Origin of the sequence: Streptomyces sp. NPDC018026, from assembly GCF_044327745.1 — a bacterium.
Classification (GTDB): Bacteria; Actinomycetota; Actinomycetes; order Streptomycetales; family Streptomycetaceae; genus Streptomyces; species Streptomyces rubrogriseus.
This window is the reverse complement of the sequence record NZ_JBIRFY010000010.1, coordinates 55,282-166,195: the sequence shown is the minus strand read 5'-3', so window position 1 is coordinate 166,195 and position 110,914 is coordinate 55,282. Positions and strand designations below refer to the sequence as shown.

The window sequence follows — 110,914 nt, the reverse complement described above, 5'->3', positions numbered from 1 at the left end:
TGGCGACCACGAGCCCCGACATGGCCAGCAGCGCCCCGGTGATGGCCCGGTCGTGCGCCAGGTCGTCGATCAGCTCCCGCGCCACCAGCGGCAGCAGCAGCCCGGTGGCGCCCGTGACCAGGGAGAGCAGCGCGCCCGCGAACAGGGCCGTGCGGTGCGGTCGTACGTAGGACAGGAGCAGCCGCCAGGCGGGCGTGCCGGTCTGAGGCTGTGCGGTGGTCACGTCGCTCCTTCGGCACACGGACGGGGCACTCAGGCTACGTCGGCGCCGAACGCCACCACGCGCCGGTCCGGGCCAGCCCACCCGTACTCCGCGAACCGCCCTGTCACCTGCCCCTTTCCGATCACTTGCGCGTAGGGTCTGGGGGAACGCTGAACGGCCGAGGAAGGGGTCAGGACCATGGCGCAGGAAGTACGCGGCGTGATCGCGCCGGGCAAGGACGAGCCGGTGCGGATCGAGACGATCGTCGTGCCGGACCCCGGCCCGGGCGAGGCCGTGGTCAAGATCCAGGCCTGCGGGGTGTGCCACACCGACCTGCACTACAAGCAGGGCGGCATCAACGACGAGTTCCCGTTCCTGCTCGGCCACGAGGCCGCGGGCGTGGTCGAGTCGGTCGGTGCCGGGGTCACCGACGTGGCCCCCGGCGACTTCGTGATCCTCAACTGGCGCGCCGTGTGCGGCAAGTGCCGGGCCTGTCGGCGCGGACGGCCCTGGTACTGCTTCGACACCCACAACGCCGAGCAGAAGATGACCCTGGCCGCGACCGGTCAGGAGCTGTCCCCGGCGCTCGGCATCGGCGCCTTCGCCGAGAAGACCCTGGTCGCCGCCGGACAGTGCACCAAGGTCGACCCGGCGGTCCCGGCCGAGGTGGCCGGGCTCCTCGGCTGCGGGGTGATGGCCGGCATCGGCGCCGCCATCAACACCGGCAACGTCGGCCGCGGTGACACCGTCGCCGTCATCGGCTGCGGCGGCGTCGGCGACGCGGCGATCGCCGGGTCGTACCTGGCGGGCGCGTCGAAGGTCATCGCCGTCGACATCGACGACCGCAAACTGGAGACCGCCCGTTCCATGGGCGCCACCCACACCGTCAACTCCCGCGGGACCGACCCCGTCGAGGCGATCCGCGAACTGACCGGCGGCTTCGGCGCCGACGTCGTCATCGAGGCCGTCGGCCGCCCGGAGACCTACCGGCAGGCCTTCTACGCCCGCGACCTGGCCGGCACCGTCGTCCTGGTCGGCGTGCCCACACCCGAGATGAAGCTGGAGCTGCCCCTGCTCGACGTGTTCGGCCGCGGCGGCTCGCTCAAGTCCTCCTGGTACGGCGACTGCCTGCCCTCCCGCGACTTCCCGATGCTCGTCGACCTCCACCTCCAGGGCCGCCTGGACCTCGGCAAGTTCGTCACCGAGACCATCCGCCTCGACGAGGTGGAGCAGGCCTTCGACCGGATGCACGCCGGTGACGTGCTGCGTTCGGTGGTGGTGCTCTGATGGCCCCCCGCATCGAACGCCTCGTCACCTCCGGGCAGTTCAGCCTCGACGGCGGCACCTGGGACGTCGACAACAACGTCTGGCTGGTCGGCGACGACCACGAGGTGGTGGTCGTCGACGCCGCCCACGACGCCGACGCGATCGCCGAGGCCGTAGGGGACCGGCGGCTCACCGCCATCGTGTGCACCCACGCCCACAACGACCACGTGGGCGCCGCGCCCGCGCTCGCCGAGCGCACCGGCGCCACCATCTGGCTGCATCGCGACGACCTCCCCCTGTGGCAGCAGACCCACCCCGACCGCGAGCCGGACGCGTGGCTGACCGACGGCCTCGTCATCGAGGCGGCCGGCGCCGACCTGACCGTCCTGCACACCCCGGGCCACGCACCCGGCGCGGTCTGCCTCTACGACCCCGGTCTCGGCACCGTGTTCACCGGCGACACCCTCTTCCAGGGCGGACCGGGCGCCACCGGCCGCTCCTACTCCCACTTCCCGACCATCATCGACTCGATCCGGGACAAGCTGCTGGTCCTCCCGCCCGAGACCGAGGTCCGCACCGGTCACGGCGACTCCACGACCATCGGCGCCGAGGCCCCGCACCTGGAGGAGTGGATCAGGCGCGGGCACTGACCTGGGCGGTCGGCGCCGGAACCGCCCCCGCACATGCCGGAACGCGTAAACGCGGGGACACGCGGTAAAGGTGACAGAAGATGTCCGGCTTCCCGGGCACTCTCGAACACGACATCGCCCGTACGGGACGTGAACCCGTACGGGACGTGAGGGAGAGGAACGGAAGCCGGACATGACAGGGTCATCGAAAGGTCCGCTGGCGGGCAGGGTCGCACTGGTCGCCGGAGCGACCCGCGGCGCCGGCCGGGGCATCGCCGTCGAACTGGGCGCGGCCGGCGCCACCGTCTACGTCACCGGCCGCAGCACCCGCGCCCGGCGCTCGGAGTACGACCGCCCCGAGACCATCGAGGACACCGCCGACCTGGTCACCGAGGCGGGCGGCCACGGCGTCGCCGTACCCGCCGACCACCTGGACCCGGCGCAGGTCGCCGCCGTCGTCGACCGGATCGCCAGCGAAGACGCCCGCCTCGACATCCTGGTCAACGACATCTGGGGCGGCGAGACCCTCTTCGAGTGGGACAGCCCTGTCTGGGCGCACGACCTCGACAACGGCCTCAGACTGCTGCGGCTCGCCGTCGAGACCCACGCCATCACCAGCCACCACGCGCTGCCGCTGCTGCTGCGCCGCCCCGGCGGACTGGTCGTCGAGGTCACCGACGGCACCGACGCCTACAACCGCGACCACTACCGCAACTCGTTCTTCTACGACCTCGCCAAGACGTCCGTCCTGCGGATGGCCTTCTCCCTCGGGCACGAGGTGGGACCGCGCGGCGCCACCGCCGTCGCGCTGACCCCCGGCTGGCTGCGTTCGGAGATCATGCTCGACCACTTCGGCGTGCGCGAGGAGAACTGGCGCGACGCCCTCGACCGCGTCCCGCACTTCGCCATCTCCGAGACGCCCCGCTACGTCGGCCGCGCCGTCACCGCCCTCGCCGCCGACCCCGGTGTGGCGCGCTTCAACGGGCGGTCCTTCTCCAGCGGCTCGCTCGCCCAGGAGTACGGCTTCACCGACCTCGACGGTAGCCGCCCGGACGCCTGGCGTTATCTCGTGGAGGTCCAGGACGCGGACAAGCCCGCCGACGTCACGGGGTATCGCTGACGGGCGGCAACGGCCACCGGGCGCCGTGCCCCGGCGGCAGCGCCAGGTCCTTCCGCACGGCGGCGTAATAGCCCTCGCGCGCGGTGCGCTGCCCCTCCAGCAGGGTGCGCCAGGCATCCGGGTCGCGGGTCTCCTCCCGCAGGAAGCGCTCCATCTCCATCACCGCCACCACCCAGACCCGCGCCTTCTCCACCACGTCCCTGCTGCCCAGCAGGAGCAGCGCCTCACCGGCCGGGTCGCGGGCGACGGCGGCCTCCGCCTGGGCCGGCGCGGCCTCCCGGGGAGTCAGCGGATGCGGGTGGGGGTCGTTGCCGAGGTGGGCGGCGACCCGGTACGTCAGCGTGACGGAGGTCTTCACGGTCCGCGCGTAGTCGGAGTACACCGCGAGCCTGCGCTCCTCCCAGCGGGCCTCGCTCTCCCGGCGCAACCGTGCCCGGTCGCTGCGGACCACGGCGAGATAGGAACCGAGCGCGCCGATGACGACGCCGATGAGCGCGGGGAGTTGCTGCAGGAACGCGGACATGGCCGCACGCTATCTGCCCCTGTGATCGCCGCGGTACTACCGTCTGGCCCATGACGGACACCAGGCGATTCACCGACCACGCGGCACTCGTGACGGGCGCGGCCCGGGGCATCGGCGCGGCCACCGCACGCCGGCTCGCCACGGAGGGAGCCCGGGTACTGCTGACCGACGTGGACCTCGCGGCGGCGCGGCGGACGGCGGCGGACCTGGCGGACGACGGGCTCGACGTGACCGCGTTCGGCTGCGACGTGAGCGACCGGGCGTCCGTCGAGACGGCCGTCGCCCACGCCGTGGAAACCTTCGGCGGCCTGGACGTGCTGGTCAACAACGCCTTCGCCTGTACGCCGGACGCCCCGCTCTTCGAGGACGAGCCGGACGACGTCTGGGCCCGCGACCTCGATGTCACCCTCACCGGCGCCCAGCGCTGCTGCCGGGCCGCGCTGCCCCACCTCGCGGCCTCCGGGCGCGGCGCGATCGTGAGCATCGGCTCCGTCAACAGGGTCCAGGACTTCGGCAACCACGCCTACAGCGCGGCCAAGGCGGGTCTCGCCTCGCTGACCCGCACCCTCGCCGGACACGCGGGCCCGCGCGGCGTCCGCGTCAACCTCGTCACGCCGGGCACGGTGCGCACCACGGCCTGGGAGGGCCGGGACGAGGAACTGGCGGCGGTGCGGGGGCTGTACCCGCTGGGGCGGGTCGGCGAGCCCGAGGACGTCGCGGCGGCCGTCGCCTTCCTCGCCTCCCGCGACGCCGCCTGGATCACCGGGACCACGCTGGCGGTGGACGGCGGTCTGACCGCGGTCAACACCGGCTTCCGGCGGGCGATCGCGCGGGCGGAGGGCTCGGACTGACGCACCTGCGCGGTCCGGTGCGGTCTGGTGCGGTCGGGTGTGGTCGGGTGCGGTCCGGAATGGTCCGGTGGTGTTTGTCACGGTTGCGTCGCGGCGGCAGGCGGCACGCAACCAAAGCCGCCGGACGGCGGTCTAGCATGCCGGGATCGCACGAGGGCGACCTTCCGCCCGGCGCACCGCCTCGACGCGAAAGGCATGACCGGCCATGGGGGACATACGCAGACGGGGAGCCGTCGCACTCGGGGTCACCGCACTGGTGGCACCGCTCACACTCGCGCTCACGGCGGCACCGGCCCAGGCCGCGAGCTGCGCCGCGAAGGCGGGGCCGTACCAGAAGAAGGTGGAGAAGTTCCTCGGCCGCAAGGCCGACGGCAAGCAGTCCACCGCCGACTGCAAGGCGATCCGCGACTTCCAGACCAAGCACGGCATCCGGCCCAACGCCGGCTACGCGGGCCCCGTCACCTGGGGAGTGATGGACCTGATGACGAAGCAGAAGGCCGTCGGAAAGAACCCGAACAAAGCCGGCAAATGCCCCACCAACAAGGGCCGCATCGCCTGCGTGAACCTCAGCCTCCAGCTGAGCTGGATCCAGGACGGCAAGAAGCTGGTGTACGGGCCGGTCCCGGTCCGTACCGGGCGCAACGGCTACGAGACCCGCACCGGTCTGAAGAAGGTCTACTGGCGCAACATCGACCATGTCTCGACCATCTACCACGTGCCGATGCCCTACAGCCAGTTCTTCGACGGCGGCCAGGCCTTCCACTCCGTCGGCGTCGGCATGTGGAACCCGCCGGGCTCGCACGGCTGCGTCAACATGCGGAAGGCCGACGCCAAGAAGTACTGGTCGCTGCTGAAGAAGGGCGACGACGTCTACGTGTACGGCCGCAAGCCGGGCACCTGACGCACACGGGCGGCAGCGTCCGCGAGTCGACCGCGGTTCGGTGACGCCGGGGGCCGGGAACGAACTCGCCGGTAGGTCTTGACAGATGAGAGCATGGACGTGATCAGTAACACGGTCCGATATGTCCGCTTGGCTCGTGATTACTCACATCGTCTTCACGCGGGGCACCGTATGCTTCACAGCATGTCCACCACTGTTGAACCCTCCTCCGAGCGATCGGCTGCCGAGGTCAACGAGGAGATCCGGGCCCTGTGGCTCCGGTCGGGCGGGACACTGAGCGTCGAGCAGCGCGCGGAGTACCAGCGGCTCGTCATGGAGTGGGCCAACGCGGCCCCGGAGTCCGTGAGGGCCGCCTGACCGGCGCCGCCCAGGACTCCTCGCCGTCCCGGCCCTCCGGCAGCCCCGAGGACCGGGCCTCGTACCGGCCCGGTCAGCCCCACGTCGCCGAGTACCGCCGCCGATAGGCCTTGCGGTCCTGCTCCTCGCGAATCCAGCGCGTGGCCACCAGCGCCACCAGGCTGCCCGCGACCACCAGCAGGCCCGGCCCGATGTTCCGCCGGTCGGTGAGCCGGGCGAGCAGGGTCGAGCCGTCGACGCCCGCCCCGGGGGCCGGCGCCCCCGCCCCGGAGGTGCCCGGTGCCCGGGTGCCCGGTTCCTGGCCGGCCGGTGCCGAGGTGCCCGCGGCGGCACCCTTTTGCCCCGGGACGATCAGCCGGACCCCGAGCGACGCCATGGCCTCCGGCAGCGGCTGGAAGAACGTGGTGCCGCCCTTGGCGCAGTCGCCACTGCCGCCCGACGTCACCCCGAGCGCGACGCCCTCGGAGAACATCGGCCCACCGCTGTCCCCGGGCTCGGCGCACACGTCCGTCTCGATCAGACCGGTGACCGTGCCCTCCGGGTAGTTGACCGTCGCGTCCAGCGCCGTCACCCGGCCGTCGCGCAGCCCGCTGGTGCTCCCGCTGCGGAACACCCGCTGCCCGACCGCCGGTTCGCCCGCCCCCGTGATCCGCACCCCCTTGCCGTCGCCGACCGCCACCACGTCGGCGCCGTCGCCCGCCTTGCCGTTCGCGTACTCCACCAGGGAGAAGTCGTCCCCGGGGAAGCTCCCGGCGACCGTCCTGCCGACCTGCCCGTCACCGGGGCGGTCGCCGAACCAGACGGAGCCCGTCGGGCCGCAGTGACCGGCGGTCAGGATGAAGTCGCTCGTGCCGTCGGTCACATTGAATCCCGCCGAGCAGCGGCCCGCCGTGGACAGGATCGGTTCCGCCCCGTTCAGACGGGTGGTGAACGCGCCCTCCGTACGCTCCATGCGGACGAATCCGCCGATGCCCTCCGCGACTCCCGTCAGCCGCGACCAGTCCGACCCGGAGACCGTGCGGTCGCCCCGGACCACCACCTCGTTCGAGCGGTAGTCCAGCGCCCACGCGGTACCGGTCACCCGGGGCGCCGAGCGCAGCGTCGAGGCCGCCGACCTCAGCTCGGACATGCTGTGCCGCACCCGCTTCGCCGTCGCACCCGCCCGCCGCACCGCCTCGGCCGCGCTCTCGTCCGTCACCGCCACGACCGGCCGCCCGTCGGAGTCGACCCAGTGACCGGCCGTACGATCGGTGCCGAGCCGGGACACGAGGTCGGCACCGGCGCCGGACGCGGTCCCCGCGAAGGTGCGCGGTGCGGGGGACGCGTCGGGCGGCTCACTCGCCACGGCCCGGGTGACCATCGTCCCCCCGAGCAGCAGTCCGCCGACGGCCGCCAGCCGTGCCACTCGCCGGACGATGCGTCGTCGTGCGTGCCTCATGCCTGCGCTCCCGAACCCGACCGCGCGGCGTCGCCGCCGCGGGGGCCTCCGGACGTCGAGCACCCTCCTCCCATACGGCGGCGGGAACCCCGGTGTTCACCGGGCCGGAGCCTTGTTCCCCGGCCCCGGCCCCGTCACCGCGTCCTATCTTGGCCCCATGACCAGCAACCCGTGGGACCAGGCCGGTGAACCGAACCCGCTGCGCGCACTCACGCCGGACCAACTGCGCCGGCGTACCAGCATGAAGTGGCGCACCCACCCGGCGGAGGTACTGCCGCTGTGGGTGGCCGAGATGGACGTGCCGCTCGCCGGACCCGTCGTGCGTGCCGTCACCGACGCCATGGAACTCGGCGACACCGGCTACCCCGTCGGCACCGCCTACGCCGAGGCCCTCGCCGCCTTCGCCGGCAAGCGGTGGGGCTGGGACGGCCCGGCCGTGGAACGCACGGCGATCGTGCCCGACGTGATGCTGGGCGTCGTCGAGATGCTCAAGCTGGTCACCGGGCCCGGCGACCCGGTGATCGTCAACCCGCCGGTGTACCCGCCGTTCTACCAGTTCGTCACCCACATGGACCGGCGCGTCGTCGAGGCGCCCCTCGGTCCGGACCTGCGGATCGACCTCGGCGTGCTGGAGGAGGCCTTCCGGCGGGCCGTCGCGGGCGGTGGCCGGGCGGCCCACCTGCTGTGCAGCCCGCACAACCCGACCGGCACCGTGCACACCGCCGAGGAACTGGCGGCCGTCGCCGCCCTGGCGGAGCGGTACGGCGTCCGGGTCGTCGCCGACGAGATCCACGCTCCGGTCGTCACCGCCCCCGAGGCGCGGTTCGTGCCCTACCTGAGCGTGCCCGGCGCCGAGCGAGGCCTCTCCCTGATGTCGGCGTCCAAGGGCTGGAACCTCGCCGGGCTCAAGGCGGCCCTGGCCGTCGCGGGCCCCGGGGCCGCCGCCGACCTGGCGCGGATGCCCGAGGAGGTCGGTCACGGGCCGAGTCACGTCGGCGTCCTCGCCCACACCGCCGCCCTGCGTGACGGAACCGCCTGGCTGGACGCCGTGCTCGCCGGGCTCGACGAGAACCGGCGGCTGCTCACCGGCCTGCTCGCCGAGCGGCTGCCCGGCGTCGTGCACCGCACCGGCGAGGCGACCTACCTCGCCTGGCTCGACTGCCGCGCCCTCGGCCTCGGTGACGACCCGGCCGACGTCTTCCTCGACCGGGGCCGGGTGGCCCTCAGCTCCGGCGTTCCCTTCGGCAGCGGAGGGGCGGGGCACGTGCGGCTCAACCTGGCGACCGCGCCGGAAGTGCTCAGGGAGGCGGTGCGCAGGATGGCGGCCGCCCTGGAGTGAGCCGGGAGCGACGCCGGGGAACCGGCTGGGCGGTCTTAGACTTCCGGACATGGACGACGACGCGTCACTGGCCCGGCTCGGCGCCGGCAAGTACCTGCTGGTCACCACGTACCGGAAGAACGGCACGCCGGTCGCCACCCCGGTGTGGGTCGTGCGGGACGGGGACGCGCTCGGCGTCTGGACCGTGGCCGACTCCTGGAAGGTCAAGCGCGTGCGCAACCGCACCGACGTCCTGGTCGGCCCCTGCGACGTGCGCGGCAGGCCGACCGGGGAGCAGGTCCCGGGGACGGCGGAGATCTGCGACGCGGCCACCACGGCCCGCTACCGGCGGCTGCTCGCCCGCAAGTACGGCGTCGTCGGCCGGCTCACCCTGCTCGGCAGCAGGCTGCGCCGCGGGCTCGACGGCACCCTGGGAATCCGCGTCACGCTCACGTCCGCACCGCCGGCCGGGAACTGACCCGCCCTCAGGTCCAGGCCCGGTACGGCTCGTCGACCAGCTGGAAGACCGGCTCGCCGCGCACCGGGTCCTTGGCCGTGGACAGCCGCACCCGGTCCCCGCTGTGGATGCCGATCAGCGGTCCCATGACCCGGCCGCGCAGCACGAACCCCTCGGCCATCTCGATGAGGGAGACATTGCGGGCGGCCGGGGTGTTGCGGTGCACCACCGTGGCGTGGCGCACCGTCCCCGTGCCCTCGCTCCGCTCCGTCCGCAGCTCGCTGCCGCGACAGACCGGACACAGCACCCGGTGGTACACGGCGGTGCCGCACCAGGTGCAGCGCTGGTAGAAGACGGCCTCGGTGTCCGGGCCCCGGTCCTCGGTCCTCGGGTCGAGCAGGCCCGTCGCGGGGCCGGCCGCCTGCCGAGTGACGTTTCCTGAGTGGTACACGCTGGTCAACTCCCTGCACTCGGGCCGGAATCCCGCGTGCGCGGTCACTGGGCACGCGGGTGCGCGGCTCACCGTGCCGCCGTGCACGCACCACAGCGTATGGCACTGAGTGTCACGCGTAAAGGCACTCGGTACCCTTGATTGCGGGTGAATGAACGCGCGAGGCCGTCGAGTCCGGGCCGTCAGCCGTGCGCGAACGCCGTCTCGATCTCCCGCAGCACCTGCCACAGCGGTGTCCCGCGACGCGCGGCCACCACCACCACGTCCTCGGGCGAGGTGCCGTGGGGCGGCACCGGAACGTCGCCGAACGCGGACTGCGCGAACGCCAGCGCGTGGCCCACCGCGGCACCTGCGTCGTCCCGCCCGTCCGAACGCAGCCAGGACCGCAGGGCGTTGTTGTGGGCCGCGACCACCGCGGCCGCGATCACGTCGGCGCGCAGGCTCCCGTCCGGACGTGCGCCCAGCCGCCCCCGCAGGTACTCGGCGAGGGCCCGCTCGTAGCGCCACACCACCGACAACTCGTAGGCGCGCAGGCCGGGGACCTTCTTGGTGAGGCGGTAGCGCTGTACGGAGAACGCCGGGTTCTCGGCGTACATGCCCAGGACGAGCCGGGCCGCGTCGCAGACCCGCCGCACCGGGTCGGCGTCCTCGGGCGAGCGGGCCAGGAACGCCTGCATGTCGGCCAGGCACCGTTCGTGGTCGGGGAAGACCACGTCCTCCTTGGACGGGAAGTACCGGAAGAAGGAGCGCCGTCCGACGCCGGCGAGGGCAACGATGTCGTCCACGGTGGTCTGTTCGTACCCCCGCTCCAGGAACAGCCGGAACGCCGCCGCGACCAGCGCCTCCCGCATCGGCGGCCGGACCTCGGCCGCGTCCGTCCCGTCCCCGCGGCGGGGCGCCGCACTGCTGGTGCTCATGAAGGGGAACGTAGCAGCCCGCCGAGCCGCATGGCACTCAGTGCAGCCAGCAGAGGGAACTGAGTGCACTTGTCGGCTCGCCGCCCCGGTCGCATACGATCACTTCCGGTCAGCCCCGGAGGAGTCCGCATGCCGTTCACCCGCTCCCGCATCCTGTACGTCACCGACCTGGCCTACGAGGCGCGCGGGCGGCGCTACTGCGACGAGGACATCTACCTGACCTCGCGGCTGCGCGAGGAGTTCGACCTGGCCCTGTGCCACCCCCGGGACGCCGCCGCACTGCTGGACGCCTTCGACGCCGTCGTCGTCCGCAACAGCGGTCCCGTGCAGGGGTACGAGGCCGCCCACGCGGCGTTCCGCGAGCGCGCCACCGAGCGCGGGACGCGCGTCTACAACCAGCTCACCGGCCGGGCGGACATGGTCGGCAAGCAGTACCTGCTGGACCTCACCGCCGCGGGGTACCCCGTCATCCCCACCGTGGACCGTGCCGAGGACCTGCACCGGCTGCCCGTCGCGGACGAGTACGTCGTCAAGCCGAGGCTCGGCGCGGACTCGGCGGGCCTCGGGATCGTCCCCGCGGGCCGGGTGGCCGAGGCACTGGACGGCGCCGGGGACCTCCTCGCCCAGCCGCGCGTCGACTTCGCCTACGAGGTCTCCTTCTACTTCGTCGACCACGACTACCAGTACGCCCTGTACGCGCCGCACCCCGACCGCCGCTGGCAGCTGGAGCCGTACGACGCCACCGTGGCCGACCTCGACTTCGCGCGGCGGTTCATCGAGTGGAACGGCGTCGACCACGGCATCCAGCGCGTCGACGCCTGCCGCGCACCCGGCGGGGAGCTGCTGCTGGTCGAGCTGGAGGACCTCAACCCCTACCTGTCCCTGGACGCCCTCGACGAACCGGCCCGCGACGCGTTCGTCACCGCCCTGCGCACGGCCCTCCGACGCCTGCTCGCCGGCTGAGCCGCCCCGCGGCCCGGGCCGGCGGCATCTAGCATGGCGGCCATGGACGTGTTCCTGGACCGGCTCGACCCGGACATGTGCGTCGTCACGGCCGCCGCGGACGGGGAACGGGCCGGCTGCCTGGTCGCCTTCTCCTCGCAGTGCTCGCTGAAGCCGGTGCGGTACGTCGTGTGGATCTCCGACGTCAACCGGACCTTCCGCGTCGCGCGGTCCGCCGACGTCCTGGCGGTCCATCTGCTGGCCCGCGACCAGCGTGCGACGGCCGAACTCTTCGGCGGGCTGACCGGCGACGACGTCGACAAGTTCGACCGGGTCCGCTGGCGGGAGGCGTACGCGGGGGCCGCCGTGCTGGAGGACGCCGAGGCATGGTTCGTCGGGCGGGTCCTGGAGCGGACGCCGGGGGGCGACCACGTCGGTTTCGTCCTCGAACCGGTCGAGTGGGGCGGGCGCGAGCCGGCCGCCGGGCCGCTGCTGCGGCTCGCCGACACGCGCACCGTCCGGCCGGGGCATCCGGTGGACTGACGCCCTCGCCGTCAGTACCGGTCGGTGCCCGGTCGGCGTCGGCTCAGCGTCCCGAGGCGCCCCGCTCGGCCAGCGCCTCGGTGACGGCCCGCACGCTGCGCGCGATGTGCTGCAACTGGAGGACCTCCGCCGCGTACAGCTTGATGGTGTGCTCGATGGCCGCCTCGTGCAGGCCGAGCCGGGGCAGGTCCGCCCGGGCGGTCTGCAGCGCGGTGCGGGCCACCCGGATCTCGTGCTGGACCTGGATCTGCGCGTGGCGGGCGAGCAGCACCGGGTGCCGGATCAGGGCCGGATAGCCGGCGTAGCGCGCCGGGACCAGCTCGCGCAGCCACCTGGTGGCCGAGCGTTCCCAGTCGTAACTGCCGGGGGTCTTGACCTGGCAGGGCCAGTCCGGGCTGATGCGCGTGGTCGTCAGGGGCATGATCATCGCTTCCGGGTGTGCGGCGTCGACGGGGTGGGCGACGGGTGGGGGCGGTCCCGGTCCAGGGGACGACCGGGACCGCCGCGGGCGCTCGCGCAGGCGATGCCCGACCGGAACACCCGGTGCGCCGGAGCGGGTAGGAGTCGGCGGCCCGAGGTGTTCGCGGCAGGTGCGGACGCGTTCCGGGGCGGCCGGGTCGCGATCCGTGAGCAGTATTTATATATGCCAACCGCTTTGCAAGACGTATGAAAACATTCATGTCTGCTTTGACGGGGATGGCCCCGTCTGCGCCGACCAATCGCCGGGCGGGACCGTCCCGGCTCAGTCCCGCAGGAAGAACTGGTGCTGGTCCGCGACCTGCTCGTACTCCTCCAGCCGCGCCTGCGTCCGCTCCGGATCGGCGTCGGTCATGGCCTGGAGCAGCGCCGCGCACATCACGCCCGGCGCGGCGTAGGAGTCGAAGACCAAGCGGGACCCCGTGCCGGTGGCGAAGGTGACGTCGGCCTCGTCCACGACGGGGCCGAGCGCCAGATCGGTGATCAGCGCCACCTTCAGCCCGGCACCGCGTGCCACGCGGACGGCGCCCAGGGTCTCGTGGGCGTGCCGGGGCATGGAGAATGCCAGCACCCAGGTGCCGCCCGCCTCCCGGGACTGGAGCAGGGCGTCGTAGGCGACGGTGCCGCCCCGGGTCACCAGGCGCACGTCGGGATGGACCCGGCGGGCCGCGTAGGCGAAGTACTCGGCGAGCGAGACGGAGATACGCAGCCCGAGGACGGTCAGCGGCGCCGACGCGGCCAGCTTGCGGCCGACGTCGATCACCCGGTCCGCGTCGGCGAAGTCCCGCCGCAGGTTCTCCAGGTTCTCGATCTCGGCGTCCACCGCCGCCTGCAGCTCGTTGCCCCGGTACTCCTCGGCCGCGGACCCGCCCCGGCCGCCCAGCGCGATCGCCTGGAGTTGCTCCCGCAACGCCGGGTAACCGCTGAAACCGACCGCCGAGGCGAACCGCGTCACGGACGGCTGGCTCACGCCCACCCGGTCGGCCAGGTCGGTGATCGAGAGGAACGCCGCCTCGGTGAGGTGCTCGATGAGGTACTGCGCGATGCGACGCTGTCCCGGGGAGAGGCGGGGCCGGTCGAAGAGTGTCCTGAGCCGGGAGGTGGGGGAGATCTCCGACTCGGGGGCCGCGCGTCCCGAGGTGATCGCCGACGCCTGCGCACGTGCCTGCTGCGGCGATGGCACGGGTGCGCCTCCTTCGTCTCCCATGTCTCCCACGAAGGTCAACATAGCCCACCCCCGCCGCCCGACGACCGGGCCGCCCGGCCCGCTGACGGGACCACCCCGTCGGGGATAGCACCGCCTCGCACGGGAACCCGCCGTCACGGAAGGACCCGCAGACACGGACGAGGAGCCGACGTCATGACCGTCCCGGAAGAGAACCGGCCGAAGACCGACACCACCGACGACGTTCTCGGCCGGCGCCGGCGCGAGCGCGAGGAGGACGGGCCCCGCCCGCCGGGCGGTACCGGCCGTACCCTGCGCGAGGCCCTGGAGGAGGCGCACGTCCGCCCCGACGACTTCGACGAGGAGTGAGTGACCGGGCTACGCAGGGGTTGAGGGTGCGGGCCCCCGTGCGTCCGGCGGCGGACCCGGGACCACGCCCTCCGGTACCACCAGGTCGGCCCGGTGGCGGGTGGCCGAGACCAGGTCGGCGTTGCGCTGATCGGGGCCGAGCGCCCACGCGGCCGCCTGAGCGGGGGACTTGCCGAAGCGCTCGTGGCGCGCCACGAGCCGCCTGACCCGCTCCGGTTCCGCCGGCCCGCAGAACCACACCTCGTCGAGCCGGGCCCGCACCCGTGCCCAGGCCCCGGTCTCCAGCAGCAGGTAGTTGCCCTCCGTCACGACCAGCCGGGCGGCGGGCGGCACCGGTGCGGCCCCGGCGATCGGCTGCTCCAGCACCCGCTCGAAGCCCGGCGCGTACACCGTCTCGCCGTCCGGGTCCGCGCGCAGCCGGTCCAGCAGCGCCGCGTACCCGGCCGCGTCGAAGGTGTCCGGCGCCCCCTTGCGGTCCCGGCGGCCCAGCCGGTCCAGTTCGGCGTCGGCGAGATGGAACCCGTCCATCGGCACGTGCGCCACCCACGGCTCGCCGGCGCCGTTCAGCTCCCGCACCAGATGCCCGGCGAGCGTCGACTTTCCGGCGCCGGGGCTGCCCGCGACACCCAGGATCGCGCGCCGCCCGTCCCGGGGCAGCCGGCGGGCACGGGCGAGCAGATCGTCGAAAGTCAGCGGCACACCGCACAGTGTGTCATCCGATCGGACCCGTCCCGGCGGGGAACTGTGGGGGTATGACGACGCAGCTCGGACTTCCCGACGACATCCAGGCCTGCCTCTTCGACCTCGACGGGGTCGTCACCCGGACGGCGGTGGTGCACGCCGCCGCCTGGAAGGCGACCTTCGACGCCTTCCTGCGCGAGCGGGACGGCGCGGACTTCCGGCCGTTCACCGACTCCGACTACGACCAGTACGTCGACGGCCGCCCCCGCGCCGACGGCGTCCGCTCCTTCCTCGCCTCCCGCGGCATCGAACTGCCCGAGGGCACCCCCGACGATCCCCCGGACGCACCGACCGTCAACGGCGTCGGCAACCGCAAGAACGAACTCCTCCTGGAGAAGATCCGCACCGACGGCGTGGAACCCTACGAGGGCACGCTGCGCTACATCGACGCCGTCCGCGCCGCGGGCCTCGCCACCGCGATCGTCTCCTCCAGCGCCAACACCCGGGACGTACTGCACTCCATCGACGCCGAGCGGCTGTTCGACGTACGGATCGACGGCGTGGTGGCCAGGGAACGGAAACTGCCCGGCAAACCACACCCCGACACCTTCCTCGCCGCCGCCCGCGACCTGGGCGTCGAGGCCTCCCGCGCCGCCGTCTTCGAGGACGCGCTGGCCGGCATGGACGCGGGCCGCTCCGGACACTTCGGCTACGTCGTCGGCGTCGACCGCGTCGGCCAGACCGACGCCCTCTACGCCCACGGCGCCGACCGCGTCGTCAAGGACCTCGCAGAGCTGGGAGACCACGCGTGATCACCAACCGGACGTACACCGTGGAACCCTGGCGGGTGCGCGAGACCGCCCTCAACCTCGACCTCCTCGCGCAGAGCGAGTCCGTCTTCGCGCTGTCCAACGGGCACGTCGGCTGGCGCGGCAACCTCGACGAGGGCGAACCGCACGGCCTGCCCGGCAGCTACCTCAACGGCGTCTACGAACTCCACCCGCTGCCCTACGCCGAAGCGGGCTACGGCTACCCCGAGTCGGGCCAGACCGTCATCAACGTCACCAACGGCAAGCTGCTGCGGCTGCTGGTCGACGACGAGCCCTTCGACCTGCGCTACGGACGGCTCGGCAAGCACGAACGCACCCTGGACCTCAGGAGCGGCGTGCTGGAGCGCAGCTGCGAGTGGACCTCCCCGGCCGGCACGACCGTCCGGGTGCGCTCCACCCGCCTGGTCTCGCTCACCCAGCGCGCCATCGCCGCGGTGGAGTACGAGGTCGAGCCCGTCGACACCCGCACCCGCATCGTCATCCAGTCCGAACTGGTCGCCAACGAGAGCCTGCCCTCCTCCGACGGCGACCCGAGGGCGGCCCAGGCGCTGCAGTCCCCGCTGGAACCGGAGGAGGACCTCGCCATCGGCTCCCGGCTGCGGCTGGTCCACCGCACCCGGCGCAGCGGCCTGAGGGTCGCCGTGGCCGCCGACCACGTCGTCGACGCGCCCGGGGAGATCACCACCAGCAGCGAGAGCAACACGGACGTGGCCCGCCTGACCATCACCTCCGTGCTGGACCCGGGACAGCGGCTGCGGGTGCAGAAGACCGTCGCCCACGGCTGGTCGGGCGCCCGCTCCCGGCCCGCGATGAGCGACCAGGTCGAGGCCGCGCTGGCCGCCGCCGCACACGGCGGCTGGGACGGCCTGGTGGCCGAACAGCGGGACTACCTCGACGACTTCTGGGCCCGCGCGGACGTCGAGGTGCACGGCGACGAGGAGATCCAGCAGGCCGTCCGGTTCGCCCTGTTCCACGTGCTGCAGGCCGGCGCCCGCGCCGAGCAGCGAGCGATTCCGGCCAAGGGACTGACCGGTTCCGGATACGACGGCCACGCCTTCTGGGACACCGAGATGTTCGTGCTGCCCCTCCTCACCTACACCGCGCCCAAAGCGGTCGCCGAGGCGCTGCGCTGGCGGCAGGCCACCCTCCCCGCCGCCCGCGACCGTGCCACCCAGCTCGGGCTGCGCGGCGCCGCCTTCCCGTGGCGGACCATCGACGGCTCGGAGGGCTCCGCGTACTGGCCGGCCGGCACGGCCGCCTTCCACGTGGCCGCCGACATCGCGCACGCCGCGGTGCGCTACACGGCGGCCACCGGCGACATCGACTTCGAACGCGAGACCGCCCTGGAACTCCTGGTGGAGACGGCCCGGCTGTGGCGCTCGCTGGGCCACCACGACCCGCACGGCGTCTTCCACATCGACGGCGTCACCGGCCCGGACGAGTACAGCGCCGTCGTCGACGACAACACGTACACCAACCTCATGGCCCGCTCCAACCTGCTCGCCGCGGCCGACGCGGCCGAACGCCACCCGGAGGAGGCGACCCGGCTCGGCGTCGACGAGGAGGAGAGCGCCGCCTGGCGGGACGCCGCCGAGGCCGTGCACATCCCGTACAACGACGAGGTCGGCGTGCACGAGCAGCACGCCGGCTTCACCCGCCACCAGCGCTGGGACTTCGCGAACACCGGCGCCGACCAGTACCCGCTGATGCTGCACTTCCCGTACTTCGACATCTACCGCAAACAGGTCGTCAAGCAGTCCGACCTGGTGCTGGCCATGTACACCTGCGGCAGCTGGTTCGACGCCCACTGCGACGAGGAGCAGATGGCCGCGAACTTCGCCTACTACGAACCGCTGACCGTGCGGGACTCCTCCCTGTCGGCCTGCTGCCAGGCGGTCGTCGCCGCACAGACCGGCCACCTGCGCCTCGCCTACGACTACGCCACCGAGGCCGCCCTGATGGACCTCGCGGACCTGGAGCACAACACCCGCGACGGACTGCACATCGCCTCGCTGGCCGGTACCTGGATGGCGCTGGTCGCCGGTTTCGGCGGCACCCGCCGGGACGGCGACAGCCTGCGCTTCACACCCCGGCTGCCCGAGAAGTTCAGCCGCCTCGCCTTCCGGCTCCAGTTCCGCGGCCGGTGCCTTCGGGTGGAGATCGGGCCCGACCGGGCGGCGTACTCGCTGCTGGCCGGACCGCCCCTGACGATCCATCACCACGGTGCCGAGGTCCGGGTGGACGGGGCCGAGCCCGTCACCCTCGGCATCTCCGCGCCGAAGTGGCGGCCCACGCCCGAACAGCCGCCGCACCGCCGCCCGGGCGTCACCGAGCGGCCGGTCCCGAGTGACGGATGAGCCCGCGCGACTGGCCGAGTTCCGCCCTGCGTATCGGTGGTCCGCGGGTTAGTTTGACCATGTTTTCCGGGCTTCCGCACTCCCGCGGGTTCCGGGCTCCAGCCCCTGACGGCAGGAGGTGAACGACGAGCGACCCCGCGACGAGCGGGGGTGAGGGGTGCACGATGGCCGACGGTGCGAACGCAACCCTCGCCGGCAGACGCGTACGCGGGGGCGAGGAGGCGGGGACCACCGGCGCCCCCCGACGGCTGCGCGCCGCCTCCCCGGTCGCGGCGGTGGCCGCCGTCTTCACCCTGGCCCAACTGGTTTTCGTGCACCCGACGATGGGCCTCGGCTGGGACGAGATCGTCTACATCAGCCAGGTCACCACCCACCACCCCGCGGCCTTCTTCAGCGCGCCCCGCTCCCGCGGCGTCTCCCTGCTGGCGGCACCCGTCGCCTCCTGGTCGGCGTCCACCGAACTCCTGCGCGTCTACCTCGCCCTCCTCTCGGGACTGGGCCTGTACCTCGCTCTGCGCGCCTGGAAGGGCCTCTTCCCGGCCAGGGTCCTCGCCACGGCCGGCGCGTTCTTCGCCACCCTGTGGGTGACCCTCTTCTACGGTCCGCAGGCCATGCCCAACTACTGGGTCGCGATCGGCGCCCTGATCACCGTGGGCTGCTCCCTGCGCGCCCTGCGAGCCGGGCGGGGGCGCTCCGGCCGGAGAGTGCTGTGGGGGGTGGCGGCCGGGGCGGTGCTGATGGCGCTGATGCGGCCCACCGACGCGGTCTGGGTGACCCTGCCCCTGCTCGTCCTCGTCCTCGTGCGCCGCCACTGGCCGCTGCTGCTCGCCCTGGCGGGCGGCCTGGCGGCCGGGGGACTGGAGTGGGTGATCGAGGCCTACGCCTGGTACGGCGGCCTCGGGGAGCGGCTGTCCCGGGCCTCCGAGATCCAGGGCGGCCTCGGCTGGAACATCGCCGTCGACGACCAGATGCGCAGCCTGGGCGGCCGGGGCCTGTGCCGGCCGTGCACCGGATCGATGCCGCACCCCGTCGTCACCCTGTGGTGGCTGCTGCTCCCGGCCGTGGCCGTCCTCGGCGTGGCCGTCGCGGTCCGGGCCCGCCGCGCCACCGCGACCCTGGTCCCCTTCGCCTGCGCCGTGACGGCCGCGGTGCCGTACCTGTTCCTGATCGGTTACGCGGCACCCCGCTTCCTGCAGCCCGCCTACGCGCTGCTCGCCGTACCGGTCGCCGACGCGCTGTGGCACCTGGTCAAGGCCGGGCGGGACCGGTGGCGGCCGGTGGCCGCGACGCTGGTCGCGCTGGTGGTCGCCGGTCACCTGACGGTCCAGTTCTCGGTGCTCGTGGGCACCGTGCACCGCAACGTCGAGAGCCGCGAGGACTGGGCCCGCGTCGCCGGCGAACTGCACCGGCTCGGGGTCCGGCCGCCCTGCCTGCTGACCGGGCACGAATCCATCCCGGTCGGCTACTACACGGGCTGCTCCTCCGGCTCCACCAGCGGCAACAACGAGAACACCACCGCCGCCGAGATCGTGGACACCGCCCGGCGGATCCCGGTCGCCGCGATCACCGGCCCCGGCGGCACCCCGCCCGGATACGCCCGCGACTGGACCCCGCACCGCATCACCGACCTGGAGATCCGCGTCGCGCCCACGGGTTAGGGATCGCGTATCGGGAAACGCGAACCGGACGGCGAGAGCACGAGCCGACGCGAGCGCGAGAGGAAGGCAGCGATGGGCACGGACCCCATGGCCGACGACGCCTACCAGCCCACCGGCGGCAACGAGGAGCAGCAGGACGCCGCGCCCCTCGACCTCCAGGACACCCTCGACGAGCGGACCTACGACGACACGCTCGACGAGGGCTACTCCCCGCCGGAGAAGCCCCTGGGCGTGACCAAGCACGGCACCACGGCCGCCGAGCAGCACGACGGCGAGACCCTCGACGAACGGCTGGCCGAAGAGGTGCCCGACGTGTCCGCGCCCGACGGCGACGGCCTGGGCGACGAGCCCGACGGGGAGGGCGAACCGGTCGATCCGGAGGCGGGCACCGACCGCTCGGGCCGGCTCGTCGCCCCCGACGAGGGCGTACGCACCGACACCACCAAGGAGACCGTCGCCGAGGACGTCGGCATCGACGGCGGAGCCGCGGGCGCCGAGGAGGCCGCCGTGCACTTGGTGGAGGACGAGACGGAACTGCCGGACTCCTAGGAGAAGGCGCGGTCACGGCAGCAGCTTGTCGAGGGCCGCGGGGCCCTCGTCGGCCAGCTTGCGCCTGGCCCACTCCAGGTTCTGCGGGGTGACGTCCCGGCCGGCCGCCAGGACGAGGTCCTCCGGGGACACGTCCGTGCCGGTGCGGGTGTGGAGCAGGTCGTCCGGAGTGGCGCGGTCGTCGCCCGCGCGGGCTTCGGAGGGCCGGGGGGCGTCGGGCTGTGACGTCGACATGATCAGTGCTCCTCGAGTCCGGATCGCTGCTTCGGTGCCGTGCTCTTGTCGGTCCCGAATATCCCTATAACACCATTCAATGCGGAATCGGCCCGCGCATCCGGAGCGCCGGAGGGCGAAGGAGTGAGCACCAGCATCGTCACGTCGTCCTGCACGTCCGGGCAGAACCGTGCGAGGTCCGCCCAGACCAGGTCCGGGAGGGCGGCGGAATCCTCCCCCGCGAGACCGCTCAGCCGCTGTGCCAGCGGGTAGAAGGCACCGCTGCCGTCCCGCGCCTCGACCACCCCGTCGGAGGCGAGGAAGAGCCGGTCGCCCGGGCGAAGCGACACCATGCACGCCTCGATCGCCCCGGCGTCCGCGAGCCCCAGCCCGAGCGGCGTCCACGGCGAGACCTCCAGCTCCGCGGCGTCCGCACCCCGCAGCAGCAAGGGCGGCGGGTTGCCGCACACCACGACCCGCACCTCCAGCGCGTCGGCGGAGAACTCCAGCAGCGCCGCCGTCGCGAACAGCTCGGCGTGCCGTGCGTCCGCCGAGTCCACCAGCAGCCTGCGGTCCAGCCGCCCGGCCACCGACGCCAGGTCCGCCTGGTCGAGCACCGCCTCCCGGAACGCCCCCAGCAGCGAGGCGACCGTCGACACCGCCGACAGGCCGTGCCCCTGCACGTCACCCATCACCGCCCGTACGCCGAAGGGGCCGTCCCGCACGTCGAAGAAGTCGCCCCCGACCAGCGTCCCGCGCTGTGCCGCCCGGTACAGCCCCGCGCAGCGCACCGCCCCCACCCGCTCGGGCAGCGGCGGCACGACGGCGTGCTGGGCGGCCTCGGCGACCGTGCGCTCCAGACCCAGCTGGGCGTCGCGGCGACTGCGCACGAAGGACACGAAGACGCTGAGCACGGCGACGAAGACGATGGTCAGCAGGTCGGCGTCGCCCGGCCGGTCGAGCTGGAGGGCCGGGATGTGCAGCAACGCGATCACCACACCGCCCAGTACGGCGGTCGCCAGCGGGCCGTAGGACAGTACGGCGAGCGGCGGGATGGCGCCCAGCAGGAACCCGATCTCCAGCGGCTCGTCGCTGAGCAGCGTCGCCGCGCAGATCGCCGCGACGAGGGCCGGCGGCAGCACCCGTACCCAGCGGGGCGGCGGCGCCCCGCTCAGCCAGCTCCGCCGGTCCTCGCCCCGGCGCGGCGGGGCGGACACCTTTCGCACACCCCCACGCTCCTACGCCGCCGCGCCGTCCGCACGCGGAGCGGCGGCGGACGGACGGTTCCCGGACGGGCCCCGGAGGGCCCTAGAAGGCGCCGAGCGTCAGGCGGAGGCCGGTGGGGGCCGTGTCCTGGATGTAGGAGGCGAAGTCGGCCACGTCGTCGAAGGCGAAGCCGTACGCCTTGCCGTCCTCGGTGGCCGCGTGCACCGCCTTCGCGTAGTGGTTGGTCAGCGCGGTCCCGTAGAACGTCGCGGGGTCGGTCGTGGGCTGGTCGGCCGAGGAGACCAGCGTGGAGCGGTTGAAACCGGCGCCGAGGGCCGCGGCGACGGGACCGGTCGTGCCGTCGTTGGGGGCGGCGAGGTTGCCGTCGCAGAAGAGCACGTCCCGGGTGGACGGCTTGGCGAAGGACACCTGGGCGGGCCCGTCGAAGGTCAGCCTGCCCCCGCGCACCCGGCCGGTGAAGGTCCCGGCGTTGGTGGTGATCCTGAGGTCCTTGCCGGTGTAGGTGCTCCACACCTCGTCGATGTACGGGGCGAGGTGGTCCTCGGGGAACAGACCGGCGTCCAGCCCGTGGCCGGGCGCGATCACCCGGGTGTCGTCCACGACCAGCGGCGCGAACTCCTCGACCTCGCGCACCGCGTCGAAGACGGCCGCCCGGCCGCCCGGCCGGATGGTGCCGGTGGTCTGGTCCCGGGCGCCGGTCAGCCGGATGGCGAGCGGCACGCTGAACATGTCGACCATGGTGGTGTTGCAGAACATCCCGGCGGAGTTGTACGTGAACTCCGCGCAGTCGTGCAGCACCGCGTAGTTGGGGTCGGACTCGACCCAGCCCGCCGGGTACTGCAGCGCGGCGTTCCCCGCGCCGTCCGCGACGACCTTGAACTTCAGCTTCTCGCCCAGGGACACGTAGATCCGGCCGGAGAGGTGGGGCAGGTCGAGCCTGGTCTCGCCGCTGCCCGCCAGGCCGATCGCGTAGTCGGTGTAGCCGTCGGCGCCGTTGTCGGACAGGGACACGGGGGCGACGGTGCCGTCGGGGGTGACCCGCACCTGGCGGCCGTCCACGTTGCCGACGATGTAGACGTGCACGTCGGCGTTGCCGAAGGAGCCGGTGTCGTTGACGATCGTCAGCGGCAGGGCGCCGGCGGCCCCGCCCTCGGGGGACGAGCCGTCCGAGCCGATGCCCGCGAGGGCGTGCGGGGCGACGGCGGCGGCGACCGGTGCGGCCACGACCGCCCCGCCGAGGGCGACGAGCAGCTTGCGACGGGCGAGCGGACGCTGGTGACGAGGAGTCATGTGGGGGGTCTCCAGTGATCGGGGCCTGACAGAGCCTGAGAGCGCTCTCACGCGGTGCGGCGATGGTACGCAGCACGACCGGCCCGGCCAACCGTCCGCATCCCGCTCCAAACCCGTTGTCCCAGCTGGGACTTGGGGTGTGTGACGCCGGGCGGGGAACGCTTAACCGGTGTTTAAGGCGCGCTTAATCGGCCGACCGGCGGCGCGCGGCGGTGGCGGCCGGTCACCGGCGCCGGATGACATGCTGGACCCCACGGCGACGGGCGACGTGGGTGCGGCGGAGGCGGCATGGGATTCGAGGGCGAGGTCTGGCACGTGCGCCGGGCGCCGGACGCGGGCCGGACGGCCGACGCGGAGTCCGGCGACATCGGCGACATCGGTGAGATCCGGATCGACGAGGCCGACTTCCCCTGGCTCTCCGGCCGGTTCCGCGCGGGTCCGGCCTACGGCGCCGTCCGCGAGCTGTTCGCCCGCGAACTCGCCCTCGCGGAAGCGGACGACGCCGGGCACTGGACGCGGTGGGAGGCGGTCTACGGCGAGATCGAACGGCGGGTGCGGCTGGTGTCGCCCGACGGCCCGGTCGCCGAGTTCCTGCTGCACATCAAGGGCGACCGGGCCTGGTTCCGGTGGAGCGACGAGCCCTCCGGGCCGGCGCGGACCGAGGGCTGACAGCGCTCATTCCCGGCCGGTCAGCAGGCCCTCGGCCTCGGCGAGGATCTCGGTGACCCGCAGCCCGAACGCGGCGTCGCACGGATGCGGGCGCCCGCCACCGGCGGCGGCGAGCAGCGCGTCCGCGGCCCGCCGCAGGGCCGGCACCGGACCCTCCGCGGTCTCCGGGAGCAGCGTCACCCCGGCCCGGCCGCGCAGCTCCACCGTGGCGCCCGCCGCGGCGGGCGGCGCCGTGAGGCTGAGCGTGAGCGTGCTGGACGCCCCGCCCGTGTGGTCGAGGACCAGATGGACGGTGTCGCCGGGACCCGGTGCGGCCGCCGCCACGCGCCGGGCGTCACCGAGCACCGGCAGCAGCACGGACAGGGCGTGCGGCCCCACGTCCCACAGAGCGCCCTTCTCCCGCCGCCACGGCGAGTCGGCGAACGGACTGTCCCCGTCGCCGAAGACGGCGCCCAGCCACTGCGCCTGTGCCGTGAACCAGCCGTCCCCGGCGGCCTGTTCGGTGATCCACGCCTCGGTCTCGGGCTGGAACCGGGTGGTGAAGAAGACCACCGAGGCGACGCCCGCCGTCCGCACCGCCTCCACCACCGCCCGGCCCTGCGCCACCGTCGCCGCGAGCGGCTTGTCCAGCAGCAGATGGCACCCGGCCCGCGCCGCCCGCTCCGCCAGGCCGGCCTGTACGGCCGGGGGCAGCGCGACGGCCACGGCCTCCACGTCGGCGAGCAGGGCGTCGACGTCGGCGTAGGCCCGTGTGCCGTGCCGCTCGGCCAGCTCCTCGGCGGCGTCCGGGCGGCGGCCCCACACCCCCGCGAATTCCAGGTCGTCGTGCCCGGCCAGGGCGGGGGCGTGTGCCATGTCCGCCCAGGGGCCGGTGCCGAGCAGTCCGATGCGCATCCCGTCGCCTCTCCACGGTGCCGACCCGACGACGGGCCGGCCGACGATCCTCCATGACGACCGGCGTGCGAAAGCCCGGCCGACGCCGAGCGTGTCACACCGACCGGGTGTGCGGACAGTGCGGAGGGCACCGCGGGGCCCGGCGGAGCCGTCGCGCCCCCGCGGCCCGGCGTCCGCCCCCCCTCGGGCGGTACCGCCGGCGTCGCAGGAGACCGGTGAAATTGCCGATCCCCCGGCCCGTTCCGCCCCTCGACAGTGGCAACGCCAACCCATCGGCGAGGCCCGCCCGGCGGACGGCCCGAACGCGACCCCACGCGTTCCGGGCCGTGTGCGTCGCCGGGCCGGGCCGGTCGCCACGACCGAGAGGACACCCCCTCGTGCAGCAGAACCCCCACACCCACGCCGCCCCCGGGGCCGCGCGTCCCGTCCTGCGGGGCGTCCGGCGGCGGCTGGCCGGCGTGACGGCCGCCGCGGCCGCGGTCCTCGTGCTCGGCACCCTCACCGGCCCGGCCGCCCAGGCCGCCGACAACCCGTACGAGCGCGGCCCGGCCCCCACCGAGTCCAGCATCGAGGCCCTGCGCGGTCCCTACTCGGTGGCCGACACCCGCGTCTCCTCGCTCGCGGTCACCGGATTCGGCGGCGGCACCATCTACTACCCGACCAGCACCGGCGACGGCACGTTCGGCGCCGTCGTCATCGCGCCCGGGTTCACCGCGTACCAGTCGTCCATCGCCTGGCTCGGCCCGCGGCTGGCCTCCCAGGGCTTCGTGGTCTTCACCATCGACACCAACACCACGCTGGACCAGCCCGACTCCCGCGGGCGGCAACTGCTGGCCGCCCTGGACTACCTGACCGGGCGCAGCTCCGTCCGCGGCCGGATCGACAGCGGCCGGCTCGGCGTCATGGGTCACTCCATGGGCGGCGGCGGCACCCTGGAGGCCGCCAAGTCCCGGCCGTCGCTCCGGGCGGCGATACCCCTCACCCCCTGGAACCTGGACAAGAGCTGGCCGGAGGTCAGCACGCCGACGCTGGTCGTCGGGGCCGACGGCGACACCATCGCCCCCGTGGCCTCGCACGCCGAACCGTTCTACTCCGGCCTGCCCTCGTCGACCGACCGGGCCTATCTGGAGCTGAACAACGCGACCCACTTCTCGCCCAACACGTCCAACACGACGATCGCGAAGTACAGCGTCTCCTGGCTCAAGCGCTTCATCGACAACGACACCCGCTACGAGCAGTTCCTGTGTCCGCTGCCGCGGCCGAGCCTGACGATCGAGGAGTACCGGGGCAACTGCCCGCACGGCTCCTGACACCCGCCGCTGTGCCGGCGCACGACCGGGCCCGGTGCCCGTTGGGCGCCGGCACAGTGCCCGTGCCGCCCGCCCGGGCACACAACCGCAGGTGACGGCGGCGATACCCGGACGGGCACGGGCGGATCGACGCCTTCCGCGCCGGGTTACGCGCGCGTAACCTCCCCGGAATGACCGGACAGACGACCGTACGTACGGCCGTGCGGGTCCACGGCCGGAGCGCGCAACGCAGGGCGCTGCGCGCGATGTTGGACGCGCTGCCCACCCACGGCGGCCGGCTCCTCCTGGCCGGCGAACCGGGACTCGGCCGGACCACTCTGCTCCAGTGGGCCGCCCGCTCCTTCCGGGCCGGTCCCGTACTCCACCTCGGTCCCGGCCCCGACGTGAACGCGCACCCCACCGCCGGGCAACTGCTCGACACGCTGCGGGCGGCGGCCGTCGCGGCGCCGGTACTCGTGTGTGTGGACGACGCCCACCGGTGGGACGCGCCGGCCCGCACCGAGCTCGCCCGTGCGGCGCGGCGCCTGTCCACCGCCGGCCGGGTCGGCCTGCTGCTCTCCGTCGCCTCGGACCGTGCCGTCGACCCGGAGTTCGCCCGGCTGCCCGTCGTGCACCTGGACCCGCTGGCACCGGCGAGGGCCGCCGCCCTGCTCGACGACGTGACCGACGGCGTCGCCGCACCGGCGGTCCGCGAGCGGCTCCTGGCCGAGGCGGAGGGGAACCCGGCCCTGCTCGTCGCCCTCGTCCGCCGCCTGTCACCCGCCGAGCTGCGCGGACACCGGCCGCTGCCCGGTCCGCTGGCCGACGCGGCGGCCCTCGCCGAAGCCGCGGGCGGTGTGCCGACCGGTTCGTCCGCCCATGCGCGGGACCTGCTGCTGACGGTGGCGGCGGCCGGAGAGGCCTCGGACGGGGCGGATACCGACATCGACGCCGGCCTGGTCCGCGACGCGCTGCGGCGCCTGCGGGCGGCACCGGGGCCCGGTCTCGCTCCGCGTCCCGGTCCCGGTCCCGGTCTCGCTCCCGGTCCCGCTCCCGGTCCCGGTCTCGATCCCGATCCGGGTGCGGAACCGCTGCCCGAGCAGCTCGTCCTGGCCGGTGACCGGCTGCGCTTCCGCAGTCCGCTGGTCCGCCGAACGGTGTACGCCACCGCCGCCGCGGACCGGCGCCGCGCCGTGCACCGTGCGCTGGCCGACGCGCTGGACGGCGGCGGCCACCGGCTCACGGCGCTGTTGCACCGCTCGTGGTCCCTGGGCGGTCCGGCACCCGCACCCGGGTCGGCCGACCGGCTGGCGGCGACGGCCGCCGACGGCGCGGTGTCCGCCTCGCACCGGCTGCGCGCGACCGCGTTCGCCCGTGCCGCCGAGCTGACGGCCGACGGGGCACGGCGGGCGGAGCGCTACACCGCCGCGGCCGAGCAGGCCCTGCTCGCCGGGCGACCCGAACGGGCGCGCCCCCTGCTCGCCGCGGCCCGTGACCGTGCCGCCCCCGCCGCCGTCCGGGGACGGGCCGAGCTGCTGCGCGGTGTGACGGAACTGCGGGACGGACCGGTCGGTGACGCCCACCAGTCCCTGCTGCTCGCCGCGTCCCTGCTCGCCGCGGACGATCCGGCCCAGGCCGCGACGGCCGTACTGGCCGCGGCCGACGCGGCCTGGGCGGCGGGCGACCTGCCGGCGTGCCTGGCCACGCTCGCCCGCCGGCCCTCGCCCCGCGCCGAGCACTCGTTCCATGGGTCCGACGGGCCCGCCGCCCGCACGGCCGCCGTCGTACGCGACCACCGCGTCGGGATGCGGGCGCTGCTCGAAGGACGGCTCGACCGGGCCGGGGCACCGCTCGGGCAGGTGGTCCGGTGGGGCAGGACCGAGGACCGGCCGGAGACGCTGCTGCGGTCGGCCGCGGCGGCGCTGCTGCTCGGGGACGTGGACGCCGCCCGCAGCGGCGGGGCCCGGGCGCTGGCCGCGGCCCGGCAGCTCGGGTCGGACGCGCTGGTCCCGCGGGCACTGGAGTACCTCGCGTACGCCGAACTGCGCGCCGGACGGCACCCGCAGGCCCGTACCCACGCGGAGGAGGGGCTGCGCACCGCGCTGCGGGCCGGGCAGCGCAACACGGCGGCCCACCACCGCGCGGTGCTGGCGCTCGCCGCGTCGATCGAGGAGGAGCCGGACGCCGTCGCCCGGCACGTCACGGCCGCGCTGGACACGGCCCGCCGGCACGGGCTCGCCCAGGCGGCCACCCTCGCCCAGTGGGCGGCGGCCCGCGCCGACCTCGGCCGGGGGCGCCCCTTCGACGCGGCCGACCGGCTCGGACTCCTGGTGCTGCCCGGACCGGGGCGGGGCCACTTCGCGGTCTGGCGGCTGGCCGTGCCCTGCTTCGTCGAGGCCGCCGTGCTCGCCGGACGCGACGAGGACGCCCGCGAGGTTCTCACGGACTTCGCCGACTGGGCGGCGTTCGGCGCCGACCCGCAGGCCGCCGCCCAACTCGCCCGCTGCCACGCCCTCCTGGCCCCGGCGGAACACGCCGACGCCCTCTACCGCCGTGCCCTCGACCGGCACGACGAGGCGGGCGGCGACTTCGAGCGGGCCCGCACCGCGCTGCTGTACGGCAAGTGGCTGCGCCGGCGCCGCAGACCCCGTGAGGCCCGCGGCCGGCTCGGCAGCGCGCTGGCCGGCTTCGAGCGCTGCGGCGCCGGCGTCTGGGCCGCGCAGGCACGCGACGAACTCCGCGCCCTCGGGGCGGCCCCGCGGGACCCCGGCACCGGAGCCGGAACACCGGCCCGCCTCGGCCGCCTGACCCCGCAGCAACTGCGCATCGCGCGGCAGGTCGCCGAGGGCGCCACCAATCGCGAGGTCGCGCTGACCCTCGGGGTGAGCACCCGCACCGTCGACTACCACCTCCGCAAGGTCTTCGCCGCCCTCGGCGTACGGTCCCGCCTGGAGCTGGCCCGCATGGTCGGGCAGGCCGAACGGGCCCAGGAGGCGCAGGCGGCCCAGGACGCGCGTCCAGCCGGACAGCAGGAAAAGACCGGTGCACAACCCTAGGGACCGACCGGACGGTATGCCATCCTTCGGGGCAGGACGAGTCAGGGGGCAGGCCCGGCGCGGCGGGACGGCCCGTCGCGGGAAGGCGCCTCCGCAAGCCCTGCCCCGGGGAGGACCGCGATGCAGCACGCCGTACGGTCACGAGCAGCGATCCGCACCGGGCTGACGCCCGTTCCGCGCCCGCGGACACCCGGAGTCACGTCGTTGATCGACGCCGACGCCCTGCGTGTCCTGCACCGGGCCGCCCGCGCCCTGCTCGACGACCTGCCCGACCTGACCGACCGGCTGATGGCGCTGCTGCGGGAACAGGAGCCCGCCTACCGGGCCGCCCTCACCCAGGACCCCACCGCCACCTGGCAGGAGGCCCACCGCTCCCTGCGGCACAGCGTGGCCTCGCTGCTCGACCCGCGCGGCGCCCGGGACGCGGCCCGCCGCTGCTCCTGGCGGATCGGCGCCGCCCGCGCGGAACAGGGACTCCCGCTGGACGCCCTGCTGCACGCCTTCCGCCTGGGCGGCTCGCTGGTGTGGCAGCGGCTGGTCGAGGAGACCTCCAGGGCCGCTCCGGAGGACGTGCGGCTCCTCGTGCACGTGGCCGCGGACGTGTGGAACTTCGTCGACGAGCACTGCACCCTCGTCGCGGACGCCTACCGGCAGACCGAGTGGCAGATCGGCCGGCGCCGCGAGAACCGGGTCCGGCAGCTGGCCGCCGGCCTGCTCGACGGCACCGGTCGCATCGCCGACCTGCCCGAGGCGGCCCGGGCCCTCGGCCTCCCGGAGCACGGCCGGTACCTCGTCGTCGCCGTCACCGGCGGGCCACCGGCCCGGCCCGACGCCGCCCGCGCCGCCGTACCGCCCGGGAGCCGGGTCCACTGGCACGCCGGGGCGGAGGCCGACTACGGCATCGTCTCGCTCGGCGACCACGACGGGCTCCCGGACCCGCACCGGCCGGAGGTCGCGCCGGGCGTTCCCGTCGTCCCGGGCCTCCGGGTCGGTGTCGGCAGCCCGGTCGACGGACTCGCCGCCGTCGGGGACGCCCGGCGGCTCGCGGACACGGCCCTGGCCATCTGCCCTCCGGCCGGGGGCACCGTGCGACTGGCCGACCAGCTCCCCGCCGCGCTGGCCGTCTCCAGCCCCGAGCTGGGCCGGGCCCTCGCCGAGAAGGTGCTCGGTCCCCTGCTCCGCCTGGAGTCCGCCGACCGCGAGGTGCTCCTCGACACCCTCACCACCTGGCTCGACTGCGACGGTTCCGCCCAGCGCGCCGGCGAACGCCTCTACTGCCACCGCAACACGGTCCTCAACCGCCTGCGCCGCTGCGAACAGCTCACCGGCCGCTCCCTCGCCCGCCCGGCCGACCTCGTCGAGTTCAGCCTGGCCCTGACGGCACGCCGCGTCCTGCCCGACTGAGGCACCCTGGCGACCGACGCCCGAACCGACCGCAGCCACCGCCCGACTCCGGTCCCGCGGCCCGGCGGCGTCGCCCCCGTCGTCCGGATCCGCCCTGCCCCTGTCCGGTACGCGGCGCTCGGCTGCCCCGCGCCGTTGCCGCGGCAGACGGTCTCCCGGCGTTCCCGCACCGCCCCCGGCTCCAGTGCCGCAGCCGGGCGGCGGTGTTCCCGGCCGTTCGGGGCCGCCCCGCGAGGCCTGCTTCTGGGCATCCGCACAGACTCGGCGCCCGGGGACTGGGACCCCGCAGCGACCCTGCCGGACCACCCTGTACGGCCCCCGGGGTCCGTGCTGTCGTGAGCTCCCCCCTTCACCGTCACCGTGCCGTTCCGGCCCGGTCCCAAGGAGCCGCGATGCCCGCAGCACCACCGGACGGCGCGCCCGCGCTGCACGTCGAAAGCCTCGACGTGACGTACGGGCGCGCACTGTCCGCCCTCCGCTCCGTGTCCCTGACCGTCCCGCACGGCGCCGTCGTCGCGCTGCTCGGAGCCAACGGCGCCGGCAAGACGACGCTGCTGCGGGCCGTCTCGGGCACCCTGCGCCTGCACCGCGGCGCGATCACGGCCGGACGGGTCCGCTACGGCGACACGGTCCTGGACGGCCGGGACCCGGTCGCCGCCGTACGCGCCGGAGTCGTCCAGGTGCCCGAGGGCAGGCGGGTCTTCGCCGGACTCACCGTCGACGAGAACCTGCGGGCCGGCGGGCTCGGCCTGAACCGTCGCGCCCCCGCCCAGGTCCGCGAGGCCAGGGAGCGCGTCTTCACGCTGTTTCCCAGGCTCGCCGAGCGCACCCGCCAGGCCGCGGGTCTGCTGTCCGGCGGGGAACAGCAGATGCTCGCCATCGGCCGGGCCCTGATGGCCGCACCCCGCCTGCTCCTGCTCGACGAGCCCTCGCTCGGACTCGCCCCGATGATGGTCGACCGCATCGCCGAGGTCGTCCGCGAGATCAACGCCCAGGGCACCGCCGTCCTCCTCGTCGAACAGAACGCCGGCATGGCCCTGTCGCTCGCCGAGCACGCCCACGTCCTTGAGGTCGGCGAGATCCGGCTGTCCGGCGCCGCCGCCGACCTCGCCCGGACGGACGCCGTACGCCGCCTCTACCTGGGCGAGAGCACCGGCGGCGCCGACGGGAAGGGGGCCGCGTGACCGCCCCCGCCGCACCGCCCGCGCTCGACGTGCGCGGCGTGACCGTGCGCTTCGCCGGTCTCCTCGCCCTCGACGACGTCTCCTTCACCGTCGCCCCCGGCACCGTGCACGCCGTCATCGGCCCCAACGGCGCCGGCAAGTCCACCTGCTTCAACGTCCTGTCGGGCCTGTACCGGCCCACCGCGGGCACCGTACGGCTCGGCGCCGCCGAACTGACCCGGCTCGCCCCGCACCGGATCGCCGCCCTGGGCGTCGCCCGCACCTTCCAGAACATCGTCACCACCCAGGGCACCGTCGCCGACAACCTGATGCTCGGTCGGCACGCACTGTCCCGCGCCGGTTTCACGGCCAGTGCCCTGCGCCTGCCGCGCGCCCGGCGCGAACAGCGCGCCCACCTCGCCAGGGCCCGCGAGATCGCCGAACTCACCGGTCTCGGCGCCCACTTCGACTCACCCGTCGCGCTGCTGTCGTACGGCGACCGCAAACGCGTAGAACTCGCCCGCGCCCTGTGTCTGGAGCCCCGTGTCCTGCTGCTCGACGAACCCGTGGCCGGCATGAACGCCGCCGAACGCACCCGCATGACCGAGGTCGTCCGGGAGATCCGCGCCGAACTCGGCCTGTCCGTCGTCCTGGTCGAGCACGACATGGGCCTGGTCATGCGGCTCGCCGACGAGGTCACCGTCCTCGACTTCGGCCGGGCCGTCGCCCACGGCACCCCCGACCAGGTCCGCCGCGACCCCGAGGTGCTCCGCGCCTACCTCGGCACCGCCACCACGGGGGAGGACGCGGCATGACCGGCTTCCTGGACAGTCTGCTGGGCGGCCTCGCCCTGGGCTCGGTGTACGCCCTGATCGCCCTCGGCTTCGTCACCATCTTCAAGGCCTCCGGCGTCCTGAGCTTCACCCACGGCTCACTGCTGCTGCTCGGCGGCTACCTCGTCGCCGTCCTCCACGACGACCTCGGCTTCGCCGGGGCACTGGCCGTCGCGGTGCTCGTGACGGCGGCCGCCGCCGGGGCGCTGGACCGGCTGGTGCTGCAACGCGTCGGCGGGAGCGACCCGCACGCCGCCCACGTCCAGACCATCGTCACCATCGGCGTCGACATCGTCCTGGTCACCGACCTCGCCCGGCGCATCGGCGGAGACCTGCTGCCGCTCGGCGACCCCTGGGGCTCGGCCGTGACCGACCTCGGCCCGGTGACCGTGGCCGACAGCCGCATCGCCGCGATCCTGGTGTCCGCCGTCGCCATCGGCGGCGCCTTCGCCCTCTTCCGGTACACCCCCTGGGGCCTGTCGCTGCGCGCGGCGGCCGAGGACCGGGAGGCCGCCGCCCTCATGGGCGTACGGCTCACCCGCGTACGCACCGCCGCCTGGTGCCTGGCCGGCGCCCTCGCCGCCCTCGCCGCCGTCTTCCTGGTCGCCTTCCCGGCGCCCGGCCTGGAGCGCACCACCGGCCAGATCGCGCTGAAGGCATTCCCCGCCGCGATCCTCGGCGGCATGACCTCCCCGGTCGGCGCCCTGGTCGGCAGCATGCTGATCGGCCTCACCGAGGCCTTCGTCGCCGGTTACCAGTCCGAACTGCACGTCCTCGGCGAGGGCTTCGGCGACGTCGCGCCGTACGCCGTGATGGTGCTGGTCCTGCTGGTGCGTCCCGCCGGACTCTTCGCGGCGAAGGGAGCGGCCCGTGTCTGACCCGCGCACCCTCCTCCTCGGGCGGGGCCCGCTCCTGCTGGTCGCCCTGCTCCTGTGCGCCCTGCCCTTCTACCTGGACGCCTTCTGGCTGCGCATCGGCCTGTTCTCCATGGCCGCGGCCATCGGCGCCGTCGGACTCGGCCTGCTCAGCGGCACCGCCGGGCAACTCTCCCTCGGACACGCCTTCTTCCTGGCCGTCGGCGCCTACGGCTACGTCTGGCTGGCGGGCGAGCCCGGGCCGGGGCTGCCGCCCGCCGTCGCCGCCGTCCTGGCCGTCCTGCTCGCCGGGGCGGCGGGCGGGCTGTTCAGCCCCGTCGCCGGACGCGTCAAGGGCATCTACCTCGGCGTCGCCACCCTCGCCCTGGTCTTCCTCGGCCACCACGTCCTGCTCACCGCGGACTCCGTCACCGGCGGCTTCAACGGCCGCTCCGTGCCGCCGCTGGAACTGGGCGGCTTCACCTTCGCCGAGTCGGACCCCGAACTCACCCTCCTGGGCGTGCCGTTCGGCGCCGAGGAACGGCTCTGGTACCTGGGCCTGGCCCTGTTCGCCGTCACCTGGTTCACCGCGCGCGGACTGCTGCGCGGACGGCCCGGACGCGCCCTGGCGGCGGTGCGCGACAGCGAGACCGCGGCAGCCGTGATGGGCGTGCACGTGGCCCGGTACCGCTCGGCCGCGTTCGTCGTCTCGTCCATGTACGCGGGCCTCGCCGGAGTCCTGCTCGCGCTCTCCTTCCGCCGCGTGGTGCCCGACTACTTCTCCCTCGCCCTCTCCGTCGACTACCTCGCCATGATCGTCATAGGCGGCCTCGGCTCGGTGGCCGGAGCCACCGCCGGAGCCGTCTTCGTCACCGCCCTGCCCCTGCTGATGACCCGCTACGCAGACCAGCTGCCCCTGGTCGCGGCACCCGGGTCCGGCGGCGGCTCGATCGGCCCGACCGAGGCGTCCCGCTACCTCTACGGCGCGGCCATCGTCGTGATCCTCCTCTACGCCCCAGACGGCCTGCACGGACTGGCCCGCCGCGGCCGCGCCCGCCTGCGCCGCCGCCCACCCGGCACCGGACCCTCGTCCGGACCCGCCCGGACCGGCCCGGACGCCCCTTCCGGCACCACCGGCACCACCGGCACCGACGACACCTCCGGCACCGACGACACCTCCGCACGAGCCAAGGAGCACACCCCGTGAACGTCAAGCACCCCAGGCCCCGCACCACCCGGACCGCCGCCCTGGCCGCGGCCCTGGCCGCCGTGCTGCTCGCGGGCACCGCCTGCAGCTCCAAGGCGGACGGCGGGAGCACCGACGACGCCGCCGACGGCGTCAAGTCCGGCCCCGGAGTCACCGACAAGACCGTCAGACTCGGCGCGCTGACCGACCTCACCGGCCCCTACGCCACCCTCGGCAAGAGCATCGTGCAGGCCCAGCAGATGTGGGCCGACGAGACCAACGCCGCGGGCGGCATCTGCGGACGCGAGGTCGAGATCGTCGTCAAGGATCACGGCTACGACGTGCAGAAGGCGGTCACCGCCTACGCCGACATCGCCCCCGACGTCGTCGCGCTGCCCCAGGTCATCGGCTCCCCGGTGGTGGCCGCGCTGCTCGACGACATCGAGCGGGACCACATGCTGACCTTCCCGCAGGCCTGGGCGGCCTCGCTGCTCGGCCGGGACTCCGTCCAGGTCCTCGGCACCACCTACGACCTCGACATGATCGCCGCCGTCGACTTCCTCACCCGCACCAAGAAGCTCGCCAAGGGCGACACGATCGGCCACGTCTACTTCGAGGGCGACTACGGCGCCAACGCGCTGGAGGGCTCCGAGTGGGCCGCCGAACAGGCGGGGATGAAGGTTGCCGGGCAGAAGATCAAAGCCACGGACACCGACCTGACCGCGCAGGTGTCCGCCCTGAGCAAGGCCGGGGTGAAGGCGATCCTGATCAGCGCGGGCCCCGCCCAGACCGCCTCCCTGGCCGGCGTGGCCGCCGCCCGAGGTCTGAAGGTGCCGATCGTCAGCAGCGCGCCCGGCTACGCGCCGCAGCTCCTGAAGACGCCCGCGGCGGCGGCGCTGGAAGCCATGGTGCACGTGGTGAGTGCCGCCCCGGCGGTCAGCTCCGACCTGCCGGGCGTCAAGAAGATGGTCGCCTCCTACCAGAAGGCCTACCCGGGCGAGCCCGTCGACTCCGGTGTGCTCTCCGGATACAACGCCGCCCGGCTGATGGGCACCGACCTGAAGAAGGCCTGCGAGGGCGGCAGCCTCACCCGGCAGGACGTGGTCAAGGCGCACCGCTCGCAGAAGAACGCCGACACCGGCCTCGGCACCCCGCAGAACTTCACCTACGTCACCGCGCCGGCCAGCCGGTCGACCTACGTGCTGAAGCCCGACGCCAAGGCGCTCGGCGGGCTGGTCGGCGTGGAGGAGGCCCACCAGGCGCCCGGAGTGGACGCGTACCTGGCCGGGCGCGGCTGACCCGATCGAGTGGCCGTCAACTGAACCTGATGACAACGGGTTTGACGGCCACTTGATCCTGCCTCTGGTTTGGCTGACCACTAGGTCTTTAGGATGTACTGTCTGTCATGCCAGTCCAGTTGGCGCCGGTACGGAGCTGGGGGAACGATGCAAGCCGACAAGCAGCTGTCCACGGAGATCGACGCCAACGTGCCGACAGCGGCACGGATGTACGACTTCTATCTGGGCGGCAAGGACAACTACGCGGCCGACCGGGCCGCCGTCGGCCAACTCGACAAGGTCGTCCCCAGTACGCGGCGACTGGCTCTGAACAACCGGCGCTTCCTCCAGCGGGTCGTCCGCGTCCTCGCCGAGGACTACGGGATACGCCAGTTCCTCGACCACGGCTCCGGCCTGCCCACGCAGGACAACGTGCACCAGGTCGCCCAGCGGGTCGCCCCCGACTCCCGCGTCGTCTACGTCGACAACGACCCGATGGTGCTGGTCCACGGCCGGGCGCTGCTCGACCAGAACGACCAGACCGCCGTCATCCACGCCGACATGCGGGCGACGGAGGAGATCTTCTCCCACCCGGACACCCAGCGCCTGATCGACTTGTCGAAGCCGGTCGCCGTGCTGTTCAACTCGGTGTTCCACTGCATCCCGGACAGCGACACGGACGGCCCCCTGGCGGTCGTCCGCCGGGTGACCGAGCGGCTCGCGCCCGGCAGCTTCGCGGTGATGTGCCAGCTGGTCAGCGAGGACGCCGAGGTGCGGAAGTTCGTCACGGACTTCATGGACCAGGCGACGCAGGGCCACTGGGGCCGGGTGCGTGAGCCCAAGGACGTCGAGGCACTCTTCGAGGGCATGGACATCCTGGAGCCGGGGCTCGTGGAGGTCTCCACCTGGCGCCCGGACACCGAGGTGGCGCCGCGTCAGCTCACCGACGAGTGGATCGAGTTCGGCGGCCTGGGACGTCTGCGCTGACGACGGCCGGCCAGGCCGCCCGCCGTCGTTCGTGGCGCTACTTGTCCGGGTAGCGCGTCGCCATCGTCTCGCGCAGCCGCTCCAGTGACTCCCGGGGAGTGAGCGCCTCGTCGGCCAGCCGGTCCAGCGCGACCCGGTACTCCTCGGTCTCGTCCTGGTCCTCCAGGAAGTTGGCGCTCCTGATGTGCTCCAGGTAGACCACGTCCGGCAGGCTGGTGCCACCGAAACGCAGATAGGTGACCGGGATCGCGGGCGCCGACGCGTTCGTCACGTCCAGCGGCACGATCTGCAGCGTCACCTGGGGCAGCCTCGCCATCGCGGCCAGGTGGGCGAGCTGCTCGCGCATGACCTCGCGGCTGCCCAGCACACGCAGCAGCACGGACTCGTCGATGATCGCCCACAGTTGCGGCGCGTCGGCACGCTTCAGCAACTCGGTCCGGCGCTTGCGCAGTTCGACCCGGCGCCCGACCTCGCTCGCGGGTGCGTTCGGCAGGCCGCGCCTGACCACGGCATCGGTGTACGCCTCGGTCTGCAGCAGACCGGGGACGTACTGGATCTCGAAGGTACGGATGGTCGCCGCGGCCTCCTGGAGACCGACCAGGCGGTCGAACCACTCGGGCATCAGGCGCTTGTCGTACCGCTGCCACCAGCCCGGTTCGCCCGCCCGTTGCAACAGCTTGAGCAGCACCGAGGCCTCGTACGGATCGGTGCCGTACTGCTCAAGCAGTGCCCGGACGTCGGTCTCCGTGGGAGGCCTGCGGCCCTTGCCCGACTCGATGCGCGAGAGCTTGGCCGCGCTGAAGCCGAGCGCGCGTGCGGCCTGGTCCTGGGAGAGGCCGGCGTCCTCGCGGAATCCCGTCAGCTGGACGCCGACGAGCATCTTCAGCAGGGTCGGAGCCGGCTCGGCCCGATCCAGATAGGGTTCGAGACGGGAGATGCGATGCGACGCGGCGGACATCCTGACTCCCAGCAGACCGGCAGACTTGAAGGAAAGACTATCTCATCCCATCGGTGCCCGGCGCATCCGCCCGTGGAAATCGGGTAGTTGGGCTCCGCTTCCGGGGCCGCCGCGTCGCCCCGCGCCCTACACCAGGTGGTCGAACTCGCCCTCCTTCGCGCCCGCCAGGAACGCCGCCACCTCGGCCGGTGTGTAGACGAGCGCCGGACCGTCGGGATCACGGGAGTTGCGCATCGCGATGCCTCCGTCCACGAGGGCGACCTCGACGCAGTTGCCCTCGGCGTTGCTGTGCCGACTCTTCTTCCAGCAGGCGTCCAACAAGCTGGCCTGCACTCCGTTGCGCACTGGTGGCACCGCGGTCTCCTTGCTGTTCGGGGGAGCGGACCGAGTCGTGCCGGTCCCCGAGCGCCCCCATCCGACTTTTTTCGCGCAATTTCTCGTGCAATTGCACGCGAGCGCTCTAAGCGTGGATAATAGCCGTGGCGTCAACCCCTTGGTCGACGCCCTGTTCTGACGTCGCATCAGGGAGATGCTGTGCCGTCACCTGCGCATCCAACGCTCCGGTCGCCCGGCGAACCCGTGTCGGAGGCAGGCGCGACGACCCGCTCCGGAGGGCTCCCGTACCCGGTGCGAGCCACCGTCGGCCGGGCCGACCCGGCGTCGTCCGCCCCGTACGCGGGTCGTCCCGCCCTCGGCAACCGCCCGGCCGCCGCCGTACTGCGCGTCGCGTGCAGCGGGGAGGGGTTCGCCCGGGCCCGGGTCTTCACGCGGGAGACCCTGCGCGGATGGTCGCTCGACCACCTCGGGGACGACGCGGTCCTCGTGATCACCGAACTCGTCTCCAACGCGCTGACGCACGCGGTGCCGCCGTCGGCGGCCGGCGCACCGGAGATCAGGCTCGGACTCGCCCTGGGCTCCGGCCGGCTGACGCTGACCGTCTCCGATCCCGGGGACGGCGCGCCCCGGTTCGACCCGTCCGACGGCTCCGCACTCCGGGAGCACGGACGGGGCCTGTGCATCGTCGACGCCCTCGCCGAGGAGTGGGGCTGGACCCCGCGCCCGCCGGCCGGCAAGACGGTCTGGGCCACGTTGCCGACCCGCCCCCTCACCTGACCCGACTGCCGCGGAAGGGCCCCACACCATGCGCAGCGCTCCGACACCCGAGCCGAGCATCCGGCGCACCGACCGTCAGACGCCGCCCGGCTCCCCCCGCACCACCACCCTGCTCGCGGGCCTGGACGGCGTGCCCTGGAGCGACATCCAGGACTCCACCGGCTCGGCGGCGGCCATTCCCCGGCTGCTGCGCAAGGTCGCCCGGGGCGACGCCGAAACCGCCCGCGCCGCCCTCGGCGACCTGCGCAGGCGCATCTGCCAGTACGGCTTCGTCGTCGAGCAGGCGACCGCCGCGACCGTGCCCTTCCTGTGGGAGCTGGCGCAGCGGCCCCAGGTGAGCTGCCGGGCGCAGATCATCCAGCTGCTCAAGAACATCGCCGACGCCCGACAGTGGGAGACCACCGCCACCGCCTACCCCAAGCTGCTCAACCACCGTGAGAACCCGGTGGCCTGGGAGCGCGCGGCGCGGCAGGCCGTCCGCGCCCGGCGGGACGGACTGGAGCGGCTGCTGGCGGAGGACGACACCGAGATCATGCGCGCCACCAGCGAACTCGCCCGCACCCTCGGGGACTGAGACCGGCACCCTTCCCGGACCGGGACCCGCGCCCTCCACGGGGGAGAAGGCGCGGGTCCCTCCCAAGGCGCGGAACGGTGTGGCGTGCTCCCGGCCGACAGGGTAGGAAAGCGCGGGAAGCAAGCGCTTGCCCCACTCGGTCACCAGGAGGACCACGCCGATGGCGTCGTCGATGGAAAAGCCGCTCGATCACACCTACCGGGGCGAACACCCGATACGCACGCTCGTCTACCTGTTCCGCGCCGACCGCCGCCGACTGGCCGGCGCGGTCGCCGTCTTCACCGTCAAGCACAGCCCGATCTGGCTGCTGCCCCTCGTCACCGCCGCCATCGTCGACACCGTGGTCCAGCACGGTCCGATCACCGACCTGTGGACCAGCACCGGGCTCATCATGTTCATCCTGGTGGTCAACTACCCGCTGCACCTGCTCTACGTCCGCCTGCTGTACGGCAGCGTGCGCCGCATGGGCACCGCCCTGCGCTCCGCGCTGTGCACGCGGATGCAGCAGCTCTCCATCGGCTACCACTCGCGGGTCAGCGCGGGCGTGCTGCAGGCCAAGGTGGTCCGGGACGTGGAGACGGTGGAGCAGATGGTGCAGCAGACCGCCGAGATCGGGCTCGGCGCGTTCACCGTCCTCACCGGCGGACTCGTCATCATCGCCGTGCGCACCCCGGAGTTCCTGCCCGTCTTCCTCGTCGTGGTCCCCGCGGCCTCCCTCCTCGTGGCCCGCCTCCGCGCCCGGCTGCGCACTCACAACGAACGCTTCCGCCACGAGGTGGAGACCCTGTCCTCCCGGGTCACGGAGATGACCCGGCTCATCCCGGTCACCCGGGCCCACGGCCTGGAGGGCAAGGCGCTGCGCCGCATGGACGGCACCCTGGACCGGCTGCTGACCTCCGGGATGCGCCTGGACCTGGTCAACGGACGCTTCGGTTCGCTCTCCTGGGTCGTGCTCAACGTGGTCGGCGTCCTGGTGCTGGCGGGAGCCGCGCTGATCTCGTACTACGACGTCTGGGGCGTCACCGCGGGGGACGTCGTCATGCTCAGCGCCTTCCTGACCACCCTCACCAACTCCACGACGACGCTGGCGGGCCTCGCCCCCGTCATCACCAAGGGCCTGGAGTCCGTCCGCTCGGTCGGCGAGGTGCTGCAGGCCCCCGAACTGGAGGACAACGAAGGCAAGAAGGAGGTGACCGCACTGCGCGGAGCCGTCGCCTTCGAGGGCGTCGGGCACCTCTACGACGGCGACGGACGGCCCGCCGTCAGCGACTTCACCCTTTCCGTCGAGCCCGGCGAGACCATCGCCCTGGTCGGCGCGTCCGGCGCCGGCAAGTCCACCGTCCTCAACCTGGTGATCGGCTTCCTGCGGCCGACCTCGGGTCGGCTGCTGCTCGACGGAACCGACATGAACACCCTCGACCTGCGCACGTACCGGCGCTTCGTCTCGGTGGTGCCCCAGGAGTCCATCCTGTTCGACGGCACCATCCGGGAGAACGTCGCCTACGGCATGGACGAGGCCGACGAGGAGACGGTGCGCGACGCCCTGCGCGACGCCAACGCCCTGGAGTTCGTCGACCGGTTGCCGCGGGGTCTGGACACCCTGGTCGGGGAACACGGGGCGCGGCTGTCCGGCGGGCAGCGTCAGCGGCTGGCCATCGCCCGCGCCCTGATCAGGGACCCCCGGGTGCTCATCCTCGACGAGGCCACCTCGGCGCTGGACACCCGCTCGGAGGCGCTCGTCCAGCAGGCGCTGGCCCGGCTGCTGCGCGGGCGCACCACCTTCGTCGTGGCGCACCGGCTGTCGACCGTGCGGGGCGCGGACCGGATCGTGGTGATGGGCGAGGGCCGCATCCAGGAGATCGGCACGCACGAGGAACTGCTGGCCGGGGGAGGGGCGTACAGCGCACTCCACAGCGGTCAGGTCGCCTGAGCGCGTCCGGGTCCCGTTCTCACGCCGGTGCGCAGGGGCCGCCGAGGACGCGGGCCGTGTAGTCGGCGAGCTGGGCGCGCATCCGCTCGCGGGACACGCCCCGCCGGCCGGCCAGGTGCTCGACGAGGTCGGCGCGGACGGCGGCGAGGAGCGCGTGGGCGGCGAACTCCCCGTCGTCGAGGCCGGGCACCTCCTCCAGCACCGCATGGAGCAGGCCGTGCCAGCGCTCGTAGTGTCCGGCGTCGTAGGGGCTGTCGCGCCCGGCGGCCTCCAGCGCCAGCGCCAGGCCCCGGTTGTCGAGCTTGAAGCACAGGACCGCGTCGAGCAGGGCGGCGACCCGCTCCCGCGGCGGGGTGCCGGGGCCCAGCGGCGGCGGACCCGTCTCGACGGCCTCCTCGACCGGTTCGAGCCGCGCCGCGTACAGCGCAGCGACCAGTCCGACCCGGTCGCCGAAGGCCCGGAAGAGGGTTCCCTTGCCGACCCCGGCCGCCGTCGCGACGTCCGCCATGGTGACGTCGTCCGGGCTCTCGCAGCGCACGAAGAGCGCGTCGGCGGCGGCGAGGACGGCGGCCCGGTTGCGGGCCGCGTCCTTGCGGGGCTTGCGCTCGGTCACGGGGTCTCCTCCGTCGAAGGGTGGGGGGCGTTGCAAAGCGGACCGGCGGTCCGTATTATTTGAAGCGGACCACCGGTCCGAATTCTATGCGACGGATGCGCCGGGAAGGCGCGATGCAGAGGAGCACACCCATGTCCATCCCCGTTCCCCACCCCTCCGGCGCGCCCGCCGCCGCGTCGGACCTGTTCCGGCACGGGCTGCGCCTGCTGCTGGACAAGGACATCGACGCCTGGGTCGGCCTGTGGGCCGACGACGGTGTGGCGGAGTTCCCCTTCGCCCCCGACGGCTGGCCGCGGCGGCTCGAAGGGCGGGAGGCGGTCGCCGCCTACATGCGGCACTACCCCGACCACATCGACCTGCACGACTTCCCCGAACTGCGGATCCACGAGACGACCGACGCACGCACCGTCGTGGTGGAGATGCGCGGTGTCGGCCGGCTGGTGCGGACGGACGCCCCCTTCGACATGACGTACATCGTCGTGGCGACCGTCGAGGACGGGCGGTTCACGTCCTGCCGTGACTACTGGAACCCACTGGCAGTACTGGAACCCGGCGCCGACTTCGCCGCCGGCACCCGATGACCGGCATCGGCACGACACTGGTCGTCGGCGCCACCGGCACGACCGGGAGCCGCACCACCGCGCGGCTGGTCGGCGCCGGTCACCGGGTGAAGGCCGCCGGACGGCGCGCGGCCCCGGTGCCGGGCGCCGAGCCGGTCCGCTTCGACTGGTACGACGCCACCACGCACGAAGCCGCCCTCGACGGCACGGACCGGGTCTACCTCGTCCCGCCGGTGGGCGACACGGATCCGGCCGCGGTCATGCTGCCCTTCCTGCGCCGCGCCCGCGCGGCCGGCGTGCGCCGCGCCGTGCTGCTCAGCTCCTCCGCCGTTCCCGAGGGCGGCCCCGCGGTCGGCGCGGTGCATCGCGAACTGCCCGGCCTGTTCGACCAGTGGGCCGTGCTCCGGCCCTCCTGGTTCATGCAGAACTTCACCGGCGACCACGCCCACGCGGACGGCATCCGCAGGCACGGCACCTTCTGGACCGCCGCCGGGAGCGGCCGGGTGGCCTTCGTCGACGCCGACGACATCGCCGCCGTCGCCGTGCACGCCCTCACCGACGACCGCGCCCCGAACACCGGTCTCGTCCTCACCGGCCCCGAGGCCCTCGACCACGACGAGATCGCCGCCGTCCTCACCAGGGCCGGCGGCAGGCCGGTCGTCCACCGCGGCCTGACCCCCGAGGAGTTGCGCGCCCGCCTCGCGAGCGTGGTGCCGCCGGACTTCGCCGCGCTCCTCGCCGACCTGGACCGGGCGATCGCCCAGGGGGCCGAGGACCGCACCACCGACATCGTCGAACGCGTCACCGGCCGCCCGCCGCGCGCCTTCCGGGAGGTGGTGCACAGGGAGTCGGCAGGGCGTTGAACGCCCGGATCCGGTCAATTGCGGGCGGCGGCGGGCACGGTGCGATTGTGACGGCGGGGGCCGGGCATACGCAGCGAAAGCCGAGAGAGGGGCGCTTCGTGCTCGAACCGGACCCGAAGGTCGTCAGGGAGTTGCTGACGCGGTACGCAACGCTGCGGATCGCCCAGGCCGAGCGGCCGCGGCCCGCGGTGACGCGGGAACTGGCGGACGTCAGTTACACACTGTGCGTGATGCTGGCGACGACCAGTGTCCACGACGCGGTGGCGAAGGCGGACGCGCTGCTGCTCGCCAAGGGGCGCGCGACACCGCAGGCGTGCCCGGCGGACGTCGACGGGGAGAGCGGCCTGTCACTGGCCGTGTGATGCCCCGGGAGCCCGGGTGTTGCCCGCCGGCCCCCGGTGGCGGCACTGGCGAGATCCCGTCGGAAGTCGTCGTTTCAGCCTCTGGGCGACCGGTCGCGGTCTTCCTACCGTGGATCTCGATCACCGCATCGCCCGATCCCCCGGAGCCCGCCCCATGACCAAGATCCTGCTGTCCCTCCACGTCCTGGCGGCCATCGTCGCCGTCGGACCCGTCACCGTCGCGGCCAGCATGTTCCCGGCCGCCGCCCGGCGGGTGCCGGTGGCCGCGACCGTCGGGGGAGCGGACGGGGCGGGAGCCGGGGACGCCGGGGGCGTCGGCACCGTCCGGCTGCTGCACCGCATCTGCCGGGTCTACGCCGCTCTGGGCATCGCGGTGCCGGTCCTGGGCTTCGCCACCGCCGCCGCGATGGGCGTGCTGTCGGACGCCTGGCTCGTCGCGTCCATCACCCTCACGGCCGTCGCCGCGGGGCTCCTGGCCGCCTTCGTGCTGCCGCGCCAGGAGGAACTGCTGGAGGAGTTGACCGACGGGCGGCCGGTCGAACGGGCCCGCACGGCCCGGCTCGCCATGTTCACCGGCGTGTTCAACCTGCTGTGGGCGACCGTGACCATCCTCATGATCGTGCGGCCCGGCTCCACGACCGGCGCCTGAGCGGCCGTTCACATCCTGGCGGAATGCGCACCACCACGTGAACGGGCGCCTAGACTGCTCAGTCGCGCCTCCGTGCGGGGGCGGACGACACGAAAGGCACGTTGACGGGTGTTCCAGGATTCCCCCATCTACGACCGACTCGTCGCCGAACGCGGTGACGTCCCCGAGCAGGTGCGGCGGGACGCCGAGCGTGTGAGCAGGGAACTGGAGGTGGTCATGCGTCCGCTGCGCGCCCCCGGACACCTGCCGGGCGCCGAGCGCCAGCCGTCCCCCGGCGCCGGCTGGCAGCGCACCGCCCTGCTGCCCGGACCGCGCCCGCACTGACGGCCGCGGCCCGCCTCACCCGACCGCCGCCGCGTCGGGGCCGCCCGGCTCCACCGCGTCCGCGGCGCCGGGCCGGGCCAGCCAGTCGGCGATGGTGCGGGCGATCGGCTGGCCGGTGTCCACCTCGACGAAGCCGAACTGCCCGGACTGGTTGCACTCGAGGAACCACCAGGTGCCGTCGCCGTCCTCGGCGAAGTCCAGGGCGCCGTAGGCCAGTCCGGCCGCCCGGAGGTAGGCGCGGACCCCCTCGGCGACCCGCCGGGGCACCTCGGCCGGCCGCCACGGCTCGCCCGATCCGGCGAAGCGGACGTCCACCTCGTCGGGGTCCAGGCTCGCGAGTGCCGTCTTGCGGGCGGCCAGCAGCTCCTCCCCGACGACGGTCAGCCGGATGTCGGCCCGCTTGGCGACCCGGCGTTGCAGCAGCGTCGGGCCGTGCGCGACGGCGGAGAAGTCGGCCTCGGGCGGCACCCGGCTGGTCGGCACCGCCAGCGGCGGATCCTGCGGGTGGGCGCCCGAGACGGGCTTGACCACCAGATCCGGGTAGCGCTCGGCGAACTCGCGCGCCGCCCGCGGAAACGTCGTGATCAGCGTCGCCGGCACGGGCAGCCCGCACCGCTGGGCGAGACGCAGCTGCCAGGGCTTGTACCTGGCCCGGTGCGCGGCGTCGGGCTGGTTCATCCAGCGCGCTCCCGAGCCCCGGAGCATGCCGTACAGCGCCTGACCGGCCTCCTCGGTCAGCCACGCGGACGGCTCGGCGGCCCGGGTCGCCGCGCCCCCCGGCCTGCGCACCCAGACGGACCGCAGCCCCCCGATGCTCACCAGGCGGCCCCCCGAGGACAGATGGCCCCGGAAGGAGCCGTGCACGAACTCGCCGGAGAGCGCGACGGAGTCGGTGAGGTCGGCGGGGTCCAGCCGGACCACCGGTACCCCTGACGCGTTCAGGTGCACCACCACCATGTCGGCGGTGACGTCCTCTTCACTGGTCAGGATCAACACGGTCATTCTCGACGACCCGTGTTCAGTCGTCGAAGTGAGTCTTCGACCCCGCGGTGGAGGTCGTGGTCCCCAGTTCTCTCAGCAGCGCGTGGTCGCAGGCGGCCACCCGCCCGTCGAGAAGCACGTTCAACTGCAGCCCGGAGTCGTAGACGTACGGAGTGGTGGCTTCCAACTCCACTGTCGGCCGTGCGTAGTTGAGCGCGAACGGTTGCATCGTCTCTCCCTAGTCGGTGCTGCGCCGATCAGATGACGGTCCCTTTGCGCCGTCATCTGGTCCGCCGACTTCCTTCGGCTTCCAGAGACTTATACGAATCGAACGGGTGATTGGTTTCCTTACGCTGCGTAATCACCGGGCGGGCCGGTGGTCCGCCGCCGTTCCGCGGGGCCCTGCCGGCCGCCGGTCGCGCCGCGCGTGGACCGCAGGGCGAGAAGCAGGACGCCGATGTCGTCCAGGTAGACCGGATCGGGCAACAGGTCGGCCGGGAGGACCAAGTAGAGGACCGCCCCCCAGAACACCCAGCGCGGGCCCGTCGGAAGCCCGGCCCGCCTGAGGTCCCGTCGGGTGCGGACCAGGCGCACCAGGACGGCGACCGCCGCCGCGAGGACGAGCGCCGCGAGCAGCACCGCCACGACGATCACTGTGGTCGTGTCCACGGGTCCCTCCTCCGGCGCGCGGTGCGCGCCTCCCTGACCGGATGCCCGCCGCCGGCGGCGGCAAGTCCGCGGGACGGGTTCTCTCATCCCGGTGGCCCACCCGGAGTGGCACGGTGCGGTGGACGTGCCTAGTAATGGCAGCACACAGCGCGAGTCGCATGTCGGGGACGCAGGGCGGCCGCACCCCCATCACACGGAGAGATCATGACGACCGGCTCTTCATCACCCCGCTCGCCCGAGTACGCCATATCCGCCCTGGACCTGCCCACCGGGGAGACGACCACGACCACCGGCACGGCGCGACCGCCGGGCGCGGAACCCGGGGCACGGACCTCTTCCGGCCGCACCGTGCCCGAGCAGGAGAGCGACGTCTGGGACGTCGACTTCGACGACGCCGACCTCCCCGAACTGGATCCCGACCCCGATCTCCCCGCTTCCGGCGGCCCCGGCCCCCGCGCACCCGGCGCCGACTCCGGCACGGGCGCCGACGCGGACGCCGACGTGGAGGCCGAAGCGGCCCACGGGTACGGCGATCCCGTCGGCGACCTCGTGCGCGCCGCCGTGGCCGACCGGCCGCTGGACGAGGTCGTCGACCTGATCACGACGCTGGAGCGGTCACCCCAGTACGCACAGGCCACGGGGGACGCGCTTCGCGCGGTCGGCGTGAACCGGTCCGTCGAGGACGTGACCCGGCTGGTCGGCCTGCTGACCCGGCCGCCGCGCCAGTGCGACAGCGCGGACGAGGCGATCCGGGCCGCGGCGGAGTGCCGGTCCGTGGAGGACGTGACCCGGCTGATGGCGCTGCTGCACCGCACGCCCCTGGAACCGCACTGCGGCCGGGCGGCCGTGCGCGCCGCCGCCACCGGCCGGCCCGTGGAGGAACTGGTCGAACTGATCGGCCGGCTCGCCGAGAGCGGCCACGTGCGCCCGGAGCGGCCCGATGCCCGGCGGCCGCGGGCGGACCGGGACGCGGCCGACGAGGACGACGGGGAGGAGCTCGCACCCCGGCCGGCGGGGCTCGGCGGCACCTCCGCCCGAGCGGACCGCCGCGGTCGTGAACTCCGCAGGCCGCTCCGCCCGTTCCGCCGGGGACGGGACCGCGACAGCGCCCGCGCCGCACCCGACCGCGACAGCGCCCGTGCCGCACCCGACCGCGACAGCGCCCGTGCCGCACGCGACCGCGACAGGGCCCGAGCGGTGCGCGACCGCGCAACGCGGCGGGCCGCCCGCGGTCCGGCCTGGCCGGCCCGGCTCACCGTCGCCGTCCTGGCCGGGTGCGGCGTCGCCTACTTCCCGCTGCACCGCGGTGACGCCTCGGCACCGGCCTACGGGGTGGCGCTCGGCCTGTCGGCGCTCTGCCTGGTGCTCGCCCTGCTGCTGACCGTGCGGCCGGCCGTGCCGATGCTCGCCGCCGCGGTGGTGGGACCGGCGGCGCTGGCCGCGGCCAGGCTCTACGGCAGCGCCACCCCCTCGGCGCGGGTGACCCCGGTCACGGACCTCACGCTGGCACCGCTCTGGGTCGCGGTCGGCGTGGCCGTGGCGGCCTCGCTCGTCGCGCTGACGGCGCTGTGCGTGCGGGTGGCCTCGCAGGACTCCGCCCGCCGCCGGCCGGCCCGCCCGGTGGCCGTGTCCGGCCGCACCGCCGCGGACTGACCGCCGCCCGATCCCCGCACCGTGTGCGTGGTCCGCGCCGGACGGTGAACCGGCGCGGACCACCACGGGTCCGCCGTCAGACGCCCAGCATGCCCGCGGGGTGCTCGTGTGCGAGCAGCGCGGTGAGCACCCGGTCCGGAGTGAGCGGCAGCTCCCGGAAGCGGATGCCGGTGGCGTGGTGGACGGCGTTGCCGACGGCCGCCGCCGAGCCCACGATCCCGATCTCGCCGATCCCCTTGCTGCCCATGGGGTTGAGGTGGTCGTCCTCCTCCTCGACCCAGTGCGCCTCGAGGTCGGTGACGTCGGCGTGCGCGGGCACGTGGTACGCCGCCAGGTCGCGCTGCACGAAGTCGCCGAACACCGGATCCATCGTGCTGTCCTCGGTCAGCGCCATACCGAGCCCCATCGTCATGCCCCCGATGAACTGGGAGTGGGCCGTGCGCGCGTTGAGGATGCGCCCCGCGGCGAAGACGCCCAGCAGCCGCCTCACCCTGACCTCGCCGGAGACGGTGTCCACGCCCACCTCGGCGAAATGGGCACCGAACGCGTGCCGGGCGAAGGGGCTTTCGGCGTCCGCCGTCCCGGAGGTGTCGGCCTCGGCCGTGATCCCCTCGTCCGGCAGCCGCCCCGAGTGCTCCGCCAGCCGGCCGTTCAGCCGCACGCACGCCTCGTGGACGGCCGACCCCCAGGACGCGGTGCCCGAGGAACCACCGGCCATCGGGGCGAACCCGATGCCGCTGTCGGCTACGTCGAGCCGCACCCGGTCCAGCGGGGTGCCGAGGGCGTCCGCCGCGATCTGCGCGAGCACCGTCCGGGCACCCGTGCCGATGTCGGTGGCGTTGACCCGCACCAGGAAACCGCCGTCGGGCAGGGCACGCGCCGCGGCGACGCACGGGGAGACCAGCACCGGATAGGTGGCCGAGGCCACCCCGCTGCCGATCAGCAGGGCCCCCGCCTCGCGGGACCGGGGCCGGTGATCGCGGCCCTCCCAGCCGAAGCGCCGGGCGCCCTCGCGCAGACACTCCACCAGATGCCTGCTGCTGAAGGGCTTTTCGCTGTCCGGCTCACTCTCCGGTTCGTTGCGGATCCTCAGCTCCACCGGGTCGACACCCAGTTCGGCGGCCAGCTCGTCCATGGCGGACTCGAGGGCGTACATGCCGGGGCACTCGCCCGGGGCGCGCATCCAGGACGGTGTGGGCACGTCCAGCGCCGCCACTCGGTGGGCCGTGCGCAGGGCGGGCGTGCCGTACATGACGCGGGCCGGGACCGCCGCCTGCTCCACGAACTCCTTCACCCGGGAGGTGTGCGTCGTCACCTCGTGCACCAGCGACGTCAGCCGGCCGCCGGCGTCCGCGCCCAGGCGCAGCCGGTGCAGGGTCGGCGCGCGGTGTCCGACGACGGAGGGCAGGTAGCGGCGCGGCAGCGCGACGGTGACCGGCCGCCCGGTCTCCCGCGCCGCCATCGCGGCCAGCACCACCTCGGGCCGCGGCGTGCCCTTGGAGCCGAAACCGCCGCCCACGTGCTCCGCGAGCACCGTGATCCGGTCCTCGGACAGGGCGAACAGGCGCGCCAGCTCCGCCCGCACCGCCGAGGTGCCCTGGCTGGAGGAGTGCACGGTCAGCCGCTCGCCGTCCCAGTGCGCCGTACTGGTGTGCGGCTCCATGGGGTGGTTGTGCAGCGGCGGCACCGTGTACGCGACGTCCACCCGGGTCGCCGAGGCGGCGAACGCGCCGTCCGGGTCACCGTGCCCGGTGACGGCCGGGAAGCCGCCGTTGGCGGAGTCCGGGACGTAGGCCCCGGAGTGCGCGGCGGTGAGTGTCACGTCGTGCGGCTCGGTCTCGTAGGTGATCCGCACGGCGGCGGCACCGGCCCGGGCCGCCTCCAGCGACTCGGCCACCACCAGGCCCACGAACCACCCCCGGTGCGGCACGTGCGGGCCCTGCAGCACGGCCAGCGTCGGGTCGTCGGGAGCGCCGAGCCGGGGCGCGTTCTCGTGCGTGAGCACGGCGAGTACGCCGGGCAGCGCGAGCGCGGCCGCGGTGTCGACGCCGGTCACCCGGCCCCGTACGACCGTCGCGGGTACCGGCCAGGCCTGGGCGCGGCCCGGCTCCGGGTACTCGGCGGCGTACCGGGCGGTGCCGGTGACCTTCTCCCGCCCCTCCCGGCGCTCGACGGGAGCGCCCAGGACGGCATCGGTGGCGGTCATGGAGTCCTCCTCGTGGACGCCTCGGTCGTCAGGTCGTGGCGGGCGGGGCGAGCCGGCCCAGTACGTCCAGGGCCAGCCGGCGGGCCAGCGGCACCTTGTAGGCGTTGTCCCGCAGCGGTTCCGCCGCGGCCAGCTCCAGGTCGAGCGCGTGCTCGAACGCCGCCGTCGTGGGGGCCGCGCCCAGCAGCGCGTCCTCGGCCCGCCGGGCCCGCCAGGGCCGGTGCGCCAGCGCCCCGAAGGCGATCCCGGCCCGCTCCACCACCCCGTCCGCGAGGTGCAGCACGACGGCGACGGAGGCCAGCGCGAAGGCGTACGACGCCCGGTCGCGTGCCTTGCGGTACGCCGAGGGCAGCCCGGCCGTGCCCGCGGGCAGGACCACGCCGGTGATCAGCTCGCCGGGGTGGATCTCGGTGTCCCGCTCCGGATGCAGCCCGGGGAGCCGGTGGAAGTCGGCGGCGGGCACGCTCCGGGTCCCCTCGGGGCCGTGCAGCTCGACGCGCGCGTCGAGGGCGGCCAGCGCCACCGCCATGTCCGAGGGGTGGGTGGCGATGCACTGGTCGGAGTGGCCGAGGACCGCGTGGTCCCGGTGCACGCCCTCCAGCGCGCCGCAGCCGGTGCCGGGCTCCCGCTTGTTGCAGGGCTTGGACACGTCCTGGAAGTAGGGGCAGCGGGTGCGCTGCAGCAGGTTGCCGCCGGTGGTGGCGGCGTTGCGCAACTGCCCCGAGGCGCCGGCCAGCAGCGCCTGGGACAGCGCGGGGTAGCGGTCGCGGACGGCGGGGTGGGCCGCGAGGTCGCTGTTGCGGACCGTCGCCCCCGCCCGCAGTCCGCCGTCGGGCAGCTCCTCCACGGTGTCCAGCGGCAGCCGGGTGACGTCGACGAGCGCGGCGGGGGTCTCCACCCCGAGCTTCATCAGGTCGACGAGGTTGGTACCGCCGCCGAGGTAGCGGGCGCCGGGGTGGGCCGCGAAGGCCTCGGTGGCCTCCTCGACGCTGCCCGCGCGGACGTAGCCGAAGGGCTTCACGGGATCACGTCCTCGACGGCGTCGGCGATGCGCGGATAGGCACCGCAGCGGCACAGGTTGCCGCTCAGCCGCTCCCGGATCTCCTCCCGGCCCAGCGCGACGGGTTCTCCGGAGGGTGCCGCCGGGTCGGTGACGTGCGAGGGGTGCCCGGCCGCGGCCTCGGCGAGCGCGCCGACCGCGGAGCAGATCTGGCCCGGGGTGCAGTAGCCGCACTGGAAGGCGTCGCGGTCCAGGAAGGCGCGCTGGAGCGGATGCAGCTCCTCGCCGTCCCCGGCGAGACCCTCGACGGTGGTGATCTCACAGCCGTCCAGGGCGACCGCGAACAGCAGGCAGCTGTTGACGCGCCGCCCGTCGACCAGGACGGTGCAGGCGCCGCACTGGCCGTGGTCGCAGCCCTTCTTGGCGCCCGCGAGTTCGAGGTCCTCCCGCAGGAGGTCCAGCAGGACGCGGCGGTGATCGACGGTGAGGGTGTGCGGTTTGCCGTTGACCCGGAGCGTGGTCTGGGAACGGGAGGACTCCGGTGGGCGGGAAGCGGGGGCGCTGTCGTGCTGGCTGTCCATGGCGTCGGTGACCTTCCGGGACGGGCCGGTGCTCCTGTGGCGTCCGCGTATCCACCTCCCGCCGGATGACACGTGAGGGTGCCCTCACCCCGGCGGCGGCCCGTCGTGCGCGCCCCGTCGTGCGCGCCCCCATAGTGCGCGCTCCCGTCGTGCAGGCCAGTCGTCAGTCGTCGGTCGCCGGGCTCCCGGGACGCTCCGCGGGGTCGCGGTCGGCGGCGTCCGGGCGGGGCGTGCGGGCGGAACCCCGGAACCGCTCCAGCGTCCGGGTCAGACCCCGCAGCGGAGACGCCGACGGAGTCTGGGACGGTGGTGGTCCGGCCGGTGCCGCCGCGGCGGACTCCCGGTACACGGCGAGGGCCTCGGCCGCGCGTTCCGCCGCCTCCCGGTACAGGTCACGGGACTGGGTCATGGCCTCCAGCGCCTCGGCGTACATCTTCACCAGCTTGCGCTCGCGCTCCAGCTCCTCCTCCAGCGTCAGCAGCCGCCAGTCCTCCCGCAGCGAGGCGAGGGCCGCCACCGCGTCGTCGGGCAGCGGCCTGGGCAGCGCGGCGAAGGACGTCACCGCAGCGATCAGCGCGGTGGGCTCGGAGCCGTCCAGGAACACGGTGCGCACGGAGAAGTCACCGGCGGCGTAGTCGGCCGGGGCCGGTGTGCCGGGCAGCACCACGGCGCCGCCGCGCGGCACCTGGACCCCGAAGTCCTCCAGGGCCCAGTTCACCACCCGCAACTGCTGCGGCGCGGCGCGGTGCTCGACCACCCGGTGCCGCAGACCGGGCGGCAGCCGCTGCGCCAGCGGCACCCGGCCGCGGTGGTCCGGGGTCATCGCCTCGTGCACCACCACGTGGATGTTCCACGGGCTGCGCCCCGCCTCCTTGAGCAGCCGGCGCACGGCCTTGTCGTCGTCGGGCAGGGTGTTGATGCCCCGCAGGCGCAGCCCCGTGGCGGCGTCCCGGTCCCAGGTGACGTCCGGGTCGTCCGGCCAGAACATCGTGGCGGGGGAGGGCCAGGCGAGGTCCCAGGCCTCCTCGGCCTCCGCGAGCAGCGTCCACTCCTGCCCGCCCGCCGACGCGGGCTCCAGGATCAGCCTGGCCCGCACGGTGACGGCCCCGGGGGCCTTCCAGCGCGCCTCGAGAATGCGGGGGCCGGGGGTCCCGGCGGCCGAGGGCTCGGCCGCCGGCTCGTCGGGCGGTTCCAGGAAGTCGTCGACGACGTGGTCGTCCTTGAGCCGCCGCAGCCGGTGCCGGACGGTGTCCTCGGCCGCGGAGCCGACATGGCGGCCGCGAGCGGCCCACAGCGTGGGCGGATACGTGGGGCGGGCGGTGGATGAGGTCGGCATGGGTCCATCGGGCAGCAGGGGCACGGACGTAGCAAGTATCGTCGCCGCAGGTCAACCGAGAGCACCGGGGGGTCCGCCGACCGGGCGGGCCGGGGCGGGCGCGCGGTGCGGCCGGCCGGGTCGCGGATGCGTCGTGAGTGAGGGTGGGCAGCAGCAACCCGACCGACCGTACGGCAGGAAAAGGAGCGACCTGATGAACCTCGACCTCGGCGGACGCACCGCACTGGTGACGGGCTCCTCGCAGGGCATCGGCGCGGCGATCGCCGCCGGACTGGCGCGGGCCGGTGCCACCGTGGGCGTCAACGGGCGCGACGCCAAACGCCTGGAGGAGAGCGTCGACAAGCTGCGGGCCGAGGTCCCGGACGGCACGTTCGTGCCGGTCGCGGCCGACCTCGGTACCGAGGAGGGCGCCGAGCGCGCCCTTAAGACGCTGCCCGACGTGGACATCCTCGTGAACAACCTCGGCGTCTTCGGCGCCGCACCCGCGCTGGAGATCAGCGACGCCGAGTGGCGCCGCTACTTCGAGATCAACGTCCTCGCGGGCGTCAGGCTGACGCGCGCCCATCTCCCCCGGATGAGGGACCGCGGCTGGGGCCGCGTGCTGTACATCGCGAGTGACTCGGCCGTCGTGATCCCGGCCGAGATGATCCACTACGGCGTCTCCAAGACCGCCCTGCTCGGCGTCGGCCGGGGCTTCGCCAAGGAGGCCGCGGGCAGCGGCGTCACGGTGAACTGCGTCATCGCGGGACCCACCCGCACCGAGGGCGTCGAGGACTTCGTGTACCAACTGGTCGACCGCGACCTGCCCTGGGACGAGGCCCAGCGCGTCTTCATGCGCGAGCACCGCCCGCAGTCCCTGCTCCAGCGGCTGATCGAGCCGGAGGAGATCGCCAACCTGGTGGTGTACCTCAGCTCCCCGCTCGCCTCCGCCACCACCGGCGCGGCCGTCCGGGTCGACGGCGGATACGTCGACTCGATCCTGCCGTAGCGTCCCTGGCGTCCCTGGGGTCCCCCGGAACGGGGCCGAACAGCGCAGTATGCCCGCCCGCGGGCACGTTCCTCTGGAAAATGCCAAAGCGCTCACCGGATGCGTGCACTTTCCGTAGTGTCGTCGTCACGTTCGCGGTACAGCCGTGCAGGGGAGGGGATCCGGCGTGCCCGGAATCGACGAGAGTCTGCTGGAAGCCATGCGACTGCCCGGCGCGCGCGGAGCGTCCCTGGTCGACTGGATCAGCGGGCTCGCTCTCGGCGCCGTCGGCGAGGCGCCGGGCGGCGACTGGGAGGCGACGGCCGCGGAGACGGCGGAGCTGGGCCGGCACGTCGCGGAGAGCGGCTCCCTGGCGGCGGGCGGTACGTCGGCCGGTACGGGGGGCGGCACCGTGGAGCCCGGCAAGGAACCCCCGGTGGAGGACCTGATCGCCACCACCGGCGACTCCTACCACCTGCTCAGGTTCGTCAGCACCCCGTTCGACAGCACCGTCTTCCTCCACCTGTGGCTGGACCGCAACGACGGGAACCTCGCCCTGGCCCGCATCCGGCTGGCCGAGATGGCGGACCGGCTGGTGCTCGGATGACCCGGGTGACGACCACCTGGGCCACGCACGAGACGACGTCGGAGGCGCTCGGGGCCCTCGCGGCCGAAGGAGCGACCGGGGCGCTGTCGGGCGAGCGGGGCATCGTCTACCTCTCGGCGGGCCGCGTCGTGCACGTGGAGTCCGCCTTCACCCCCGACCTCGGCGCGCTGCTCACCCGCAGTGGCGCGGTCCCGCCGGACGGCTGGTGGGACGCGGTCGACCGGGGCGGCGTCCAGCACCGGGTCGGTCACCGGCTGGTGGACAGCGGCCGGCTCACCGCGGGCGCGCTGGAGGTCTGCCACCTGGGCGCGCTGTTCGACGCAGCGTACTTCGTGCTGGCCCACGACACGCGCGCACAGCGTTTCCGGCCCGGCGCGGTGCACTGGCTCGGCGTGGTCCGCTCCGTCCCGGTGGACGTCGTCGTCCGCGAGTCCGGGCGCCGGCGCGCCCTGCTGGACCGGATCTGGCCCGACCCCGCCGTCGACACCCTCCCCCTGACCCGGGCGCCGGGCACGGACACCGCCGAGCTGCCCGTGCGGCGCGGCCGCACCCTGGCCCAGGTGGACGGCGTCCGCACCGCCGCTCAGATCGCGTCGGCGCTGGCCTGCCGCACGTACCACACCCTGGTCGAACTGCGCCGCCTCGCCGCCGACGGACTCGTCCGTGCCGCGCCGCCCGCCGCGCCGCCTCTCGTCCCCGGCCCGGAACCTCGGGCGTCCGGGTGGGACGACCCCGACACGGCCCTGCTGCGACGGCTTCGAGACGCCTTGGAGGCCCTGTGATCCGCGCGCGCCGCCGGCGCGACGAAAGGAGACTGCTGATGGCCGTCGAGAGCGACGTCCTGGACGAACTGCACCGACTGCGCAACCGCGTGCCCCAGCTGACCGGTTCGCTCGCGGCCACCGTGGACGGGCTCGTCCTGGCCCACGACGCGCCGGGCACCGAACCCGAGGGCCTCGCCGCGCTCACCGCGGCCGCCCTCGGCGTCGCGCACCGCATGGCCGAGGCCACCGCGCGCGGCGGCTTCCGCGAGCTGCTGCTGCGCGGGGCCGACGGCTACGTCGCCACGTACGCCGCCGGTCCGGCCGCCGTACTCACGCTGCTCGCCGACGGCCGGGTCAACGTGGGCCGCCTCCACCTGGAGGGCCGGCGCAGCGGCGCCCGGATCGGGGAGCTGGTCGCCGCGGGGACCGGGGCGGAACGCGGTCGCGCCCCCGCCGCCGGACACGGTGCGACGCTCCCCGCCCAGCCGCCCCGGCCCATCGGCACCCTGCCGGTGCGCACCCCGCAACGGCCCGCCCACCAGCCCACCCCCCAGGCCGGCGGCACCCACCGGCCGACCTGACACCCATCGATCGCGTACGGATCACGTCCGGAAAGGAAACCACCATGGCCAACCTGGAGACCTCGCTCAAGGAATGCCTCGGCTCCATCGACGGAGCGACCGCCGCCGCGCTGGTCGACTACACCAGCGGGATGGCCCTCGGCACCCTGGGCGGCGGCAAGGACTTCAACCTCGAGGTCGCCGCCGCGGGCAACACCGATGTCGTGCGGTCCAAACTGCGCACGATGGAGCACCTCGGCCTGAAGGAGGAGATCGAGGACATCCTGATCACCCTGAGCAGCCAGTACCACATGATCCGCCTGCTCAAGGGGCGCGGCGGCAACGGTCTGTTCCTCTACCTGGTGCTGGACGCGAACCGCGCCAACCTGGCCATGGCCCGCCACCAACTGCGCCGCATCGAGGGCGAACTGGAGGTCTGATCCCGGCCGCCCGTTCGCCCGCCGCGGGACCGGCGGACACCCGACCGGCGCCGGCGCCCCCGCGAGGAGGTCACCGGCGCCGGACGTGGTGGCTCAGGCCCCGCTCTCGCGGAGCATGTCCTCGCGCTCGACGTACTTCACGCGCTCGCGTCCCTGCGGCTCGCCCTGCGCCTTCTCCGCGGCGTCGAGCCGGTACCAGCCGTCCCAGGTGGTGAAGCGGACGTTCCGCTCGGCGAGGAACGCGTCCACCGCCTCGGGAGCGGGTGCGGAGGGCGTCTGGAGACGCCCGTTCGCGTAGTCGTCCAGGAGACTGGACACCGTCTCGTTCGCGTCACCCTTGGTGTGCCCGATCAGACCGATCGGGCCGCGCCGGATCCAGCCGGTGACGTACGTCGACTGCAGGTGCTCGCCGGACTCCTGGACGACCCGGCCGCCCGCGTCCGGGACCGTGCCCGAGTCGAGGTCCCAGGGCAGCTTGGGCAGCTGGTCGGAGAGGTAGCCGACGGCCCGGTAGACCGCCTGGACGTCCCAGTCCTTGAACTCGCCGGTGCCCTTGACGTTGCCCGTGCCGTCCAGCTCCGTGCGCTCGGTGCGCAGGCCGGTCACCCTGCCGTCCTCGCCGAGGATCTCCGAGGGCGACTCGAAGAAGTGCAGGAAGAGCTTGTGCGGCCGGTCGCCGACGTCGCGGATCGCCCAGTTCTCCAGGGTCTTGGCGACCATGTCGGCCTGCTTGTTGCCGCGCCGGGTCGCGATCGAGCCCTCGTCGTAGTCGATGTCCTCGGGGTCGACGATCACCTCGATGTTGGGGGAGTGGTCCAGCTCCCGCAGCTCCATGGGGCTGAACTTCGCCTGCGCCGGGCCGCGGCGGCCGAAGACGTGGACCTCCAGCGCCTTGTTGGCCTTGAGGCCCTCGTAGACGTTCGGCGGGATCTCGGTCGGCAGCAGCTCGTCGGCCGTCTTGGCCAGGACGCGCGCGATGTCCAGGGCGACGTTGCCGACACCGAGGACGGCGACCTTCTCCGCCTCCAGCGGCCAGGTGCGCGGGAAGTCGGGGTGGCCGTCGTACCAGGCGACGAAGTCGGCCGCGCCGTACGAGCCGTCGAGGTCGATGCCGGGGACGGACATGGCCCGGTCCGCCGTCGCGCCAGTGGCGAAGATCACACCGTCGTAGAAGGCGCGCAGATCGTCCAGGCTGACGTCGGTCGGGTAGTTCACGTTGCCGAAGAGGCGGATCTGCGGCTTGTCGAGCACCTGGTGGAGGGCCGTGATGATGCCCTTGATCCGCGGGTGGTCGGGCGCGACGCCGTAACGGATGAGTCCGAACGGGGCGGGCATGCGCTCGAAGATGTCGATGGAAACACCGGGGTCGGCGGCCACTTCGGACTTGAGCAGGGCGTCGGCGGCGTAGATCCCGGCCGGGCCGGATCCGACGATGGCTACCCGCAGAGGGCGGGGCATGTTCAGGTTCCCTTCGAGCGGTGACAGATCGACTCTCCGGGAAGCCTAAGCTGAGGCAAGCCTAAGTCGGTACGCGGGTCCGGTCTATGAGGTCATAAGGACATCTTATGGGATCTCATGGCTTGGATTTGGTCTTGGGTTTGGGCTCGGGTGTGCGCCGGGTGTGTTCAAGGCCGGGCGCGGGTTTGAAGGCCCGGTCACGGGTGACGCAGGCGTGGGGACGAGTGGCGTCCCGTGCCGCCTCGCGAGGGGAGCCCGCGTGCAGCGTCCGGACGACAGCCTGGACCCCAACCGGTGGCGGGCCCTGTGGGTGACCCTGGTCGCCGGATTCATGACCCTGCTGGACGTGACGATCGTCTCCGTCGCCCTGCCCTCCATGCAGCAGGGGCTGCACACCTCGCCCGCGTCCGTGCAGTGGGTCGTCTCCGGATACGCGCTCGCGTTCGCCCTGACCCTGGTCACCGCGGGCCGGATCGGCGACGCGTTCGGCAGACGCCGCGTCTTCCTCGCCGCCCTGGCCGCCTTCGTGCTCTGCAGCGCCGCGGCGGGGGCCGCGCCCGGCATCGAACTGCTGGTCGCCGCCCGGCTCGCCCAGGGAGTCGCCGCGGGCAGCATCGCGCCGCAGAACTCGGCACTGATCCAGCAGCTGTTCCGGGGCGCGGAACGCGGGCGCGCGTTCGGGCGGTTCGGCGCGACGGTGGGGGTCTCCAGCGCGGTGGGGCCCGTCGTCGGCGGTCTGATCCTGGCGCTGGCGGGCCCGGAGGGCTGGCGGTGGATCTTCTACGTGAACGTGCCGGTCGGCCTGCTCGCCCTGCTCCTCGGCTTCCGCCTGCTGCCCCGGGTGGCGCCCGGCGGCCGGGGACACCTCGACCCCGTGGGCGTGGCGCTCCTCGGCGCGGGCATCCTGGCGCTGATGCTGCCGCTGGTCCTCGCCGAGGGCGGCGGCCTGACCAAGGTGTGGTGGCTGTTCCCGGCGGGGGCGCTGGTCCTGCTCGCCTTCGCGCGGTGGGAACGGCGGATCGCCCGGCGGGGCGGTCAGCCGCTCCTGGAACCCGGGCTGCTCACCCAGACCCGCGGCTACGCCACCGGCGCGGGCCTGGCCGCCCTGTACTTCGTCGGGTTCAGCGGGGTGTGGCTCGTCTTCGCGCTCTTCTTCCAGAACGGGCTGGGTTACTCACCGCTCATGTCGGGCCTGGCGGTGACCCCGTTCGCCGTCGGGTCGGCCGTCGCCGCCGCCGTCGCGGGCCGGCTGGTGGACCGGCTGGGCCGGCTGCTGACCGTGTGGGGACTGGTCGCCGTCATGGCCGGGCTGGGCACGACCGCGCTGCTGCTCTGGCTCGCGCCCTCCGGCTCGGCCGTCTGGCTCGCCGCCCCGGCCCTGCTGCTCGGCGGACTCGGCAGCGGCTGCGTGATCTCCCCGAACATCACCATGACGCTGCGCGACGTACCGGTGCGGATGGCGGGCGCGGCCGGGGGCGCCCTCCAGACGGGCCAGCGGCTGGGCGGCGCCGTGGGCACCGCCGCGCTGCCGGGGCTGTTCTACCTGACGCTCAACGCCACCCACGACGACTACCACGAGGCCGTGGCCCTGTCGGTGGGCACCGGTGTGGCCGCCATGCTGTGCGCGCTGACCGTCGCGGTCCGCGACTGGCAACGGGACCGCCCCGGCGGCGACCGGCGCTGCCCGCCGGAGGCCTCCCACAGCCACACCCACGCCGGCCAGAACTGACCGCCGCGCCAAACTCCTCCGCACGGAGCCGCACGGAGCCGCACGGCGGCGCTCAGCGGCGTTTGCCGAACCTGCGCAGCATCTCCTGGGCCTGCGCGCGGCGGCGCGGGTCCGAGGCGGCCCGGCGCACCTGCTCGGCCGCCCGCCGGCCCTGCGGGCTGCGCGCGAACCGCTTGATCCGGTCCAGTACTCCGGCCATGACGTTCCTCCGGGTCGACGGCGTGATGTTCTGCCGTGCTCGTACCCAGGACCCCGCCCGACACCCCTGCCGGACGGATGCCCGGCAGGGGCGAAGGCCGGGGCGCGGGTCAGCCGATGTGGTAGGCGTCCCCGTACACGTGCCAGTCCAGCGGCGGCTCGAGGTCCAGGTTGCCCTCGTTCAGGAAGACGCGCTGCGCCGTGTCGACCCGGCTGGTGTCGCTGTGCGCCTCCTCCTGCCGCATGGCCCACACCCGCTCGTCGAGGAAGGCGTGCAGGTAGGCGACCTCGTCGCCGCCCTGGGCCGGCGGGCGGGCCCGGCCGAGGGCGCGCTCGCGGATGCTGCCGAAGCCGAGGCCGCCGCCGTCGCCGTGCATCACCATCGCGTCGTAGTACGCGAACTGCCCCAGGGTCCGCAGCCCGTCCTCCTTGCCGCGCCGTACGGCCGGGTCGAAGTACACGCGGTCCCGCTCGTCGTCCTGGGCCCGGCGGAACTCCGGGTCCTCGTCGGCGGCCCGGCGCCAGTCGTCCGGGAAGCCGGGATCGAGGCCCTCGTGCGAGTCGGAGCCGTCCACCCGGCGCAGCGCCGGCAGATACGGCGCGAGGACGTTCCCGGGGCTGCGCTCGCCGTACAGCTGCACCAGGTCGAGCATGTCGCCGGTGCCGGAGCAGAAGCCGATGATGCCCGCGGTGTAGCCGCGGCCGTCACCGATGTCCTCGATGTACCGGTACTGGGCCTTCCAGTCGAGCGAGGAGTTCTCGGCGCTCGACACCAGTTGCATGGCGATCTCCTTCTTCGCCGGGTCGTCGAGTCCCGTCGCGCGCGCGGACGCCGCCGCGGCGCGCGAGGGGGTGAGCAGGGGGACTGTCGCCAGGGACGCGCATGCCATGGCGAGCACGGTACGGCGCGAGGGGCCTGCGGGGCGCGCCGGGTCGCGGAAGGGGTGCCTCACGGAATCTCCAGGTGTGGGGGAGTGGGGGATGGGAGTGCCGGGCACTGATAGGAAAGTTTCCTACCAGAAGACGGGCGTGCCGGGCACCCGTCGTGCACGAAGCTGGTACGGAGCGGGGGTGACCGAGGTGACCGGAGCCGTGTCCGTCAGGGCACCGGCTGCTCCGCCCAGATGACCTTGCCGGCCGGCGTGTAGCGGGTGCCCCAGCGTTCGGCGAGCTGCGCGACCAGGAACAGCCCGCGCCCGCCCTCGTCCGTCATCGCCGCGTAGCGCAGGTGCGGGGACGTGCTGCTGCTGTCGAACACCTCGCAGATCAGGCTGCGGTCGCGCACCACCCGGACGTGGACGGTCTCGCCGCCGTACCGGATCGCGTTGGTGACCAGCTCGCTCAGGATCAGCTCGGTGGTGAACGCCAGCTCGTCCAGTCCCCACTCGTCCAGTCGCCGGGTCACCTGGGAACGGACCTCCGCGACCGCCGCCGGATCGTTCGGGACGTCCCACTCGGCCACCTGGTCCGGGCCCAGCACCCGGGTCCGGGCCACCAGCAGGGCGATGTCGTCGCCCGGCCGGTCCGGGAGCCGGGCGTCCAGGACGGTCCGGCAGGTCTCCTCGGGTGTCTCGCCGGCCGTCTCCAGTGCTCGGCGCAGCTGCTCCAGGCCGACGTCGATGTCGTGCACGCGGTCCTCGACCAGCCCGTCGGTGTAGAGCACCAGCCGGCTGCCCTCCGCCAGCCGCAGTTCCGTCGTCTCGAACGGGAGGCCGCCCAGGCCCAGCGGGGGTCCGGCGGGCACCTCCGGGAACTCCACGGTGCCGTCCGGCCGGATCAGGGCCGGCGGCGGATGACCCGCCCGGGCGATCACGCAGGAACCGGCGACCGGGTCGTAGATCGCGTAGAGACAGGTCGCACCGGTCACCGGGGCGGTGCTGTCGTCGGCCGCCTCGTCCTGGTCGATCCGGCCGACCAGTTCGTCCAGCAGCCCGAGCAGCTCGTCGGGCGGCAGGTCCAGGGCGGTGAAGTTGTGCACCGCCGTCCGCAGTCGGCCCATGGTGGCCGCGGCGTGCAGCCCGTGCCCGACGACGTCGCCGACCACGAGCGCGACCCGGGCCCCGGACAGCGGCAGCACGTCGAACCAGTCGCCGCCCACCCCCGCCTGCGCGGGCAGGTAGCGGTAGGCCACGTCCAGGGCGTTCTGCTCGGGCAGCCTGCGCGGCAGCAGACTGCGCTGGAGGGTCACCGCCATGCCGTGCTCACGGGTGTAGCGGCGGGCGTTGTCGATGGAGACCGCGGCCCGCGCGACCAGTTCCTCGCCGAGCGCCAGCTCGTCCTCGTCGAACGGCTCGGGCTTGACCGAACGCCAGAAACTTACCACCCCGAGCACCAGGGTCCCCGCCCGCAGCGGGACGGTGATCAGCGAGTGGACCCCGTACTCCACCACCTGCGCGGAGCGCTCGAAGTCCTGCGCCTGCCAGCCCGGGGCCTCGTCGAGCCGGGGCTCCAGGACGGCCCGTCCGGTCCGCAGCGTGCGGCCCTGCGGGGACGAGTCCACGTAGCGGATCTGCCGGCCCACCGGATAGAGCGGGACCTCCTCGGTGATGCCGCTGAGCGCGGTGCGGCGCAGCGGCGTCACGCCGCCCGGCTGGCCGCCCGCCAGCACGGTGTCGAACAGGTCGACGGTGGCGTAGTCCGCGAACCGCGGCACGGCCAGCTCGCCCAGCTCCTCGGCGGTGCGGGTGACGTCCAGGCTGGTGCCGATGCCCACACCGGCCGCGTAGAGGATGTCCAGACGTTCCCTGGCGGTCTCGGCCCGGCCGGACAGGGCCCGCAGCTCGGTGGAGTCGCGCAGCGTCGCGACGCTGCCGGCCGGACCGCCCCGTACGTCGGTGGGGCGCTGGTTGATGGCCAGCAGCCGGTTCTTGACCAGGTGCACCTCGTCGGTGGCGGCCTGGCCCGAGGCCAGCAGCTCCGCCAGGTCGGACGGCAGCCCGAGCGCGCCGACGTGCCGGCCCTCGGCGTCGGGGGGCAGGGCGAGCAGCCGCCGCGCCTCGTCGTTGGCGAGCAGCAGCCGGCCCTCGTCGCCGACGATGAGCACGCCCTCGCGGACGCTGTGCAGGACGGCGTCGTGGTGTTCGTACATCCGGGTCATCTCGTGCGGCCCCAGGCCGTGCGTCTGCCGCAGCAGCCGACGGCTCACCAGGGCCGTGCCCCCCGTCGCCAGGGCCAGCCCGACGGCCGCCGCGCTCAGCACCAGGGGCAGCTGGCGGTCGGCCACCCCGCCCACGTTCTCGGTCGTGATGCCCGCCGAGACCAGACCCACGACCCTGCCGTCGGGGTCCTCGACCGGCGCGATGGCCTGCACCAGCGGGCCGATCGTCCCCTCGATCTCCTCGGTCACCGTCCGCCCCGCCAGCGCGGGGGCGATGTTCCCGACGAACTTCTTGCCGATGCGGTCCGGCTTGGGATGGGTGTAGCGGATCCCCTCGTCGTTGGTGACCACCACGAAGTCCACGTCCGTCGCCTTGCGCACCGCCTCGGCGCGGGGCTGGAGCACCGCCGTGGGGTCGGGGTCGCGCAGCGCCCGGAGGATGCCGGGGGAGTTGGCGAAGGTCTCGGCCACCGAGACGGAGCGGTTGCGGGCCTCCACGCCGCTGTCGTGCCGCACCTGGAGCACCAGCGCGACGGCCGCGGCCACCACCAGCAGCAGCACGATGACCACGTTCATCACGAAGACCTGGCCGGCCACACTGCGTCCGGACAGCGCCGAGCGCAGTGCCGAGGCAGGCCGCCTCGCATCCCCTCCCCGCCGTGACCGGTCCGCGTCCTGCCGGTGTCGGGCGTGCGGGCCGCCGGGACGACGGGGTGACCGTTCTCCCGATCGACCCATCAGTCGGACCATGTGCCCATGTCTACACTGCCGGGCCCGGAGAGGCGAGGGGCACTCCCCGTGACGCGGGAGCCCGCCGGACGGCAACCAGGGGCGTGCGGGGCGGCGGATTCCGGGTCGCGTGCGGCCGTCCTCACGGGGTGCTCCCGGGGCGGGCGCGGCGGGTGGCGAGCAGCAGGGCGATGTCGTCGGGACGGTCCGCGGTGTGGCGGGCGGACACGACGATCCGGTCCGCGACGCCTGCGAGCGAACGGCTCCCCGGCCGCGCGGCGGGCGTACCGGCCCTGGCCAGCGCGAGGCGCAGTGCGGTGATCCCCTCGTCGATGTCGGTGCCGGGCCGCTCCACGAGGCCGTCCGTGTACAGGGCGAGGACGGCGCCGGGCTCGACGGCGAACTCGGTCAGCGGATAGGGCGCGCCCGGGTCCACCCCGAGCACCACCCCGCCCGGCAGGTCGAGCGTCTCGGTGCGTCCGTCCGGGTGGCGCAGCAGCGGCGGCGGGTGCCCGGCGCGGGCCGCGCAGGCCCGTCCGGTGGCCGGGTCGAGCCGGATGTAGCAGCAGCTGGCGAACAGGCCCGGGTCCAGATCGGCCAGCAGGTGGTCGACGCCGCTCATCACCTCGTCGGGCGGCCGGCCGCCGAGGGCGAAGGCGCGCACGGCGCTGCGCAGTTGCCCCATGGTCGCCGCGGCCTGCACGCCGTGGCCCTGCACGTCCCCGATGACCAGGGCAATGCCGTCGCCCGAGGCGACCACGTCGTACCAGTCCCCGCCCACGTCCAGGCCCTGGGTGCCGGGCAGATAGCGGCCCGCCGTCTCCAGCAGCGGATGTGCGGGCAGCCGCCGGGGCAGCAGCACCTCCTGCAGTCCGCGGGCGAGCGCGGTCTCGGACTCGTAGCGCCGGGCCTTCTCCATGGCGTGCGCGATGAGCCCGGCGAGGGCGGTGAGCACCGCGCGCTCCTCGGTGCTGAAGCCCCGGGAACGTTCGAAGCCGAGGATGCAGGAGCCGACCGGGCGACCGGAGGCGATCAGCGGCAGGAAGGCGCGGGCGCCCTCCGTGGCGTCCAGCGGGATGCCCGGGTACGCGGAGGCCAGCGCCCGCATCGAGTCGAAGAACAGCGGGCGGCCGCTGGTCAGCGTCTCGACCCCGGGCAGCCGGGCGTCCAGCGGCACCCCTTCGAAGGGCGCGAGGAAACCGGGCGGGAACCCCGTCTCCCACGCCAGGTGCAGATGGCGGTCCTGGAGCAGGTAGATGGCGAGCCGGCGGCCGCCGAACGCCGAGAGCAGTTCCCGTACGACCACCTCGGACACCTGGCGGGCGGTGACCGCCTCGGTCAGGGCCACGGCCAGCACGATGGGGCGGTACTCCGGTGCCGTCGTGGTGACCGGCGGGGCCGGATCGCCGGCCTCGGGTCCTGGGGCGTCCTCGGGCCCGCCGTGCCCGGGCGTGAGACCGGCGGACGCGTCGGCCACCCGGTTCGCCGGGCGGAGTGTGACGGTGAGGAAGTCCGGCCCCGGATACACGCTGACGGCGAGCCAGTCGCCCTCGTAGGGCCGGGGTGCCGCGCGGCGGCTCGCGTCGGGCGGCCGCCGGACGTGGAAGCGGACCGGCTCCGGGGAGAGCAGGGCACCGCGAAGGTGGTCCTCGTAGGCGGCCTGGTCCAGCCAGGGGACGGCCTCCCACAGGCCGCGGCCGAGGAGCCTCGCCCGTGGCCCGCCCAGCAGCCGGACGGCGCGGGGGTTGGCGTAGACGAGGGTGCCCAGACGGTCCACGCAGAAGACGCCCTCCGGCAGCAGGTCGGCCGCGGCGTCGGCCACGGTGCCGGCGAAGGGATCGCGCACGGCGCCGCGCACCGGCCCGCCGACGGGCGGTGCGGGCCGCGGCCGCCACAGCTCCACCAGGCGCAGCGAACCCTGCGCCGTGCGCACGTACAGGGGCAGCCGGGGCGGCCGGCCCGCGGCCGTCTCCCGCAGCGCCGCGGCGATCCGGTGGCCGTCGTCCGGGGCCAGTACCCCCGTGAGGGTTCCCAGGGCCGCCGGGGCCGCGGCCGCACTCGCCGGGAGGCCGAGCAGGGCGCACAGGGGCTCGTCGAGGGTGACGGCGCCGGTGTCCGGGTCCCATCCGAAACTTCCGGCGTGATCCGGGCGTCGTCCCGAGGCGGGCGGCCGCACGCACAGCGGCTCGCCCTCCCAGGCGACCGGCGGCGCGTCAGGGTCGGCGTCCAGCCGCTCCAGGGCCGCGCCCAGGTCCTGGGCCAGTCCGGCCACCCGGTCCGCGCCCTCCAGCACGTCGGCGGCGTCCGGTACGGGCGGGCGCAGCACGGTCAGCACGCCGTAGGTCCGGCTCGCCCCGGCGACGGGCACGTACAGGGACCCGAACGGGAAGGGGAGACCGGCGGCGAACTGCGGGTAGCGGCGCATCGTCTCCGCGGCGTTGGGCAGCACCACGCGCACGCCCAGCCGGTAGGCGTCGGCGACCGGGAAGGGACTGTCGGTGTGCAGGCGCGACCAGGGACGGAAGAGCGGCCCGGGCAGTCCGGCGAGGACGGCCAGCCGCAGCAGGCCGGGCGTGGAGGAGCGCAGGTACACACCGCCCACCCGGCCGCCGGCCGCGCCGATCGCCCGGGTGGACGCGTCGATCAGCAGCGCGGTCAGCCGTCCCGGTCTCCGGGCGGTCTTCTCGGTTTTCTCGGCGCCCGTACTCATCGGCCCCACCTCGTCCGTGCGCCGCCGCGCGGGCGACACAGCAAGAATGCGCCCCGGCCCGGCGTCGCGCACGCGGTGGGGCCGCACGGGTGAGCGTGACCCGGCGGTGACGGGGCGTTGACCTCGCGGACCGGAGTCCGTAATCTCCTCCGCGACATTCGGAAATCGCACCGAAACTTTCGACCTCCCCGGGTGAAGTTCGGCGGCTTCCGCCCTTCCGAACGGCCTCCGCACACCGATTCAAGGAACGGGATGACATGAGCATGATCGTCAGACGCCTGTCGAGAGCGGCCACCGCCGGTCTCGTGGCCGCCGCCGCGCTGACGGCCGCGGCCCACTCCGCCGAAGCCGCCGACACGCTCGGATCCGCGGCCGCCGGACAGGGCCGCTACTTCGGCACCGCCGTCGCGGCGGGCCACCTCGGCGAGAGCGACTACGCCGCCACGCTGGACCGGGAGTTCAGCTCGGTGACGCCCGAGAACGAGATGAAGTGGGACGCCACCGAGCCCAGCCGCGGCGGCTTCACCTTCACCTCCGCCGACCGGATCGTCGACCACGCGCAGAGCCAGGGCATGGACGTGCGCGGCCACACCCTGGTCTGGCACTCCCAACTGCCCTCCTGGGTGGGCTCGCTGGGCGCCTCCGACCTGCGCACCGCGATGAACGCCCACATCAACGGCCTGATGGGCCACTACAAGGGGGAGATCCACAGCTGGGACGTCGTCAACGAGGCGTTCCAGGACGGCGGCAGCGGTGCCCGGCGCAGCTCGCCCTTCCAGGACAAGCTGGGCGACGGCTTCATCGAGGAGGCGTTCCGCACCGCCCGCGCCGCCGACCCGGCCGCCAAGCTCTGCTACAACGACTACAACACCGACGGCGTCAACGCGAAGAGCAACGCCGTCTACAACATGGTCAAGGACTTCAAGTCCCGCGGCGTGCCCATCGACTGCGTCGGCTTCCAGTCGCACTTCAACAGCAACTCGCCGGTCCCGTCCGACTACCGGCAGAACCTCCAGCGCTTCGCCGACCTCGGCGTGGATGTGCAGATCACCGAGCTGGACATCGAGGGCTCCGGCTCCGCCCAGGCCGCCGACTACACCGAGGTGGTCGAGGCCTGCCTCGCGGTGAGCCGCTGCACCGGCATGACCGTGTGGGGCGTCACCGACAAGTACTCGTGGCGCAGCGGCGGCACCCCGCTGCTGTTCGACGGCGACTACAACGAGAAGCCGGCCTACGACGCCGTCCTGTCCGCCCTCGGCGGCTCGGGCGACCCCGGAGACCCGGGCGACCCGGGGGACCCCGGCGACGGCGCGAGCTGCACGGCCACGTACACCAGGACCGCGGACTGGAGCAGCGGCTACAACGGCCAGGTCACCATCACCGCGGGCGCCGAGCCGATCAGCTCCTGGACCGCGACGGTCACGCTGCCCGCCCAGCAGTCCGTCTCCTCGCTCTGGAACGGCACGCCCACCTGGAGCGGCAACGTGATGACGGTGCGGCCGAGCTGGAACGGCACCCTGGCGGCCGGCGCGTCGACCAGTTTCGGGTTCACCGCGGCGAAGAACGGCAGCGACGCCGCGCCCACGGTCGGCACCTGCACCGCTTCCTGACCCGGGGGTCCGTCCGACCTCGCGCCCGGCCTTCCGCCGGACACGGGCGCGGTCGGCCGGATCCGTGCAGAAAACGGCGCGTCCGGCGGAAGTTGGGGCAAAGGGATCGTGGGTGGCGTCCCGGTGCGTATCGTGAGAGCCGGGGCCCCCGCTCCCGCCACTCGGCCCCGGACCGGACGGTGAGGCTCGGTATGACTCCGGCGCACGGACCCGACACCGCGGACGCCTCCGTCGTGTCCGCGGTGGTGGAGTTCAGGGGCGGATCGGCGATGATCCCCGCCTCCAGGGACGTCGTGCACGGCTTCGTCGCGCGACTCTCCGAGCGGGGCCTGGACCTGACGGACGCCTTCCTGGACGCCGCCCGTCTGGTCGCTAGCGAGCTGGTGACGAACGCGCTGCGGCACGCGCCGGGCCCCTGCCGGCTGGAGCTGACCCTGGTGGACGAGCGGGTGGAGATCGCGGTGTCGGACACGGCGGAGGCCTTCCCCACCTTCCTGCCCCGCGACCCCGTGCGGGTGGGCCGGCACGGGCTGGAGATAGTGACGCGGCTGTGCGGCGAGGTCATCACCAGGCCGCACGCGACCGGGAAGACGGTGTACGCGCGCCTGCCGCTGGCCTGACCCGCACCTCAGGCGGTCAGGGCCTGTTCCACACTCGGGTAGCAGGGGATGAGCGCGTCGACGCCCACCAGCCGCAGCACGCGTTCGACGGCGTCGCGCGGTGCGGCCAGCCGGTCCACCACCGTGCCCGGCGCGGACCGCACCGACGACAGCAGGACGTCGCGCAGCCGGCTGCTGCCGTCGAGGTCGACCTCGCCGGCGAGGATCACGAGGCCGACCCCGTCGCCCGTGGTGGTGCGGGTGATCAGCAGCCGCTCCGGCACCGCCGCTCCCTCGATCTCCGCCACACTGCCCTCACTTCTCGCGTGCGCCGCATGTGCCCGGCCGTCGTCGGGTGGCTTGATGTCAAGGCCCTTCGCGGCCCGCGTGGCCCACTCGTGCGGACCGGAACGCATCGGCCGGACCCGGCCCCGCCGGTCTCGGCGCGCGCGACGCCGTTCCTCTGACTACGGTCGGAGGTGTGGTGGCACACACATTCGAGGAGCTCGTGCACAAGCGCCGCGCCGCGGACCTGGCACAGCACCGGGTCGAGGAGCTGCGCGACTCGTACGGGCCTCCCACACAGCAGCAGTGGACCCCGAGACAGTCGGACACGTACGAGACCGCCGTACGGGCCTGGCGCGACCTGGACCGGGACGCGCGGACCGCGATGGCGGAGTACGTCAAGGAGGGAGGCCGGTCCCGGCACAAGATCGAGGCGCAGCTCCGCAAGGCCGTCCAGGACGACGACCGCACCACCTGACCGGCCGGGCCCGGCCCTTCCGGTCACCGTGCGGCACCGCACGGCCCGCCGTGGTCAGCGCGGGTCCGCGGTGACCTCGCCGACGAGATCACGCACGGCGTTCAGGGCCGCCGCGCGGTCCTCGGGGACCAGGCCGATGCGGGTGCGCCGGTCGAGCAGGTCGGCCTCGTCGAGGGCGCCCTCGTGGCGCAGGGCCCACACCAGCTCCGCGCCGGTGACGGGGTGGCCCGGCAGTACGCGCTCGGCGAGGCGGGGCTCGCGAGAGGCGAGGGCCTGGACCGCGGGGGCCTCGGTGCCGTAGTGCCGCACCAGGCGGCGCGGCGCCCGGACCCCGGCCAGGGCGTGCGGGGCGGCGGCGCCGACCAGGGGCAGCGCGGCGGTGGGGGACGGCCCGGCGGCGAGGCCCCGGGCGGCGACGGCGGCGTCCACGGCGTCCTCGGCCATCCGCCGGTACGTGGTGAGCTTGCCGCCGACCACGGTGATCACACCCTCGGACGAGGTCAGCACGGCGTGCCGGCGCGAGACGTCCGCCGTACGGGGCGCGGCGCCGGGCCGGTCCGACGGGGCGGTGTCGAGCAGGGGGCGCAGGCCCGCGAAGGCACCCACCACGTCCTCGCGGTGCACCGGCACGTCGAGCACCGAACCGAGCACGTCGAGCAGGAAGCCGACGTCGGTCTCCGGGACCTCCGGCACGTCCGGCACGTCCCCGTCCACCGGCTCGTCGGTGAGACCGACGTAGACGCGGCCGTCGCCCTGGGGCAGGACGAGGACGAAGCGGTTGGTCTCGCCGGGGATCGGCACGTGCAGGCCGGCCGGGAGCGGGCCGAGGCGCTCGGAGCGCAGGACGAGATGGGTGCCGCGGGAGGGGCGGATCCGGATGCCGTCCACGAGGTCGCCGGCCCACACACCGGAGGCGTTGACCACCGCGCGGGCGCGTATCACCCCCTCCTCGCCGGTGGTCTCGTCGCGGACCCGGGCGCCGGACCCGGTCAGCTCCAGGGCCCTGACCCGGGTCAGGATCCGCGCGCCGCGGGCCGCCGCGGTCCGGGCGAGCGCGGTCACCAGCCGGGCGTCGTCGGTGAGCCTGCCGTCCCAGGAGAGCAGCCCGCCGCGCAGCCGGTCGGAGCGCAGCGCCGGTGCGAGGTGACGGGTCTCCACCGCGGACAGCCGGCGCGGCGCGGGCAGGGTGGCCCGTGCGGTGCGCGCCGCGAGACGCAGGGTGTCCCCGGCCCGGAACCCGGCCCACGCGAGCGCGCCCTGGCCGCGGGAGACCAGCGGGGTGAGCGGCAGGACGAACGGCTGGGCGCGCACCAGGTGGGGAGCCGTGCGCTCCATCAGCACCCCGCGTTCCACCGCGCTCTCGTGCGCGACGTCGAGCTGGCCGGAGGCGAGGTAGCGCAGTCCGCCGTGGATGAGCTTGGAGCTCCAGCGGGAGGTGCCGAAGGCCAGGTCGTGGGCGTCCACGGCGACGACGCTCAGTCCCCGGGCCGCCGCGTCCAGCGCCGCACCGGCACCGGTCGCGCCGAGACCGACGACCAGGACGTCCACCACGGGGCCGCCGACGGTGTCGGCCACCTCGCGCGAACGCCGTGCGGCGGACAGGGAGGCCCCGGTGGCGGGGCGGCTGGTGGGGCTCATGGTGCGAGGGTCCTCTCCAGGATGGTGCGCAGCTCCGCGAGCAGGGCGGCGGGGGTCAGCTCGGCGTCGTCCTCGTCGGCCATGGTCCGCAGCGACAGGGCGAAGGACTGCACCACCAGCAGCACCGAACGGGCCTGCCGCCCGGTGTGCGACCGGCGGACCGACCCGTCGGCGTGGCCCTCCTCCAGCGAGTCGGCCAGCAGTTCCAGCAGGGCCTCCTGGCTCGCCCCGCGCCGGTCGAGGACGTAGGGCAGGAGCAGCTCCGGATCGACGTCGACGATCTTGCGGAAGAGGGGATGGGCGCGGAACGCCGCCACCCCCGCCACCAGGCCCTCGACCATCCGCGAGCGGACGTCGGTGTCCTGTCCGGGTTCGGGGACGGCGCCGGTGGCCACCGCGATCCACTCGCGGGTCATCAGGTCGCCGACCAGGGACCGCACGTCCGGCCAGCGCCGGTACAGCGTCATCCGGGAGACGCCGGCGCGGCGGGCGACGTCGGTCATCGTCGTGCGCCGCACCCCGACGGCCAGCACGCAGTCGCGCACGGCGTCCAGCACCGCGTCGCTGTCCGAGGGGGTCTGCCTGGTCGAATGGTTGTGACGATTGGGCGTCATGTGTAACAGTGTAACGCCCAGTGGGGCGGTGCGGACGGCATCCCTCGAAGCGACCGTGAGGACGACAGGCAATGGACATGCTGTTCAACGGCTGGGGCGACCCGGCCAGGGCGACGCCGCTGCCCGACACGGTGACCGGGCTGCTGCGCGAGCTGCTCGGCGTCACCCCCCGCGCCGCCGACCCCCTCCCGCTGGCGGAGATCGACGTACCCGCCCCGCCGCTGGGCACGGACGCCCTGCGCGCGCTGGCGGCGGCCGTCGGCGACCGGGCCCACGACGTGCGCACGGACGCGGAGAGCCGCATCCGGCACACCCGTGGCAAGTCCACCCCCGACCTGCTGCGGATGCGCACCGGCGACGTCACCGGCACCCCGGCCGCCGTCGTCCTCCCGGACGGCCACGACGAGGTGCTCGCCGTGCTGGCCGCCTGCGCGCAGCACGGCCTGGCCCTCGTCCCCTTCGGCGGCGGCACCTCCGTCGTCGGCGGCCTCGCCCCCGGCCGCGAGGGCGCGTTCGTCGCCCTCGACCTGCGCCGGATGAACCGCCTGCTCGACCTCGACGAGGTCTCCCGCACCGCGACCCTCCAGCCCGGCCTGCGCGCCCCCGAGGCCGAGGCGCTGCTCGCCGAGCACGGGTACACCCTCGGCCACTTCCCCCAGTCCTACGAGTGGGCCACCATCGGCGGCTTCGCCGCGACCCGCTCCAGCGGCCAGGCCTCCGCCGGCTACGGCCGCTTCGACGAGATGGTCCTCGGCCTCACCCTCGCCACCCCCCGCGGCACGCTCGACACCGGCCGCGCCCCGCGCTCGGCCGCCGGACCCGACCTGCGCCAGCTCGTCCTGGGCTCGGAGGGCGCCTTCGGCGTCATCACCTCCGTCACCGTGCGCGTGCGGCCGGTGCCGCAGGTCCGCCGGTACGAGGGCTGGCGCTTCGCCTCCTTCGACCAGGGCGCCGCCGCCCTGCGCCGCCTCGCCCAGGACGGACCGCGCCCCACCGTGCTGCGGCTGTCCGACGAGACCGAGACCCTGATCGGCCTCGCCCAGCCCGACGCCATCGGCGCCTCCCTGGAGCGCCGGGACGCCGGATGCCTGGCGGTCGTCGGCTTCGAGGGCACCGAGGAGGACACCGCGCACCGCCGCGAGGGCGCCGCCGAGGTCCTGCGCGAGAGCGGCGGCACCTTCGCGGGGGAGGAGCCGGGGGAGCGCTGGGCCCACGGCCGCTACTCGGCGCCGTACCTGCGCGACTCCCTGCTCGACGCCGGGGCGCTCGCCGAGACCCTGGAAACGGCGGCCCGCTGGTCCCGCCTGCCCGCCCTGTACGCCGCCGTCCGCGAGGCGCTCACCGCCACCCTCACCGAGTCCGGCACCCCGCCCCTGGTCATGTGCCACATCTCGCACGTCTACGAGAACGGCGCCTCGCTGTACTTCACGGTCGTCTCCGCCCAGGGCGAGGACGCCGTGGCGCACTGGACCCGGGCCAAGCACGCCGCCAACGACGCCATCCTCGCGGCGGGCGGCACCATCACCCACCACCACGCGGTGGGCACCGACCACCGCGACTGGTACGTCCGGGAGGCCGGCCCCCTCGGGATCGAGGCCCTGCGCGCCGTCAAGCGGAGCCTGGACCCCGCCGGACTGCTCAGCCCGGGGGTGCTGCTGCCGGCGGACTGACCCCGCCGCACGGCACGCTCCCACCCCGTGAGACAACAGTCCGGCACCACCCGTCAGCCCGGAGGCACATCGATGCGACAGTTCACCGCCGTCGTCAACCCCACCGCGGGCGGCGCCACCTCGGCCGCCGCGCTCCTCGGGGTGGCCCGCCTGCTGCGGGAGGCGGGGGCCGGGCTGGAGACCGAGTACAGCCACAGCCTCGCCCACGCCCGCGAACTCGCCCGGCGGGCGGGGGAGCGGGGCCGGGTGGTGCTCGCCGTCGGCGGCGACGGCATGGCGGGCGGGATCGGCGGCGCCCTGAGCGGCACCGGCACCGTGCTCGGGCTGGTCCCGGCCGGGCGCGGCAACGACTTCGCCCGTGCCCTGGAGCTGCCCACGACACCGGCCGAACTGGCCGAGGTGCTGCTGCGCGGCGAACCCCGCCCCGTCGACACCGTCGAGGTCACCTCCGCCGTCCACGACCGCACCGTCGTCCTCGGCAGCGTGTACGCCGGTGTCGACGCGCTCGCCAACCGGCACGCCAACCACGCGCGGCTGCTGCGCGGCGCCGCCTCCTACTACGCGGGGGCGGTGCGGGCCGTGGCGGGCTGGCGTGCGGCGGGCTACCGGGTCACGGTCGACGGCGAGGAGCACGCCTTCAGCGGCTACACGGTGGTGGCGGCCAACTCCGGCTACTACGGCTTCAACCGCCTCGTCGCCCCCTCCGCCCGGGTGGACGACGGCCTGCTGGACGTGGTGATGATCCACGACGCCCCGCGGCGGCTGTTCTTCGCCCTGATGAACGAACTCGCCACGGGCGCCCACGTCCACCGGCCCCAAGTACGCGTCCTGCGCGGCCGGGAGGTCCGCATCGAGGCCGACCGGGCGATACCCTACGGCGCCGACGGCGAGGTCGAGGCCGTCGTACCCGTCACCGCGAAGGTGCTGCCCGGAGCGCTGCGCGTCCTGTGCTGAACACGCCGCGGGGCCGGGCGTCCGGCCCGGCGCCCGGCCCCACGGCCCGGCGGATCAGCCCCGCGGCGTGGTGAAGCGTTCCCACACCCGGTGCGAGCCCATCAGCTCCGTCACCAGTTCCAGGGCCGCGGTGCCGGAGTCGGCGACGATCACACCCGGAGCGTCGGCGGGCACCCCCGACGCCTCCAGCGCCGGCTCACCGCCCGCCCAGACGCCGATTGCCTTGCCGTGCCGGAAGGCCTCCGACAGCAGCAGGCTCACCCGAGGGTCGACCCTCCCCGGCCCCGCGGGCGCCGGCCCGGCCTTGTAGTCGCGCGGCGTGTACGCGTCGCCGCCCATGTCGGGCGTCCCCGCGACCAGCACCGCGTCGAACTCGACCGACCGCGCGGTGACATAGCTGCGCTGCACGGTCAGCGCGGCGTCGCCGGAGCCGAGGACGCCGCCGGTCGGCGCCACCACCAGCGGCACCATCCCCGCGTTCAGCACCGCCTCCCGTACCGCGCCCACGCCCTCCAGGTCGGCCCCGCCGGTCACGATGCCGATCACCCGGCCGTCCAGCGGCCAGACGCCGCCCACCTGGGACAGCGCCGGGCTCGGTGCGACGTCGGCCAGCGGCACGGTCGGCTCCGGGGCGGGCAGGCCGAGGCCCTCGGCGACACCCGCGCACAGCTCGGGGTCGATGTTGGCCAGGACCTGGAGCGTCCGCTCCCGGATCGCCTGCTCGTAGCACTTGCCCAGCTCGAAGGTGTAGGCGCCGACGATGTGCTCGCGCTCCACCGGGCTCATGCTCAGCCAGAAGCGGCGCGGCTGACTGAAGTGGTCCGCGAACGACTCGGGGGCCTCGCGGACCTTGTTCCCCTCCGGCACCCGCACCGGCACCTCGACGAACGCACCGGTGTCCGCACCCGCGGTGAACGGGCAGCCGCCGTCCAGGGAGTTGGGCCGGTAGGGCGCCACGCCCCGGTGCACGGCGTTCTGGTGCATGCCGTCGCGCAGCATGTCGTTGACCGGCGCCTGCGGCCGGTTGATCGGCAGCTGCGGGAAGTTGGGGCCGCCCAGACGCGTGATCTGCGTGTCCAGGTACGAGAACAGCCGCCCCGCGAGCAGCGGGTCGTCGGTGACGTCGATACCGGGCACCAGGTGACCGACGTGGAAGGCGATCTGCTCGGTCTCGGCGAAGAAGTCGGACGGGTTGCGGTTCAGGGTCAGCAGCCCGACCGGCTGCACCGGCGCCAGCTCCTCCGGCACCAGGTTGGTCGGGTCCAGCAGGTCGATGCCCTCGAAGGTCTGCTCCGGGTTGTCGGGGAAGGTCTGGATGCCCAGCTCCCACTGCGGGTACGCGCCCGCCTCGATGGCGTCGGCCAGGTCTCGGCGGTGGAAGTCCGGGTCGACGCCGTTGACGATCTGCGCCTCGTCCCAGACCAGCGAGTGCACGCCCAGCCTGGGCTTCCAGTGGAACTTCACCAGCGTCGTGGCGCCCTCGGCGTTCACCAGCCGGAAGGTGTGGACGCCGAAGCCCTCCATCATCCGGAAGGAGCGCGGGATCCCCCGGTCGCCCATGAAGAAGATGGTGTGGTGGGTCGCCTCGGTGTGCAGCGAGACGAAGTCCCAGAAGGTGTCGTGGGCGCTCTGCGCCTGCGGGATCTCCCGGTCGGGGTGCGGCTTCGCGGCGTGCACGACGTCCGGGAACTTGATGGCGTCCTGGATGAAGAAGACCGGGATGTTGTTGCCCACCAGGTCGAAGACGCCCTCACTGGTGTAGAACTTCGTCGCGAACCCGCGGGTGTCGCGCACGGTGTCCGACGAACCGCGCGAGCCGACCACCGTGGAGAACCGGGTGAACACCGGCGTCTCCACGTCCGCGGCCAGGAACCCGGCCTTGGTCACCGAGGCCGCCGTGCCGTAGCTCTGGAACACCCCGTGCGCACCCGCGCCCCTCGCGTGCACCACGCGCTCCGGGATGCGCTCGTGGTCGAAGTGCATGACCTTCTCGCGCAGGTGGTGGTCCTGGAGCAGTACGGGACCGCGCGGCCCGGCCTTCAGCGAGTGGTCGGTGTCGTACAGCCGGGTCCCCTGGGCGTTGGTCAGGTAGCTGCCGGACTGCGCCGCCCGGGCCTGGTCGGCGCCCGTGGGCTGACCGGTCGGGGACACGGTGTCCGGGCCGGTCTGGTCCGGCTTCGGGGGCAGCGGCTCCCGGGGCTCGGTGGGCTCGGCGACGGAGGGCGACTCGGGGCCGGGCCTGCCGGGGATCCCGTCCGGCGGCCCGCCGGCCTCGCCGTGCAGGCCCTCGGTCACCTTGCGGGCTGCTCGCTTGAGGAAATTGGCCTCGCTCATCGGCCTTTCTCCGTTTCTGGGCGGGCCGCTGCACGCGCCCGGTCGTGTTCGAGTACCGACTGCCGTGGTGGGCCGTGTCCGCGTACCCGGCCTTCGGGACTCAAGGCATGGGCGGGGGAAACGGAGCCGGTTGGCTCAGGTGACGGTCTGTCCGTCGTGGGTGCCGCCCGGGACCGACAAGGCCAGGGCCGCGACGACGGGGCACGACGACTTGCGCATGGGGACGGCTCCTTCTCACCGGTGCCGTCCCAGCGTCACCGGCCCGGCCGCCGCACGCCACCGGGGGAGCGCGCACGGGGGAGCGCACGGCGAAGGGCCCCGGCCGCCACCGCGGACCGGAGCCCTAGAAGCACCGGACGGGCCCTAACCCTCCGTGTGCGTCACCGCCACCGGCTCGAACGACACCCTGGTGCGGGCGCCGTCGGCCGTCCAGACGACCTCCACGCCGTCCGCACCGGGCACCACCTCGGCGACGGCCCCGCCGGCCGGGACGCTCACCGGTGCACCGGTCAGCGTGGCCAGGGCGACGTGCACGGAGGTGCCGCCCGCCGGGCCGGACAGCCGGGGCAGCTCCGCCCACGGCACGTACGCCGTGCCCTGCGGGGCGCGCACGGTCTCCGCCTCGGGCTCCCAGCCCTGCAGCCCGTGCAGCGTGGAGGTCAGGGGCTCCTCGGGACCGGTGGCCCACCCGGTGTGGGTGACCCGGGCCCCGGCCGGTGCCCCGACCACCCGGTGCACCCGCAGTTCGTAGGGCCCCCGGGCCACCGTGACGCTCTCCACCCGCAGCCCTGGCACCATCGGCGGCCCGGACACGAAGACCGGCCGGTGCCAGGACGCCGCCCAGCCCCAGCCGTCGCCGCCGCCCGCCCCCAGCGGACGGACGCGGCGCCGCACACTCGGCCGGCCGTTCACCTCGACCGACAGGTGGTTGTCCGCGACGTTCTCCCGCGCCGTGGGACCCGTCCGGGTCGAGTAGGCCTGCCGGCCGTAGTACGGGTCGTCCTCGGCCGCCGACTCGCCCTCGTGCGGGCGGACATGGTCGCTGCCGTGATTGTGCAGCCGTACGATCCCGTCGGCGCGGGTCGACTGCACCAGCAGTCCCGGCGCGGACAGGGCCAGGACCCGGTCGGCCCGCTCCACCGGCGCCGGCTCCTCCGGCGCCGTCCACAGCGGGTGGTCCGCGGGAGCGAGCAGCGAGACGAAGGCCTTCGACCCCCAGTACGGGGAGGCCGGACCCGAGTACGACTGCAGGGTCGCCTCGTGCGGGCCGTACCAGCCGAGGCTCAGCAACCCCTCGTCGGTCAGCGCCCCGCGGTCCACGAAGTACCGCAGGCTGCCGCTGACCAGCCGCCGCGAGGCACCCGGCGTCAGCGGGGTGTGCCCGGTCAGCGCGCCCAGACCGACGGCCGCCGACGCCGCGAAACGGTAGGTGAGCGAGCGCCCGAAGTGCAGCGGCGCCCCGTCCGAGCCGAACATCAGGGCGAAGCCGTCGAGATGGGCGCGCAACCGCTCCCCGTACCGGGCGAGGGCGTCGCTGTCGCCGCCGAGATGGGCGTCGAGCACCGGATAGAGGTGCAGCGCCCAGCCGTTGTAGTGGTCGAAGGCGCGTCCGTCGCCGTCGGCGTACCAGCCCCCGCCCCGGTACCAGCCCTCCATCAGCTCCAGGGCCCGGTGCCGCGCCGCCGCCGTCTCGGCGTCGCCGCGGCCGACCGACTCCAGGAACCCGGCGACCGTGTAGGGGAACAGGTACCAGTTGTTTGGTGCCGGGACGTGCCGCAGCGCCCCGCGCAGCCACTCCTCGACCCGGTCCTGGACGCCGGAGTCGAGGTTCTTCCACAGCCACGGCGCGGTCAGCCGCAGCCCGAGTGCCACCGACGCCGACTCGACCATGGGCTGGCCCTGCACGTCGTGGTCGAGGATCAGCGGCCACGACTCGGTGTCCTCGCGGCCGGGCGTGCGGGTGCCCGAGGCGAGGCCCTCGGCGTAGCGGTCCAGCCAGCCGTGCGGGTCCGCGCCGTCCGCCCCCGCGACGCGGAAGCCCGCCGCGAGGAAGGTCCGCGCGAAGCCCTCCAGACCGTCGGAGCGCACCCCCGAGCGGGAAGGCCGCCCCGGCAGGTCGAGCAGGGCGCGGCCCGGGGTGCTCCAGCGCCACGCGGACCACAGCAGTCCGTCCGCGACGGCCTCCCAGTGGGCCCTGGTGTAACCGGTGTACGGGCTCGACGCACGGTCGTCGGTGGGCAGTTCGAACGGGATGCTCATGCCAGGAACGCCAGCCTTTCGCGTCGTACGGGGTGGAGGAAGCCGGTACCGGACGCCCAGCGGGTCGTCTCGGCGAGGGCGAGATCGGCCAGACGGCGCCACTCGTTGCCCTCGGAACCGGCGAGGTGCGGGGTGATCAGGGCGTGCTCGCAGTCCCACAGCGGGTGCTCCGGCGGCAGCGCCTCGGGGTCGGTGACGTCCAGGACGGCCCGGATGCGGCCCGCGAGCACGGCGTCGGTGAGCGCGTCCTGGTCGATCACCGCGCCCCGCGAGGTGTTGATCAGCACCGCGTCGGCCGGCATCGCCTCGATCAGCGGACGGCTCACCAGACCGCGGGTGGTGGGCAGCAGCGGGGTGTGCACGCTGACGGTGTCGCAGCGCGCGAACAGCTCCCGCAGCCCCACGTTCCCGACGCCCAGCTCGGCGGCCTCCGCGTCGCTCACGTACGGGTCGTGCAGCAGGACCTCGACGTCGTGCGGCCGCAGCAGCTCCACGACCCGGCGCCCGATCAGCGAGGCGGACAGGATGCCCACCGTGCGCCGGTAGTTGCCGACGCCCCGCGAGGTGCGTAGCCAGTTCCCGCGCACCCGGGAGGCCCGGTAGTCGCGGGCCCGCTCCAGGACCCGCTTGCCGCTCAGCAGGATCATGCCGAGGGTGTACTCGGCCACCGGCAGCGCGTTGGCCGCGGCGGCCGAGGAGACCTCGACGCCCCGCTCCCAGCACGCGTCGGTGACGTGCCCGCGGACACTGCCCGCCGTGTGCACCACGGCCCGCAGCCGGGGCGCGGACCGCATCACCTCCGCGTCCAGCGGCGGACAGCCCCACCCGGTGATCAGCAGCTCCACGTCCGCCAGTACGGATCTCGCCCGCGCCGTGGACAGGTCGTCGAGCACCGGGAACGGCGCGAGGTCGCAGACCCGGCGGAAGGCGGCGAGGGACTGGGGGTCGAGGACGGCCGAGGCGGCGTCCGGGGACATGGCCACGGCGGCACGGGGCCGGTGGCCGGGTCCGGGGGCGTGCACGGTCACTTGACGGCTCCGGCGGTCAGGCCGCTGCGCCAGAAACGCTGGAGCAGCACGAAGGCGAGGATGAGCGGCAGTACGGCGAGCAGCGAACCCATGATCACCACGGGGTAGTACTCGGGCGACACGGACGCCGAGCTGTTCCACTGGTACAGGCCGAGACTGACGGGATACAGGTCCTGGTCGGACAGCATCACCATGGGCAGGAAGAAGTTGTTCCAGATGGCGGTGAGCTGGAAGAGGAAGACGGTGATCAGACCGGGCCCGAGCATCCTGAGCGCCACCCGGGCGTACGTGGTCAGCTCCCCGGCCCCGTCCACGCGCGCGGCCTCCAGCACCTCGTCGGGCACGTAGCCGCGCGCGAAGATCCGGCCGAGGTAGACGCCGAACGGATTGAACAGCACCGGGATGAACACCGCCCAGAAGGTGTTGACCAGGCCGGCCTCGGAGGCCATCAGGTACAGCGGCAGCGCCAGCACCGTCTGCGGCACCATGACCGCCGCCAGCACCAGGCCGAACAGCTTCTCCTTGTGCCGGAAGCGGTACTTGTCGAACGCGTAGCCGCAGGCCACGCTCACCAGCGCGCCGACGGCGGCGCCGATCACCGCGTACAGCAGGCTGTTGACGTACCAGCGGCCGTACAGCCCGCCGTCCATGGCGAAGACGTCCTTGAGGTTCTGCAGGAGGGAGAAGTCACTCAGGGACAGCAGGTCGCTGCTGAACAGCGCGTCGCGGTTCTTGGTCGAGGCCAGCACCAGCCACAGCACCGGCAGCAGGGTGTAGAGGACGGAGACGGCGACGACCACGTTGACGGTCGCCCGGCCCAGCAGCTTCGGGCGGAGCAGGGAGCTGTCGGCGGCGCTCATCGGGCCTCCTCGGAGTCGGCGCGGCTGGTGAAGCGGGTGACGCCGTACGACAGGGCGATGGTGCACACCAGCAGGACCACCGAGGCGGCCGCCGCGAGACTGTAGTTGTTGCGGGTGAAGGCCGCGTCGTAGATGTACATGCTGGGCGAGAAGCGCGAGTTGATCATCGGCGAGGACTGGCTGAGCAGCATCGGCTCGGTGAACAGCTGGAGCGCCCAGATCAGGGTGAAGATCGAGACCATCACGATGGAGGCGCGCACCAGCGGTGTCTTGACCTGGAGCGCCGTGCGCACCGGTCCGGCGCCGTCGACCACGGAAGCCTCGATCACCTCGCGCGGCACGGCCTGGAGGGCGGCATAGAAGACCACCATGTTGTAGCCGAGGTTGCTCCACAGGGCGATGTTCACGATGGACGGGACCACCGTGTGCACGCCCAGGAAGTCGATCGTGATGTCGCCCTTGGCGAACAGTTCGATCACCGGGCTGATGCCCGGCGTGTACAGATACAGCCAGATCAGCGCCGCGATGATGCCGGGCACCGCGTGCGGCAGGAAGAGGCCGAGCTGGGCGAGGCCGCGCAGCCGCACCACGCCCGAGTCGAGGAGCAGGGCGAGGGCCAGCGCGCCGACGACCATCAGGGGGATGTAGATCAGGCAGTACAGGGCGACCGTGCCGAGCCCGCCGAGGAAGGTGGGGTCGGTGAGCACGGCCGCGTAGGAGCGCAGCCCGACGAAGACCTGGCGCTCCGGACCGAAGCCGAGACCGGGCTGGTCGTCGCTGAAGAAGCTGAGGTAGACGGCGGTGCCGACGGGGATCAGGAAGACGGTGACCAGCAGGGCGAAGAACGGCGTCATGAGAACGCCGGCGGCGGTCAGTTGACGGCGCTTGGCCGCTCTGCGGGCACGCAGGCCGGAGGCGGAGGGTGCCGGGGAGGCGGTGCGGGCGGCGCCGGCCGGCACCCGTGCGTGGGTGGTCGTGGTCATGGGTGTGTCACCTGCCTTTCGTCGGCTCAGGTGCTGTGCTGGGTGGTGGACAGGCCGAGGGCCTTGAGGTCGGGCATGGTGCCCTCCTGCGCGGTGCGCAGCGACTCGACGAGGCTGCCCTGGCCGCCGCCGACCCGGGCGAAGGAGTCCTGCATGACCTTCTGGGTGGCGCTCATCCGCGGACCCCAGAGCCACTGGTCGCCGATCTTCTCGGCCTCCTGCTCGAACAGGGTGTAGATGTCCTGACCGCCGTAGTACGAGCGGTCGAAGGCCTCGCGGCCCACCGCGACCAGGCCGGGGGCGGCAGGGTACTGGCTGCTGGTGCCGCTGGAGAGCCGGGCGCGCAGGGAGTCGGGGTGGGAGACCTGCCACTCGATGAACTCCATGGCGGCCTCCGGGTGCTTGCTGTCCTGGGTGATCGCGAAGGTCGAGCCGCCGTGCGTGCCGGTCGAGGGGCTGCCGGTGTCCCACTGCGGCAGCGGCGCGATCCGCCACTGGCCCTGCTGCCCCGGCCGCGCGTTCATCTGGGCGCCGGCGTCCCAGGCGCCGCTGAGCCGGGTCAGGACCAGTCCGTTGCCGATCTGCGCGTCGGACTGCCTGCTCTCGACGGCGTTCATGAAGACGTCGTCCCGGTCGATCAGACCCTGCCAGTACTCGCCGACCCGCCGTGAGGGCGCGTCGGCGAGGGAGACGTTCCAGGCACCCTTCGAGGTGTCGAACCACTGGGCGCCCGCCTGCCACGCGTAGCACGCGAACTGCGTCATCCCGTCGGTCGGGAAGAGCACCAGCCGGCGGTCCGGCGCCTTGCGGTGCACCGTCGCGGCCTGCTCGGCGAACTCGTCCCAGGTGCGGGCGGCTTCGAGTCCGTAGCGGTCGAACAGGTCGGCGCGGTAGTGCATCACCATGGGCTCGACGTCCAGCGGCACGGCGAACACCCGGCGTTCGAAGGTGGTCAGACCGAGCGCCTGCGGGAGCAGCTTGCGGCGCAGACCGTCGCTCATCAGATCGGTGATGTCGCGGGCGACGCCGTCGATGGCGAACCCCGGGACCTGCGGGTACTCCAGGGTGGCGACATCGGGCGCGTTCCCGGCCCGGGCGGCGTTGCTGAGCTTGGCGTAGCCGCCCTGCCCGCCGGAGGGGATCTGCTGGAACTCCACCTGGACGGTGCGGTGGGTGCGGTTGAACGCGTCGACCACCTCCTGGCTGCCGCGCAGGGCGGACCAGAAGGTGATCCGGGTGGTGGTGCCCGTGCGGGCCGACGATGCGCCGTTCCCCCCGCTGCAGGCGCTCGCGGCTCCTGCAAGGGGGAGGGCGGTCATCGCGGCGAGCACGGAGCGACGGCTGGGTCGTCCGGGCATGGCGCCTCCGCGGCTCCTGCGGGTCCGCGCGGGTGCGGACACGACTCTTCGAGACACCGGAATCCTGAACGCCCTATCCCAAACGGTCAATAGATCGATCAGAAGAAAATGAAACGCTCAAACGCTCATTCGTCGAGCGGTTCCGCCAACGGGTCCGTCGAGCCCCGCACCATCAGTCGCGGCAGCAGCTCGATCCGGCGGCCCGGCTGCCGGCCGCCGGGCGCCTCGGCCAGCCGCTGGAGCAGCAGTTCCGCCGCCGCGTGACCGACCTCGGCCTTGGGCGGCGACACGGCCGTCAGCGGGGGCGAGGCAAGACCGGCCACGACGTCGTCGTACGCGACCACCGAGCAGTCCTCCGGCACCCGCACCCCCTCCTCCGCGAGCCGCTGGACCACCATCAGCGCGTCCACGTCGCCGTGCAGCACCATCGCGGTGGCGCCCACCTTGCGCATCAGGGCGGACGGCTCGGCCGTCTCGTCGGCCGAGTAGGGGCCGTCGGCCCCGGCCTCCGGCGCGACCAGCGTCCACGCCCACCGTTCCACCAGGGGATGCGCCCCGGCGATCTCCGTGAAGGCGGCACGCAGCGAACGGGCGGTGGGGCTGTCGTGCCGGGTGGCGACCACGATCCGCCGGTGCCCGAGTCCCACCAGGTGCTCCACCGCCAGGTGCGCGCCGTACCAGTGGTCGGAGCAGACCGAGTCCAGGGCGTGCAGCGCGCTGCCGCGCCACGGGCGGCGCTCCATCAGCACCGTCGGCACCCCGGTCCCGGCCAGCCACTCGTGGTCGGCCTCCTCGTCGGCCCGGCCGCGCCAGCGCGGTGCGATCAGCAGCCCGTCCGCTCCGTCCGCCAGCGCCCGCTCCACCAGCGGGCGTTCGGCACCGGACGCCTGCGGCGCGAGGTGCAGGGCCATGCGCACCCCCGCCCGCTCCAGGACCGTCCGGGCCCCGTGCAGCGTCTCGGTGAGGTAGGAGTGCCGTACGGGGACCACCACGGCCACCCGGTCCCCGCCCGCCGGGACCGGATCGGGGGCCGTCTCCTGGGCCGGCAGCGTCGACCGCACGACACCGTGGCCGCGGCTCAGCCTGCCCTCGCGCGTCAGCTCCTCGACGTCCCGGCGCACGGTGACCACCGAGACCTGCAACTCGTCGGCGAGGTCACGCACCCGCGCGGTACCGCGCGCCTGGACCGCCGCCAGTATCCGCTGGCGCCTGAGATCGACCGGCTCCCGCATCAGGTCTCCCACCCGAGAATGTTCGTTTGAGCGATTCGGCGCCATCATAACGATCGCTCGCAGCGGGTGCCGGTGTCCCTACGGTTCCGGGTCGGTGTCCCTACGGTTCCGGGGCGGCGAGGAGGGGTCCCAGCGGGCCCAGGTCGAGGTTCAGGTCGGAGCGGCTCAGGCCGTGCTGGGCGCACAGGTCGTCCATGCGCTCGTCGAGCAGCATGAGCGCCGTGCCGAGCCGGTCCTCCTGCTCCGCGCTCAGCGTCCCCTCGTCGAAGCGGCGCACGGCCTGGCGCTCCATGAGCTGGCGCAGCAGTTCCACCACGGTGAGGACCAGCGCGGCCAGGTCGTTCGTCACCCGCTCGGGATCCAGGTCGAGGGCAGGGGCGGCACGGTCCCGGGGCGCGGTCACAGCGGCCCGCTGTCCGGCCAGGGAGCGGGCACCCGCTCGTTCACGGACGACAGCAGCGCGTGCAGGGAGATCCGCACCAGGGGCACGTCCGCGACGGCCAGGACCAGATCGCCGCTGACCACGACCCCGGTCGCCAGCACCCGGTCCAGCAGGTCGACCAGGGGCACACCGACCGGTGCGCAGGCCTCAGGCCCGCCCCAGGGCACGGGAGCGGGGCCGGGCGTACGGGCGTCGGGGACGGTCATGAAGGGGTCTCCTGGTCCGGGCCCGGCCGAGGGTCCTCGTCCCAGCGGGCGAAGGAGTACGGGATCCACGGGCCCGAGGCCTCCACCCGCACGGCCGGGTGTGGCCCGTCGGCGGTGAAGCGCGCCAGGGCGGCGGTGAAGCCGGCGCGTCGCGCGTCCTCCACCAGGTAGGCGGTGTTGAGCAGTTGCGGGGCGCGGCGGCCCGTCAGCCGCTCGCTCTGCGGACGGTGCCGCGTCGCGGCGACCGCGTGGCACCGCAGTGCCGCGTCGACGGCCTCCGCCTCGGCCAGCGCCCTGCCGTGGGCGCCCTGCCGTTCGCGCCGCCGTGCGCTGGCCCGGCTGAGGTAGGCACGGCCACCGCTGCCCGGCCCCGCGGAGGGTCCGGTGTCCGTGGGGGCCCCGGGCGCGGCGTCGGCGGCGTGCACCTTCACCGCCCACTCCGTACGGTCCCGGAGACGGTCGAGCAGCGTGTCCAGCACCGGCCGCCGGGCGGCCACCGCCCGCTCGGCGGTCCGGTCGCCGCGGTACAGGGTCGCCATCGGCAGCGGTACGACGGGTCCCCGCCCGGCCGCGGCCTCGACGCCCCGGTGATGGGCGCGGGCGCAGCGCTCCAGGTCCTCGGGCCGGTTGAGGCGCTCGGTCAGCGCCTCCTCGCCGAACAGTGCGGCGGGGACGTCCTGCACGATCAGGCACAGGTCGCCCGCGCGCAGCACGCGCAGCGCGCCGCCCTCCTCGTGCCCCCTCGCGGCCGCCAGCCCGGCGGGGTCGGGCGGGGTCCGGGTGACGGCGAACGCGCACACCAGTCCGGGGACCGCCGGTCCGGCGCCGGACGCGCTCATCGCACCGCTCCCGTCGTCTCCCCGGCCGCGCCCTCCAGGGCGTCCAGACGCTCCCGCAGCCGCGTGTTCTCCTCGGCGAGCGCGTCCCGCGCGGCCCGGGACGACAGCGCGGGGTCGGTCTCCCACCAGTCGATGCCCGCCTTCTTCGCGGTGTCCACGGAGGCGATGAACAACCGCAGCCTGATCGTCAGCAGCTCGATGTCGAGCAGGTCGATCTTGATGTCGCCGGCGATGACGATGCCCTTGTCGAGGACGCGTTCGAGGAGGTCGGCGAGGCTGCCGGAGGGCGGCCCGTAGGGCTCGGTGTCCTGGCCCGGGTACCGGTGGTCGAGGTCGGTCACCGCGTACTCCCCGCGGCGGCGTCAGCGACGGGGGCGGGCACGTTCGTCGTCCTCGTACTCGTCCTCGTACTCGGCGTCGCTTTCGTCGTCGTCCTCGTCCGCATACGGCTCCTCCTCGTCCGGCTCCTCCTCGTCGTACTCACCTTCCTCGTCGTCCTCGTACTCGTCCGCGTCGTCGTCCTCCTCCAGCGCCTCCTCGTGGCTCCTGACGACCTCGCCGTCGCGGATCTCGCCGCGCCAGCCCTCGATCTCCTCGTCGTCCGTCATGGTCACGTGCCGCGCGAAGTGCTTCAGGTCCAGCCGCAGCCGCCGGCCCTGGGCGCGCCAGAGGTTGCCGGTCTTCTCGAAGAAGCCCGCCGGGTAGTACTCGACGACCACGACGACGCGGGTCAGCCGGGGCGCCAGCTCGTGGAAGGTGACGACTCCGTTGGTACTGCCCTTGGCACCCTCGGAGGTCCAGACGATCCGCTGGTCGGGGATCTGCTCCTGGACGGTCGCCTTCCAACTGCGGGTCGAGAAGGCGATCTTGGCGGTCCAGTCCGAGGTCACCTCGTCGTGGGGGCTGACGCTCTGCACGCCCTTGGTGAAGCCGCTGAAATCCTGGAGCTGCGTCCACTGGTCGTAGACGGTACGCAGGGGGACGCCGATGTCGACGGTCTCCATGACGTGCGTCGCCTTGACGCTGCCGCCGCCCTTGGAACCACCTGATCCGCTCTTGGAACCACCGGTCCCGGCCTTGGAACCACCCGTCCCGGCCTTGGAACCACCGCCGTCGGCCGACTCGGTCAGGCGGTCGGTCAGCGAGCCGAGCCGGTCCCCCGCCCGGCCGACGAGTCCGTGCCCCGCGGCGGACAGGTAGCCGCCCAGGGCGTCCTTGAGGTCGCCGAGGGGGGACGGGACGCCGTCGCCCTTCCGGTCGGGGGTCATGCGCGCCCACCCGCGCGCCGGACGCCCGGACCGGCCGTCCGCTTCCCCGGCGCCGCCTTCTTTGCGGCCTTCTTCGCGGGAGGCGCAGCCTTGCGCGGCGCGGCCTTCTGGGCCGTCTTCCGGGGCGGTGCCGGCGCGGGCCGCCGGTCTTCCGCCCGGTCCTCCTCGTCGAAGTAGGCGTCCTCGTCCCAGGTGTCGTCGCTGCCCTCGTCCCGCCGGCCCTCGCCGGTGAGCGCGTCGGTACGGTCGCGGAGCGTGTCCGCGAGGGTGGTGAGCCGGCGGTTCGCAGCGGCGGTGACGGCCGCGCGTCCGGCGGTCAGCAGCTCGCCCCGGACCTGGTCGGTCAACTCCTGGAACTGCGGCGCCCGTTGCAGACTGCCCAGCCCCTGGCCGAGCACCTGGCCGGGGGAGAGGCCGACACGTCGGCCCACCAGGTAGGAGCCGACCGCGAAGGCGAGCTTGGCCTTCTTCGTGCGCCCCAGGAGATAGCCGCCCGCCACGGCGGCCGCCATGGCCGTCCTGCTGTCGTTCATAGGTGTCGTCTCCGCGCTTGACTTGTAGGGGACGTGGGACCGGTGCGCCCGGCCGGGCGTTCGAGGAGGGTGAGGAGGCGCTCCTCCTCCCGTTCGAAGGCCGCCTCGTCGATGGCGCCCTCGTCCAGGGCCCGGTTGAGTGCGGCCAGCCGCGCCTGTACGGCGCGTGGGTCGTGGGCCTGGCGCCTGGCCTCCTGGAGCAGGTGGTCGGCGATCCACGCCGTGCCGCGCACCGGCGCGAGGGGCAGCAGGAGGAGACCGCTCACGATGCCCACGCCTTCACCGGCCGACCGGTGACGCGGGGCGCGGGTCGACGAAGCTGTAACAGGGCAGGGGACCGGTCACGCTGAGGGCCAGCCGGTCGCCGCAGTTGCGGGCCTGGGCCGCCACCGCCTCCCTGAACCGCGGTTCGTCGGCCGAGCGCAGCAGGAACGACGTGCTGAGCACCTGCTCGTCGTCGGTCGCGCCCTGGACCGTACGGACCGCGAGCGGGGCCAGCCGGTCGACGACCTCCCGGGCCGCGCGCCGCGCCTCGCGGCGCACACCGAGGGCGATCGCCTCGCCCAGCCGGACGTTGGCCTCGTAGTCCGGCCGGCGCCGGGTCCGCAGGGCCAGGGTCCGCAGCTTGTCGTCCCGGCGCACCAGATCGGCGAAGTGGCCGGGGACCGCCGTCCCCTTGACGTTGAGTTCCACGCACCCCCGGATGCCGTCGAGCTGCGCCGTCAGGTGGGCCGCGTCGGAGCGCAGTTGGGAGAGCAGGGTGTCGTTGCGCGGGCTGAGGACCGCGAACCGCATGGGCAGCACCGGTCCCTGCGCCGCCAGTTCGTCCAGGACGGACTGGTGGGCCAGCAGGTCACGGCGCCGGGGCCGCAGCCGCGGGGGCGCGGCCGACACCGCGGCGCACAGCCCGGACTCCGTCAGCAGCCGTACCGGGGCGCCGTCGACGCCCGCGCAGCGGGGGGTGCGGACTCCGGCCGGGCTGATGCCGTAGACGTACAGGGCCTTCGGTACCGGGGCCGCCTCGGTAGCGGATCCGGGGGCCGTGGTGGTGGCGGGCGCGGTCATCGGTCCTCCTCCTCGGTGCGCCGGCGGGGGCGGGAACGGGGACGGTCGTCCTCGTCGCGGGGGCGGGCGGCGGGCCGGCTGCGGGGCCGCTGCGTGCTCCTGCCGCGCGTCGCACCCGCGTGGGGCCGGTCTTCCGCCTCCTCCGGCTCCTCCTCGTGTTCGTGCTCGGGCGTGAGGACGTCACGCACCTTGTCGGTCAGGGAGCGTGCCGTTCTCCGGGCACCGGCCCTGCCCACGGTCTTGGCCACCGGGCTGCCGAACATCTCGGGCACGGTCTTGGAGCGCACGTCGTGCTCCAGGTCCAGCCGGTTGCAGGCCTCCGCGAACCGGAGGTAGGTGTCGACGCTCGCGACCACGATGCGTGCGTCCACCTTGAGGATCTCGATGCCGACGAGGGAGACGCGCACGAAGACGTCGATCACCATGCCGCGGTCGAGGATGAGTTCGAGGACGTCGTAGAGGGTTCCGGCGCGGGGCGCGCAGACGACCTCGTCGTCGTAGGTGATCATGCGGTGGTCCTTCCGGGTGCGGGCCTCACGGTCCGCTCACTGGTCCTGGGCCCCGCGCCGGTAGCGCGCGATCCTGCGGTACTGGAGCAGGTCGCCCGCCGGGTCCAGCTCGACCTCGTAGGTGGCGAGCAGACTCGTGGTGTCGGGGATGCGCGCCACCTCCAGCACGTCCACGTTGACGATCCAGCCGCCGTTCTCGCCCCGGCACACGGCGGAGACCCCTTCGAGGTGGTGCCGGATCAGCTCGGACAGGGCGTCGGCGGCGCGCCGGGCGGCGTCCCGGGCATCGCGCACGCCACGCTCGCGCGTGGTGGTGGAAGTGGTGCGGCGCCGTCGCTCGCCAGGTTCTGTCATGTGCCCACTGTGACCGCGGGGCCCGGTCCTGGCGTGCTCGGTTACCCCATCCGGGGCTGCCCCGGGCGGCGGCAGTGCAGGAAGAGGTGTGGTTCCGGCCGGGCGTCCGGGTGGGCCGGGGTGAACATCGACGCCTCCTGCGCCAGCACCTCCAGCCCGGCTTCCTCGACCAGGGCGACCAGTTCCTGTGCGGGGAAGCTGGTCACGCGCACCGGCTGACCCATGAAGGTGGCGTCGACGCCCTCCACGTCCAACGGCACGGTGGCCAGGACCAGATGGCCCCCGGGCTTCAGCAGCCGCACCAGTCGCCGGACGAGGTCCTGCTGTTCCGCCCGGCCGAGCTGGAGCAGCGAGAAGTACACGCAGACGGCGTCGAACGACTCGTCCGCCAGCGGTACGTCACGGATGTCGGCGCACCGGAACGTGGCGGCGGGCACCTGCCGTGCGGCCAGCTCCACCATGACGGGGGAGACGTCGACGCCCAGCACCTCGTGCCCGGCGCCCGCGAGGGTCTCGGCGGTGGGCCGCCCCGTGCCGCTGCCCACGTCCAGCACCCGGCTGCCCGGCGCGAGCCGTGCCAGCAGCCACTCCAGCGAGCGGCGGTGCGTCTTCGACGCGCCGAACGCCTTCTCGTACTCGACGCCCAGCGCGTCGAACGCGGCGGCCGCCCGGGGGTGTGCCTGGTCGTCGGTCACGACGGTCGGTCCCTTCGGTGCGGTGAGCCGGTGCGGTGAACCGGTGCCCCGGCATCGTTCCACCGGGAGCGAGCCGCCGACAAGGGGCCCTTCGGGCGACGCGCGCCCCCGCGCGGGGGAGTCCCTGGCCGCCGTCGGGTACCCCGGTCCGGGCCGTCGCACCTGCACCATCCACCACGGGGCGGACCGCTCACCGCGGACGGGCCCCGGCAAGGGCCAGGTCCACCAGCCCCCGTACGAGCACGTCGTCCAGCGGCGCCCCGCTCAGCAGCACCCGCACGAACAGCGGACCGCTGACCGCCTCGATCAGCAGCCCGGCGTCCGTGTCCGCGGCCAGCTCGCCCCGCTCGACGCCCCGCCGCACCATCACCACGGCGCGGTCGAGGCGCTCGCTCCAGTAGGGGCCGCGCCGGTCCTCCAGGGTGTCGTCGTGCTCGACGCTCAGCCGCAGCAGCGCCCGGCCCTGCGGGGTGCCCAGCAGGCGGGCCAGGGCGGAGAAGAACGCCAGCAGGTCGTCCCGCACCCGCCCGGTGTCCGGGACCGGCAGCGCGGCGTCCAGCTCCGTCGTCAGCGCGTCCAGGATCAGGCTCTCCCGCGTGCCCCACCGGCGGTACACGGAGGTCTCGTGCACCCCGGCCGCGCGGGCCACGGCGCCGACCGTCGCGCCCGCCAGGCCCTGGCTCGACAGCAGCTCCACCGTGGCCGCCAGTACGGCCTGCCGCATGCGCTCCCCACGGCGGCGCAGGGGCGGGGCGGGGGGTTCCGGTGAGCTCATCGGACCAGCGTAAAGCAGCTCGACTTGCATTGGGTGTACGGTTAACGCAAGTCGACCTGCGATGGACCGCTGGGGACCGTCGAGAGGCCGCCGCCGCACCGAGGAGGTCCTGTCATGGCGCAGATGCTCGCCGCCCGCCTGCACGTCCCGAGCCGCACGCTGCGGCTCGACGAGGTGCCCCGCCCGCAGCCGGGCCCGGGGGAGGTGCTGGTCAAGGTCGAGGCGGCCGGCGTCTGCCTGTCCGACGTACACCTCATCGACGGCACCCTCACGCCGCTCCTCCTCCCGGGCGACACGGTCACCCTCGGCCACGAGGTCTCCGGCACCGTCGCCGAGACCGGCGCGGGCGTCACCGCCTGGTCGCCGGGGCAGCGGGTGGTGCTGCACGCCGGCGAGCAGCGGGACGGCGTCACCTACACCCGCGGCGTCGACTACGACGGCGGCTGGGCCGAGTACGCCCTCTCCGCCGCCGACGCCATGACGCCGCTGCCGGACGCCATCCCCTTCGAACAGGGCGCGATCATCCCGGACGCCGTGTCCACCCCGTGGGGCGCGATCACCGAGACCGGGGAGGTCCGGCCCGCCGAGGCGGTCGGCGTGTGGGGCGTCGGCGGCCTCGGCGTCCACGCCGTGCAACTGCTCCGGGCGATCGGTGCCTGCCCGGTCGTGGCCGTCGACCCCAACCCCGTCGCCCGCGAACGGGCCCTGGCCGCGGGCGCCGACCTGGCCCTGGACTCCGCCGACCCCGAGCTTCGGCAGACGGTCCGTGCGGCGACGGGCGGCGCGGGGCTCGCCGCCGCTTTCGACTTCGCGGGCGTGCCGCCGGTGCGGGAGCAGGCGGTCTCCGTCCTCGCGCCCAAGGGGCGACTGGTCCTGGCCGGTCTGACCGACAAGCCGCTCACCGTCACGGACGGGACCCGGTTCAGCTACCTCCAGCAGCGCATCCTCGGCCACTACGGCTCCGACATGCCGGTGGCCCTGCCGCAGCTCCTGCGGCTGATCCAGGGCGGACGGCTGGACTTCTCCGGGTCCGTCAGCGGGGTGCTGCCGCTCGCCGAGGCCGCCGCGGCGGTCGCCCGGCTGGAGAAGAAGGAGGGCGACCCGATCCGGCTGGTGCTGCGCCCGTGAGGTGAGGGAAAGCTGAGAATCCAGCGGCGTTTGAACGCTCCGGCCCCCGGTTCCGTATGGAGCCGGGGGCATCTCACGTCCGAGTCCGTCACGACACAGGAGCACGCCTTGGGACACAACAGGCGCAGACGCCCGACCGGGGCGCGGCGCGCGACCTTCGGAGCGGTCGCGCTGATACTGGGGGGCAGCGGACTGGTGGCCGTGAACGTCTTCGCCTCCGCCACCGAGTCCGGCGAGGCCGCCGTTCCGCTGGGCAGTTCCGGAGTCGCGGCCACCGTCGACTGCCCCGACCCGACCGAGCGGCTCACGGCCGTTCCGGAGCAGGCCAGACCGAAGGTGGACACCGAACTCGCCCAGCTCGACGAGCAGATCGCCACCGCCTATCGCGGGCTTCAGGAAGCCGCCCGCACCGCGGACGACGGCACGCTCGACGAGGGCGCGATCCTCGACCCGCTCCAGAAGGAACGCGCGGCGACGATCGAGCGCATCGCCGCCGCCATCGAGCAGGCGGGCCACCGCCCCGAGGGCCTGGACGCCCTGGCCGAGTGCACCCTGCGCCGCACCGAGATCGCGTCGGCGGACGCGGGGAGCGGCAGCCCGGCGCCGCAGGAGCAGGGCCAGGAGCAGGGACAGGAAGAGGGCCAGGAGCAGGGGCGGCAGGACGGCGAGGGCGAGGCGCCCGGCGGCGGGCAGCAGCAGCCCGGCAACGGCGGACAGGCCGGCAACGGCCCCGTCGCGGCGGACTACGTCGACATCGAATCCGTCCAGCCCGAAGCCGTGCGAGCGCCCCGGCAGAAGAAGGCCTCGACCGGCTCCTTCGCCACCAGTTGCGGAGTCAACGCCGAGGGCCTGTTCAACTCGGACAACCTGATCGCCGCCCCCGGCGTCGGCAACGGCGCCCACCACTTCCACGACTACGTCGGCAACCAGGCCAACGACGCCTTCGCCAGCGACGAGGACCTGGCCGCCGGCGACACGAGCTGCGCCGACCAGGGCGACAAGTCCTCGTACTACTGGCCCGTGCTGCGGCTCCAGAACGGCACCGACGAACAGGACGCCCAGTCACCGGGCGGCGGCATCGAGGGCAACGCGGGCGAGATCGTCACGCCGGCCGAGGTCACGCTGACGTTCCGGGGCAACGAGCGCGGCGAGGTCACGGAGATGCCGCGCCTGCTGCGCATCATCACCGGCGACGCCAAGGCGTTCGTCAACGGCGACACCAACGCGAACGCCTCCTGGAGCTGCACCGGCTTCGAGGACCGGCAGCTGAAGGACAAGTACCCGCTCTGCCCCTCGGGCAGCGACGTGGTGCGCACCTTCACCTTCCAGAGCTGTTGGGACGGCCGCAACATCGACAGCGCCAACCACCGTACCCACATGGCCTTCGCCGCCGCCGACGGCACGTGCCCGGAGGGGTTCCGGGCAGTTCCGCGACTGGTGCAGCGGGTCGTCTACGACGTGGCCGCGCCCAGCCTGGAGGACGGCGGCAGGACCGTTCCGCTGTTCGCCGTGGACTCCTTCCCCGAGCAGCTGCACAAGCCGGTCACCGATCACAGCGACTTCATCAACGTCTTCGACGAGGACCTGATGCGCGAGATGGTCGAGTGCATCAACTCCGGTCGTGAGTGCGGTCCGGACACACCCCCGGGGTCCGAGCCGGGCCAGGGCGGGGAACAGCCCGGCGGTGACGACGGGGGACAGCCCGATGGCGACGGCGGGCAGACCACCGAGCCCCCGGCCGAGCAGACCGCCGAGCCCCCGGCCGAGCAGACCGCCACGGCCTCGGCTCCTGCGGACACCGGCCAGGACGGCCAGGGCGAGCAGCCGGGCGGGAAGGACGCCGGGAACGCCCCGGGCCAGAACACGGAGCAGCGCGAGCAGCAGGACGAAGGGCAGCAGGAAGGGCGGAACGAGCAGCGGAACGACGGGCGGTCCGGCGGGGACGAGCCCGCGCCCCCGGCCGGGGGCCAGGACGCCGGCGCATCCGCGAGCGCCGAGCCCAGGGCCGCGACGACACCCGCCGACGCCCCGAACGACGTGAGCGGCACCGGGTCCGCGCCCGCACCGCAGGCGCAGGGCGGGCTCGCCGAGACGGGTTCCGGACTCGGGCTGTGGCCCGCGGCGGTCGGCGGCGTGCTGTTCGCCGGGGGCTGCGTGCTGTTGCTCCGTTCCAGGCGGCGCGCGCCGTAGCGGCTGTCGGAGCCGCATGAGCGCGGGTGGGCGGGGGTGGTTCCCCGCCCACCCGCCGTTTGGCTCATTCGGGATGTTGCCAATTCCCGCACCCGGGCGCAGCCTGGTCTTCGAACAGAGCTTGGGAGCGCTCCCACTCATGCCTCGCGAGTTCCTGTTCCTCGCTGTCCCCCCACGCGGAAGAAGGATGTCTCATGGATTGTCATGATCGCGCCAAAACAAAACTCGCCGGAAGGGCCCGCCGGGCGGCGACCCTCGCCCTCAGTACTGTGGCCGCGGTCCTGCTCACCCTGATCCCCTGGAGCGGCACGGCCGTCGCCCACGGCTCGGTGGTCGACCCCGCCTCCCGCAACTACGGCTGCTGGGAGCGCTGGGGCGACGACTTCCAGAACCCGGCCATGGCCGACGAGGACCCCATGTGCTGGCAGGCGTGGCAGGACGACCCCAACGCCATGTGGAACTGGAACGGCCTCTACCGCAACGGCTCGGCCGGCAACTTCGAGGCGGTCGTCCCCGACGGCCAGCTCTGCAGCGGCGGCCGGACCGAGAGCGGACGCTACAACTCCCTCGACACCGTGGGCCCGTGGCAGACCACGAACGTCACCGACGACTTCACCGTCAAGCTCTACGACCAGGCCAGCCACGGCGCCGACTACTTCCTGGTCTATGTCACCAAGCAGGGCTTCGACCCCGCCACCCAGGCCCTGACCTGGGGAGACCTCCAGCAGGTCGCGCGCACGGGCAGCTACGGACCCAGTCAGAACTACGAGATCCCGGTGAGCACCTCGGGCCTGAGCGGCCGGCACGTCGTCTACACGATCTGGCAGGCCTCGCACATGGACCAGACCTACTTCCTCTGCAGCGACGTCGACTTCGGCTGACCCGCGCCACTCCCCGTCCCCCCACCCCCGCCGGTCGCGCCCGCGTCCGGCGGGGACACCGGTCGTGCGACCGTCCGCCGAAGCGCCCCGCGACCGTCCCCGGGTGCGGTATACGTCCCGTCATGGACTACTACGACCTGGGCGGCCACGGGCGCCCGGTGACGACCCCGTCGCCCGAGGCCCAGCGGTGGTTCGACCGTGGGCTGGTGTGGACGTACGCCTTCCACCACGAGGAGGCCGCCGCCTGCTTCGAGGCCGCCGTCGCGGCGGACCCGGACTGCGCCATGGCCCACTGGGGCATCGCCCTCGCACTCGGCCCCAACTACAACAAGCCGTGGGAGGCCTTCGACACCGAGGAGCTGACCCGGACCGTCGAGCGCACCCACGCCGCCGTCGAACGCGCCCACGACCTGGCCGGCCGGGCCACGCCGGTCGAGCGGGCCCTGATCGGCGCCCTGCGTGCCCGCTACCCGCAGGCGAGCGCCGTCGAGGACTGCTCGGTGTGGAACGCGCCGTACGCCGACGGCATGCGCGCCGTGTACGAACTGGTCCCCGACGACCTCGACGTGGCGGCCCTCTACGCGGACGCCCTGATGAACCTGACCCCCTGGCAGCTGTGGGACCTGCGCACCGGGCTGCCCGCGGAGGGCGCGCGCACCCTGGCGGCGAAGGAGGTGCTGGACCGTGCCCTGGCCGCGGAGGGGGGCCGCGACCACCCCGGCGTCGTGCACCTCTACATCCACCTGATGGAGATGTCGCCCACCCCCGAGGCGGCCCTCGCCGTCGCCGGCCGGCTGCGCGGCCTGGTCCCGGACGCGGGGCACCTGCTGCACATGCCCTCACACCTGGAAGTGCTGTGCGGCGACTACCGCCGTGTGGTGTCGGACAACGAGGCCGCGATCGCCGCCGACGAGAAGAGCCTCGCGCGGTCGGGGGCGATGAACTTCTACACCCTCTACCGCGCGCACAACCACCACTTCAAGATCTACGGCGCGATGTTCCTGGGCCAGTACGAGGTCGCCCTCGACGCCGCGGCCCGCCTGGAGGCATCCGTCCCCGAGGAACTGCTGCGGGTGGAGAGCCCTCCCATGGCCGACTGGCTCGAGGCCTTCCTGGCCATGCGGGTGCACGTCCTGATCCGGTTCGGCCGCTGGGCGGACATCCTCGCCCTGCCGCTGCCGGACGACCCGCGCCTGTACTGCGCGACGACCGCGATGCTGCACTACGCCCGCGGCGTCGCCCTCTCGGCCACCGGCCGGGTCGCGGAGGCGGAGACCGAACGCGATCTGTTCCGGGCGGCGGTCGACCAGGTGCCCGAGTCCCGCACGCTGTTCAACAACACCTGCGCCGACATCCTCGCCATCGCCTCCGCCATGCTCGACGGCGAGCTGGAGTACCGCAGGGGCCACCACACCGCCGCCTTCGCCGCCCTGGAGCGCTCCATCGAGCTGGACGACAACCTGCCCTACGACGAGCCCTGGGGCTGGATGCAGCCCACCCGGCACGCCTACGGCGCCCTGCTCCTGGAACAGGGCCGGACCGCCGAGGCCGAGGCGGTCTACCGGGCCGACCTGGGCCTGGACGACACCCTGCCCCGCCCGCTCCAGCACCCGAACAACGTCTGGGCCCTGCACGGACTCCACGAGTGCCTCGTACGGCTCGGCAGGGCGGGGGAGGCGCGGATCGTGGCGCAGCAGCTGCGGTTCGCCGCCGCCCTTGCGGACGTGCCGGTCGAGGCGTCCTGCTTCTGCCGCCTCGACACCGCCCCGGCCGCCGGTGGCGACGCGGGCTGCTGTGCCACCGGCCACTGACGCCGTCCGGCCCCTCTCTGGCCCGGGGACGGATCAGACGTTGACGCCGAAGTCCGCGGCGATTCCGGCGAGACCCGAGGCGTACCCCTGCCCGACCGCGCGGAACTTCCACTCGGCACCGTGCCGGTACAGCTCGCCGAAGACCATCGCGGTCTCGGTCGAGGCGTCCTCGGACAGGTCGTAGCGGGCGAGTTCCTGGTTGTTCGCCTGGTTGACGACCCGGATGAAGGCGTTGCGGACCTGGCCGAAGCTCTGGCCGCGGTTCTCCGCGTCGTGGATCGAGACGGGGAAGACGATCCGGTCCACCTCGGCCGGGACCCCGGCCAGGTTCACCTTGACCGCCTCGTCGTCGCCCTCGCCCTCACCGGTGAGGTTGTCGCCGGTGTGCTCGACCGAGCCGTCCGGGCTGGTGAGGTTGTTGTAGAAGACGAAGTGCCCGTCCGAGAGCACCTTGCCCGACGCGTCGAGGAGCAGCGCCGAGGCGTCCAGGTCGTAGTCGGTGCCGGTCGTGGTGCGCACGTCCCAGCCCAGACCCACCAGCACGGCGGTCAGGCCGGGTGCCTCCTTGCTGAGCGAGACGTTGCCGCCCTTGGCCAGGGAAACTCCCACTGCGTTCTCCTTCGTCGCGTCCGTCGTGTTCCGTGTGTGCGTGCCTGCCGCCAATCTACAACACTGTAGAAGAAAGCTTTCTATACGATGTCGCTCCGGAAGACGATCGGCGGCGGAAGGAGGCGGGCCGTGACGGATGACCGGCGTCCGCGGCGACGGGGGCAGGGTGAGCTGGAGGCGCTGGTGCTGTCCGCGCTGCGCGAGGCGGACGGGCCCGCGACGGCCGGCTGGGTGCAGGAGCGCCTCGGCGGCGACCTCGCGTACACCACGGTGATCACGATCCTGACCCGGCTCCTGGAGAAGGGCGCCGTCAGCCGGGAGCGGGCCGGCCGGTCCTTCGCCTGGACGCCCGCCGCCGACCAGGCGGGACTGGCCGCCCGGAAGATGCGCAAGGTCCTGGACGCCGAGAGTGACCGGGAGGCCGTGCTGGCCAGCTTCGTCACCGGCCTGGACCCGGACGACGAGCGGCTGCTGCGCGAACTGCTGGGGCACGCGCGTGCCGCGGAGGACGGCTGACGCCGCATGGGAGTCTTCGTCTTCCTGCCCCTGGTCCTCCCGCTGACGGCGTGGCCGATCGCCAGGCTGGCCGAGCAGCATCTGCACCCGCGCACCGCGACCAGGCTGCTCACCGCCGTCGCCGTCGTGATGGCCCTGTGCAGCACGCTGTGCCTGGCCCTGGTGATGGTGGTCGGCACCGCGCAACTGCCGGGCAACCCGCTCCCCGACGGCTGGTCGGACCCGGAGGTGCGGGCGGCGGTGCCCTACGACGAGATCGTCGGCAAGGCGGCGATCCCCGCGCTGTGCGCCGTGGTCGCGGCCTCGGTGCGGGCCCTGTGGCGGCATCGCAGGGTACGCCGTGCCGCCCACCGCGCACTGGCCGGACTGCCGGGCACCGGGGTGGCCGTGCTGCCGGACGACGTGCCCTACGCGTACGCGCTGCCCGGCGGACGCCGCGACCGCGTGGTGGTGAGCACCGCCCTGCTCGACTGCCTCGAACCGGGGGAGCGGCGCGCGCTGTTCGCCCACGAGCGCGCCCATCTCGCCGACCGGCACCACCGCTTCCTGCTCGCCGTACGGCTGGCCGCCCTGGCCAACCCGTTCCTGCGCCCGCTGCGGACCGCCGTGTCCTACACGGCGGAGCGGTGGGCGGACGAGGCGGCCGCACGGACGGTCGGCGACCGGCGGACGGTCGCGACCGCGATCGGCAAGGCGGCCCTGGTCTCCCGCGGCACACCCGTCGCCACCCTCGCCGGTCTCGCGGCGCCCGGTCCGGTGCCGCGCCGGGTGGCGGCCCTGCTCGGCCCCGCCCCCGCGGTCCGCACCTGGCCCCCGGTGTTCACCTCGGTGGGCCTGGCCGCGTGGGTCGCGGCCGCGGGCACCGCCGTCTCGGCGATGTCGTCCGCGAACGCCGCCGTCACGATGTTCCTCATCCTCCGGACCGCGACGCCCCTGTGAGGGTCCCTCACTCGATCGGGTGAGCAACCAATCCGGGGCCGGGGCGGCTCCGGATTCCCCGCGTGAGGGAAGAACCGGGACCACGCCGACAGCGAACCGGCGGCTGACTCCGGATCGGCAACCACGTCAACTCCGCATCCGCACCGCGACTCTGTCTCGACGCAGTCTTCGCGCTGCTCGTTTTGAGGGAGATTTTCCATGAACGCCCGCATTCGTCGTTCCGTCGTCGCCGTCACCGCGGCCGCCGTCCTGCCCCTGTCCCTGGCCGCGTGCTCCGACGACGGCGACAGCGGCTCCTCGGACTCGGCCCAGGCCGCCTCCTCGGCCCCCGCGGCGACCGACGACAAGTCCTCCGACACCTCCGGCGGCACGGCGGACTCCGACGAGCCGTTCGGCCCGGCCTGCTCCACGGTGCCGAAGGAGGGCGCCGGTTCCTTCGACGGCATGGCCAAGGATCCGGTCGCCACGGCCGCCTCGAACAACCCGGCCCTGTCCACGCTGGTGTCGGCGGTGAAGAAGGCCGGTCTCGTCGACACGCTCAACAACGCCGAGAACATCACCGTGTTCGCGCCCACCAACGACGCCTTCGCCAAGATTCCGAAGGCCGACCTGGACAAGGTCATGAACGACAAGGCGATGCTCACCGACATCCTGACCTACCACGTGGTCGGCCGGAAGCTGGCACCGCAGGACCTGGAGAACGGCTCCTTCGACACCCTGCAGAAGTCCAGGCTCACCACCTCGGGCTCGGACGAGTCCTACCAGGTCAACGACTCCGCCAAGGTCGTCTGCGGCAACGTGCGGACCGCCAACGCCAACGTCTACGTCATCGACTCCGTCCTGATGCCCAAGAGCTGACGTCAGGCGTCCGTCAGTCCGGCGGCGAGCGTGGCCCCCAGCTCCCAGCAGGCCTCCAGGTCGGCCTTGCCGGGTTCACCGGCCACGCTCACCGCCGGCGCCGCACGCCGCCAGCCGAGGCCGGTCGTGACCGACTCGACGGCGCGCACCGCGCCCGTGGTGTCGCTGCCCCCGTGCACGTAGTAGCCGAAGGGACGGCCGCGCGTCTCGTCCAGGCACGGGTAGTAGACCTGGTCGAAGAAGTGCTTGAGCGCACCCGACATGTACCCGAGGTTGGCCGGGGTGCCCAGCAGGTACCCGTCGGCCTCCAGCACGTCGACCGCCGTGGCCGCCAGCGCCGCCCGCCGGACCACCCGTACCCCCTCGATCTCGGGCGCGGTCGCCCCGGACACGGCGGACTCCAGCATCGCCCGGCAGTTGGGCGACGGCGTGTGATGCACGATCAGCAAAGTGGCCACACCGGCAGCCTGCCGCCCGGCACCCCCCGACCGCAAACGGACACCATGGCGCCCGGGAGGTCTGCCGCCGCCGACGACCTACTCCTCCGGTGCCCCAGTCTCCGCCAGCTCGCCGTCGGCCAGCCGCAGCCAGCGCTCGACGCCGATCTCCCGCAGGAACCGCCGGTCGTGACTGACGACCACGAAGGCTCCCCGGTAGGAGTTCAGGGCGCTCTCCAGCTGACTCACGCCGACCAGGTCCAGGTTGTTCGTCGGCTCGTCCAGGAGCAGCAGGTGCGGGGCCGGTTCCGCGCACAGTACGCAGGCCAGCGTGGCCCGCAGCCGCTCGCCGCCGGAGAGCAGGCCGACGGGCAGGTGGGCGCGGGCGCCCCGGAAGAGGAAGCGGGCGAGGAGGTTCATCCGCTCGGCCTCCGGCCGGTCAGGGGCCCAGGCGGCGAAGTTCTCGGCGACGGTGCGCCCGTCGTCCAGCAGGTCCAGCCGCTGGGAGAGGTACGCGACGCGCCCCTCGGCCCGCCTGAGCTCGCCGCCCCCCGGCGCCAGGTCGCCGTCGACCAGACGCAGCAGCGTGCTCTTGCCCGTGCCGTTGGCTCCGGTCAGCGCGATCCGCTCGGGGCCCCGGACCGTCAGGTCGACGCCCCGGTCCCCGAAGACGTCCCGGTCGCCGAGCCGGATCCGCAGCCGCTCACCGAGGAAGAGGGTGCGTCCGGCGGGCACCCGGGTCTCGGGCAGGTCCAGCGTGATGCGCTGCTCCTCGCGCAGCGACCGTTCCGCCTCGTCCAACCGTGTCTTCGCCTCGCCGACTCGATTGGCGTGGGTCTGCCCCGCCCGCCCCGCGGACTCCTGCGCCCCGCGCTTCATGTTGCCGGCGAAGATCCGGGGCAGCCCGGCGTTCTTGAGGTTGCGAGCGGCGTTGCTCGCCCGGCGGTCGGCGCGCTCGCGGGCCTGCTGCAACTCCCGCTTCTCCCGCTTCAGCTCCTGCTCGGCGTTGCGTACGTTCTTCTCGGCGACCTCCTGCTCGGCACGGACGGCCTCCTCGTACGCGGTGAAGTTGCCGCCGTGCAAGCGCAGCTCACCGCGGTCGAGCTCGGCGATGCGCTCCATGCGGTCGAGCAGTTCCCGGTCGTGGCTGACCAGCAGCAGGCAGCCGTTGTAGTCCATCAGCACGTCCTGGAGCCTGCCGCGGGCCTCCACGTCGAGGTTGTTGGTGGGCTCGTCGAGGAGGAGCACGTCGGGCCGCTTGAGCAGTTGGGCGGCGAGTCCGAGGGAGACGATCTGGCCACCGCTCAGCGTGCTCAGCCGCCGGTCCAGGGCGAGAGCGCCGAGACCGAGACGGTCGAGCTGCGCGCCGGTGCGCTCCTCGATGTCCCAGTCGTCGCCGATGGTGGCGAAGTGCTCCTCGGCCACGTCACCGGACTCCACTGCGTCGATGGCCCGGATCACGGCGTCGACGCCGAGGACCTCGGCCACGGTGAGGCCACCCGTCAGGGGCAGGGCCTGCGGCAGGTGGCCGAGGACGCCGGTAACCGTGACGGACCCGCCGGCGGGCCGCAGCTCACCGGCGATCAGCTTGAGCAGGGTGGACTTCCCGGCACCGTTGGGGGCCACCAGGCCGGTGCGGCCCACGCCCACGGTGAACGACAGATTCTGGAAGACGGGGGTGTCGTCGGGCCAGGAGAAGGACAGGTCGGAGCAGCGGACAGCGGCGTCGGACATGAGGACGACCTCGTGGCGGTGAGGGGCAGCGAACAGAGCTCTGCCCAGAAAGGCGGAACGGGAAAAGGGAACGACGAAGGGGCCACTGCGACGGCGCTCGAACACGCCCGCTGCGGCCTACCGGAACCGGGTCTCACCCGGAGATGTCGTCGTCACCCACCATGTCCGCGACTCCCTCGCTGCACGATCAACGTCCCCACCAGCCTAGCAGCCGGGCTCCAGCACCGGTCCCGGCTTGGGGGCGGTCGGGCCGGTCTTCGAGGCCGTGGGGGACGCCCAGTTGGCCCGGTTCAAGGCCGACCCCGCCCACCGGGGTCGCATCATGGACCGCGGACTGCGGAGCCGGACCCGGCACCCACCTACTTGGGCGACTTCTGCGTCTGGTGGGGCCTGTTCCTGACCGCCCGAGACGCGGGCCCCACGTCCGCCGCGCCGGTCCCCGTAGGACTCGACGAGGGGGCGGGAAGGGGGGAGGGCGGCGGCCCCCACCCCGTCAGGCCGGCATGCTCAGCAGCGCGATCGGGTCGGAGGTCGGCCGCTTCGAACCGCCGGCCGGCTCGACCGTGATGCCCACACCGGCCGCGCCGTCGACGCCGCCCTCCATCAGTACCGCCTGGCTGGTGCTGCCGGGGTCCATCAGGCCCGCCGGGCGCATCGTGCCGTGGTCGTCGAACCAGAGCTGGTACACCTTGCCCCGCGGCGGTTCGGCCATGCCCGAGGCCAGGAAGACCGCACGGTCCTGCCCGTGGGAGACGACCAGTGTCCCGCTCGCCCCGCCGGTCAGCCGCGCCGTACGGGACCGGGCGTCCGGCGCGGCCAGCACCCCGGCGAGGGTCTCGGCCCGCCGCTCGGCCCGCGCGGCCCGCTGCCCGGCGTCCTGGGCCCGCTCGTACTGCCACACCGCGGCGCCCCCGAGCCCCGCCGCGGCTGCCACGCAGGCCGCCAGCGCCCACCGGGCCAGACCCCGCCCCCGGGGCACGGCGCGGCGCGCCTTGCCCGCCGTGCCGCCGCCCGGCGGGACCTGGCGCACCGTGGTGACGCGGTGCAGCACCCGGTCCTTGAGCGCGGGGGCGGGGACGACCGTCGCGGCCAGCCCCAGCCGGGCCGTCGCGGCGGCGAACTCCCGGGTCTCCTGCTCGCAGGTGGCGCAGCCCGCCAGATGGCGCTCGAAGGCCTCCCGCTCGTCGTCGGGCAGCGCGTGCAGGGCGTAGGCGCCCGTCAGGCTGTGCAGGTCCTCGGTGCGCATCACGCGCTCACCCCCAGGCAGTCGCGGAGCCGGATGAGACCGTCGCGCAGCCGCGTCTTGACCGTGCCGAGCGGCAGCGCGAGGGACTCGGCCACCTGCCGGTAGGTCAGGCCGCGGTAGTAGGCGAGGGTCACGGACTGGCGCTGGATGTCGGTCAGGGTGCGCAGACAGCGCCGCACCTGCTCGCGCTCCAGGCGGGTCTCCACCTGTTCGGTGACCTCGTCGTACTCGGGTGTCCGGTCGAGCAGTGCCGCCTTGTGGTCGCGGGCCGCGGCGGCCTCCACCGACCGCACCCGGTCGACGGCCCGCCGGTGGGCCAGGGTCAGCACCCAGTTGATCACCGTGCCGCGCTCCGGACGGTAGCGGGGCGCCGTGCGCCACACCTCCACCAGCACCTCCTGCGCGACCTCCTCCGACTGCGCCCGGTCGCGCAGCACCGCCCGGACGACCCCGAGCACGGACCCCGCCACCGCGTCGTACACGGCGGCGAAGGAGTCCTGATCGCCGAGGGCCACCTCCCGGATCAGCTGCTGCAGATCGGGCTGGGACGATGGATTTCTGCCGATGTGTACGGCTTCCTTCACGACGGTTGCTCCAAGGGAATGCGCGACGGGCGGGGGATGTCCCCGCGTAATCCGGGGCCGCGCGGCCCGCGGATTGGTCGCGGGCCGCGCGAAGCCGCGGTGACCTCGTCCGCCGCACACCCTGCCACGGGCGGCATGGGTATACTGACCGCGTTCGCGTTCGATCGGGCTCCTGAGGAGCGGGAAGACAGGGAGGTGAGGTTGATGACCGTGCTCGACGCCGTCCTTCGCGATGCCCGGACGTCCCTCGTGGTCTCCCTCGCGTCCCGAGCGGCGGCCTGACCCCGCCTCACACGAACGCAACTCCAGAAACGGATTCTCATTCCGCCATGTCCTCTTCCAGTTCTACTTCCCGTTCTTCCTGGAACACCCGCGCCGAGACCGGCGCCGACGTCCCCGTCATCCGTGACATCGTCCGGGCCGCCTTCCCCACGCCGGAGGAAGCCGTCCTCGTCGACGCGCTGCGCGCCGACGCCGGGGCGTGGATCGAGGGGCTGTCCCTCGTCGCGGTGGACGACACCGACCGGCCCGTGGGGCACGCCCTGCTGACCCGCTGCCACATCGGGGACAGTCCGGCACTGTGCCTGGCGCCCGTCGCGGTCCGGCCCGAGCGCCAGAACAGCGGCGCCGGCGCGGCCGCGGTCCGGGCCGCGCTCGCGGCTGCCGAGCGCCTCGGCGAGCACCACGTCGTCGTCCTCGGGCACCCGGAGTACTACCCCCGCTTCGGCTTCGGCAGGGCCTCCGCCCACGGCATCGGGCTGAGCATCGACGTCCCGGACGAGGCCCTGATGGCCCTCACCCTGGACGCCGCCCACCCGCTGCCCGCCGGTACCGTCCGGTACGCGGCACCGTACGGCATCTGATCCGACACGCCGGGTGGCGGTGGGAGCTTCTCCCGCCGCCACCCGGCATTTTTCTCCGAGCAACCCCTTGACCCGACGGCCGCGGTCCTTCACATTGCTTGTTAATGCGCATTAGGTAATGCGCATTAACAGCTTGGTGCGACGGAGAGGAGCGGTGGTGGCGAAGGAAGCCGCAGGGCGGGCGAGGCCGGGGAGGGCCCCCGCGCCGGCCGGCCGGCGGGCCCGGCCGAGGCAGGCGGAGGTGGCCAGGCTGGCCGGCGTCTCGCAGGCGACGGTGTCCCTGGTGCTGTCCGGGCGCGACCTCGCGACGGGCCGGCCGATCTCGGCGGAGACCCGCGCCAAGGTCCTGGACGCCGCCCACAGCCTCGGCTACGTCCCCGACCCGGCCGCCAGCCGGCTCGCCGCCGCCCGCAACAACCTGCTCGGCGTCTTCAGCTTCACCGCGACGTTCCCGACCGACGTCCGGCACTCGTACTACCCGTTCCTCGTCGGCGTGGAGCAGGAAGCCGCGGCGCAGGGCTACGACCTGGTGCTGTTCACCGGGTCGAGCACCGGGGGAGCGGGCGCCGGCGGTGCGGGCGCCCTCAACCGCGTACGGCTGGCGGACGGCTGCCTCTTCCTGGGCCGCCACGCCCCCGCGGACGAGCTGCGCCGACTGGTCGCCGACGACTTCCCCGTCGTCCACGTCGGCCGGCGCGACGAGCCCGAGGGCCTCGCCTGGGTGGGCGCCGACTACGTCAGCGCCAGCCGCGAGGTCGTCACCGCGCTCGCCGGGCTCGGTCACCGGCGCGTCCTCCTCGTCCGCGAGGACGACGACGCGCCCGCCTCCACCGACCGTGAACGCGGCTTCCTGGACGGGCTCGCGGCGAGTGGCCTGCCCGCCGGACCCGACGCCGTCTTCCGCTCCGGCGACCCGCGCGGCGACCTCACCGCCGACCGGGTCCGCGCCTGGGTGGCCGACGGCATCACCGCCTTCGTCGCCGAGGAGACCGACACCGGCGCCGCCTGGCGGGCGCTGCGCGCCGCCGTCGACGCGGCCGGTCTGGACTGCCCCGGCCAGGTGTCCCTCGCCCTGCTCGGCAGCCCGCCCGCCGACCTCGCCGACGGACCGGCGCCGATGGGCTTCGACATCCCGCGCCCGGCGCTCGGCGCGGAGGCCGTACGGCTGCTCGCCGTCCGCATCGCGGGCGGTCCCGCCGAGGGCACCCTCGTCGCCTGCGCCTTCAGAGCGGGCACGACCGCCGGCCCACCGGCCGTCCCCTGAACCCATCCACCCACCCACGGAACCGACCGCACCACCCAAGGAGCAGCAGCGTGATACCGGAACCCGACATCCTCGTCGTCGGCGGCGGCCTCGGCGGCGTCGCCGCGGCCCTCGCAGCCTGCCGGGCCGGCCGCAGTGTCGTCCTGACCGAGGAGACGGACTGGATCGGCGGCCAGCTCACCAGCCAGGCCGTACCACCCGACGAACACCCCTGGGTCGAACAGTTCGGCACCACCGCCACCTACCGGCGACTGCGCGAGGGCATCCGGCAGTACTACCGCCAGTGGTACCCCCTGCGCGCCGAGGCGGCCGCCCTCACCGACCTCAACCCCGGCGCCGGCCGGGTCAGCAAGCTCTGCCACGAGCCGCGCGTCGCGCTCGCCGTGCTGGAGGGCATGCTCGCCCCGCACCGGTCGGCCGGACGGCTCACCGTCCTCACCGAGCACCGGCCGGTGGCCGCCGAGACGGACAACGATGTCGTACGCGCCGTCACCCTGGAGGACCTCCGCGACGGCACCCGCCGCACCGTCCCCGCCCGCTACGTCCTGGACGCCACCGAGACCGGCGAACTGCTCCACCTCGCCGGCGTCGAGCACGTCAACGGCGCGGAGTCCCGGGCCGAGTTCGACGAACCGCACGCCCCCGACCAGGCCCAGCCGGGCAACCAGCAGGGCATCACCGTCTGCTTCGCCCTCTCCCACCACGAGGGCGAGGACCACACCATCGACCGCCCCGCCGACTACGGCTTCTGGCGCGACTACAAGCCCGACTTCTGGCCGGGACCGCTGCTCGGCTTCGAGGCCCCCGACCCGCGCACCCTGGAACCGGTGCCGCGCACCTTCGTACCCAACCCCGAGCTGGACCCGCTCGCCGTCAGCGCCGACCAGAGCGCCGACGCGGGCGACAAGGAACTGTGGGGCTTCCGCCGCATCCTCGCCCGCAAGCTGCACACCGAGGGCGCCTTCGACTCCGACATCACCCTCGTCAACTGGCCGCTGAACGACTACTGGCTCAAGCCCTACATCGGCCAGGAGGCGGAAGCACTGCGCGAGGCACGGCAGTTGTCCCTGTCGGTGCTGTACTGGCTGCAGACCGAGGCGCCCCGCACCGACGGCGGCACCGGCTTCCCCGGACTGCGCCCGCGCCCCGACGTGACGGGCACCGCCGACGGCCTCGCCAAGGCGGCCTACGTCCGCGAGTCCCGCCGGATCAAGGCCGTCACCACCGTCACCGAGCACGATGTCTCCATCGACCTGCTGGGGCCCTACGGCCGCACCCGCCACCGCGACTCCGTGGGCGTCGGCAACTACCGCATCGACCTGCACCCCTCCACCGGCGGCGACGGCTACGTCGACATCGGCTCCGTCCCCTTCGAGATACCGCTCGGCGCGCTCGTCCCGCGCCGGGTGCGCAACCTGCTGCCGGCCGGCAAGAACCTCGGCACCACCCACATCACCAACGGCTGCTACCGCCTGCACCCGGTGGAGTGGAACGTCGGCGAGGTCGCCGGAGCCCTCGCCGCCCACTGCCTCGCCGAGGACGTCGAGCCGCACCAGGTGCAGGCCGAGGACAAGAGGTTCGAGGAGTTCGCCGGGGTGCTCGACCGCGACGGCGTACAGCGCCACTGGCCCGACATCAGGGGCTACTGAACGACCCCGCGCGGCACGGGAGTCGGGCGGGGCAGCACCACCTGCCCCGCCCGGTGACCGCCCACGCGTGGACCGACCCAGCACAAGGAGGTGCCCGGACATGACCACCCACCGCATCCGCGTCGGCATCGACGTGGGCGGAACCTTCACCGACGCCGTGGCGGTCGACGCCACGACGCTCCGGCTCGTGGGCCAGGTGAAGGTCCCCACGAGCCACCATCACGAGGACGGTGTCGCGCACGGCATCGTCGAGGCGCTCGACCGGCTGCTGACGCAGACCGGACACGCACCCGCCGACGTGGCCTTCCTGGCACACGGCACGACCCAGGCTACCAACGCGCTGCTGGAGGGCGACGTCGCCACCGTCGGCCTGCTCGGCATCGGCACCGGCGGCGGAACCTACTTCACCCGCAGACTCGCCACCCTCGCCAAGCTCGAACTCACCCCCGGCAAACGGCTCCCGCTGCACTACGCGCACGTCCCCGACCCCGAGGACGCCCCCGCCGTACGGGCCGCCGTCGAACAGCTCACGGCCGCGGGCGCCCAGGCGCTGGTCGCCAGCGAGCCCTTCGGCGTCGACCGGCCCGAGGGCGAGGAGGCGGTCGCCGAGGCCGCCCGCGCCACCGGGCTGCCGACCACCGCCGCGCACGAGATCACCTCCCTGTACGGGCTGCGCAAGCGCACCCGCACCGCAGTCGTCAACGCGGCGATCCTGCCGCGCATGCTGGCCACCGCCGACCTCGTCGACGCCTCCATCACCAAGGCGGGCGTCACCGCGCCGCTGATGGTGATGCGCTGCGACGGGGGAGTGATGTCCCTGGACGAGATGCGGCGCAGGCCCCTGCTGACCGTGCTGTCCGGACCGGCCGCCGGGGTCGCCGGCGCGCTCATGCAGGAGCGCGTCAGCGAGGGCGTGTTCCTGGAGACCGGCGGCACCTCGACCGACATCAGCGTCGTCAAGCGCGGCAAGGTCGCGGTACGGCACGCCGTGCTGCTCGGCCAGACCTCCTACCTCAACGCCCTGGACGTGCGCACCGTCGGCGTCGGCGGCGGCTCCATGGTGCGGGTCTCCGGCGGCCGGGTCACCGGCACCGGACCACGCAGCGCGCACATCGCCGGGCTGCCGTACGCCTGTTACGCCGACCCGGCCGACCTGCGGGACGCGAAGCTGACCACCGTCAGCCCGCTGCCCGGCGACCCCGCCGACTACGCCGTCCTGGACGCGGCCGGCGGCCGGTTCGCGCTCACCATGACCTGCGCCGCCAACGCGCTCGGCCGGGTCCCCGAGGGCGACTTCGCCCACGCCGACCCGGACACCGCCCGCGCCGCGCTGGCCCCGCTCGCCGCCGCCCTCGGCACCGACGTGGACACCGCCGCGGCCCAGCTCCTGGACGCGGGCACCGACCAGGTGAAGTCCGTCGTGGACGACCTCGTACGCGAGTACCGCCTCGACACCGACACCGCCGTCCTGGTCGGCGGGGGCGGCGGCGCGGCCTCCGTCACCCCGCACCTGGCCGCCCGCACCGACATGACCGGCCGCATCGCACAGCACAGCGAGGTCATCAGCCCCATCGGCGTCGCCCTCGCCCTGGTCCGCGAACAGGTCGAGCGGATCGTGCCCGGCGCCACCCAGGAGCAGATCCTCGCCGTGCGCGCCGAGGCCGAGCGCGCCGTGGTCGAGCAGGGCGCCGCCGCCGACGGCGTCGAGGTCGAGGTCACCGTCGACCCGCAGACCAACGTCGTACGCGCCATCGCCACCGGCGCCACCGAACTGCGCACCCAGGACCGGGCCCACCGCGCCGACGACACGGAGCGTCTGCGGCTGGCCGCCGCCAGCCTGAAGACCGACCCGTCGAAGGTGCACGTCCTCGCGGGCACCCCCGCCCACACCGTGTACGGCACCGAGGTCCACCGCCGCTTCCGGCCCGTCCGCCACCCGGTGCGGGTGGTCGACGCCGACGGGGTGGTCCGCCACCACGCGCCGGACGCCCGGGTCGAGGCGACCACCGTCGCCGCCGCCCCCGAGGTGCTCGCCAAGCTGGTCACCGAGAACACCTCCTACGGCGACGGAGGCGTGCGCGCCCCCGCCGTACGGCTGCTGCTCGGCTCCCGCATCGCCGACCTCTCCGGCGTCCTGGACCCGCAGCCGCTGCTCGCCCTCGCCCGCAGCGAACTGCGTTCCCGCGCCGCCGACGAACCGGTGGTCGCCGTACTGGAGGTGCGCGAATGACCGTCAAGAACGCCCCCGCGCGGGCGGACCTCGCCGCCACCGACGACATCGGGTGGGCGGTGCGGCTGCTGGCCGCCACCCCGACCCACGAGCACCGCGACCCGGAGCTGCTGCGCCGGTGGGCGCGGGCGGCCGACGCGTTCGGCTCCGGCCTCGCGCCCGTCGAGTGCCGGGCACGGATCGTCGAGCGCGACGGCGGACTGGAACTCGGGCTGCTCGCCCGGTACACCTCCAGACCGCCCACCGTCGAGCTGTACACCGACACCATCGACCTCGCCGAACGGGTCGTCGACGCCCGTGGCTGGCGGGACTGGTACCCGCCCGGCTCCGTGCGGGCGGCCGCCCTCGCCCACGAGGCGGTGCACGTCCACCTCCACCACGGGCCCGCGAAGGCCGCGCTGAAGAGCGCCCTCGGCCACAGCGCCCTGCGCCTGGGCCGGCTGCGGGTACCCGGCCACGTCGCCGGCGCGGAGGAGGTGGCCGCGCACGCCTACGCCCGTACCGTCTGCGGTCTCGGCCGCAGCCCCCTGCTGCTGACCGCCGCCCTGGCCGCCGAGACCGAGGGCACGGCCACCCCACCACCCGCACGTGACGGAAGAAGAGAGAACTGACCCATGGGTGTCGTCATCCTCCTCGTCATGGCGGCCGGCGTCGCCGCGATGCTCACCCGCAAGCTGCCCACCGCCTTCGCGCTGGTGCTGCTGGCGGTGGTCATCGCCTTCCTCTCCGGTGCGCCCCTGACGGGCAAGAACAGCGTCCTGGACACGGTGCTCCAGGAGGGCGCCCCGGCGCTCGCGGCGACGATGGTCGCCATCATCCTCGGCTCCTGGCTCGGCAAGCTGCTCGACGAGACCGGCATCGCCGGCACCCTCGTCCGCAAGATCGTCGAGTTCGGCGGCGACCGGCCCACCGTCGTCGCCCTCGGCGTCCTCGCCGTCTCGGCGCTCGTCGGCACCGTCACCGGCTCCGCGCCGGCCGCGATGCTGGCCGGCATCATCGGCATCCCCGCGATGGTCGCGGTCGGTGTGCCCAAGGTGACCGCCGCGGGCACGGTGCTGATGGGCATCGCGGTCGGCGTCCCCTTCGAGCTGCCCGTCTGGCAGTTCTTCTCCACCGCCCTGGACCTGCCGGTCGACACCGTCCGCGGGTTCATGGTGAAGCTGTTCCCGTTCGCCCTGGTCGCCGCCGTCGCCTACGTCGTCATCGAGAACCGGCGGCGCGGCACCGAGCACGCCTGGTCCCTCAAGTCGGTCGCCGCCCGCCCGCCCTCGCGCCGCGAACGGCTCGGGGACGCGCCCTGGTACGCGCTGCTCGCCCCCGTGATCCCGCTGGTCCTGGCCCTCGGCCTGGAAGTGGCCATCATCCCCTCGATGCTGGCCGGTGTGCTCTACGCGCTGGTCACCACCACCCGGC

General features: G+C 73.9%; 112 protein-coding genes and 1 pseudogene (2 of these 113 running past the window's edge). 59 read left to right on the top strand and 54 right to left on the bottom strand.

Going from position 1 to position 110,914, the window contains the following annotated elements; genetic code table 11:
* Positions 1–223, bottom strand: the beginning of a protein-coding gene (locus tag ACH4D3_RS28335; RefSeq protein ID WP_398327533.1) for an ABC transporter ATP-binding protein. Its footprint begins 1,532 nt before the window's first position; 223 of the gene's 1,755 nt are visible here — the first part of the coding sequence; it begins with the start codon at positions 221–223; its stop codon lies beyond the left edge, outside the window.
* Between the two features lie 177 nt (positions 224–400).
* Between ACH4D3_RS28335 and ACH4D3_RS28330 the strand changes: the two genes are divergently transcribed.
* The 3 genes from ACH4D3_RS28330 (at position 401) to ACH4D3_RS28320 (ending at position 3,217) form a co-directional block, all read left to right on the top strand.
* Positions 401–1,489, top strand: coding sequence for an S-(hydroxymethyl)mycothiol dehydrogenase (locus tag ACH4D3_RS28330; protein ID WP_398327530.1), 1,089 nt, complete (start codon positions 401–403; stop codon positions 1,487–1,489).
* Entirely contained in the window at positions 1,489–2,118 is a 630-nt protein-coding gene (locus ACH4D3_RS28325; RefSeq protein WP_398327528.1) for an MBL fold metallo-hydrolase, read from the top strand. Before ACH4D3_RS28330 ends, ACH4D3_RS28325 begins: the two co-directional genes overlap by 1 nt.
* 172 nt (positions 2,119–2,290) lie before the next feature.
* Positions 2,291–3,217 carry an SDR family oxidoreductase gene (locus ACH4D3_RS28320; protein ID WP_398327525.1) on the top strand — a complete coding sequence of 309 codons (927 nt, stop codon included), beginning with the start codon at positions 2,291–2,293 and terminating at the stop codon, positions 3,215–3,217.
* Here ACH4D3_RS28320 and ACH4D3_RS28315 read toward each other — a convergent pair.
* Positions 3,201–3,740 carry a hypothetical protein gene (locus tag ACH4D3_RS28315; protein WP_398327522.1) on the bottom strand — a complete coding sequence of 180 codons (540 nt, stop codon included), beginning with the start codon at positions 3,738–3,740 and terminating at the stop codon, positions 3,201–3,203. The two genes, ACH4D3_RS28320 and ACH4D3_RS28315, sit on opposite strands and share 17 nt — an antisense overlap.
* Positions 3,741–3,790: 50 nt before the next feature.
* Between ACH4D3_RS28315 and ACH4D3_RS28310 the strand changes: the two genes are divergently transcribed.
* From ACH4D3_RS28310 to ACH4D3_RS28300, 3 genes are all read left to right on the top strand, one after another.
* Complete coding sequence (locus ACH4D3_RS28310; RefSeq protein ID WP_398327519.1) at positions 3,791–4,591, top strand: SDR family NAD(P)-dependent oxidoreductase; 801 nt, start codon at positions 3,791–3,793, stop codon at positions 4,589–4,591.
* A gap of 205 nt (positions 4,592–4,796) precedes the next feature.
* Complete coding sequence (locus ACH4D3_RS28305; RefSeq protein WP_398327516.1) at positions 4,797–5,492, top strand: L,D-transpeptidase family protein; 696 nt, start codon at positions 4,797–4,799, stop codon at positions 5,490–5,492.
* Positions 5,493–5,663: 171 nt separating this feature from the next.
* Complete coding sequence (locus ACH4D3_RS28300; RefSeq protein ID WP_398327513.1) at positions 5,664–5,849, top strand: hypothetical protein; 186 nt, start codon at positions 5,664–5,666, stop codon at positions 5,847–5,849.
* Between the two features lie 73 nt (positions 5,850–5,922).
* Here ACH4D3_RS28300 and ACH4D3_RS28295 read toward each other — a convergent pair whose 3' ends face one another.
* Positions 5,923–7,287, bottom strand: a complete 1,365-nt coding sequence (locus ACH4D3_RS28295) for a S1 family peptidase (RefSeq protein ID WP_398327510.1) — start codon at positions 7,285–7,287, stop codon at positions 5,923–5,925.
* A 157-nt stretch (positions 7,288–7,444) separates the two neighbouring features.
* Here ACH4D3_RS28295 and ACH4D3_RS28290 point away from each other — a divergent pair, with 157 nt between their 5' ends.
* Positions 7,445–8,626 (top strand): MalY/PatB family protein, encoded by a 1,182-nt coding sequence (locus tag ACH4D3_RS28290; RefSeq protein WP_398327507.1) that lies wholly within the window; start codon positions 7,445–7,447, stop codon positions 8,624–8,626.
* A gap of 49 nt (positions 8,627–8,675) precedes the next feature.
* Complete coding sequence (locus ACH4D3_RS28285) at positions 8,676–9,083, top strand: PPOX class F420-dependent oxidoreductase (RefSeq protein WP_398327504.1); 408 nt, start codon at positions 8,676–8,678, stop codon at positions 9,081–9,083.
* Positions 9,084–9,090: 7 nt separating this feature from the next.
* Here ACH4D3_RS28285 and ACH4D3_RS28280 read toward each other — a convergent pair whose 3' ends face one another.
* Both ACH4D3_RS28280 and ACH4D3_RS28275 read right to left on the bottom strand, forming a co-directional pair.
* The gene (locus tag ACH4D3_RS28280; protein ID WP_398327501.1) at positions 9,091–9,513 is read right to left on the bottom strand and encodes a Zn-ribbon domain-containing OB-fold protein; all 423 of its coding nucleotides are present in this window, start codon (positions 9,511–9,513) and stop codon (positions 9,091–9,093) included.
* A 182-nt stretch (positions 9,514–9,695) separates the two neighbouring features.
* Positions 9,696–10,430, bottom strand: coding sequence for a TetR family transcriptional regulator (locus ACH4D3_RS28275; RefSeq protein WP_398327498.1), 735 nt, complete (start codon positions 10,428–10,430; stop codon positions 9,696–9,698).
* Between the two features lie 129 nt (positions 10,431–10,559).
* On the opposite strand from ACH4D3_RS28275, the gene ACH4D3_RS28270 reads away from it, so the two are divergent.
* Positions 10,560–11,393, top strand: coding sequence for a hypothetical protein (locus ACH4D3_RS28270; RefSeq protein WP_398327495.1), 834 nt, complete (start codon positions 10,560–10,562; stop codon positions 11,391–11,393).
* Positions 11,394–11,426: 33 nt separating this feature from the next.
* Entirely contained in the window at positions 11,427–11,915 is a 489-nt protein-coding gene (locus tag ACH4D3_RS28265) for a flavin reductase family protein (protein WP_398327492.1), read from the top strand.
* Positions 11,916–11,958: 43 nt separating this feature from the next.
* On the opposite strand, the gene ACH4D3_RS28260 is transcribed toward ACH4D3_RS28265, so the two are convergent.
* Both ACH4D3_RS28260 and ACH4D3_RS28255 read right to left on the bottom strand, forming a co-directional pair.
* Positions 11,959–12,342 carry a hypothetical protein gene (locus tag ACH4D3_RS28260; RefSeq protein ID WP_398327489.1) on the bottom strand — a complete coding sequence of 128 codons (384 nt, stop codon included), beginning with the start codon at positions 12,340–12,342 and terminating at the stop codon, positions 11,959–11,961.
* A gap of 315 nt (positions 12,343–12,657) precedes the next feature.
* Entirely contained in the window at positions 12,658–13,575 is a 918-nt protein-coding gene (locus ACH4D3_RS28255; RefSeq protein WP_030872221.1) for a MurR/RpiR family transcriptional regulator, read from the bottom strand.
* A 177-nt stretch (positions 13,576–13,752) separates the two neighbouring features.
* Between ACH4D3_RS28255 and ACH4D3_RS28250 the strand changes: the two genes are divergently transcribed.
* On the top strand, positions 13,753–13,926 hold the full coding sequence (locus ACH4D3_RS28250; protein ID WP_166680897.1) for a hypothetical protein: 174 nt from the start codon (positions 13,753–13,755) through the stop codon (positions 13,924–13,926).
* 9 nt (positions 13,927–13,935) lie between these two features.
* Here the strand turns inward: ACH4D3_RS28250 and ACH4D3_RS28245 are convergent, their stop codons facing one another.
* Entirely contained in the window at positions 13,936–14,625 is a 690-nt protein-coding gene (locus tag ACH4D3_RS28245) for a nucleoside/nucleotide kinase family protein (RefSeq protein ID WP_398327485.1), read from the bottom strand.
* A 53-nt stretch (positions 14,626–14,678) separates the two neighbouring features.
* Between ACH4D3_RS28245 and ACH4D3_RS28240 the strand changes: the two genes are divergently transcribed.
* From ACH4D3_RS28240 to ACH4D3_RS28225, 4 genes are all read left to right on the top strand, one after another.
* Complete coding sequence (locus tag ACH4D3_RS28240; protein ID WP_398327482.1) at positions 14,679–15,419, top strand: beta-phosphoglucomutase family hydrolase; 741 nt, start codon at positions 14,679–14,681, stop codon at positions 15,417–15,419.
* Positions 15,416–17,794: a glycoside hydrolase family 65 protein gene (locus tag ACH4D3_RS28235; RefSeq protein WP_398327479.1), complete on the top strand. Its 2,379-nt coding sequence runs from the start codon at positions 15,416–15,418 to the stop codon at positions 17,792–17,794. The genes ACH4D3_RS28240 and ACH4D3_RS28235 overlap by 4 nt, the downstream gene beginning before the upstream one ends.
* Positions 17,795–17,958: 164 nt before the next feature.
* Positions 17,959–19,452 carry a hypothetical protein gene (locus ACH4D3_RS28230; RefSeq protein WP_398327476.1) on the top strand — a complete coding sequence of 498 codons (1,494 nt, stop codon included), beginning with the start codon at positions 17,959–17,961 and terminating at the stop codon, positions 19,450–19,452.
* A gap of 72 nt (positions 19,453–19,524) precedes the next feature.
* Positions 19,525–20,001 carry a DUF5709 domain-containing protein gene (locus ACH4D3_RS28225; protein WP_398327473.1) on the top strand — a complete coding sequence of 159 codons (477 nt, stop codon included), beginning with the start codon at positions 19,525–19,527 and terminating at the stop codon, positions 19,999–20,001.
* Between the two features lie 12 nt (positions 20,002–20,013).
* Here ACH4D3_RS28225 and ACH4D3_RS28220 read toward each other — a convergent pair whose 3' ends face one another.
* From ACH4D3_RS28220 to ACH4D3_RS28210, 3 genes are all read right to left on the bottom strand, one after another.
* Positions 20,014–20,235 carry a hypothetical protein gene (locus ACH4D3_RS28220; RefSeq protein ID WP_398327470.1) on the bottom strand — a complete coding sequence of 74 codons (222 nt, stop codon included), beginning with the start codon at positions 20,233–20,235 and terminating at the stop codon, positions 20,014–20,016.
* Positions 20,236–20,237: 2 nt separating this feature from the next.
* Positions 20,238–21,440: a PP2C family protein-serine/threonine phosphatase gene (locus tag ACH4D3_RS28215; protein WP_398327467.1), complete on the bottom strand. Its 1,203-nt coding sequence runs from the start codon at positions 21,438–21,440 to the stop codon at positions 20,238–20,240.
* An 82-nt stretch (positions 21,441–21,522) separates the two neighbouring features.
* Positions 21,523–22,731, bottom strand: coding sequence for a glycoside hydrolase family 64 protein (locus ACH4D3_RS28210; RefSeq protein ID WP_398327465.1), 1,209 nt, complete (start codon positions 22,729–22,731; stop codon positions 21,523–21,525).
* Positions 22,732–23,019: 288 nt separating this feature from the next.
* Between ACH4D3_RS28210 and ACH4D3_RS28205 the strand changes: the two genes are divergently transcribed.
* Positions 23,020–23,400 carry a hypothetical protein gene (locus tag ACH4D3_RS28205; RefSeq protein ID WP_398327462.1) on the top strand — a complete coding sequence of 127 codons (381 nt, stop codon included), beginning with the start codon at positions 23,020–23,022 and terminating at the stop codon, positions 23,398–23,400.
* 6 nt (positions 23,401–23,406) lie between these two features.
* On the opposite strand, the gene ACH4D3_RS28200 is transcribed toward ACH4D3_RS28205, so the two are convergent.
* Entirely contained in the window at positions 23,407–24,294 is an 888-nt protein-coding gene (locus tag ACH4D3_RS28200) for a Gfo/Idh/MocA family protein (protein WP_398327459.1), read from the bottom strand.
* Positions 24,295–24,671: 377 nt separating this feature from the next.
* On the opposite strand from ACH4D3_RS28200, the gene ACH4D3_RS28195 reads away from it, so the two are divergent.
* The 9 genes from ACH4D3_RS28195 (at position 24,672) to ACH4D3_RS28155 (ending at position 36,343) form a co-directional block, all read left to right on the top strand.
* On the top strand, positions 24,672–25,604 hold the full coding sequence (locus ACH4D3_RS28195) for an alpha/beta hydrolase family protein (protein ID WP_398327456.1): 933 nt from the start codon (positions 24,672–24,674) through the stop codon (positions 25,602–25,604).
* A gap of 170 nt (positions 25,605–25,774) precedes the next feature.
* The gene (locus ACH4D3_RS28190; RefSeq protein WP_398327453.1) at positions 25,775–28,639 is read left to right on the top strand and encodes a LuxR C-terminal-related transcriptional regulator; all 2,865 of its coding nucleotides are present in this window, start codon (positions 25,775–25,777) and stop codon (positions 28,637–28,639) included.
* Positions 28,640–28,759: 120 nt separating this feature from the next.
* The gene (locus tag ACH4D3_RS28185; RefSeq protein ID WP_398327450.1) at positions 28,760–30,043 is read left to right on the top strand and encodes a PucR family transcriptional regulator; all 1,284 of its coding nucleotides are present in this window, start codon (positions 28,760–28,762) and stop codon (positions 30,041–30,043) included.
* Positions 30,044–30,435: 392 nt separating this feature from the next.
* Complete coding sequence (locus ACH4D3_RS28180) at positions 30,436–31,227, top strand: ABC transporter ATP-binding protein (protein WP_398327447.1); 792 nt, start codon at positions 30,436–30,438, stop codon at positions 31,225–31,227.
* Positions 31,224–32,021 carry an ABC transporter ATP-binding protein gene (locus ACH4D3_RS28175; RefSeq protein WP_398327444.1) on the top strand — a complete coding sequence of 266 codons (798 nt, stop codon included), beginning with the start codon at positions 31,224–31,226 and terminating at the stop codon, positions 32,019–32,021. The genes ACH4D3_RS28180 and ACH4D3_RS28175 overlap by 4 nt, the downstream gene beginning before the upstream one ends.
* Positions 32,018–32,917 carry a branched-chain amino acid ABC transporter permease gene (locus tag ACH4D3_RS28170; protein WP_398327440.1) on the top strand — a complete coding sequence of 300 codons (900 nt, stop codon included), beginning with the start codon at positions 32,018–32,020 and terminating at the stop codon, positions 32,915–32,917. The genes ACH4D3_RS28175 and ACH4D3_RS28170 overlap by 4 nt, the downstream gene beginning before the upstream one ends.
* A complete protein-coding gene (locus ACH4D3_RS28165; RefSeq protein WP_398327437.1) occupies positions 32,910–34,100 on the top strand; it encodes a branched-chain amino acid ABC transporter permease in 1,191 nt (396 codons plus the stop codon). The genes ACH4D3_RS28170 and ACH4D3_RS28165 overlap by 8 nt, the downstream gene beginning before the upstream one ends.
* Positions 34,097–35,377, top strand: coding sequence for an ABC transporter substrate-binding protein (locus ACH4D3_RS28160; RefSeq protein WP_398327435.1), 1,281 nt, complete (start codon positions 34,097–34,099; stop codon positions 35,375–35,377). The genes ACH4D3_RS28165 and ACH4D3_RS28160 overlap by 4 nt, the downstream gene beginning before the upstream one ends.
* A gap of 147 nt (positions 35,378–35,524) precedes the next feature.
* Positions 35,525–36,343 carry an SAM-dependent methyltransferase gene (locus ACH4D3_RS28155; RefSeq protein ID WP_398327432.1) on the top strand — a complete coding sequence of 273 codons (819 nt, stop codon included), beginning with the start codon at positions 35,525–35,527 and terminating at the stop codon, positions 36,341–36,343.
* Between the two features lie 37 nt (positions 36,344–36,380).
* Here the strand turns inward: ACH4D3_RS28155 and ACH4D3_RS28150 are convergent, their stop codons facing one another.
* Complete coding sequence (locus tag ACH4D3_RS28150) at positions 36,381–37,301, bottom strand: helix-turn-helix domain-containing protein (RefSeq protein WP_398327429.1); 921 nt, start codon at positions 37,299–37,301, stop codon at positions 36,381–36,383.
* A 126-nt stretch (positions 37,302–37,427) separates the two neighbouring features.
* Positions 37,428–37,655, bottom strand: coding sequence for a DUF397 domain-containing protein (locus ACH4D3_RS28145; protein ID WP_356856013.1), 228 nt, complete (start codon positions 37,653–37,655; stop codon positions 37,428–37,430).
* Positions 37,656–37,835: 180 nt separating this feature from the next.
* Here ACH4D3_RS28145 and ACH4D3_RS28140 point away from each other — a divergent pair, with 180 nt between their 5' ends.
* The 3 genes from ACH4D3_RS28140 to ACH4D3_RS28130 all read left to right on the top strand — a co-directional run bounded on the left by ACH4D3_RS28140 (position 37,836) and on the right by ACH4D3_RS28130 (position 40,918).
* Entirely contained in the window at positions 37,836–38,414 is a 579-nt protein-coding gene (locus tag ACH4D3_RS28140; protein ID WP_398327425.1) for an ATP-binding protein, read from the top strand.
* A gap of 28 nt (positions 38,415–38,442) precedes the next feature.
* Positions 38,443–38,988: a hypothetical protein gene (locus tag ACH4D3_RS28135; protein WP_385356553.1), complete on the top strand. Its 546-nt coding sequence runs from the start codon at positions 38,443–38,445 to the stop codon at positions 38,986–38,988.
* Positions 38,989–39,148: 160 nt separating this feature from the next.
* Entirely contained in the window at positions 39,149–40,918 is a 1,770-nt protein-coding gene (locus ACH4D3_RS28130; protein WP_398327421.1) for an ABC transporter ATP-binding protein, read from the top strand.
* Positions 40,919–40,937: 19 nt separating this feature from the next.
* On the opposite strand, the gene ACH4D3_RS28125 is transcribed toward ACH4D3_RS28130, so the two are convergent.
* Positions 40,938–41,531 carry a TetR/AcrR family transcriptional regulator gene (locus ACH4D3_RS28125; protein WP_398327418.1) on the bottom strand — a complete coding sequence of 198 codons (594 nt, stop codon included), beginning with the start codon at positions 41,529–41,531 and terminating at the stop codon, positions 40,938–40,940.
* 131 nt (positions 41,532–41,662) lie between these two features.
* Between ACH4D3_RS28125 and ACH4D3_RS28120 the strand changes: the two genes are divergently transcribed.
* The 5 genes from ACH4D3_RS28120 to ACH4D3_RS28100 all read left to right on the top strand — a co-directional run bounded on the left by ACH4D3_RS28120 (position 41,663) and on the right by ACH4D3_RS28100 (position 44,289).
* Positions 41,663–42,112 (top strand): nuclear transport factor 2 family protein, encoded by a 450-nt coding sequence (locus tag ACH4D3_RS28120; RefSeq protein ID WP_398327415.1) that lies wholly within the window; start codon positions 41,663–41,665, stop codon positions 42,110–42,112.
* A complete protein-coding gene (locus ACH4D3_RS28115; RefSeq protein WP_398327412.1) occupies positions 42,109–42,954 on the top strand; it encodes an NAD(P)H-binding protein in 846 nt (281 codons plus the stop codon). The genes ACH4D3_RS28120 and ACH4D3_RS28115 overlap by 4 nt, the downstream gene beginning before the upstream one ends.
* A 98-nt stretch (positions 42,955–43,052) precedes the next feature.
* Positions 43,053–43,316 carry a DUF5133 domain-containing protein gene (locus tag ACH4D3_RS28110; protein ID WP_398327409.1) on the top strand — a complete coding sequence of 88 codons (264 nt, stop codon included), beginning with the start codon at positions 43,053–43,055 and terminating at the stop codon, positions 43,314–43,316.
* 154 nt (positions 43,317–43,470) lie between these two features.
* The gene (locus ACH4D3_RS28105) at positions 43,471–43,965 is read left to right on the top strand and encodes a hypothetical protein (RefSeq protein ID WP_398327406.1); all 495 of its coding nucleotides are present in this window, start codon (positions 43,471–43,473) and stop codon (positions 43,963–43,965) included.
* A 108-nt stretch (positions 43,966–44,073) separates the two neighbouring features.
* Entirely contained in the window at positions 44,074–44,289 is a 216-nt protein-coding gene (locus ACH4D3_RS28100; RefSeq protein ID WP_003978167.1) for a hypothetical protein, read from the top strand.
* 15 nt (positions 44,290–44,304) lie between these two features.
* On the opposite strand, the gene tgmB is transcribed toward ACH4D3_RS28100, so the two are convergent.
* From tgmB to ACH4D3_RS28085, 3 genes are all read right to left on the bottom strand, one after another.
* Positions 44,305–45,291 (bottom strand): ATP-grasp ribosomal peptide maturase, encoded by a 987-nt coding sequence (gene tgmB, locus ACH4D3_RS28095; RefSeq protein WP_398327402.1) that lies wholly within the window; start codon positions 45,289–45,291, stop codon positions 44,305–44,307.
* A gap of 16 nt (positions 45,292–45,307) precedes the next feature.
* Positions 45,308–45,499 carry a putative ATP-grasp-modified RiPP gene (gene tgmA, locus ACH4D3_RS28090; RefSeq protein ID WP_315979479.1) on the bottom strand — a complete coding sequence of 64 codons (192 nt, stop codon included), beginning with the start codon at positions 45,497–45,499 and terminating at the stop codon, positions 45,308–45,310.
* A gap of 119 nt (positions 45,500–45,618) precedes the next feature.
* Positions 45,619–45,939, bottom strand: a complete 321-nt coding sequence (locus ACH4D3_RS28085) for a DUF1232 domain-containing protein (RefSeq protein ID WP_398327399.1) — start codon at positions 45,937–45,939, stop codon at positions 45,619–45,621.
* 204 nt (positions 45,940–46,143) lie between these two features.
* Here ACH4D3_RS28085 and ACH4D3_RS28080 point away from each other — a divergent pair, with 204 nt between their 5' ends.
* Complete coding sequence (locus ACH4D3_RS28080) at positions 46,144–47,592, top strand: hypothetical protein (RefSeq protein WP_398327396.1); 1,449 nt, start codon at positions 46,144–46,146, stop codon at positions 47,590–47,592.
* A gap of 76 nt (positions 47,593–47,668) precedes the next feature.
* Here the strand turns inward: ACH4D3_RS28080 and ACH4D3_RS28075 are convergent, their stop codons facing one another.
* The 4 genes from ACH4D3_RS28075 to ACH4D3_RS28060 form a co-directional block, all read right to left on the bottom strand.
* A complete protein-coding gene (locus ACH4D3_RS28075; protein ID WP_398327393.1) occupies positions 47,669–49,798 on the bottom strand; it encodes a xanthine dehydrogenase family protein molybdopterin-binding subunit in 2,130 nt (709 codons plus the stop codon).
* Positions 49,799–49,826: 28 nt separating this feature from the next.
* On the bottom strand, positions 49,827–50,819 hold the full coding sequence (locus tag ACH4D3_RS28070; protein WP_398327390.1) for an FAD binding domain-containing protein: 993 nt from the start codon (positions 50,817–50,819) through the stop codon (positions 49,827–49,829).
* The gene (locus ACH4D3_RS28065; RefSeq protein WP_398327387.1) at positions 50,816–51,379 is read right to left on the bottom strand and encodes a 2Fe-2S iron-sulfur cluster-binding protein; all 564 of its coding nucleotides are present in this window, start codon (positions 51,377–51,379) and stop codon (positions 50,816–50,818) included. The genes ACH4D3_RS28070 and ACH4D3_RS28065 overlap by 4 nt, the downstream gene beginning before the upstream one ends.
* 163 nt (positions 51,380–51,542) lie before the next feature.
* Positions 51,543–52,715 (bottom strand): hypothetical protein, encoded by a 1,173-nt coding sequence (locus ACH4D3_RS28060; protein WP_398327384.1) that lies wholly within the window; start codon positions 52,713–52,715, stop codon positions 51,543–51,545.
* Between the two features lie 193 nt (positions 52,716–52,908).
* Here ACH4D3_RS28060 and ACH4D3_RS28055 point away from each other — a divergent pair, with 193 nt between their 5' ends.
* The 5 genes from ACH4D3_RS28055 to ACH4D3_RS28035 all read left to right on the top strand — a co-directional run bounded on the left by ACH4D3_RS28055 (position 52,909) and on the right by ACH4D3_RS28035 (position 56,053).
* Positions 52,909–53,703, top strand: coding sequence for an SDR family NAD(P)-dependent oxidoreductase (locus tag ACH4D3_RS28055; protein WP_398327381.1), 795 nt, complete (start codon positions 52,909–52,911; stop codon positions 53,701–53,703).
* A gap of 166 nt (positions 53,704–53,869) precedes the next feature.
* A complete protein-coding gene (locus ACH4D3_RS28050; protein WP_398327378.1) occupies positions 53,870–54,289 on the top strand; it encodes a hypothetical protein in 420 nt (139 codons plus the stop codon).
* On the top strand, positions 54,286–55,071 hold the full coding sequence (locus ACH4D3_RS28045; protein WP_398327376.1) for a hypothetical protein: 786 nt from the start codon (positions 54,286–54,288) through the stop codon (positions 55,069–55,071). Before ACH4D3_RS28050 ends, ACH4D3_RS28045 begins: the two co-directional genes overlap by 4 nt.
* Positions 55,072–55,109: 38 nt before the next feature.
* The gene (locus ACH4D3_RS28040) at positions 55,110–55,634 is read left to right on the top strand and encodes a roadblock/LC7 domain-containing protein (RefSeq protein ID WP_398327373.1); all 525 of its coding nucleotides are present in this window, start codon (positions 55,110–55,112) and stop codon (positions 55,632–55,634) included.
* Positions 55,635–55,678: 44 nt separating this feature from the next.
* The gene (locus tag ACH4D3_RS28035) at positions 55,679–56,053 is read left to right on the top strand and encodes a hypothetical protein (RefSeq protein ID WP_398327370.1); all 375 of its coding nucleotides are present in this window, start codon (positions 55,679–55,681) and stop codon (positions 56,051–56,053) included.
* A 93-nt stretch (positions 56,054–56,146) separates the two neighbouring features.
* Here ACH4D3_RS28035 and ACH4D3_RS28030 read toward each other — a convergent pair whose 3' ends face one another.
* On the bottom strand, positions 56,147–57,511 hold the full coding sequence (locus tag ACH4D3_RS28030) for an FAD-dependent oxidoreductase (RefSeq protein WP_398327367.1): 1,365 nt from the start codon (positions 57,509–57,511) through the stop codon (positions 56,147–56,149).
* A 259-nt stretch (positions 57,512–57,770) separates the two neighbouring features.
* On the opposite strand from ACH4D3_RS28030, the gene ACH4D3_RS28025 reads away from it, so the two are divergent.
* Complete coding sequence (locus ACH4D3_RS28025; protein ID WP_398327364.1) at positions 57,771–59,240, top strand: MFS transporter; 1,470 nt, start codon at positions 57,771–57,773, stop codon at positions 59,238–59,240.
* A gap of 52 nt (positions 59,241–59,292) precedes the next feature.
* Here the strand turns inward: ACH4D3_RS28025 and ACH4D3_RS28020 are convergent, their stop codons facing one another.
* From ACH4D3_RS28020 to ACH4D3_RS28005, 4 genes are all read right to left on the bottom strand, one after another.
* Complete coding sequence (locus tag ACH4D3_RS28020; RefSeq protein ID WP_167469388.1) at positions 59,293–59,439, bottom strand: hypothetical protein; 147 nt, start codon at positions 59,437–59,439, stop codon at positions 59,293–59,295.
* Positions 59,440–59,548: 109 nt separating this feature from the next.
* On the bottom strand, positions 59,549–60,391 hold the full coding sequence (gene csnA, locus ACH4D3_RS28015) for a chitosanase CsnA (RefSeq protein ID WP_398327361.1): 843 nt from the start codon (positions 60,389–60,391) through the stop codon (positions 59,549–59,551).
* A gap of 146 nt (positions 60,392–60,537) precedes the next feature.
* Positions 60,538–63,285: a SpoIIE family protein phosphatase gene (locus ACH4D3_RS28010; protein WP_398327358.1), complete on the bottom strand. Its 2,748-nt coding sequence runs from the start codon at positions 63,283–63,285 to the stop codon at positions 60,538–60,540.
* Between the two features lie 121 nt (positions 63,286–63,406).
* Positions 63,407–65,974 (bottom strand): SpoIIE family protein phosphatase, encoded by a 2,568-nt coding sequence (locus ACH4D3_RS28005; RefSeq protein WP_398327355.1) that lies wholly within the window; start codon positions 65,972–65,974, stop codon positions 63,407–63,409.
* Positions 65,975–66,231: 257 nt separating this feature from the next.
* Between ACH4D3_RS28005 and ACH4D3_RS28000 the strand changes: the two genes are divergently transcribed.
* Positions 66,232–67,584 (top strand): endo-1,4-beta-xylanase, encoded by a 1,353-nt coding sequence (locus ACH4D3_RS28000; RefSeq protein WP_398327352.1) that lies wholly within the window; start codon positions 66,232–66,234, stop codon positions 67,582–67,584.
* A 191-nt stretch (positions 67,585–67,775) separates the two neighbouring features.
* Positions 67,776–68,204, top strand: coding sequence for an ATP-binding protein (locus tag ACH4D3_RS27995; protein ID WP_398327349.1), 429 nt, complete (start codon positions 67,776–67,778; stop codon positions 68,202–68,204).
* 8 nt (positions 68,205–68,212) lie between these two features.
* Here the strand turns inward: ACH4D3_RS27995 and ACH4D3_RS27990 are convergent, their stop codons facing one another.
* Entirely contained in the window at positions 68,213–68,491 is a 279-nt protein-coding gene (locus ACH4D3_RS27990) for an anti-sigma factor antagonist (RefSeq protein WP_398327346.1), read from the bottom strand.
* Between the two features lie 176 nt (positions 68,492–68,667).
* Here ACH4D3_RS27990 and ACH4D3_RS27985 point away from each other — a divergent pair, with 176 nt between their 5' ends.
* Complete coding sequence (locus ACH4D3_RS27985) at positions 68,668–68,946, top strand: hypothetical protein (protein WP_398327836.1); 279 nt, start codon at positions 68,668–68,670, stop codon at positions 68,944–68,946.
* 54 nt (positions 68,947–69,000) lie between these two features.
* Here ACH4D3_RS27985 and ACH4D3_RS27980 read toward each other — a convergent pair whose 3' ends face one another.
* Together ACH4D3_RS27980 and ACH4D3_RS27975 are read right to left on the bottom strand one after the other, a co-directional pair.
* Positions 69,001–70,584 (bottom strand): glycerol-3-phosphate dehydrogenase/oxidase, encoded by a 1,584-nt coding sequence (locus ACH4D3_RS27980; RefSeq protein WP_398327343.1) that lies wholly within the window; start codon positions 70,582–70,584, stop codon positions 69,001–69,003.
* Complete coding sequence (locus ACH4D3_RS27975) at positions 70,581–71,198, bottom strand: TetR/AcrR family transcriptional regulator (protein WP_398327340.1); 618 nt, start codon at positions 71,196–71,198, stop codon at positions 70,581–70,583. The genes ACH4D3_RS27980 and ACH4D3_RS27975 overlap by 4 nt, the downstream gene beginning before the upstream one ends.
* 71 nt (positions 71,199–71,269) lie before the next feature.
* Here ACH4D3_RS27975 and ACH4D3_RS27970 point away from each other — a divergent pair, with 71 nt between their 5' ends.
* Positions 71,270–72,868, top strand: coding sequence for an FAD-binding oxidoreductase (locus ACH4D3_RS27970; protein ID WP_398327337.1), 1,599 nt, complete (start codon positions 71,270–71,272; stop codon positions 72,866–72,868).
* A gap of 72 nt (positions 72,869–72,940) precedes the next feature.
* The gene (locus ACH4D3_RS27965) at positions 72,941–73,822 is read left to right on the top strand and encodes a diacylglycerol kinase family protein (protein WP_398327334.1); all 882 of its coding nucleotides are present in this window, start codon (positions 72,941–72,943) and stop codon (positions 73,820–73,822) included.
* A 54-nt stretch (positions 73,823–73,876) separates the two neighbouring features.
* On the opposite strand, the gene catB is transcribed toward ACH4D3_RS27965, so the two are convergent.
* The 19 genes from catB to ACH4D3_RS27870 form a co-directional block, all read right to left on the bottom strand.
* A complete protein-coding gene (catB, locus tag ACH4D3_RS27960; RefSeq protein WP_398327331.1) occupies positions 73,877–76,156 on the bottom strand; it encodes a catalase CatB in 2,280 nt (759 codons plus the stop codon).
* Positions 76,157–76,519: 363 nt separating this feature from the next.
* On the bottom strand, positions 76,520–78,415 hold the full coding sequence (locus ACH4D3_RS27955; RefSeq protein WP_398327328.1) for a DUF2264 domain-containing protein: 1,896 nt from the start codon (positions 78,413–78,415) through the stop codon (positions 76,520–76,522).
* Positions 78,412–79,443: a hydroxyacid dehydrogenase gene (locus ACH4D3_RS27950; RefSeq protein ID WP_398327326.1), complete on the bottom strand. Its 1,032-nt coding sequence runs from the start codon at positions 79,441–79,443 to the stop codon at positions 78,412–78,414. The genes ACH4D3_RS27955 and ACH4D3_RS27950 overlap by 4 nt, the downstream gene beginning before the upstream one ends.
* Entirely contained in the window at positions 79,440–80,303 is an 864-nt protein-coding gene (locus tag ACH4D3_RS27945) for a carbohydrate ABC transporter permease (protein ID WP_398327323.1), read from the bottom strand. The genes ACH4D3_RS27950 and ACH4D3_RS27945 overlap by 4 nt, the downstream gene beginning before the upstream one ends.
* Positions 80,300–81,286, bottom strand: coding sequence for a carbohydrate ABC transporter permease (locus ACH4D3_RS27940; protein WP_398327320.1), 987 nt, complete (start codon positions 81,284–81,286; stop codon positions 80,300–80,302). Before ACH4D3_RS27940 ends, ACH4D3_RS27945 begins: the two co-directional genes overlap by 4 nt.
* 26 nt (positions 81,287–81,312) lie before the next feature.
* Positions 81,313–82,644, bottom strand: a complete 1,332-nt coding sequence (locus ACH4D3_RS27935; protein WP_398327317.1) for an ABC transporter substrate-binding protein — start codon at positions 82,642–82,644, stop codon at positions 81,313–81,315.
* A gap of 125 nt (positions 82,645–82,769) precedes the next feature.
* Positions 82,770–83,876: a substrate-binding domain-containing protein gene (locus tag ACH4D3_RS27930; protein WP_398327833.1), complete on the bottom strand. Its 1,107-nt coding sequence runs from the start codon at positions 83,874–83,876 to the stop codon at positions 82,770–82,772.
* Between the two features lie 100 nt (positions 83,877–83,976).
* Positions 83,977–84,279 carry a gas vesicle protein K gene (locus ACH4D3_RS27925; RefSeq protein WP_398327314.1) on the bottom strand — a complete coding sequence of 101 codons (303 nt, stop codon included), beginning with the start codon at positions 84,277–84,279 and terminating at the stop codon, positions 83,977–83,979.
* Complete coding sequence (locus ACH4D3_RS27920; protein WP_385356602.1) at positions 84,276–84,524, bottom strand: gas vesicle protein; 249 nt, start codon at positions 84,522–84,524, stop codon at positions 84,276–84,278. The genes ACH4D3_RS27925 and ACH4D3_RS27920 overlap by 4 nt, the downstream gene beginning before the upstream one ends.
* Positions 84,521–85,363: a GvpL/GvpF family gas vesicle protein gene (locus ACH4D3_RS27915; RefSeq protein ID WP_398327311.1), complete on the bottom strand. Its 843-nt coding sequence runs from the start codon at positions 85,361–85,363 to the stop codon at positions 84,521–84,523. Before ACH4D3_RS27915 ends, ACH4D3_RS27920 begins: the two co-directional genes overlap by 4 nt.
* Positions 85,360–85,704: a gas vesicle protein gene (locus ACH4D3_RS27910; protein WP_398327308.1), complete on the bottom strand. Its 345-nt coding sequence runs from the start codon at positions 85,702–85,704 to the stop codon at positions 85,360–85,362. Before ACH4D3_RS27910 ends, ACH4D3_RS27915 begins: the two co-directional genes overlap by 4 nt.
* Before the next feature lie 21 nt (positions 85,705–85,725).
* Entirely contained in the window at positions 85,726–86,631 is a 906-nt protein-coding gene (locus tag ACH4D3_RS27905; protein WP_398327305.1) for an SRPBCC family protein, read from the bottom strand.
* The gene (locus ACH4D3_RS27900) at positions 86,628–87,164 is read right to left on the bottom strand and encodes a hypothetical protein (protein ID WP_398327303.1); all 537 of its coding nucleotides are present in this window, start codon (positions 87,162–87,164) and stop codon (positions 86,628–86,630) included. The genes ACH4D3_RS27905 and ACH4D3_RS27900 overlap by 4 nt, the downstream gene beginning before the upstream one ends.
* Positions 87,161–87,439, bottom strand: coding sequence for a gas vesicle protein GvpG (locus tag ACH4D3_RS27895; RefSeq protein WP_398327300.1), 279 nt, complete (start codon positions 87,437–87,439; stop codon positions 87,161–87,163). The genes ACH4D3_RS27900 and ACH4D3_RS27895 overlap by 4 nt, the downstream gene beginning before the upstream one ends.
* A gap of 4 nt (positions 87,440–87,443) precedes the next feature.
* On the bottom strand, positions 87,444–88,229 hold the full coding sequence (locus tag ACH4D3_RS27890) for a GvpL/GvpF family gas vesicle protein (protein ID WP_398327297.1): 786 nt from the start codon (positions 88,227–88,229) through the stop codon (positions 87,444–87,446).
* Positions 88,226–88,738, bottom strand: coding sequence for a gas vesicle structural protein GvpA (locus tag ACH4D3_RS27885; RefSeq protein WP_398327294.1), 513 nt, complete (start codon positions 88,736–88,738; stop codon positions 88,226–88,228). The genes ACH4D3_RS27890 and ACH4D3_RS27885 overlap by 4 nt, the downstream gene beginning before the upstream one ends.
* Positions 88,739–88,774: 36 nt before the next feature.
* On the bottom strand, positions 88,775–89,092 hold the full coding sequence (locus ACH4D3_RS27880; protein WP_398327291.1) for a gas vesicle protein: 318 nt from the start codon (positions 89,090–89,092) through the stop codon (positions 88,775–88,777).
* A gap of 41 nt (positions 89,093–89,133) precedes the next feature.
* Entirely contained in the window at positions 89,134–89,787 is a 654-nt protein-coding gene (locus ACH4D3_RS27875; RefSeq protein WP_398327288.1) for a class I SAM-dependent methyltransferase, read from the bottom strand.
* 190 nt (positions 89,788–89,977) lie between these two features.
* Positions 89,978–90,562 (bottom strand): TetR/AcrR family transcriptional regulator, encoded by a 585-nt coding sequence (locus ACH4D3_RS27870; RefSeq protein WP_398327285.1) that lies wholly within the window; start codon positions 90,560–90,562, stop codon positions 89,978–89,980.
* Between the two features lie 114 nt (positions 90,563–90,676).
* Between ACH4D3_RS27870 and ACH4D3_RS27865 the strand changes: the two genes are divergently transcribed.
* The 4 genes from ACH4D3_RS27865 (at position 90,677) to ACH4D3_RS27850 (ending at position 96,572) form a co-directional block, all read left to right on the top strand.
* Positions 90,677–91,690 carry a zinc-binding dehydrogenase gene (locus tag ACH4D3_RS27865; protein ID WP_398327282.1) on the top strand — a complete coding sequence of 338 codons (1,014 nt, stop codon included), beginning with the start codon at positions 90,677–90,679 and terminating at the stop codon, positions 91,688–91,690.
* 108 nt (positions 91,691–91,798) lie between these two features.
* Positions 91,799–93,880: a DUF1996 domain-containing protein gene (locus ACH4D3_RS27860; RefSeq protein ID WP_398327279.1), complete on the top strand. Its 2,082-nt coding sequence runs from the start codon at positions 91,799–91,801 to the stop codon at positions 93,878–93,880.
* A 194-nt stretch (positions 93,881–94,074) separates the two neighbouring features.
* Positions 94,075–94,761, top strand: a complete 687-nt coding sequence (locus tag ACH4D3_RS27855) for a lytic polysaccharide monooxygenase (protein ID WP_398327276.1) — start codon at positions 94,075–94,077, stop codon at positions 94,759–94,761.
* 122 nt (positions 94,762–94,883) lie between these two features.
* Positions 94,884–96,572 carry a hypothetical protein gene (locus tag ACH4D3_RS27850; RefSeq protein WP_398327273.1) on the top strand — a complete coding sequence of 563 codons (1,689 nt, stop codon included), beginning with the start codon at positions 94,884–94,886 and terminating at the stop codon, positions 96,570–96,572.
* Positions 96,573–96,605: 33 nt separating this feature from the next.
* Here ACH4D3_RS27850 and ACH4D3_RS27845 read toward each other — a convergent pair whose 3' ends face one another.
* Positions 96,606–97,181 (bottom strand): TerD family protein, encoded by a 576-nt coding sequence (locus ACH4D3_RS27845; RefSeq protein WP_030189815.1) that lies wholly within the window; start codon positions 97,179–97,181, stop codon positions 96,606–96,608.
* Between the two features lie 87 nt (positions 97,182–97,268).
* Here ACH4D3_RS27845 and ACH4D3_RS27840 point away from each other — a divergent pair, with 87 nt between their 5' ends.
* The 3 genes from ACH4D3_RS27840 (at position 97,269) to ACH4D3_RS27830 (ending at position 99,494) form a co-directional block, all read left to right on the top strand.
* A complete protein-coding gene (locus ACH4D3_RS27840) occupies positions 97,269–97,697 on the top strand; it encodes a BlaI/MecI/CopY family transcriptional regulator (protein WP_398327270.1) in 429 nt (142 codons plus the stop codon).
* 6 nt (positions 97,698–97,703) lie between these two features.
* Positions 97,704–98,636 carry a M56 family metallopeptidase gene (locus tag ACH4D3_RS27835; protein WP_398327267.1) on the top strand — a complete coding sequence of 311 codons (933 nt, stop codon included), beginning with the start codon at positions 97,704–97,706 and terminating at the stop codon, positions 98,634–98,636.
* Between the two features lie 198 nt (positions 98,637–98,834).
* Entirely contained in the window at positions 98,835–99,494 is a 660-nt protein-coding gene (locus tag ACH4D3_RS27830; protein WP_398327264.1) for a fasciclin domain-containing protein, read from the top strand.
* Positions 99,495–99,496: 2 nt separating this feature from the next.
* On the opposite strand, the gene ACH4D3_RS27825 is transcribed toward ACH4D3_RS27830, so the two are convergent.
* Together ACH4D3_RS27825 and ACH4D3_RS27820 are read right to left on the bottom strand one after the other, a co-directional pair.
* On the bottom strand, positions 99,497–99,952 hold the full coding sequence (locus ACH4D3_RS27825) for a flavodoxin family protein (RefSeq protein WP_398327261.1): 456 nt from the start codon (positions 99,950–99,952) through the stop codon (positions 99,497–99,499).
* Positions 99,953–100,030: 78 nt separating this feature from the next.
* A complete protein-coding gene (locus tag ACH4D3_RS27820; protein ID WP_398327258.1) occupies positions 100,031–101,665 on the bottom strand; it encodes an ABC-F family ATP-binding cassette domain-containing protein in 1,635 nt (544 codons plus the stop codon).
* Between the two features lie 226 nt (positions 101,666–101,891).
* Between ACH4D3_RS27820 and ACH4D3_RS27815 the strand changes: the two are divergent.
* Positions 101,892–102,103 (top strand): annotated as a pseudogene (locus ACH4D3_RS27815) (DUF1295 domain-containing protein); the annotation flags it as partial.
* Positions 102,104–102,158: 55 nt separating this feature from the next.
* Here the strand turns inward: ACH4D3_RS27815 and ACH4D3_RS27810 are convergent.
* A complete protein-coding gene (locus tag ACH4D3_RS27810) occupies positions 102,159–102,911 on the bottom strand; it encodes an anti-sigma factor domain-containing protein (RefSeq protein WP_398327254.1) in 753 nt (250 codons plus the stop codon).
* A complete protein-coding gene (locus tag ACH4D3_RS27805) occupies positions 102,911–103,495 on the bottom strand; it encodes a sigma-70 family RNA polymerase sigma factor (RefSeq protein WP_398327251.1) in 585 nt (194 codons plus the stop codon). Before ACH4D3_RS27805 ends, ACH4D3_RS27810 begins: the two co-directional genes overlap by 1 nt.
* A 329-nt stretch (positions 103,496–103,824) precedes the next feature.
* Here ACH4D3_RS27805 and ACH4D3_RS27800 point away from each other — a divergent pair, with 329 nt between their 5' ends.
* The 6 genes from ACH4D3_RS27800 to ACH4D3_RS27775 form a co-directional block, all read left to right on the top strand.
* Positions 103,825–104,358, top strand: coding sequence for a GNAT family N-acetyltransferase (locus ACH4D3_RS27800; RefSeq protein WP_398327248.1), 534 nt, complete (start codon positions 103,825–103,827; stop codon positions 104,356–104,358).
* A gap of 118 nt (positions 104,359–104,476) precedes the next feature.
* Positions 104,477–105,622: a LacI family DNA-binding transcriptional regulator gene (locus tag ACH4D3_RS27795; protein WP_398327245.1), complete on the top strand. Its 1,146-nt coding sequence runs from the start codon at positions 104,477–104,479 to the stop codon at positions 105,620–105,622.
* Between the two features lie 50 nt (positions 105,623–105,672).
* A complete protein-coding gene (locus ACH4D3_RS27790; protein WP_398327242.1) occupies positions 105,673–107,271 on the top strand; it encodes an FAD-dependent oxidoreductase in 1,599 nt (532 codons plus the stop codon).
* 100 nt (positions 107,272–107,371) lie between these two features.
* Complete coding sequence (locus tag ACH4D3_RS27785) at positions 107,372–109,501, top strand: hydantoinase/oxoprolinase family protein (protein WP_398327239.1); 2,130 nt, start codon at positions 107,372–107,374, stop codon at positions 109,499–109,501.
* Positions 109,498–110,112 carry a hypothetical protein gene (locus ACH4D3_RS27780; protein ID WP_398327236.1) on the top strand — a complete coding sequence of 205 codons (615 nt, stop codon included), beginning with the start codon at positions 109,498–109,500 and terminating at the stop codon, positions 110,110–110,112. Before ACH4D3_RS27785 ends, ACH4D3_RS27780 begins: the two co-directional genes overlap by 4 nt.
* A 3-nt stretch (positions 110,113–110,115) precedes the next feature.
* Positions 110,116–110,914, top strand: the 5' portion of a protein-coding gene (locus tag ACH4D3_RS27775; protein ID WP_398327233.1) for a TRAP transporter large permease subunit. Its footprint extends 482 nt past the window's final position; 799 of the gene's 1,281 nt are visible here — the first part of the coding sequence; its start codon is at positions 110,116–110,118; its stop codon lies beyond the right edge, outside the window.

Bases quoted from the DNA above. Each gene is read 5' to 3' on its own strand.
- ACH4D3_RS28225 (WP_398327473.1), top strand. From the start codon at position 19,525: ATGGGCACGGACCCCATGGCCGACGACGCCTACCAGCCCACCGGCGGC.
- ACH4D3_RS28170 (WP_398327440.1), top strand. From the start codon at position 32,018: ATGACCGGCTTCCTGGACAGTCTGCTGGGCGGCCTCGCCCTGGGCTCG.
- ACH4D3_RS28290 (WP_398327507.1), top strand. From the start codon at position 7,445: ATGACCAGCAACCCGTGGGACCAGGCCGGTGAACCGAACCCGCTGCGC.
- ACH4D3_RS28285 (WP_398327504.1), top strand. From the start codon at position 8,676: ATGGACGACGACGCGTCACTGGCCCGGCTCGGCGCCGGCAAGTACCTG.
- ACH4D3_RS27865 (WP_398327282.1), top strand. From the start codon at position 90,677: ATGGCGCAGATGCTCGCCGCCCGCCTGCACGTCCCGAGCCGCACGCTG.
- ACH4D3_RS28005 (WP_398327355.1), bottom strand. From the start codon at position 65,974: ATGAGTACGGGCGCCGAGAAAACCGAGAAGACCGCCCGGAGACCGGGA.
- ACH4D3_RS27870 (WP_398327285.1), bottom strand. From the start codon at position 90,562: ATGAGCTCACCGGAACCCCCCGCCCCGCCCCTGCGCCGCCGTGGGGAG.
- ACH4D3_RS28275 (WP_398327498.1), bottom strand. From the start codon at position 10,430: ATGAGCACCAGCAGTGCGGCGCCCCGCCGCGGGGACGGGACGGACGCG.
- ACH4D3_RS28310 (WP_398327519.1), top strand. From the start codon at position 3,791: ATGACGGACACCAGGCGATTCACCGACCACGCGGCACTCGTGACGGGC.
- ACH4D3_RS27800 (WP_398327248.1), top strand. From the start codon at position 103,825: ATGTCCTCTTCCAGTTCTACTTCCCGTTCTTCCTGGAACACCCGCGCC.
- tgmB (WP_398327402.1), bottom strand. From the start codon at position 45,291: ATGACCGTGTTGATCCTGACCAGTGAAGAGGACGTCACCGCCGACATG.
- ACH4D3_RS27975 (WP_398327340.1), bottom strand. From the start codon at position 71,198: ATGACGCCCAATCGTCACAACCATTCGACCAGGCAGACCCCCTCGGAC.
- ACH4D3_RS27880 (WP_398327291.1), bottom strand. From the start codon at position 89,092: ATGACAGAACCTGGCGAGCGACGGCGCCGCACCACTTCCACCACCACG.
- ACH4D3_RS27905 (WP_398327305.1), bottom strand. From the start codon at position 86,631: ATGACCCCCGACCGGAAGGGCGACGGCGTCCCGTCCCCCCTCGGCGAC.
- ACH4D3_RS28130 (WP_398327421.1), top strand. From the start codon at position 39,149: ATGGCGTCGTCGATGGAAAAGCCGCTCGATCACACCTACCGGGGCGAA.
- ACH4D3_RS28120 (WP_398327415.1), top strand. From the start codon at position 41,663: ATGTCCATCCCCGTTCCCCACCCCTCCGGCGCGCCCGCCGCCGCGTCG.
- ACH4D3_RS28105 (WP_398327406.1), top strand. From the start codon at position 43,471: ATGACCAAGATCCTGCTGTCCCTCCACGTCCTGGCGGCCATCGTCGCC.
- ACH4D3_RS27810 (WP_398327254.1), bottom strand. From the start codon at position 102,911: ATGCGCACCGAGGACCTGCACAGCCTGACGGGCGCCTACGCCCTGCAC.
- ACH4D3_RS28035 (WP_398327370.1), top strand. From the start codon at position 55,679: ATGGCCAACCTGGAGACCTCGCTCAAGGAATGCCTCGGCTCCATCGAC.
- ACH4D3_RS28000 (WP_398327352.1), top strand. From the start codon at position 66,232: ATGAGCATGATCGTCAGACGCCTGTCGAGAGCGGCCACCGCCGGTCTC.
- ACH4D3_RS28220 (WP_398327470.1), bottom strand. From the start codon at position 20,235: ATGTCGACGTCACAGCCCGACGCCCCCCGGCCCTCCGAAGCCCGCGCG.
- ACH4D3_RS28080 (WP_398327396.1), top strand. From the start codon at position 46,144: ATGACGACCGGCTCTTCATCACCCCGCTCGCCCGAGTACGCCATATCC.
- ACH4D3_RS27965 (WP_398327334.1), top strand. From the start codon at position 72,941: ATGCGACAGTTCACCGCCGTCGTCAACCCCACCGCGGGCGGCGCCACC.
- ACH4D3_RS27995 (WP_398327349.1), top strand. From the start codon at position 67,776: ATGACTCCGGCGCACGGACCCGACACCGCGGACGCCTCCGTCGTGTCC.
- ACH4D3_RS28265 (WP_398327492.1), top strand. From the start codon at position 11,427: ATGGCGGCCATGGACGTGTTCCTGGACCGGCTCGACCCGGACATGTGC.
- ACH4D3_RS28115 (WP_398327412.1), top strand. From the start codon at position 42,109: ATGACCGGCATCGGCACGACACTGGTCGTCGGCGCCACCGGCACGACC.
- ACH4D3_RS28135 (WP_385356553.1), top strand. From the start codon at position 38,443: ATGCGCAGCGCTCCGACACCCGAGCCGAGCATCCGGCGCACCGACCGT.
- ACH4D3_RS28040 (WP_398327373.1), top strand. From the start codon at position 55,110: ATGGCCGTCGAGAGCGACGTCCTGGACGAACTGCACCGACTGCGCAAC.
- ACH4D3_RS27900 (WP_398327303.1), bottom strand. From the start codon at position 87,164: ATGAACGACAGCAGGACGGCCATGGCGGCCGCCGTGGCGGGCGGCTAT.
- ACH4D3_RS27930 (WP_398327833.1), bottom strand. From the start codon at position 83,876: ATGCGGGAGCCGGTCGATCTCAGGCGCCAGCGGATACTGGCGGCGGTC.
- ACH4D3_RS28230 (WP_398327476.1), top strand. From the start codon at position 17,959: ATGGCCGACGGTGCGAACGCAACCCTCGCCGGCAGACGCGTACGCGGG.
- ACH4D3_RS27890 (WP_398327297.1), bottom strand. From the start codon at position 88,229: ATGACCGCGCCCGCCACCACCACGGCCCCCGGATCCGCTACCGAGGCG.
- ACH4D3_RS28155 (WP_398327432.1), top strand. From the start codon at position 35,525: ATGCAAGCCGACAAGCAGCTGTCCACGGAGATCGACGCCAACGTGCCG.
- ACH4D3_RS28180 (WP_398327447.1), top strand. From the start codon at position 30,436: ATGCCCGCAGCACCACCGGACGGCGCGCCCGCGCTGCACGTCGAAAGC.
- ACH4D3_RS28260 (WP_398327489.1), bottom strand. From the start codon at position 12,342: ATGATCATGCCCCTGACGACCACGCGCATCAGCCCGGACTGGCCCTGC.
- ACH4D3_RS27830 (WP_398327264.1), top strand. From the start codon at position 98,835: ATGAACGCCCGCATTCGTCGTTCCGTCGTCGCCGTCACCGCGGCCGCC.
- ACH4D3_RS28240 (WP_398327482.1), top strand. From the start codon at position 14,679: ATGACGACGCAGCTCGGACTTCCCGACGACATCCAGGCCTGCCTCTTC.
- ACH4D3_RS27945 (WP_398327323.1), bottom strand. From the start codon at position 80,303: ATGAGCGCCGCCGACAGCTCCCTGCTCCGCCCGAAGCTGCTGGGCCGG.
- ACH4D3_RS28190 (WP_398327453.1), top strand. From the start codon at position 25,775: ATGACCGGACAGACGACCGTACGTACGGCCGTGCGGGTCCACGGCCGG.
- ACH4D3_RS27915 (WP_398327311.1), bottom strand. From the start codon at position 85,363: ATGAGCGCGTCCGGCGCCGGACCGGCGGTCCCCGGACTGGTGTGCGCG.
- catB (WP_398327331.1), bottom strand. From the start codon at position 76,156: ATGAGCGAGGCCAATTTCCTCAAGCGAGCAGCCCGCAAGGTGACCGAG.
- ACH4D3_RS28300 (WP_398327513.1), top strand. From the start codon at position 5,664: ATGCTTCACAGCATGTCCACCACTGTTGAACCCTCCTCCGAGCGATCG.
- ACH4D3_RS28150 (WP_398327429.1), bottom strand. From the start codon at position 37,301: ATGTCCGCCGCGTCGCATCGCATCTCCCGTCTCGAACCCTATCTGGAT.
- ACH4D3_RS28205 (WP_398327462.1), top strand. From the start codon at position 23,020: ATGGGATTCGAGGGCGAGGTCTGGCACGTGCGCCGGGCGCCGGACGCG.
- ACH4D3_RS28315 (WP_398327522.1), bottom strand. From the start codon at position 3,740: ATGTCCGCGTTCCTGCAGCAACTCCCCGCGCTCATCGGCGTCGTCATC.
- ACH4D3_RS28210 (WP_398327465.1), bottom strand. From the start codon at position 22,731: ATGACTCCTCGTCACCAGCGTCCGCTCGCCCGTCGCAAGCTGCTCGTC.
- ACH4D3_RS28075 (WP_398327393.1), bottom strand. From the start codon at position 49,798: ATGACCGCCACCGATGCCGTCCTGGGCGCTCCCGTCGAGCGCCGGGAG.
- ACH4D3_RS27840 (WP_398327270.1), top strand. From the start codon at position 97,269: ATGTCGCTCCGGAAGACGATCGGCGGCGGAAGGAGGCGGGCCGTGACG.
- ACH4D3_RS27970 (WP_398327337.1), top strand. From the start codon at position 71,270: ATGGACATGCTGTTCAACGGCTGGGGCGACCCGGCCAGGGCGACGCCG.
- ACH4D3_RS28305 (WP_398327516.1), top strand. From the start codon at position 4,797: ATGGGGGACATACGCAGACGGGGAGCCGTCGCACTCGGGGTCACCGCA.
- ACH4D3_RS27940 (WP_398327320.1), bottom strand. From the start codon at position 81,286: ATGACCACGACCACCCACGCACGGGTGCCGGCCGGCGCCGCCCGCACC.
- ACH4D3_RS28200 (WP_398327459.1), bottom strand. From the start codon at position 24,294: ATGCGCATCGGACTGCTCGGCACCGGCCCCTGGGCGGACATGGCACAC.
- ACH4D3_RS28030 (WP_398327367.1), bottom strand. From the start codon at position 57,511: ATGCCCCGCCCTCTGCGGGTAGCCATCGTCGGATCCGGCCCGGCCGGG.
- ACH4D3_RS27780 (WP_398327236.1), top strand. From the start codon at position 109,498: ATGACCGTCAAGAACGCCCCCGCGCGGGCGGACCTCGCCGCCACCGAC.
- ACH4D3_RS28320 (WP_398327525.1), top strand. From the start codon at position 2,291: ATGACAGGGTCATCGAAAGGTCCGCTGGCGGGCAGGGTCGCACTGGTC.
- ACH4D3_RS27855 (WP_398327276.1), top strand. From the start codon at position 94,075: ATGGATTGTCATGATCGCGCCAAAACAAAACTCGCCGGAAGGGCCCGC.
- ACH4D3_RS27980 (WP_398327343.1), bottom strand. From the start codon at position 70,584: ATGAGCCCCACCAGCCGCCCCGCCACCGGGGCCTCCCTGTCCGCCGCA.
- ACH4D3_RS27795 (WP_398327245.1), top strand. From the start codon at position 104,477: ATGCGCATTAACAGCTTGGTGCGACGGAGAGGAGCGGTGGTGGCGAAG.
- ACH4D3_RS28060 (WP_398327384.1), bottom strand. From the start codon at position 52,715: ATGCCGACCTCATCCACCGCCCGCCCCACGTATCCGCCCACGCTGTGG.
- ACH4D3_RS28185 (WP_398327450.1), top strand. From the start codon at position 28,760: ATGCAGCACGCCGTACGGTCACGAGCAGCGATCCGCACCGGGCTGACG.
- ACH4D3_RS28045 (WP_398327376.1), top strand. From the start codon at position 54,286: ATGACCCGGGTGACGACCACCTGGGCCACGCACGAGACGACGTCGGAG.
- ACH4D3_RS27820 (WP_398327258.1), bottom strand. From the start codon at position 101,665: ATGTCCGACGCCGCTGTCCGCTGCTCCGACCTGTCCTTCTCCTGGCCC.
- ACH4D3_RS27850 (WP_398327273.1), top strand. From the start codon at position 94,884: ATGGACTACTACGACCTGGGCGGCCACGGGCGCCCGGTGACGACCCCG.
- ACH4D3_RS27920 (WP_385356602.1), bottom strand. From the start codon at position 84,524: ATGACCGTCCCCGACGCCCGTACGCCCGGCCCCGCTCCCGTGCCCTGG.
- ACH4D3_RS28325 (WP_398327528.1), top strand. From the start codon at position 1,489: ATGGCCCCCCGCATCGAACGCCTCGTCACCTCCGGGCAGTTCAGCCTC.
- ACH4D3_RS28330 (WP_398327530.1), top strand. From the start codon at position 401: ATGGCGCAGGAAGTACGCGGCGTGATCGCGCCGGGCAAGGACGAGCCG.
- ACH4D3_RS27835 (WP_398327267.1), top strand. From the start codon at position 97,704: ATGGGAGTCTTCGTCTTCCTGCCCCTGGTCCTCCCGCTGACGGCGTGG.
- ACH4D3_RS28295 (WP_398327510.1), bottom strand. From the start codon at position 7,287: ATGAGGCACGCACGACGACGCATCGTCCGGCGAGTGGCACGGCTGGCG.
- ACH4D3_RS27785 (WP_398327239.1), top strand. From the start codon at position 107,372: ATGACCACCCACCGCATCCGCGTCGGCATCGACGTGGGCGGAACCTTC.
- tgmA (WP_315979479.1), bottom strand. From the start codon at position 45,499: ATGCAACCGTTCGCGCTCAACTACGCACGGCCGACAGTGGAGTTGGAA.
- ACH4D3_RS28010 (WP_398327358.1), bottom strand. From the start codon at position 63,285: ATGGTCCGACTGATGGGTCGATCGGGAGAACGGTCACCCCGTCGTCCC.
- ACH4D3_RS27935 (WP_398327317.1), bottom strand. From the start codon at position 82,644: ATGCCCGGACGACCCAGCCGTCGCTCCGTGCTCGCCGCGATGACCGCC.
- ACH4D3_RS27885 (WP_398327294.1), bottom strand. From the start codon at position 88,738: ATGATCACCTACGACGACGAGGTCGTCTGCGCGCCCCGCGCCGGAACC.
- ACH4D3_RS28065 (WP_398327387.1), bottom strand. From the start codon at position 51,379: ATGGACAGCCAGCACGACAGCGCCCCCGCTTCCCGCCCACCGGAGTCC.
- ACH4D3_RS28020 (WP_167469388.1), bottom strand. From the start codon at position 59,439: ATGGCCGGAGTACTGGACCGGATCAAGCGGTTCGCGCGCAGCCCGCAG.
- ACH4D3_RS28250 (WP_166680897.1), top strand. From the start codon at position 13,753: ATGACCGTCCCGGAAGAGAACCGGCCGAAGACCGACACCACCGACGAC.
- ACH4D3_RS28055 (WP_398327381.1), top strand. From the start codon at position 52,909: ATGAACCTCGACCTCGGCGGACGCACCGCACTGGTGACGGGCTCCTCG.
- ACH4D3_RS27955 (WP_398327328.1), bottom strand. From the start codon at position 78,415: ATGAGCATCCCGTTCGAACTGCCCACCGACGACCGTGCGTCGAGCCCG.
- ACH4D3_RS28270 (WP_398327495.1), top strand. From the start codon at position 10,560: ATGCCGTTCACCCGCTCCCGCATCCTGTACGTCACCGACCTGGCCTAC.